The organism is Rhizobium sp. BK176, from assembly GCF_024808055.1.
In genome coordinates this window covers 1,558,407-1,672,039 of sequence record NZ_JANUBV010000001.1, presented here as the reverse complement: position 1 = coordinate 1,672,039, position 113,633 = coordinate 1,558,407, and the positions used below count along the sequence as shown (strand labels likewise).

The 113,633-nt window shown below is 60.9% G+C and carries 112 protein-coding genes and 1 pseudogene (2 of these 113 cut by a window edge); 64 read left to right on the top strand and 49 right to left on the bottom strand.

What is annotated here, in order from left to right:
* Positions 1-939: the 5' portion of a hypothetical protein gene (locus tag FHT76_RS09015; protein ID WP_259185497.1), read on the bottom strand. Its footprint begins 309 nt before the window's first position; 939 of the gene's 1,248 nt are visible here — the first part of the coding sequence; it begins with the start codon at positions 937-939; its stop codon lies off the left edge, out of view.
* A gap of 97 nt (positions 940-1,036) precedes the next feature.
* Between FHT76_RS09015 and FHT76_RS09010 the strand changes: the two genes are divergently transcribed.
* The 13 genes and pseudogenes from FHT76_RS09010 to FHT76_RS08950 all read left to right on the top strand — a co-directional run bounded on the left by FHT76_RS09010 (position 1,037) and on the right by FHT76_RS08950 (position 10,836).
* Entirely contained in the window at positions 1,037-1,486 is a 450-nt protein-coding gene (locus tag FHT76_RS09010; protein ID WP_259185496.1) for a thiol-disulfide oxidoreductase DCC family protein, read from the top strand.
* Positions 1,487-1,560: 74 nt separating this feature from the next.
* Entirely contained in the window at positions 1,561-1,722 is a 162-nt protein-coding gene (locus FHT76_RS09005) for a hypothetical protein (protein WP_259185495.1), read from the top strand.
* Between the two features lie 3 nt (positions 1,723-1,725).
* On the top strand, positions 1,726-1,932 hold the full coding sequence (locus FHT76_RS41390; protein ID WP_405049497.1) for a Lar family restriction alleviation protein: 207 nt from the start codon (positions 1,726-1,728) through the stop codon (positions 1,930-1,932).
* Positions 1,933-2,119: 187 nt separating this feature from the next.
* Positions 2,120-3,190, top strand: a complete 1,071-nt coding sequence (locus tag FHT76_RS08995) for a hypothetical protein (protein ID WP_259185493.1) — start codon at positions 2,120-2,122, stop codon at positions 3,188-3,190.
* A pseudogene (locus tag FHT76_RS08990) lies at positions 3,145-4,029 on the top strand (ATP-grasp domain-containing protein). Before FHT76_RS08995 ends, FHT76_RS08990 begins: the two are co-directional and overlap by 46 nt.
* Before the next feature lie 280 nt (positions 4,030-4,309).
* A complete protein-coding gene (locus FHT76_RS08985; RefSeq protein ID WP_259185492.1) occupies positions 4,310-5,350 on the top strand; it encodes a helix-turn-helix transcriptional regulator in 1,041 nt (346 codons plus the stop codon).
* 151 nt (positions 5,351-5,501) lie between these two features.
* Positions 5,502-5,669: a hypothetical protein gene (locus tag FHT76_RS08980; protein WP_259185491.1), complete on the top strand. Its 168-nt coding sequence runs from the start codon at positions 5,502-5,504 to the stop codon at positions 5,667-5,669.
* Between the two features lie 251 nt (positions 5,670-5,920).
* Complete coding sequence (locus tag FHT76_RS08975) at positions 5,921-6,991, top strand: hypothetical protein (RefSeq protein ID WP_259185490.1); 1,071 nt, start codon at positions 5,921-5,923, stop codon at positions 6,989-6,991.
* Positions 6,992-7,063: 72 nt separating this feature from the next.
* Entirely contained in the window at positions 7,064-8,215 is a 1,152-nt protein-coding gene (locus FHT76_RS08970) for a hypothetical protein (protein WP_259185489.1), read from the top strand.
* A gap of 77 nt (positions 8,216-8,292) precedes the next feature.
* Positions 8,293-8,856, top strand: coding sequence for a hypothetical protein (locus FHT76_RS08965; RefSeq protein ID WP_259185488.1), 564 nt, complete (start codon positions 8,293-8,295; stop codon positions 8,854-8,856).
* A gap of 190 nt (positions 8,857-9,046) precedes the next feature.
* Complete coding sequence (locus FHT76_RS08960; RefSeq protein WP_259185487.1) at positions 9,047-9,661, top strand: hypothetical protein; 615 nt, start codon at positions 9,047-9,049, stop codon at positions 9,659-9,661.
* 196 nt (positions 9,662-9,857) lie between these two features.
* Complete coding sequence (locus tag FHT76_RS08955) at positions 9,858-10,370, top strand: hypothetical protein (RefSeq protein ID WP_259185486.1); 513 nt, start codon at positions 9,858-9,860, stop codon at positions 10,368-10,370.
* Positions 10,371-10,545: 175 nt separating this feature from the next.
* Positions 10,546-10,836 carry a hypothetical protein gene (locus FHT76_RS08950; protein WP_259185485.1) on the top strand — a complete coding sequence of 97 codons (291 nt, stop codon included), beginning with the start codon at positions 10,546-10,548 and terminating at the stop codon, positions 10,834-10,836.
* Between the two features lie 50 nt (positions 10,837-10,886).
* On the opposite strand, the gene FHT76_RS08945 is transcribed toward FHT76_RS08950, so the two are convergent.
* Positions 10,887-11,384, bottom strand: a complete 498-nt coding sequence (locus FHT76_RS08945; RefSeq protein ID WP_259185484.1) for a hypothetical protein — start codon at positions 11,382-11,384, stop codon at positions 10,887-10,889.
* Between the two features lie 176 nt (positions 11,385-11,560).
* Between FHT76_RS08945 and FHT76_RS08940 the strand changes: the two genes are divergently transcribed.
* From FHT76_RS08940 to FHT76_RS08910, 7 genes are all read left to right on the top strand, one after another.
* The gene (locus tag FHT76_RS08940; RefSeq protein WP_259185483.1) at positions 11,561-12,940 is read left to right on the top strand and encodes an aminoglycoside phosphotransferase family protein; all 1,380 of its coding nucleotides are present in this window, start codon (positions 11,561-11,563) and stop codon (positions 12,938-12,940) included.
* Positions 12,937-14,352 carry a DUF5691 domain-containing protein gene (locus FHT76_RS08935; protein ID WP_259185482.1) on the top strand — a complete coding sequence of 472 codons (1,416 nt, stop codon included), beginning with the start codon at positions 12,937-12,939 and terminating at the stop codon, positions 14,350-14,352. Before FHT76_RS08940 ends, FHT76_RS08935 begins: the two co-directional genes overlap by 4 nt.
* Positions 14,345-15,427: an AAA family ATPase gene (locus FHT76_RS08930; RefSeq protein WP_259185481.1), complete on the top strand. Its 1,083-nt coding sequence runs from the start codon at positions 14,345-14,347 to the stop codon at positions 15,425-15,427. The genes FHT76_RS08935 and FHT76_RS08930 overlap by 8 nt, the downstream gene beginning before the upstream one ends.
* Before the next feature lie 3 nt (positions 15,428-15,430).
* Positions 15,431-17,755, top strand: a complete 2,325-nt coding sequence (locus tag FHT76_RS08925; protein ID WP_259185480.1) for a DUF5682 family protein — start codon at positions 15,431-15,433, stop codon at positions 17,753-17,755.
* Positions 17,752-18,921 (top strand): VWA domain-containing protein, encoded by a 1,170-nt coding sequence (locus tag FHT76_RS08920; RefSeq protein ID WP_259185479.1) that lies wholly within the window; start codon positions 17,752-17,754, stop codon positions 18,919-18,921. Before FHT76_RS08925 ends, FHT76_RS08920 begins: the two co-directional genes overlap by 4 nt.
* Before the next feature lie 68 nt (positions 18,922-18,989).
* Complete coding sequence (locus FHT76_RS08915) at positions 18,990-20,075, top strand: hypothetical protein (RefSeq protein ID WP_259185478.1); 1,086 nt, start codon at positions 18,990-18,992, stop codon at positions 20,073-20,075.
* An 86-nt stretch (positions 20,076-20,161) separates the two neighbouring features.
* Positions 20,162-20,632 carry a hypothetical protein gene (locus FHT76_RS08910; RefSeq protein WP_259185477.1) on the top strand — a complete coding sequence of 157 codons (471 nt, stop codon included), beginning with the start codon at positions 20,162-20,164 and terminating at the stop codon, positions 20,630-20,632.
* A 59-nt stretch (positions 20,633-20,691) separates the two neighbouring features.
* Here the strand turns inward: FHT76_RS08910 and FHT76_RS08905 are convergent, their stop codons facing one another.
* From FHT76_RS08905 to FHT76_RS08895, 3 genes are read right to left on the bottom strand one after another with little or no spacing between them, the layout of a single operon-like run.
* Positions 20,692-22,125: an efflux transporter outer membrane subunit gene (locus FHT76_RS08905; protein ID WP_259185476.1), complete on the bottom strand. Its 1,434-nt coding sequence runs from the start codon at positions 22,123-22,125 to the stop codon at positions 20,692-20,694.
* Between the two features lie 3 nt (positions 22,126-22,128).
* Positions 22,129-25,263 (bottom strand): efflux RND transporter permease subunit, encoded by a 3,135-nt coding sequence (locus tag FHT76_RS08900; protein ID WP_259185475.1) that lies wholly within the window; start codon positions 25,261-25,263, stop codon positions 22,129-22,131.
* 6 nt (positions 25,264-25,269) lie between these two features.
* Entirely contained in the window at positions 25,270-26,460 is a 1,191-nt protein-coding gene (locus tag FHT76_RS08895) for an efflux RND transporter periplasmic adaptor subunit (protein ID WP_259185474.1), read from the bottom strand.
* An 87-nt stretch (positions 26,461-26,547) separates the two neighbouring features.
* On the opposite strand from FHT76_RS08895, the gene FHT76_RS08890 reads away from it, so the two are divergent.
* The 3 genes from FHT76_RS08890 to FHT76_RS08880 all read left to right on the top strand — a co-directional run bounded on the left by FHT76_RS08890 (position 26,548) and on the right by FHT76_RS08880 (position 31,736).
* The gene (locus tag FHT76_RS08890; RefSeq protein WP_259185473.1) at positions 26,548-27,432 is read left to right on the top strand and encodes a TetR/AcrR family transcriptional regulator; all 885 of its coding nucleotides are present in this window, start codon (positions 26,548-26,550) and stop codon (positions 27,430-27,432) included.
* Between the two features lie 74 nt (positions 27,433-27,506).
* Positions 27,507-29,612: a PcfJ domain-containing protein gene (locus tag FHT76_RS08885; protein WP_310503284.1), complete on the top strand. Its 2,106-nt coding sequence runs from the start codon at positions 27,507-27,509 to the stop codon at positions 29,610-29,612.
* An 87-nt stretch (positions 29,613-29,699) separates the two neighbouring features.
* Positions 29,700-31,736, top strand: coding sequence for an RNB domain-containing ribonuclease (locus FHT76_RS08880; RefSeq protein WP_259185472.1), 2,037 nt, complete (start codon positions 29,700-29,702; stop codon positions 31,734-31,736).
* Positions 31,737-31,762: 26 nt separating this feature from the next.
* On the opposite strand, the gene FHT76_RS08875 is transcribed toward FHT76_RS08880, so the two are convergent.
* Positions 31,763-31,948: a hypothetical protein gene (locus tag FHT76_RS08875; RefSeq protein WP_259185471.1), complete on the bottom strand. Its 186-nt coding sequence runs from the start codon at positions 31,946-31,948 to the stop codon at positions 31,763-31,765.
* A 131-nt stretch (positions 31,949-32,079) separates the two neighbouring features.
* On the opposite strand from FHT76_RS08875, the gene recQ reads away from it, so the two are divergent.
* Positions 32,080-33,924, top strand: a complete 1,845-nt coding sequence (gene recQ, locus FHT76_RS08870; protein ID WP_259185470.1) for a DNA helicase RecQ — start codon at positions 32,080-32,082, stop codon at positions 33,922-33,924.
* A 115-nt stretch (positions 33,925-34,039) separates the two neighbouring features.
* The gene (locus FHT76_RS08865; protein WP_259185469.1) at positions 34,040-34,354 is read left to right on the top strand and encodes a hypothetical protein; all 315 of its coding nucleotides are present in this window, start codon (positions 34,040-34,042) and stop codon (positions 34,352-34,354) included.
* A gap of 13 nt (positions 34,355-34,367) precedes the next feature.
* Here FHT76_RS08865 and FHT76_RS08860 read toward each other — a convergent pair whose 3' ends face one another.
* The gene (locus tag FHT76_RS08860; RefSeq protein ID WP_259185468.1) at positions 34,368-34,862 is read right to left on the bottom strand and encodes a hypothetical protein; all 495 of its coding nucleotides are present in this window, start codon (positions 34,860-34,862) and stop codon (positions 34,368-34,370) included.
* A 450-nt stretch (positions 34,863-35,312) separates the two neighbouring features.
* A complete protein-coding gene (locus FHT76_RS08855) occupies positions 35,313-35,711 on the bottom strand; it encodes a helix-turn-helix domain-containing protein (protein ID WP_259185467.1) in 399 nt (132 codons plus the stop codon).
* A 244-nt stretch (positions 35,712-35,955) separates the two neighbouring features.
* On the opposite strand from FHT76_RS08855, the gene FHT76_RS08850 reads away from it, so the two are divergent.
* Both FHT76_RS08850 and FHT76_RS08845 read left to right on the top strand, forming a co-directional pair.
* Positions 35,956-36,525, top strand: a complete 570-nt coding sequence (locus FHT76_RS08850) for a LysE family translocator (protein ID WP_259185466.1) — start codon at positions 35,956-35,958, stop codon at positions 36,523-36,525.
* Between the two features lie 85 nt (positions 36,526-36,610).
* The gene (locus tag FHT76_RS08845) at positions 36,611-37,141 is read left to right on the top strand and encodes a hypothetical protein (RefSeq protein ID WP_259185465.1); all 531 of its coding nucleotides are present in this window, start codon (positions 36,611-36,613) and stop codon (positions 37,139-37,141) included.
* A 43-nt stretch (positions 37,142-37,184) separates the two neighbouring features.
* Here the strand turns inward: FHT76_RS08845 and FHT76_RS08840 are convergent, their stop codons facing one another.
* A complete protein-coding gene (locus FHT76_RS08840; RefSeq protein ID WP_259185464.1) occupies positions 37,185-39,083 on the bottom strand; it encodes an ATP-dependent metallopeptidase FtsH/Yme1/Tma family protein in 1,899 nt (632 codons plus the stop codon).
* 162 nt (positions 39,084-39,245) lie between these two features.
* Here FHT76_RS08840 and FHT76_RS08835 point away from each other — a divergent pair, with 162 nt between their 5' ends.
* The 5 genes from FHT76_RS08835 to FHT76_RS08815 all read left to right on the top strand — a co-directional run bounded on the left by FHT76_RS08835 (position 39,246) and on the right by FHT76_RS08815 (position 43,830).
* Positions 39,246-39,845 carry a hypothetical protein gene (locus tag FHT76_RS08835; RefSeq protein ID WP_259185463.1) on the top strand — a complete coding sequence of 200 codons (600 nt, stop codon included), beginning with the start codon at positions 39,246-39,248 and terminating at the stop codon, positions 39,843-39,845.
* Positions 39,846-40,247: 402 nt separating this feature from the next.
* Positions 40,248-40,607 (top strand): hypothetical protein, encoded by a 360-nt coding sequence (locus tag FHT76_RS08830; protein WP_259185462.1) that lies wholly within the window; start codon positions 40,248-40,250, stop codon positions 40,605-40,607.
* An 81-nt stretch (positions 40,608-40,688) separates the two neighbouring features.
* The gene (locus FHT76_RS08825; protein WP_259185461.1) at positions 40,689-42,983 is read left to right on the top strand and encodes a Tex family protein; all 2,295 of its coding nucleotides are present in this window, start codon (positions 40,689-40,691) and stop codon (positions 42,981-42,983) included.
* Between the two features lie 157 nt (positions 42,984-43,140).
* On the top strand, positions 43,141-43,338 hold the full coding sequence (locus FHT76_RS08820) for a hypothetical protein (protein WP_259185460.1): 198 nt from the start codon (positions 43,141-43,143) through the stop codon (positions 43,336-43,338).
* A gap of 189 nt (positions 43,339-43,527) precedes the next feature.
* Entirely contained in the window at positions 43,528-43,830 is a 303-nt protein-coding gene (locus FHT76_RS08815; RefSeq protein WP_259185459.1) for a hypothetical protein, read from the top strand.
* A gap of 21 nt (positions 43,831-43,851) precedes the next feature.
* Here the strand turns inward: FHT76_RS08815 and FHT76_RS08810 are convergent, their stop codons facing one another.
* The 5 genes from FHT76_RS08810 to FHT76_RS08790 all read right to left on the bottom strand — a co-directional run bounded on the left by FHT76_RS08810 (position 43,852) and on the right by FHT76_RS08790 (position 46,949).
* Complete coding sequence (locus tag FHT76_RS08810; RefSeq protein WP_259185458.1) at positions 43,852-44,679, bottom strand: hypothetical protein; 828 nt, start codon at positions 44,677-44,679, stop codon at positions 43,852-43,854.
* 84 nt (positions 44,680-44,763) lie between these two features.
* Positions 44,764-45,294 carry a hypothetical protein gene (locus FHT76_RS08805; protein WP_259185457.1) on the bottom strand — a complete coding sequence of 177 codons (531 nt, stop codon included), beginning with the start codon at positions 45,292-45,294 and terminating at the stop codon, positions 44,764-44,766.
* A 30-nt stretch (positions 45,295-45,324) separates the two neighbouring features.
* Positions 45,325-45,708 (bottom strand): hypothetical protein, encoded by a 384-nt coding sequence (locus tag FHT76_RS08800; protein WP_259185456.1) that lies wholly within the window; start codon positions 45,706-45,708, stop codon positions 45,325-45,327.
* Positions 45,709-45,900: 192 nt separating this feature from the next.
* A complete protein-coding gene (locus tag FHT76_RS08795; RefSeq protein WP_259185455.1) occupies positions 45,901-46,359 on the bottom strand; it encodes a GNAT family N-acetyltransferase in 459 nt (152 codons plus the stop codon).
* On the bottom strand, positions 46,356-46,949 hold the full coding sequence (locus FHT76_RS08790) for a hypothetical protein (RefSeq protein WP_259185454.1): 594 nt from the start codon (positions 46,947-46,949) through the stop codon (positions 46,356-46,358). The genes FHT76_RS08795 and FHT76_RS08790 overlap by 4 nt, the downstream gene beginning before the upstream one ends.
* A gap of 388 nt (positions 46,950-47,337) precedes the next feature.
* On the opposite strand from FHT76_RS08790, the gene FHT76_RS08785 reads away from it, so the two are divergent.
* Genes FHT76_RS08785 through FHT76_RS08765 form a run of 5 tightly spaced genes read left to right on the top strand, consistent with a single transcriptional unit; the run spans position 47,338 to position 52,219 of the window.
* The gene (locus tag FHT76_RS08785; protein ID WP_259185453.1) at positions 47,338-48,477 is read left to right on the top strand and encodes a phosphoribosyltransferase domain-containing protein; all 1,140 of its coding nucleotides are present in this window, start codon (positions 47,338-47,340) and stop codon (positions 48,475-48,477) included.
* Positions 48,474-49,226, top strand: a complete 753-nt coding sequence (locus FHT76_RS08780; RefSeq protein WP_259185452.1) for a hypothetical protein — start codon at positions 48,474-48,476, stop codon at positions 49,224-49,226. Before FHT76_RS08785 ends, FHT76_RS08780 begins: the two co-directional genes overlap by 4 nt.
* Positions 49,227-49,237: 11 nt before the next feature.
* Complete coding sequence (locus FHT76_RS08775; protein ID WP_259185451.1) at positions 49,238-50,332, top strand: cysteine protease StiP family protein; 1,095 nt, start codon at positions 49,238-49,240, stop codon at positions 50,330-50,332.
* Entirely contained in the window at positions 50,332-51,297 is a 966-nt protein-coding gene (locus tag FHT76_RS08770) for an HpcH/HpaI aldolase/citrate lyase family protein (RefSeq protein ID WP_259185450.1), read from the top strand. Before FHT76_RS08775 ends, FHT76_RS08770 begins: the two co-directional genes overlap by 1 nt.
* A 10-nt stretch (positions 51,298-51,307) precedes the next feature.
* Entirely contained in the window at positions 51,308-52,219 is a 912-nt protein-coding gene (locus tag FHT76_RS08765; protein WP_259185449.1) for a hypothetical protein, read from the top strand.
* A gap of 85 nt (positions 52,220-52,304) precedes the next feature.
* On the opposite strand, the gene FHT76_RS08760 is transcribed toward FHT76_RS08765, so the two are convergent.
* The 6 genes from FHT76_RS08760 to FHT76_RS08735 all read right to left on the bottom strand — a co-directional run bounded on the left by FHT76_RS08760 (position 52,305) and on the right by FHT76_RS08735 (position 55,319).
* Positions 52,305-52,514: a hypothetical protein gene (locus FHT76_RS08760; RefSeq protein ID WP_259185448.1), complete on the bottom strand. Its 210-nt coding sequence runs from the start codon at positions 52,512-52,514 to the stop codon at positions 52,305-52,307.
* A 69-nt stretch (positions 52,515-52,583) separates the two neighbouring features.
* The gene (locus FHT76_RS08755; protein ID WP_259185447.1) at positions 52,584-52,784 is read right to left on the bottom strand and encodes a hypothetical protein; all 201 of its coding nucleotides are present in this window, start codon (positions 52,782-52,784) and stop codon (positions 52,584-52,586) included.
* Between the two features lie 20 nt (positions 52,785-52,804).
* A complete protein-coding gene (locus FHT76_RS08750; RefSeq protein ID WP_259185446.1) occupies positions 52,805-52,999 on the bottom strand; it encodes a hypothetical protein in 195 nt (64 codons plus the stop codon).
* A 9-nt stretch (positions 53,000-53,008) separates the two neighbouring features.
* A complete protein-coding gene (locus FHT76_RS08745; RefSeq protein ID WP_259185445.1) occupies positions 53,009-53,674 on the bottom strand; it encodes a thermonuclease family protein in 666 nt (221 codons plus the stop codon).
* Between the two features lie 147 nt (positions 53,675-53,821).
* Positions 53,822-54,253, bottom strand: a complete 432-nt coding sequence (locus tag FHT76_RS08740; protein ID WP_259185444.1) for a hypothetical protein — start codon at positions 54,251-54,253, stop codon at positions 53,822-53,824.
* Between the two features lie 25 nt (positions 54,254-54,278).
* The gene (locus tag FHT76_RS08735; RefSeq protein WP_259185443.1) at positions 54,279-55,319 is read right to left on the bottom strand and encodes a PcfJ domain-containing protein; all 1,041 of its coding nucleotides are present in this window, start codon (positions 55,317-55,319) and stop codon (positions 54,279-54,281) included.
* 118 nt (positions 55,320-55,437) lie between these two features.
* Between FHT76_RS08735 and FHT76_RS08730 the strand changes: the two genes are divergently transcribed.
* Positions 55,438-56,622 carry a hypothetical protein gene (locus tag FHT76_RS08730; RefSeq protein WP_259185442.1) on the top strand — a complete coding sequence of 395 codons (1,185 nt, stop codon included), beginning with the start codon at positions 55,438-55,440 and terminating at the stop codon, positions 56,620-56,622.
* 4 nt (positions 56,623-56,626) lie between these two features.
* Here FHT76_RS08730 and FHT76_RS08725 read toward each other — a convergent pair whose 3' ends face one another.
* From FHT76_RS08725 to FHT76_RS08700, 6 genes are all read right to left on the bottom strand, one after another.
* Entirely contained in the window at positions 56,627-57,262 is a 636-nt protein-coding gene (locus FHT76_RS08725) for a hypothetical protein (RefSeq protein WP_259185440.1), read from the bottom strand.
* Between the two features lie 82 nt (positions 57,263-57,344).
* On the bottom strand, positions 57,345-57,929 hold the full coding sequence (locus FHT76_RS08720) for a TerD family protein (protein ID WP_259185439.1): 585 nt from the start codon (positions 57,927-57,929) through the stop codon (positions 57,345-57,347).
* Between the two features lie 56 nt (positions 57,930-57,985).
* The gene (locus FHT76_RS08715) at positions 57,986-58,561 is read right to left on the bottom strand and encodes a TerD family protein (RefSeq protein WP_259185438.1); all 576 of its coding nucleotides are present in this window, start codon (positions 58,559-58,561) and stop codon (positions 57,986-57,988) included.
* A 93-nt stretch (positions 58,562-58,654) separates the two neighbouring features.
* Entirely contained in the window at positions 58,655-59,110 is a 456-nt protein-coding gene (locus tag FHT76_RS08710) for a tellurite resistance TerB family protein (RefSeq protein WP_259185437.1), read from the bottom strand.
* Between the two features lie 18 nt (positions 59,111-59,128).
* Entirely contained in the window at positions 59,129-60,370 is a 1,242-nt protein-coding gene (locus FHT76_RS08705) for a TerD domain-containing protein (RefSeq protein WP_259185436.1), read from the bottom strand.
* Positions 60,371-60,414: 44 nt separating this feature from the next.
* Positions 60,415-61,005 (bottom strand): TerD family protein, encoded by a 591-nt coding sequence (locus FHT76_RS08700; RefSeq protein ID WP_259185435.1) that lies wholly within the window; start codon positions 61,003-61,005, stop codon positions 60,415-60,417.
* A gap of 154 nt (positions 61,006-61,159) precedes the next feature.
* On the opposite strand from FHT76_RS08700, the gene FHT76_RS08695 reads away from it, so the two are divergent.
* Genes FHT76_RS08695 through FHT76_RS08685 form a run of 3 tightly spaced genes read left to right on the top strand, consistent with a single transcriptional unit; the run spans position 61,160 to position 63,746 of the window.
* Complete coding sequence (locus FHT76_RS08695) at positions 61,160-61,537, top strand: transposase (RefSeq protein WP_259185434.1); 378 nt, start codon at positions 61,160-61,162, stop codon at positions 61,535-61,537.
* Entirely contained in the window at positions 61,534-62,589 is a 1,056-nt protein-coding gene (locus FHT76_RS08690; RefSeq protein WP_259185433.1) for an ATP-grasp domain-containing protein, read from the top strand. The genes FHT76_RS08695 and FHT76_RS08690 overlap by 4 nt, the downstream gene beginning before the upstream one ends.
* Positions 62,589-63,746: a trypsin-like peptidase domain-containing protein gene (locus FHT76_RS08685; RefSeq protein ID WP_259185432.1), complete on the top strand. Its 1,158-nt coding sequence runs from the start codon at positions 62,589-62,591 to the stop codon at positions 63,744-63,746. The genes FHT76_RS08690 and FHT76_RS08685 overlap by 1 nt, the downstream gene beginning before the upstream one ends.
* On the opposite strand, the gene FHT76_RS08680 is transcribed toward FHT76_RS08685, so the two are convergent.
* Positions 63,711-63,923: a YlcI/YnfO family protein gene (locus FHT76_RS08680; RefSeq protein WP_259185430.1), complete on the bottom strand. Its 213-nt coding sequence runs from the start codon at positions 63,921-63,923 to the stop codon at positions 63,711-63,713. The two genes, FHT76_RS08685 and FHT76_RS08680, sit on opposite strands and share 36 nt — an antisense overlap.
* Entirely contained in the window at positions 63,923-64,135 is a 213-nt protein-coding gene (locus FHT76_RS08675; protein WP_259185429.1) for a hypothetical protein, read from the bottom strand. Before FHT76_RS08675 ends, FHT76_RS08680 begins: the two co-directional genes overlap by 1 nt.
* A 116-nt stretch (positions 64,136-64,251) precedes the next feature.
* On the opposite strand from FHT76_RS08675, the gene FHT76_RS08670 reads away from it, so the two are divergent.
* The 3 genes from FHT76_RS08670 to FHT76_RS08660 all read left to right on the top strand — a co-directional run bounded on the left by FHT76_RS08670 (position 64,252) and on the right by FHT76_RS08660 (position 66,135).
* Entirely contained in the window at positions 64,252-64,992 is a 741-nt protein-coding gene (locus FHT76_RS08670; protein ID WP_259185428.1) for a hypothetical protein, read from the top strand.
* Positions 64,993-65,032: 40 nt separating this feature from the next.
* Positions 65,033-65,713, top strand: a complete 681-nt coding sequence (locus FHT76_RS08665; RefSeq protein WP_259185427.1) for a hypothetical protein — start codon at positions 65,033-65,035, stop codon at positions 65,711-65,713.
* 71 nt (positions 65,714-65,784) lie between these two features.
* Positions 65,785-66,135 (top strand): hypothetical protein, encoded by a 351-nt coding sequence (locus FHT76_RS08660; protein ID WP_259185426.1) that lies wholly within the window; start codon positions 65,785-65,787, stop codon positions 66,133-66,135.
* Between the two features lie 7 nt (positions 66,136-66,142).
* Here FHT76_RS08660 and FHT76_RS08655 read toward each other — a convergent pair whose 3' ends face one another.
* Positions 66,143-67,156 (bottom strand): hypothetical protein, encoded by a 1,014-nt coding sequence (locus FHT76_RS08655; protein ID WP_259185425.1) that lies wholly within the window; start codon positions 67,154-67,156, stop codon positions 66,143-66,145.
* A gap of 215 nt (positions 67,157-67,371) precedes the next feature.
* On the opposite strand from FHT76_RS08655, the gene FHT76_RS08650 reads away from it, so the two are divergent.
* Positions 67,372-74,244: a putative Ig domain-containing protein gene (locus tag FHT76_RS08650; RefSeq protein ID WP_259185424.1), complete on the top strand. Its 6,873-nt coding sequence runs from the start codon at positions 67,372-67,374 to the stop codon at positions 74,242-74,244.
* Positions 74,245-74,335: 91 nt separating this feature from the next.
* Here the strand turns inward: FHT76_RS08650 and FHT76_RS08645 are convergent, their stop codons facing one another.
* The gene (locus tag FHT76_RS08645; RefSeq protein WP_259185423.1) at positions 74,336-75,001 is read right to left on the bottom strand and encodes a hypothetical protein; all 666 of its coding nucleotides are present in this window, start codon (positions 74,999-75,001) and stop codon (positions 74,336-74,338) included.
* 115 nt (positions 75,002-75,116) lie between these two features.
* A complete protein-coding gene (locus tag FHT76_RS08640; protein ID WP_259185422.1) occupies positions 75,117-76,184 on the bottom strand; it encodes a DUF475 domain-containing protein in 1,068 nt (355 codons plus the stop codon).
* A 359-nt stretch (positions 76,185-76,543) separates the two neighbouring features.
* On the opposite strand from FHT76_RS08640, the gene FHT76_RS08635 reads away from it, so the two are divergent.
* The gene (locus FHT76_RS08635) at positions 76,544-77,317 is read left to right on the top strand and encodes an HD domain-containing protein (protein WP_259185421.1); all 774 of its coding nucleotides are present in this window, start codon (positions 76,544-76,546) and stop codon (positions 77,315-77,317) included.
* On the opposite strand, the gene FHT76_RS08630 is transcribed toward FHT76_RS08635, so the two are convergent.
* The 3 genes from FHT76_RS08630 to FHT76_RS08620 all read right to left on the bottom strand — a co-directional run bounded on the left by FHT76_RS08630 (position 77,292) and on the right by FHT76_RS08620 (position 79,797).
* Complete coding sequence (locus tag FHT76_RS08630; RefSeq protein ID WP_259185420.1) at positions 77,292-78,236, bottom strand: hypothetical protein; 945 nt, start codon at positions 78,234-78,236, stop codon at positions 77,292-77,294. The two genes, FHT76_RS08635 and FHT76_RS08630, sit on opposite strands and share 26 nt — an antisense overlap.
* A 119-nt stretch (positions 78,237-78,355) precedes the next feature.
* Positions 78,356-79,207 carry a hypothetical protein gene (locus tag FHT76_RS08625; RefSeq protein ID WP_259185419.1) on the bottom strand — a complete coding sequence of 284 codons (852 nt, stop codon included), beginning with the start codon at positions 79,205-79,207 and terminating at the stop codon, positions 78,356-78,358.
* 86 nt (positions 79,208-79,293) lie between these two features.
* Complete coding sequence (locus FHT76_RS08620; protein WP_259185418.1) at positions 79,294-79,797, bottom strand: DUF1465 family protein; 504 nt, start codon at positions 79,795-79,797, stop codon at positions 79,294-79,296.
* Between the two features lie 189 nt (positions 79,798-79,986).
* Between FHT76_RS08620 and FHT76_RS08615 the strand changes: the two genes are divergently transcribed.
* The 9 genes from FHT76_RS08615 (at position 79,987) to FHT76_RS08575 (ending at position 89,451) form a co-directional block, all read left to right on the top strand.
* On the top strand, positions 79,987-81,075 hold the full coding sequence (locus FHT76_RS08615) for a hypothetical protein (protein ID WP_259185417.1): 1,089 nt from the start codon (positions 79,987-79,989) through the stop codon (positions 81,073-81,075).
* Positions 81,072-82,184, top strand: coding sequence for a hypothetical protein (locus FHT76_RS08610; protein WP_259185416.1), 1,113 nt, complete (start codon positions 81,072-81,074; stop codon positions 82,182-82,184). Before FHT76_RS08615 ends, FHT76_RS08610 begins: the two co-directional genes overlap by 4 nt.
* A 35-nt stretch (positions 82,185-82,219) precedes the next feature.
* Positions 82,220-83,431: a hypothetical protein gene (locus FHT76_RS08605; RefSeq protein ID WP_259185415.1), complete on the top strand. Its 1,212-nt coding sequence runs from the start codon at positions 82,220-82,222 to the stop codon at positions 83,429-83,431.
* 59 nt (positions 83,432-83,490) lie between these two features.
* Positions 83,491-84,669, top strand: coding sequence for a hypothetical protein (locus tag FHT76_RS08600; protein ID WP_259185414.1), 1,179 nt, complete (start codon positions 83,491-83,493; stop codon positions 84,667-84,669).
* Complete coding sequence (locus FHT76_RS08595) at positions 84,666-85,847, top strand: hypothetical protein (RefSeq protein WP_259185413.1); 1,182 nt, start codon at positions 84,666-84,668, stop codon at positions 85,845-85,847. Before FHT76_RS08600 ends, FHT76_RS08595 begins: the two co-directional genes overlap by 4 nt.
* Complete coding sequence (locus FHT76_RS08590; protein ID WP_259185412.1) at positions 85,844-86,989, top strand: hypothetical protein; 1,146 nt, start codon at positions 85,844-85,846, stop codon at positions 86,987-86,989. Before FHT76_RS08595 ends, FHT76_RS08590 begins: the two co-directional genes overlap by 4 nt.
* A 92-nt stretch (positions 86,990-87,081) precedes the next feature.
* On the top strand, positions 87,082-88,191 hold the full coding sequence (locus tag FHT76_RS08585; RefSeq protein ID WP_259185411.1) for a hypothetical protein: 1,110 nt from the start codon (positions 87,082-87,084) through the stop codon (positions 88,189-88,191).
* Between the two features lie 112 nt (positions 88,192-88,303).
* On the top strand, positions 88,304-88,840 hold the full coding sequence (locus tag FHT76_RS08580) for a cytochrome b (protein WP_259185409.1): 537 nt from the start codon (positions 88,304-88,306) through the stop codon (positions 88,838-88,840).
* Positions 88,841-88,872: 32 nt separating this feature from the next.
* On the top strand, positions 88,873-89,451 hold the full coding sequence (locus FHT76_RS08575; protein WP_259185407.1) for a YceI family protein: 579 nt from the start codon (positions 88,873-88,875) through the stop codon (positions 89,449-89,451).
* A gap of 227 nt (positions 89,452-89,678) precedes the next feature.
* Here the strand turns inward: FHT76_RS08575 and FHT76_RS08570 are convergent, their stop codons facing one another.
* From FHT76_RS08570 to FHT76_RS08555, 4 genes are all read right to left on the bottom strand, one after another.
* Complete coding sequence (locus FHT76_RS08570; RefSeq protein WP_259185405.1) at positions 89,679-90,842, bottom strand: hypothetical protein; 1,164 nt, start codon at positions 90,840-90,842, stop codon at positions 89,679-89,681.
* 117 nt (positions 90,843-90,959) lie between these two features.
* Complete coding sequence (locus FHT76_RS08565; protein WP_259185404.1) at positions 90,960-91,649, bottom strand: hypothetical protein; 690 nt, start codon at positions 91,647-91,649, stop codon at positions 90,960-90,962.
* A gap of 12 nt (positions 91,650-91,661) precedes the next feature.
* Complete coding sequence (locus FHT76_RS08560) at positions 91,662-93,182, bottom strand: ribonuclease J (protein ID WP_259185403.1); 1,521 nt, start codon at positions 93,180-93,182, stop codon at positions 91,662-91,664.
* A 55-nt stretch (positions 93,183-93,237) separates the two neighbouring features.
* On the bottom strand, positions 93,238-93,741 hold the full coding sequence (locus tag FHT76_RS08555; RefSeq protein ID WP_259185402.1) for a disulfide bond formation protein B: 504 nt from the start codon (positions 93,739-93,741) through the stop codon (positions 93,238-93,240).
* Positions 93,742-93,871: 130 nt separating this feature from the next.
* On the opposite strand from FHT76_RS08555, the gene FHT76_RS08550 reads away from it, so the two are divergent.
* Complete coding sequence (locus FHT76_RS08550; protein ID WP_259185401.1) at positions 93,872-94,855, top strand: SPFH domain-containing protein; 984 nt, start codon at positions 93,872-93,874, stop codon at positions 94,853-94,855.
* A gap of 88 nt (positions 94,856-94,943) precedes the next feature.
* On the top strand, positions 94,944-96,923 hold the full coding sequence (locus FHT76_RS08545; protein ID WP_259185400.1) for a hypothetical protein: 1,980 nt from the start codon (positions 94,944-94,946) through the stop codon (positions 96,921-96,923).
* On the opposite strand, the gene FHT76_RS08540 is transcribed toward FHT76_RS08545, so the two are convergent.
* Positions 96,880-97,104 (bottom strand): hypothetical protein, encoded by a 225-nt coding sequence (locus FHT76_RS08540; RefSeq protein WP_259185399.1) that lies wholly within the window; start codon positions 97,102-97,104, stop codon positions 96,880-96,882. The two genes, FHT76_RS08545 and FHT76_RS08540, sit on opposite strands and share 44 nt — an antisense overlap.
* Before the next feature lie 63 nt (positions 97,105-97,167).
* Here FHT76_RS08540 and FHT76_RS08535 point away from each other — a divergent pair, with 63 nt between their 5' ends.
* Complete coding sequence (locus FHT76_RS08535; protein WP_259185398.1) at positions 97,168-97,953, top strand: hypothetical protein; 786 nt, start codon at positions 97,168-97,170, stop codon at positions 97,951-97,953.
* Positions 97,954-97,980: 27 nt separating this feature from the next.
* On the opposite strand, the gene FHT76_RS08530 is transcribed toward FHT76_RS08535, so the two are convergent.
* The 5 genes from FHT76_RS08530 to FHT76_RS08510 form a co-directional block, all read right to left on the bottom strand.
* A complete protein-coding gene (locus tag FHT76_RS08530) occupies positions 97,981-100,023 on the bottom strand; it encodes a bifunctional diguanylate cyclase/phosphodiesterase (RefSeq protein ID WP_259185397.1) in 2,043 nt (680 codons plus the stop codon).
* A gap of 213 nt (positions 100,024-100,236) precedes the next feature.
* Positions 100,237-101,649: a hypothetical protein gene (locus tag FHT76_RS08525; protein ID WP_259185396.1), complete on the bottom strand. Its 1,413-nt coding sequence runs from the start codon at positions 101,647-101,649 to the stop codon at positions 100,237-100,239.
* Positions 101,646-102,839: a DUF6384 family protein gene (locus FHT76_RS08520; protein ID WP_259185395.1), complete on the bottom strand. Its 1,194-nt coding sequence runs from the start codon at positions 102,837-102,839 to the stop codon at positions 101,646-101,648. The genes FHT76_RS08525 and FHT76_RS08520 overlap by 4 nt, the downstream gene beginning before the upstream one ends.
* A gap of 15 nt (positions 102,840-102,854) precedes the next feature.
* Positions 102,855-104,015 carry a cell surface protein gene (locus FHT76_RS08515; RefSeq protein ID WP_259185394.1) on the bottom strand — a complete coding sequence of 387 codons (1,161 nt, stop codon included), beginning with the start codon at positions 104,013-104,015 and terminating at the stop codon, positions 102,855-102,857.
* A 24-nt stretch (positions 104,016-104,039) separates the two neighbouring features.
* Positions 104,040-104,489 (bottom strand): hypothetical protein, encoded by a 450-nt coding sequence (locus FHT76_RS08510; RefSeq protein WP_259185393.1) that lies wholly within the window; start codon positions 104,487-104,489, stop codon positions 104,040-104,042.
* Between the two features lie 203 nt (positions 104,490-104,692).
* On the opposite strand from FHT76_RS08510, the gene FHT76_RS08505 reads away from it, so the two are divergent.
* From FHT76_RS08505 to FHT76_RS08485, 5 genes are all read left to right on the top strand, one after another.
* Positions 104,693-105,082 carry a hypothetical protein gene (locus tag FHT76_RS08505; RefSeq protein ID WP_259185391.1) on the top strand — a complete coding sequence of 130 codons (390 nt, stop codon included), beginning with the start codon at positions 104,693-104,695 and terminating at the stop codon, positions 105,080-105,082.
* Complete coding sequence (locus FHT76_RS08500; RefSeq protein WP_259185390.1) at positions 105,079-105,405, top strand: hypothetical protein; 327 nt, start codon at positions 105,079-105,081, stop codon at positions 105,403-105,405. The genes FHT76_RS08505 and FHT76_RS08500 overlap by 4 nt, the downstream gene beginning before the upstream one ends.
* Positions 105,405-105,764: a hypothetical protein gene (locus FHT76_RS08495; RefSeq protein ID WP_259185389.1), complete on the top strand. Its 360-nt coding sequence runs from the start codon at positions 105,405-105,407 to the stop codon at positions 105,762-105,764. Before FHT76_RS08500 ends, FHT76_RS08495 begins: the two co-directional genes overlap by 1 nt.
* 61 nt (positions 105,765-105,825) lie before the next feature.
* Positions 105,826-106,242 carry a hypothetical protein gene (locus FHT76_RS08490; protein ID WP_259185388.1) on the top strand — a complete coding sequence of 139 codons (417 nt, stop codon included), beginning with the start codon at positions 105,826-105,828 and terminating at the stop codon, positions 106,240-106,242.
* Positions 106,236-106,565 carry a hypothetical protein gene (locus tag FHT76_RS08485; protein WP_259185387.1) on the top strand — a complete coding sequence of 110 codons (330 nt, stop codon included), beginning with the start codon at positions 106,236-106,238 and terminating at the stop codon, positions 106,563-106,565. The genes FHT76_RS08490 and FHT76_RS08485 overlap by 7 nt, the downstream gene beginning before the upstream one ends.
* A 17-nt stretch (positions 106,566-106,582) precedes the next feature.
* Here the strand turns inward: FHT76_RS08485 and FHT76_RS08480 are convergent, their stop codons facing one another.
* The 5 genes from FHT76_RS08480 to FHT76_RS08460 form a co-directional block, all read right to left on the bottom strand.
* On the bottom strand, positions 106,583-106,927 hold the full coding sequence (locus FHT76_RS08480; protein ID WP_259185386.1) for a hypothetical protein: 345 nt from the start codon (positions 106,925-106,927) through the stop codon (positions 106,583-106,585).
* 36 nt (positions 106,928-106,963) lie between these two features.
* Entirely contained in the window at positions 106,964-107,953 is a 990-nt protein-coding gene (locus FHT76_RS08475) for an AAA family ATPase (protein WP_259185385.1), read from the bottom strand.
* Positions 107,954-108,081: 128 nt separating this feature from the next.
* Positions 108,082-108,897: an ammonia-dependent NAD(+) synthetase gene (gene nadE, locus FHT76_RS08470; RefSeq protein WP_259185384.1), complete on the bottom strand. Its 816-nt coding sequence runs from the start codon at positions 108,895-108,897 to the stop codon at positions 108,082-108,084.
* Between the two features lie 61 nt (positions 108,898-108,958).
* Positions 108,959-110,722: an NAD(+) synthase gene (gene nadE / locus FHT76_RS08465; protein WP_259185383.1), complete on the bottom strand. Its 1,764-nt coding sequence runs from the start codon at positions 110,720-110,722 to the stop codon at positions 108,959-108,961.
* A gap of 82 nt (positions 110,723-110,804) precedes the next feature.
* Entirely contained in the window at positions 110,805-111,467 is a 663-nt protein-coding gene (locus FHT76_RS08460; protein WP_259185382.1) for a DUF6656 family protein, read from the bottom strand.
* Between the two features lie 168 nt (positions 111,468-111,635).
* Here FHT76_RS08460 and FHT76_RS08455 point away from each other — a divergent pair, with 168 nt between their 5' ends.
* Positions 111,636-113,633: the 5' portion of a PD-(D/E)XK nuclease family protein gene (locus tag FHT76_RS08455; RefSeq protein WP_259185381.1), read on the top strand. Its footprint extends 660 nt past the window's final position; the window shows 1,998 of its 2,658 coding nt (coding positions 1-1,998); the start codon lies at positions 111,636-111,638; its stop codon lies beyond the right edge, outside the window.

Sequence of the window (113,633 nt, the reverse complement as noted above, 5' to 3'; positions counted from 1 at the left end):
CGTGGAGACCGTGAGGTGATGACACAAATTGCGGAGTTCGATCTCCTCGGGGCTGAAGTCAAAAAGCCCGCCGCCGTCTGCCTTGAACGGAACGAGCGCGTCGGACACATCGACGCCTCTGCCGTCGTCGATCGCGCGTGCGAGGTGTCCAGCGTATTGCAACGCCTCGTCATGACGGTCCAACGGAAAGCAGACTGTCTCCAGACATTGGGTCGGACCTTCGGGAAGGACCGCAAGATAGACGGAAGCGACCTGTTGCCGGTTCCCCGTGTAGTCGTACTGGACACAGATGGATGGCGGCAGGCTTTCTATCCACAACTCGCCGTCGACGATCAGTAGCTTGGATGCCTGATGCTCGTATTTTTCGACGAAGCCCGAGACCGCGTCGGCATCGACATCGGCCAGCTGGTCGAGGACGGCACCATAGAGGTGACCGTTGAGGCTCTCCGTGATCCCCCAGGCTTTCGCAGACCGGGCGTACGCCGTCGGCCAGGTGTTCTCTTTGCGATCCCTGCCCGTGCTGTCGCCCTGAAGCCGCCAGCCGATCTGTCTCTGGATCGCGTTTGCGACAGGATTTGTGTTCTCCTTGGAATCGAAAAGGGAGATGCCCTCGTTGAAGGGCAGTTGCGCGTCGTCCCAGTTCTTGGAGAACGCGTTGCGGGTCACGGCCTCGATGTGGGTTCGCGTCGCCAGGCGTCGATAGAGCCTTCCGTCACGCTCGAGCATTTGCCAGATTCGCGCGACGGAAGCCATACCCCGTTCCGCATCAAGGGTCTCGCGCGTTTCGAAGACGAGATTGGTCTCGCGCCTGGAAATCTCGGGGATGTCGACCTCGAACGGGTAGGAGACGACGATGTCGCGCAGCCCGCGCGCCCTTCGCGGCTTTGCCTGAAAGTGGATCGGGAACTTGAGGGTGGTCTGCGTCGGGCGGTCCTTCATTCTGTCCACGAACTCAAACACGGCGGTCGGCAACGGGCAAGCCGGCCGACGGCCGCGGATATGGCGTTCCGCGTCCGCGTGGGCTATGATTTCGCTTATGAAGCCATTCAGCTACAGGGCCGACCCGGCCGTTCCGAAGTTTCCAGACGACAAGCCGATCATCGTCTTCGACGGTGAATGTGTCTTCTGTTCGGGCTGGGTGAAGTTCGCGTTGAAGGCGGACACCCGCCGCCGTTACCGGTTCCTGACGGCGCAATCCGAGATCGGCGCTGCCCTCTATCGCCACTACGGTCTCGATGACCGAGACTACGAGACCAACATCCTCGTGCAGGACGGGGTCGCCTATTTCAGGTCCATCGGGTCGATCAAGATGGTGGCCGGGCTGGGTTTTCCGTGGTCGGTCGTGAAGGCGCTTTCGGTCATCCCGACTGGCGTAGCGGACTTTATCTACGAATTCGTCGCCCGAAACCGTTTCAGGATCGCGGGCCGTAAAACCTCATGTTACGTTCCCTCGGCCGAGGATCGCGCTCGGTTCCTTTCATCCTGATGTCTTGAATTGCTCGAAACGTTGACAGCGGGGAAAGCGAGGCATATGACGTCTTCAATTAGTGGAGTGCGCCGATGGGTTATGAAGACAGGAAGAAATTCGAAGCCTTATGCGTCAAGCTCGCACTGAGCGCGGAGCAAAAGGCAGAGCTCGAAGACTTTGTCGAACGTGCTTGCCAGAACGCGCAATCCTGCGGCGAGGGATATGACAACATCAGGTTCTTCAAGGAGGACTAGCCCGTGCCGACACCAGCTTTCAAATTCGCGGCCTGCCCTTTCTGCGGCAACGACGACAAGATCAGGATCGCCGACAACGCTGAGCCATCGTCGAAGACGTTCTGGGTGACATGCGACCACGAAGGTTGCGAGTGCGACGGGCCGTGGAGAAAGTCCGCCGAAGACGCCGTAAGCGCGTGGAATTGCCGCGGCGGGATCGGCGCGCCATGAACCACAACGGCGTCCTTGTTCCCATGTATGAAGTCCATTGCAGGACGTGCGAGGAGCCGTGTCTCGGTCTCGGAAAGACCAAGGACAAGGCAGTCGCGTCCCTCGAAGATTTGGGCTGGAAAAAAGTTGGAAGGTATTGGCATTGTGAGCCTTGCGCCGCCGCCGTCGGAAAACCAGAGAAAAGCTCATGAAAGCCTACCTGCCTTATGTCTACATGTTCGACTTCATTCCTCCGAAGAGGGTTCGGTCGGTCTATGGCTACGGAGCGGGAACCGTCGAGGTGGATGTCCCTGAAATCTCCCTTTCGGAGACGGGTCTCGCGGCCTCTCTCGAATACGTAGTTGATCGGCCGCAGCAGAAGATAGTTGTATTGCCGGCAGAATATCGCACCTGGAACGGAAGTCTGCTTTCACGAGTAGGAGATGAGTGCGTTCCGACGTTCAAGGCATCATGGTTGCCGACTGCACCCGACGGTCGGTCACGAATGCCATCCGCCAAGCCGCTTTACGGGTTCGTCATGGGCGAAGGCGAGTTGGTCGAACAGCGCCTTTTTGGTCATGAGAGAGTGGTGATCCATCGAGACCCTCCCAAAGGTAATATCATCTGGTCGCACGAGGATCGTGACCGGGAAATCGTGAAGCGCCTCGCGGGCGATCTCGTCAGCGTCGATGGAGAACTTTGGAGAAAGACGAGATACGCAGCGCTCTGTCTCGATATGCGGCATCGAGAGGGCCGGCCTTTATGGTCACACTTCGCTCAGGAGCCTTTCGGCTATCTGCCGTTCGCGCGAAACACGGTCGACCAACGCCAGGTGACTCAGGTCAGGAAGTTGTTCGACGTTTCGCAAGCCGACAGGCTGGTTCATCATGCGGGGTCGCTGGGAGTCGACAGGAATTTCAGGTCGCTGGTTGTCCATGACCACGATGCGCTGGCGTTCGACGGTGAGCGGGAATTCATCAAGGACAGCATGGACTTCACGGTTCTGACGACCGAAAACTCGGTCGGCGAAATGTCGGCATCCGCCATCGTGGCATGGAGCGCCGTTCGTTCGGCCGTCGAGCGCGTGTCCAAGACAGACGAGGACTTCACCGACGGGGAGATCGAGGCTTTCAGGCTGCTGGCAACCGAATACACGGGCGAAAAATCCGACCTCGTGCGCGAGAGCCTGGGGTGGTGCGAAGACTATTTGAACGACAAGTGGGGTCGGTACGGATCGCGCCGCGACGCGACACCGGGCGTCCCGAAGGCAGGAATGTAAGATGCAGTGGATTCTTTTCCGACACCCATAAGCTCGCCGAGGCGCTCGACAGGCTCGGAATCGCCTACACATGGCACAAGGTCGTTCCGTTCATCGGCAAGCTCGATCCGGACGCGGTCGTCGCCGACAAGCACGACGTGGTGATGTTCGGCTCCTACTCGCTCTGGCGGACGGCCGCGACCGAAGGTATTGGCCTGGCGTCTTCAAGATTCGCCCCTTCGTCGAGGAGGCGGCCTGGCATCCATATCTCCTCAACGGCGCAGACGCATGGTTCATGACGGTGCGAGACGTTCCGGCTCTGCTGGCGGGAGACGAGCGCGACTGGTTCATCCGTCCCGTCGAGGACAACAAGGAAGAACCCGGCAACGTCAAGTCGGCGGCGGAAATCGTCGCAATGACCGAGAAGGTTCTCAGGCTCAAGCCGCACGAAATCCCCAAGGGTTCGCTGCGCCATGACACCCCGTATCATGTTGACGAAGCCTGTCCGCATCCTGCGCGAGTGGCGTCTTTGGGTGGTCGACGGCAAGATCGCAACCTACTCGCTCTACAAGGAAGGTTCTCGCGTCGTTTACCGTCCCGAGATCGACGACGACGCCTTGGCGTTTGCGAAGCGGATGGTCGACATCAATCCCGGCTATTCGCGCGCCTACGTCATCGACGTCTGCCGCACCGAGGACGGATTGCGATTGCTGGAGACGAACTGCATCAACGCGGCCGGCTTCTACGCCGCCGACCTCACAAAGCTTGCCATCGCGATCGACGACATGCTTTTCGACCCGTCTGAAGTCGTGCTTCCGCCAGCGCCCGAGGACTTGTTTTCGGACGAAGCAGAGGAATGACCTTACGCAAGTGCGGACGAAGACGTTATGGTCGTCCGCACTTAGCAATTCGGGGTATACCGAAGTAATGTTTACCATCTGGGAAGATTTTGCACCACCTAATGGCGATCGAACCCCGCGTAGTCGTTGATAAATACACCTTTTTGACCTATTGCAGTTGAAAAAGGGCGGCATATAGTGCGCGACACGATATCGCATTTCTTGGGAATTGGGTGCGAGGCAACGGAATTCGGTGAGTTGGAATCTCGATAGCATTTGCCAATCGTTTTCAGACGGAGCTTTGGGCGCTCAGAGCTGGGGCAGCGCCCTCGATGCGTTGAGCGAAAGCATCGGAGCCGTCGGCGCTGCCATCGTCCCTCTCAAGGGCAGCATCCCTTCGATGCCATACGCTACCCGGTTCACCGAAGCCATCGAGACCTACCACAGAGACGGCTGGGACAAGAACGACGTCCGGTTTCGCGCCCTGCCCGCGGTCCATCGGAAGGGCTACGGGACCGATCTCGATGCCTTGTCCGAAGACGAGATCAAGCGCAGCCCGTACTACCAGGAATGGCTCCGGCCAAATGGACTCAAATGGTTTGCCGGCATCCACATCAAGGGGTTCGAGGAAGACTGGATTTTGTCCCTCCAGCGCACCGAAAAGCAGGGTGCGTTCACCGAGCGCGAAGGCGAGCTGCTGGTCAAGATGTCGAGGAACTTCGCTTCGACGGCCGTTCTTGCCAACGCCATCGGCTTCTCGAGGGCAGACGCGGCCATGGAAGGCTTCACGCTGAGCGGCAAGGCGATCGTCATGTTGAACAGGATGGGTGAAGTCGTGCGGACCAATCCCGCGGCCGAATCGCTGTTCGACCAAGACCTCTGCGTCCGCAACAACCGCCTGACCTCGTCAAGCCGCATGTCTGCCACGCAGCTCGACCATGCCATCCGCGATGCCTGCAATCCGTTGCAGCAGTCGTTCAACAAGCCCGTCCTCCTCGAACGCCCGAGCGGTCGGTCGGTCGTCGCCTTCGTCTCGCCAGCCAAGGGCATCATCGCCAAGGACATCATCGCGCCGTGCCAAGCCTACGTGGTTCTGGTTGACCCGTACAAGCGCGACGCTGTCCCTGCGCGGCTGCTTCGTGAGATATTCGGCCTGACCCCCACCGAGGCGGCCATCGCCGTGCGTCTTTCCCGTGGAGACAGCCTTCGCGACATATCGATGGCGACATGCATCTCCTACGAGACGGCCAGAACCCACCTGCGGACGATTTTCGCCAAGGTCGGGGTCGGAGACCAAACCGACCTCATCGCCGTGTTCCTTCAGCTCAACATCGGTTTCTGACGTCCTTCGCCGCCGGCTTGTCTTTCGGGTTTTCCCGGGGTCTATTTCCGCCGACAACCGCGAAGAGATTCGGATGAAATGCGACGTCCACAGCAAGGCGCTCGGCCGCCACGTATTCAGCATGCTCGGACCCAGTCTCGAGACCACCTAGATGCGCGCGCGAAACGAAGCCATGCTGTGCAGCATCGATCCAGAAGACATCGATGTACGCGATGCCGCCGATCCCGCGGTTTCTGCGGAACTCGACCGTTTCGGCGTCGAGTGGTTCGTTGACAGCGAGACAGTCAAGGCGGCTGCGCCACGCCGGATTCGAGGTTGACGATCGAGGGGTTCCGAGCCACCATTGATCTTGTCAGCAGGAGCAAGCGACCGGCCGAAAGGCCGGCTCCCGAAGATACCGTCTTTCTGACGGTCCCGGCGTTTGCCGGGTGGTGGTAGAGACCAGGAAGGGAAGGCTTCGGATGAGGCCTTCCCTTTACGCTTTTCAGACACGAGATTGCCGGCCTGCGTGGGCTGTGGCATGCGTTTTCCGGAAGTATAGTACGGCATCGACATACAGAGACCCCGCATATGCTTTTCCGCTATCCAGCGCTTGTGACAGGTATACCCCGTGGCTTCAAGAAACCGCGTCTCTGTGTTGTCGTGCGTGAAATCGACCTCGCGATCGGCGCGCTTGCCGCTCATGAGGCTCCGGTCGCCGCGATCTTGATATCGAAGAATTCGGCGTTCGGGCAGGACACCCTTATCGAGCTTCCCGTCCGCCACGTTGACGGCAGGTTCTACATCCCCGACCCAACAGAGCCGAAGGCTCTGCAGGGCATCCTGTCGGCACCGTTTGTAGATTGTCCGATAAGATCGGATTTTCTGAAGTTGATGAACCGCAAAGTTCCTACTTACAGCATGGAGAGGGAGGGCGTTTGGCCGCAAGGCGTCGGACTCTCCTTGAGCCTCGGGATGGACCGGTTCAGTACCGAGGAAGCCATCACGAAACTCAAGGAGGTCGTCCTGACGGACGAAGGGCAGGCCGAGGCTGACGTCGTGGATGCGATGGCGGAAGCCAGGCATGCCGACATCGTCGTGATCGACGGTCGCTTGTGGCGGCGGGTGCCGGAGCCGACCTACGTGGCAAGCCTTGGCGACTACCCGCTCCAGATCGCGATAACGGATGTGTTGGGTTTTGTCGGCGTGCCGATGGCCGCGGATGTCGTCTATCCGCTGACGGCGTTTGAGAAAGCGGTGGAAACAATGAACTCGTTCGGAAACCGGGTTTCCGACACGTCACCACGGGCGACGGTGTTCATGCCGGAGGTGTTCAGGGAGCAATTCGACGACGTCAACTACGCGAGATTCGCGCGGCAACTGGCAGCGATGCCGCGGTACGGAGTTGAAGGGCGGCACCTGACGCCGTTTCTGGAAGAGATTCAGGAGATCACTTCAGTGCGAGTGGACGAGATCGACCTCGACCTACTAGAGGGTGTTGTGGCGCGGGCGCTGGCAGAGGCAGACCGCATGCAAGGCGAAACGGGAACCCAGCTGACCTTCGGGATGGGGAAAGAGCTCATGGCCTTTCATCTTGATCGTTGGGAAAACCGAACGGTCGAAATCGCGCGCGTCGTCCATTCGCCGGGTATGGTTCGCTGATCAGCTTCAGGTTTGCGCATGGCATAGACCGCGCGTAGTCTCGGCACGGATAGAGATGGGATACACAATCAAATGTTGATGGAATTCAAGGTTCCGGTCATCGTCAACGCGAAGCCGAAGCGCGCCAAACAAGAAAAGATCGTCGTCGCGGCCGTCACCCGCGTGATCGACATCCCCGAGGTCAGGTCGATCGACGCACCGGTGGTCGTTTCAAGCTTCTTCCCCGGGGACGAGGACGACGACGGCTTTCCGATCCTGCGGGAATTCCGCGAACTGGACGGCCAACTCTACGTGGATTTCATCGACGACGCGCCGTTCGTTACGGCACCGCGCCTGCGGCTGTCGGATCGGTCGTTTCCGCCGTTCCAGGGTCTCGACCGCCACTTCAGGGAGGCGTTCCGGTCGATGCAGCCTTCGGCGATCAAGAACGCCGTATATCCGGCTGCCACTGCGGACGAGATCGCGAAGTCGAAGGTGAAGACGTTCGTCGATCTCGAAACATTGGGTTTGTCGGATATCGACACGACTATGCTGGATCGCTGCCTCGAGTTGTTCGAACGCGAGGCAGGCAAGTTGCTGATCGTCGATGGCAAAATGCACCTTCGGGAGCGCTCGCCTGTCATCGAAGTCGGCGTGCATATTTCGACGAACAAGAGCTACACAGAATTGAAACCGGTGCGGCGGATGGGCGACGGACCGGTTGTCCTATACAACGACGCAGACAGTTCAGGCGGGTTCACGACGCCGCTGGCGTTCTTCCAGATAGACCAGGCGGAAGAGGCGATCGCATTTGCACAATCTTTTGGAAATCCGATCAAGATGCAGGACCTCGGGGACATCACGCTCACGGAAGAGACAGCGGCGATCGCCTGCAACACGGCGTCGTTGACCGTCAACGCCGTCGCGGTCGATATGAACAATTCGATAAGCTGGATGGACACCGGCTTGAGCGGAAGGCAGCTCCTGAACCGTCTGTCGGTCAATGTCATGCATGCCTACCATCGTCTCGAGGCCATGCTGCCCGGCATCGACGACGAAAACGTTCCGGAAGAACTGGTCGACGTCGTCGAAGGCGTCCTGAGACTTCCGAGAGAGGAACGGGAGATGTTCGTCCCTCAAGAGCGGGTCGAGCCGATGATGTGGGCGGCGACGCAGCTGTGGCATGACCGGCCGGTGGACCTCTCGTTTGCGAAAAACACGTGGACGACACCTCGCCGCAAGTGATGTGGCCCGACGTCTTCATTTATTGACATCGCAAGGCAATGTGATAGAGGTTCTCCCGAACATAAAAGGAGACTTCGTTGAAGCAGATCGCAATCGCACTCATGATTTCGGCGGTCGCGGCGTCGGCAGCGCAGGCTGAAGTCTTCGATCCGGAAAAATTCGGGATCGCCACGTTCGATGACGGACTCCCGAAGCCTCCGGTGAAAAAGCCGTTCTACTGCGAGTTCTCGAGACAGGCCGCAGAGGGCAAAAGCAAGGTTTGGAGCTGCAACGACGGCAGCACCCGCTACGGCGAAAAGAACGTATGGGGCGAGAAGCCCATTGAGATCGAGCCTCTCGTTTTGCCGCCGAAGGTGACGGAAGACCCGACGATCCATATGGGAAAAGGCGTTCTCCTTACGCTCACGACCGTATCCAGGCCCGAGGAGTGCTTTCGCTCTGGTAAATATCGGTACTGCGAGCGTTTCAAAGTTCCGACGTTCTCCTATGCGCTGACCGAAACGAAAGAGCAGTGCGCCTACCTCGCGCCGCGCTTGGCCGCCCGCCAGTATGTCGTCTATCGCGATCTCGGCGTGCCTGTGACCGTCACGTACGATTGCGAAGGCAACGACGGCGGCGCAGTCGGCGTTCCTCACGGGTAATGGGTTCGAAACGAGGTGGGCTATATCGACGACCTCGTTTACTCCGAGGGTTTCGCTCTATATCCGCGCGACTCGACGCGAATGCAAATCCATACACCAAATGCATCGACGTTCCAGAATGGAGTCTTCCATTTTCTGCGGCAATGCTGTAAAGCGGCGGATAGATGGCGATAGGAGAGGTGTCTGAGCAATGACGTACATGGTAAAAGCCGTCAAAAAATCCAAGACATTCATGTTGGCCGTCGAGCCCGGGGAAGACGTGCGTATCCACGACTCCCATGGCGACCCGTCGTCGTTGTCGGTCCTGTTCGATGAGAGCAGCGCGGTCGCAAAACTCCTCGTCGCCGCTGCAACCCCTGAAGACGTGGCTGCGCTCGTTCGGCTCCATGCGCCTGGCGTCTGGGCGTTCGCGATCGTCGCCGGCCGGATCACGCTGCTTCTGCGCATGGAGGACGGCAGCGAGGTTTTCCTGCATAAGGACGCCGACGGGAGCCTCGGTGCGCACGGAACCGACTTCTCGAAGATCGAGCTGGAAAGCCTGTTCCGGGGCGATTGCGCCGGAGCCATCGAGAAGCTCTCGAAGTCGGCATCCCGCATGGCCATGATCGACGTCCTGGAATCCGACGGTCGGCCGCGAGTCGTCAGCGTATCGGCACCGAACCCGTTTCATGTCCGCCCGACGGAAAAGGCGATGGAAAGGGCGCTCGATCTCATCGCTGCGATGCTCGAACCGGGGTTCGACGCCAAGGAAGCGCGCGCGTTCCTTCTCGACAGGGGACGATCCATCTCCATCCTTTCCGATTGATAGAGCCGAGGCACTTCTAGCCCGCCATGGTCATCCGTGGCGGGCTTTTTCGCGTCTGGTCGCCGTCGGCGATTGCCGCCTGGCCTCAGTCAGCGATAGGCTTGATAACGGTCGGATTGACCGAGGAGACCCGAATGCAGGAGTTCGATACCCGTCCGCCATAGCCCGCCTTTCAGCTCGAAAGGAGGGCCTCCACATGGCCAATTCGGATTTTCCTCACGCCTTCCCCGTCGAATGGGAGGACATCGCATTCGACCGCGCGGGTATCGGCGCGACGGCAAGGTCTTCGAACTCCGCCGCCCTTTGGGTCGCGATGCGTCCGAGCGTTTTCCTGTCGATAGCCACACCCCTGCCCGTCCCGCGCGCCTCGCTCGACTGGCTCCGTTACCAGATCGGCGAAGGTCGCGCCATCGCGCCTGCCGAGCTTGATTTCAGCGTCGTCGGCAGCATGCCGGTGGCGTTGTCCCACGAAGGCCGCCACCGCATGACCGCGCTGCGGGAGCGGCTGTGTGACCGCCCGGTTCCCGTCAGGCTGTCCTTCAAAGGGATGCGTGACCACGAACTTGACGATCGCTTTGTTTCCTTCGCGCGCGCGGCGGTGAAATCCCAGCGCGGCCGCTCCGTCGTCGAGGGTCCGCTGTTCGGCGAGGCGGAAGTCGACGAGGGTGGCCGACATCGGAGCGGCGTTCCGCCCGATGGCAGGCATTGAGATATCCGACCGCGACGTCTTCCTTTTTGGACAGGAAATCATTGACTTCGCGTGCCAGCGAGCTCATAGATGACGTCAAGCCCGATTGGCTGGGCATATGAGGACACCGACATGACCGCAGGTCACAATTACGAGGCTCTGGATATCCGTTAGTTCACAACTAACGGAGAGAAAGATGAGCAGAACACGTCGCGCCCAAACCGGAGACCGTTGGTGGCGCGAAAAAGGTCGAGATTTCTGGTACGGCGGCGATCGCTTCGGCGAACGAAAAGAAACCTTCGCCAAATACTGGGAATCCGACAACCCCAATCGCTGGGCGGTCGTAAAGGTCGCCACCAAGCAGCAGCACCGCGAAGTCAGCCGCGCCGACACCCGTACCGAACTCGGTCGCATCATGAAGGACGTCGAACACGACTTCTACAACCGCGAGAACCTCTACAAGGGCCTCAGCTGGAACCACGATTAAGCAAGAAGCCTCGCCATCGCCGGCGGGGCTTCTTGCTTTTCGGCTATAGATCAAATCAGTCGAGGTGCTGTCGAACAGTTTCGCAGGTCTTTTGGCAATTCAACTGCTGAAAGCTGATCGACATTGTTGAATGCCGTTGGCGGTATCGTGTCGGTGAAAGCGATCTGGTTCGTGACCGCGAGGCAAAGCGCGGCCGGCACGTCTTGCCAACGGCGGAAAGGCCGGAGCCGTTCGTCCACATCTTCCCCGGTGAGAAAGCCAACATCACCGGTTCTTTCGGGATCGTGGAGATCGTCGATGCCGTTCTGCAGCTCGTAGTCGTCGGGAGCGAAGAATTGGCTGGGAAGGCATCGGTCGTCTATTTCGACGATGACAGCTTTGCCGCCGCGCCTGATCGCGGCCAGGTCGGCATAGAGTTCGGCGATCGACAGGCTGTCGGTGAGGTAAACGCAGGTACGATCAAGGTTGTCATGGGCCACCTGGGGAACCAGTCCTTCTTCCAGGATATCCGCCAGTCTGGCGGTGGTGGTGCCATGATAGAAAATCATCGATCCGGTTCTCGTTTTGCCAACACACGATACCGCGACCGACGGCAAGCGAGAAGTGGTGGATGCAGCGCCGCATTCCCTCGAATGGAGTCTGGTTTTATCTCTCAAGACGTTGACACAAAAGTCCCGATCCTGAAAAATAATGAAAGAACTGGTTTCTTTTCAGGAGTTTGGACTTGGCTCTCAGCCTGTCAAAAATCGAGGCAATCGCTCCTGACCAAGGGTCCCTCGCCGCCGCCAAAAAACTGCTGAAGCCGAGCGGCTGGCCGACCCTCTGCGAGGACGGGGCCGGACTTGTCTGGGGCGAGTGCCAAGGGTCGGGATCGAACCCGTACAGGGTCTGCGTCACGGAAGACGACGCCGGTTACAAATGCACCTGCCCGAGCCGAAAATTCCCCTGCAAGCATTCGCTCGCCCTGATGTGGATGCGCGTCGAAGGCAAGGTGTCCTTCTCCCATGGAACGGCCCCGGGATGGGTCTCCGACTGGCTGTCTCGCCGTCGCGGTCCGTCCGCCGCAGGCGCTTCGACGGGACCAAAGGCCTCCATCGCCGCGACCGAGGTGACAGAACCTGAAGTCGTCGATCCCAAGGCGGAAGCGAAGGCGGCCGCCGCGCGAGACCGCAGCAGACAGGTCAGGGAGACGGCCATCGCAGGCGGCCTCGACGAACTGACGCTCTGGCTATCCGACGTCGTGGCCGCGGGTGTCGCGACATTCGCTTCCAATCCTGGGTCCACCTGCCGAATGATGGCGCAGCGCCTGTTCGACGCGAAGGCGTCGGGTCTCGGCGTCTTGGTGGATTCGCTGCCGGCCCGCATCTTCGCTCTTCCCGAATTCACCCGTTCGATCGCCTGCGTCAAGGAACTCGGGGCCATCCATTTGATCGCCGAGGCCTACCGTCGACAGGCCGACCTGCCAGAGCGGTTGAAAGATGATGTCCGGCAGGTGGTCGGATGGAACATCACGCGCGATTCGCTGCTCGCGGACGAAAGCGCCGAGCGGGTCGAAACCACGTGGCGCGTGTGGCTCACCCGCTCCGAACTCCAGCCAGACAAGCTCCGCCGCATCGAGACATGGTTGCACGGCGACGACGGCAGCGATGCCGTTTTGATCGACTACGTTCCCGCTTCTATGGGCGCGGCGAAGTCCGGATATGCCGTCGGAGAGCGTTTCTCGGGTGAACTCGTATATTACCCCTCTCCCGTTCCAATGCGGGCGCTGATCTCGCGTGCCACGTCCAGTACCGACCTCGTAGAAGACTCCCTGTCAATCCCGGAACTCGATTTGGTGGCAGCCTTCGAGAAGTACGAGCAATCACTCGCGCTCAAGCCGTGGCTCGGAGACTACCCGCTGTTCTTCAGGAATGCCCGTATCCGCCGCGCGGGCGGTCGGTTCTTCCTCGTGGACGATGGCGTTTGCATTCCGATCAGCGAAGCGCAGGCGGATGCGGCATGGCCGCTGCTCCAGTGCGGAAACATCAACGGAGCGGGCATCTGGAACGGAGAATTCATGACGCTGTCGTGGCTTGAGACCGATCTCGGGAGGTGGAAGGCGTGAGCGTCGAAACCTTGAAATCCGTGGCCCTGCCGGGCCTTCTTTCGGGTCTGCGCGGGGGGACCATTCCGGCGGCCGCAGGAGGCACGACCGATCTCCATGCACTCGCTCTGACGGCGCAGGCGCTGCGCTTCGACCGTCCGATCCCGCCCGAGAGTTTCAACGTTGAAGAGACGGTGGAAGACGTGCGAAGGGTGGTCCCCGACGCGGTCCGCCAGCCGATCATCCGTCTTGTGATCGAAAAGAGCGACACTGCCGGCCGGGACATCCTGTTGCAGGCGTTGGCAAGGGCGATGGCCGTCAACCGCTTCCGCCCCCACCCGTTCGATCTGGCTCACGTCGATCCATTCGTGGAAGCCTTCGCGGCAGAACTCGGTGCCGAGGCGCTCGCCTATTCGCAGCGCAACGTCAAGGCAGAGCGCAAGCAGAGCTATTTCGCGTTGGACAGCATCAACGACGAGACCTGGATGCTTGGCAACAGAGGAGAGAAGGCGAAGTACATCGCCCGTCGCCGTGCCGAAGACGCCGATCTCGCCCGCCGCCTCGTCGAGGCCGTGTGGGACGAGCAGGATGTGGACAGCCGCGTGCGGCTCGCAGGCGCGCTGCGTGTCGCGGCTTCGAGCGACGACAAGGAATTCCTCGTCAGGCTCCTCAAGGATCGCTCTCCGCGCGTCAGGGATGTCGCCCGTGGTGTCCTCGTCAGGCTGCCGGACTACGAAGGCGACGAAGGTCACCTGAAGACGATCCGCGACCGCATCAGGGTGAAGCAACAAGGCATCCTGGTGAAACGCAAAGAGATGCGTCTCGAGTTACCGGCATCCGTCGGTTATTACGGGGCCTCCGAATGGGTCCAGGAAAACTTCGGCAAGATCGGACTCGACGAGTTCGTCGCGGCGTTCGGCATGAACCTCGTCGATACGATCAACGCGGCCGCATACGACCCGAACATGATCCACGGCATCCTCGTGATGGCGGTCTGCTCCGGTGACGCCGTCACGGCCGGCCGTTTGATCGACGAGGTAATCGAAGACAAGGGTGCGTCCTTCTTCGACATCGACAGCGCGATCTACGAACATCTCACGCAAGACGAGCGGAACGCCCTCGTGGCAGCCGTGGTGCGTCCGCAGAAGTGGTCGGACCTTCCGCTGAAGTCGATGGAGCGCCTGCGCGCGCTCGTCGACGGTTACCTTCCTGACGAAATCGCGATGCGGTTCCTTACCTCGCAGGCGTTGCAGCCGACGCTCGACTTCGGTCGCCACACGTCGGCCGACGCCCTTTCCCATCTCGCCGTCATGTGTCCGCCCGCAAGGCGGAACCTTCTGAGGGCGCGGTTCGCGCCGCTCGACCCGCGCTGGACCGACCGCGCGATCCTCTTTCTCGACATAATCGAACATCTGGAGCCAAAGAATGACTGAAACCCAACTGCGCCGTAGCGCCGAGGACATCTACCAGAAAGAACTTGAAGCGCTTTGCAAGGACGACGGACGTCCACGTCCCGTGAACTGGAAGATGTCGCCGTTTGCGGTGCTGACCTTCATTCTCGGCGGACAAGCGCCTGACGGCACCAAGATCAGCTCGAAATACATCGGCAATCGCCGCCTGATCGAAACGGCCGTCGCAACGCTCGCGACAGACCGCGCGCTGCTTTTGATGGGCCTTCCGGGGACCGCGAAGTCCTGGGTTTCGGAAAACCTCGCCGCGGCGATTTCGGGTTCCTCGAAGCGCCTGGTCCAGTGCACCGCCGGCACCGATGAAAACCAGCTCCGTTACAGCTGGAACTACGCCCTGCTGCTCGCCAAGGGACCGTCGCCGGACGCCATCGTGAAAACTCCGGTTGCCCGCGCCATGGAAGACGGCACTTTGGTGCGCCTCGAAGAGTTGACCAGAATGGGTTCCGAAACCCAGGACACGCTTATCACGGTGCTTTCCGAAAAGACGCTTCCCGTCCCGGAACTCGACATCTCCTTCGACGCGGCCCGCGGATTCAACGTCATCGCGACCGCCAACAACCGGGACAAGGGCGTCAACGAGCTCTCGTCGGCTCTCAAGCGTCGCTTCAACGTGGTCGTCCTTCCGTCGCCGGCGACGCTCGACGAAGAAATCCGGATCGTCGTCAAGCGCGTGCCGGAAATCGGCAACAGCCTGACGCTGCCTGAAATCCAGTCTCCGGACAAGGAACTCGCCCGTATCGTCACGATGTTCCGCGAAATCCGCGAGGGCAAGACGATCAACGGCAAGACCAAGCTCAAGACTTCGTCCGGCTCGCTTTCGACCGCCGAAGCGATCGCCGTCGGTGTTTCCGCATGGTCCCACGCCGGTCATTTCGGCAACGGAGCCGTGGATGCCAACGCACTGGCGTCCAACATCGTCGGCGCGGTCGTCAAGGACCCGGTTCAAGACAAGATCGCGCTCGAAGAATATCTCGACGTCGTGATGCGCACCCGTAGCGGTTGGGATGACCTCTACTCCGCGATCCGCGATGTTCTTTAAGCCGTGGCGAAACGCACAGCGCATCTCTTCGGGATCAGACATCACGGTCCGGGTTCGGCGGCGCTGCTCAAGCGCGCCCTCGACAAGCTCGACCCTGCATCGGTCCTGATCGAGGGGCCGCCGGAATGCGATCGTCTGATCGCCGATGCCGCCCTCCCCGGCATGAAGCCCCCAGTCGCGATGATGGCCTACGCGACAGAGGAGGCTTCGAACGCCGCCTTCTTCCCATTCGCGGACTTCTCTCCCGAATGGGTGGCCATGCGTTGGGCGCTTGAACACGGTCGCCCTGTTCGCTTCATCGACTGGCCCGCTTCTGTGTCTCTTGCCGCCAAGCAGCAGAGCGTCGAGATCGCGCTTCCCTTGCAGGAAGCCGACGAAGAGATCGATGAAGACGAGATCGACGAGGACGGCGCGGAAGAGACCGATCCGATGGAAAACCGTGGGGATGTCCTCGACGTCCTCGCCGAGATGGCTGGCTACGGTGACGGCGAAGCTTTCTGGAACGGCCTGATCGAACAGGGAGGCGGCTCCGATGCCGATCCGCTCGAAGTGTTTGCCGCGATCGAGCAGGCGATGACCGAGGCCCGCTCCATTCACGGCGACGACGGTCCGGGCGGCGGGCGCGGAGAACGCGAGGCTCGCCGCGAGGCGTTCATGCGCGGCCATATCCGCGACGAACTGAAGAAGACGGACGGAGAAATCGCTGTCGTGGTCGGTGCATGGCACGTCGGCGGCCTTCGCAAGGACAGCACCGTCGCCGAAGACAAGGCGATCATCCGCGATCTTCCGAAGATCAAGGTCGAGGTCACGTGGTCTCCGTGGAGCGACGGTCGCCTGGCGGTTTCGTCCGGTTATGGCGCGGGTGTCGTTTCGCCCGGATGGTACAGGCACCTCTGGAGACTCTACTCGAGCGGTCGGCGCGACGGTGCGGAAGCATTCGCCGCCGTATGGCAGTCGAAAACCGCCGCCATCATGCGCGACAAGGGTTTTCCGGCTTCCACGGCCTCGGCGATCGAAGCCACCCGTCTCGCGGTCGGACTGGCTTCCATCCGCAACCTGGCGGTCCCCGGTCTGACCGAGATGCGGGACGCGTCGCTGGCGGCTCTGTGTTATGGCGAAGAGGCGGCGTTCGAGGCCATCGAAAAAGCGCTGTATATCGGCGACACGATCGGCGAGATCGACGACGCGGTTCCGTTGATGCCGCTTGCCCGCGACTTCGAGCTGTGGTGCCGCAAGACCCGCATGAAGCCGTCCGAGGACCAGACCGAACTCAAGCTCGATCTGCGAACCGATGTCGGTCTGGCGCGCTCCACGCTGCTCCATCGCCTCGATCTCATCAACGTCAGGTGGGGAAAGCTGATCGACGCCGAGGCGGGCCGTGGCACGTTCCGCGAAATCTGGAAGCTTGCTTGGTCTCCTGACATGACGGTCGGCCTCGCTGAAGCCGTCGTCTGGGGCCTTACCATCGAACAGGCGGCCGCAGGTGCCGTCCTCGAACGTGCGCGGGCGTCCGACAGCGTCGCCGAGCTCGCGGAACTTGTCCGTAGCGCGCTGATCGCCGGCCTTCCCGATGTCGCGACCCTATGCATCGAACGCCTGCAGGCGGCGGCCGTCAACGCGAACGACATTACCGACCTTATGTCGGCAGTCGTGCCATTGGCCCGCATCGCCCGTTACGGGACGTCACGCAAGCTGCCCGAGGCGGAATTGCGCGCGCTGATCACCGCCCTTGGTCACGAGATCAACGCGGGAGTCAGGACCGGATCGCACCAGCTCGACGACGAGCAGGCCGACAACCTGGTCAAGGCCATGCGCGCCTATGACGACGTTCTGGTTCCGTTTGGCGACGACCATCTTGTCGAAGGCTGGCAGCGCCAGCTGGGCCTCATCGTCGACGACGAACAGGTCGTGGCGCAGGTCAAGGGCGTCAGCCTCCGTCGCCTGCACGACCGTTCGGTATGGACCGAAGAACAAGTGTCGGCCGCCTTCTCCCGTCATGTCGTCGGCGAAACGGCGACCCGCGCCGGGGCCTTCATCGAGAACTTCGTTTCCGGCTCGGCCGAAATCCTGATCCAGGACCAGTCGCTGTTGTTCCTCATGGACGAGTGGCTGTGCGGTCTCGACGAAACGACCTTCATCGAAAGCCTGCCGTTGTTGCGCCGAGCGCTCTCCAGCTTCGACGAGCCGGGTCGCCGCCGTTTGATGCAACGCATCGCCGCAGGCCGCCAGACAGCCGCCTTGGTGACTTCCGAAACATCGGGAGAAGAGAACGCCGCCTTTGAGCGCGCTCTCCCGCTCCTGCACGCCATCCTGGGGATTGCCGCATGACCATTGACCTGAACCAGGAACGCCTGCGCCGCTGGAAGCTCGCCCTCGGTGACCAGGACACCAGCGGAATGTCTTCGGACGACCAGCGTATGGGGGCGGCCTTGTCGGCCCTTTACGACACCGACCAGAGCCAGAAGAAGGGGCAGCGCGGCGGGCTTGGCAAGTCGTCGCCCAAGGTGGCCAAGTGGCTCGGTGATATCCGCGAATTCTTCCCCTCTCGCGTCGTCCAGGTGATCCAGAAGGACGCCTTCGACCGTCTTGGCCTTGAAGCCCTGATGATGGAGCCTGAGTTCCTGGAGACGCTCGAGGCCGATGTCCACCTCGTGGCCCAGCTAATGAACCTGCGCGGCCAGATGCCGCCACGGACCGTCGAGACGGCGCGCGCGGTGATCGCCAAGGTCGTCGAGGAGCTGATGAAGCGGCTGCGTGGTCGCACCGAGGAGACATTGATCGGGGCGCTCAACCGTTCCAAGCGAACCCGACGTCCGCGCTTCTCGGATATCGACTGGCCGCGCACCATCAACGCCAACCTCAGGCACTGGCAGCCGGAGTACCAGACGATCGTCCCCGAAACCCTGATCGGGTTCTCCCGCAAGACGAAGACAAAGGCGGACCTCGACCACGTCATGCTGTGCGTCGACCAGTCCGGCTCGATGGCTCCTTCCGTCGTGTTCGCCTCGATCTTCGCGGCCGTCATGGCTTCGCTGCCTGTTCTTTCCACGCAACTGGTGTGCTTCGACACGGCGGTCGTGGACTGGACGGAGCAGCTTGCCGATCCCGTCAGCGTTCTCTTCGGCATCCAGCTCGGTGGCGGCACCGATATCGCCAGCGCGCTCAAGTACTGCCACGGCAAGATCGAGAACCCGTCGAAGACCCACATGGTCTTGATCAGCGACCTTTACGAGAACGGCAACTCGGTGGAGATGCTGAAACAGGCGGCCGCGATCAAGCAAGCGGGCATCAACCTGATCGTATTGCTGGCGCTGTCCGACGAAGGCCGTCCGGCCTACGACGCCAAGCATGCTTCCGTCCTCGCGTCGATGGGCTGCCCAGTCTTCGCTTGCACGCCCGATCTGTTCCCGGACATGATGGCGGCGGCGCTGGCGAAGCAGGACATCGCGGCATGGGCGAGTGCGAACGACGTCGAGGTCATCCGCGCTGCATAACCGCCCGTCCGCCATGGTAACATGCTCGGCTAGACTTTAGGATGCCATGAGACAATCGAGATTCGAACATGGCATTCTTCGACGACTGGACAATCGGTAGGGGCGGAAGCCTCGTGTATCAGGATGACAACGTCAACCTGCTGGTCCAGCCGAACGCAGACGGCTGGATGCTGGCCGTTACCGACGAGCGTGGAGAAATCCCCTACCATCCGACCTTCCAATGGAACGCTGAGAGCATAGAGATGCTCGAAGGAATGGCGGCGTTCGTCATCGACTACGCATCCAAGAAGGCAGAGCTCTCGTCGAGGCCTGACATCCAACGGGAAACGGAGATCGACGGTGGATGGAAGATCGTCGCCAAGCGCGAGCGCGGCACCAGTTTCATCGTCACGCTTCACGACGACGCCGGTGAAAGCATCGGCGAATACGCAGGCTTCCTCAACACGCTGCTTCCGACCTTCGTCCTCGGGGAAATGACGATCCAGGGGTCGCAGATGTTGTCCGACATCGCCCGCGGAAAGGGGATTGCGGATCGAATGCGGGACGCGGCCGAGGACGTGATGGGATTGAAGGCCGTTCCTCACGGCAGAAACTTCACGCAAGGTTCGCTTTCGGAAAGCGCCGCCAAGTCGTGGGCCAGGAGGGCCTCGCAAAGGCGAGTGCCGGGTCTCACGCCGGAGCTGGCCGTCAAAGTCCGCCTGGAACTGGCGAAGACCGTCGGCGATCATTTCGCGGAACTTCGTTATGCCGACAACCTGGCGGCCCCGGTGGAGATTTCGAAAGCAATCGGATGCGACGTCGTCGTCGGAATGGTCGACGGTGAACCCAAGTTTGCGTGGGCCGTATCTCCTGAAGGACTGGCGGTGTCGCCGGACGGCATACTGGATCAGGAGCTGCTGGCGGAAAAGCTCGTCGAGAGATGGACGCACCCCGGCTTCGGCGTGGAGGAATGCGTCGTGACCTTGCTCCGTCTCAATGCCGATCAGGTCAAGGAACGGATTTCGGAAGAATTGCTGGAGTTCCGACGCGAGAAGGAGACCATGTCGTTCGCCGCAAGAATGGTGGACAAAATGGGACGGGGAACGTTGCCGAAAATGCGTTTCGATGGCGAGGCGCATAGGATGGCGATGTCATCGGTAGCGATGATCGGCTGAAAAGGCAACTTTGCCTCTTTCCGCTGACGAGTTCGTACAGCAAAATTGTCGGCAACGATGTCCACTTTTATGACCCGAGCCAAGGCATGATTGATTTCGCAAAGCTGGAATTTGATGACCTTACGTCGAAGAGATTGTTCGATTTCTGCGTGGAAAACAGGCTTGGAATGGCGGAGGCCGACGATCGTTCCTCGTTGACGCCGAAAGACTTCAAATTTCATGTGACCGTGATGTACAGCAGGGTGACGAACCCTGCCTTCGAGGAAATCCAACAGTCGTACGGTCCGCACGTTCTGGTGCCGGAAGCATTCGAGCTGTTCGGACCAAATCGAAACATCCTAGCCTTGACATTGCGCGACGATCCGGTCCTGACGGAAATCTTCGATCACTATGGCGAAAAATTCGGACATGTCAGCGAGTTCACGTCGTACCGGCCGCATGTCTCCATTCGAGGCAGCAGTGCCGATGTTAAAGACAGGATCGCGTCTTTGCCGCTACCGGATTTCGAATTGCGGGTTGATCGACTAATCCAGAAACGCAAAATCAAGGCGACATAGAAAAGACCCCGGTCGCAATTTTGGCCGGGGTCTTCGTTTTCGGGGCAACACAAAGCGCCTTACTTGGATGCCGTCTTTCCGTTCCAGCCGCCGCCCAGCGCCTTGTTGAGCGCGATGAAGTCATTTGCGAGCGCCACCCTGCTCTGGATCAGGCCGTCCTCGGACGAATAGAGCGAGCGTTCTGCGGTCAGCACGTTGACGAACTCGGAAGCGCCTTCGCGGTAGAGCGTGCGCGACAGTTCTGCGGCCTGTCGGTAGGAGCCAACGGACGCCGAGAGCTTGGCATTGCGACGGCGCTGCTGCGTGAGGGAGACAGACGCGTTTTCGACGTCCTCCAGAGCGCCGAGAACGGCGGACTGATAGGCGATGAACGCCTGATCCTGCTGTGCCTTGGCGACCTCGGCCGCGGCCTTGAGCTTGCCGGCGTTGAAGATCGGTACGTTGATCGCGGGACCGAAACCCCATCCGATCGACGACCCCCTGGCGAGATCGCCGAAGTCGGCGGCAGAGGTGGAGATGCTGCCCGTGAGCGTCACGGACGGATAGCGGTTGGCATCGGCGACGCCCTTGCGCGCCTTTGCCTGCGAGAGCTTATATTCCGCCACGCGCACGTCCGGACGTGCGTTCAAAAGATCGGCCGGAATGCCCGTCTTCACGGCAAGGCGCGCCGTCGGCACTCTGCCCCTGCCCTTTTCCATGATCCGGTTCAGAGCGCCGGGAGCCTCGCCCGTCAGTACAGACAGACGGTTCACCGTTTCCGAGTAGGAGGCGGCAAGCTCCGGGATGTTGGCTTCCGTGCTGTAGGTCTGGCCTTCGGCGTTGGCGACGTCGAGACCGGTTCCGGCACCGAGGCTTTCCTTGTCCCTGGTGATCTGGAGCGTGTCTCGCTGGAGGTCGGCGGACTTGGCGGCAAGCGTGTGGCGGGCCTGGTATCCGCGCGCGGCGACGTAGTTGGAGGCGATGTCGCCGATCAGGGTGAGCGTCGTCGCGCGCAGGTCTTCTTCGGCGGCGTTGAGGCCGAAGCGGGCAGCCTCGACCGAACGCTGGTTCGCGCCGAACAGGTCGATCTCCCAGGAGGCGTCGAGGCCAGCCTGGAAGGCATTCGCCGTTCCCGCCTGAGACTTGGCGCGCTTGGCGGAACTGGAGCCGGCTGCCGAAGGATAGAGGTCGCCGCCAGCCTGCTTGAGGCTGGCGCGCGCTTCCGCGACGCGGGACCGCGCGGTGGCGACGTCGAGGTTTCCGTCGACGGCCTTGGCGACGAGGCTGTCGAGCGTCGGGTCGTTGAAGGACTTCCACCAATCCGCCAGTTCCGGCGGCTTCGGCGCGTCCTTCTTGCCCGCAAACGACCACGAGGAAGGCATCGTGAGCTTCGGTCGCGAGTAGTCTTGCGCGGTCGTGCAGCTTGCGAGCGTCGCGGCCATCACCGCCGCCCCGATGATCGAGGCGAGACGGCTTCTGGTTTCGGAGCGGGCGGTGTTCTTGTTGATCTTCATGTGTTACTCCGCTGGGGTTGCTTCGGTGGACTGGTGCTGATTCGCTTTTCCAGTCGTGAGCTGGCGAACGGCCACGAAGACAAGAGGAGCGAAGAAGACACCGAGGACGGTGGCGGCGATCATCCCGCCCATGACGCCGATGCCGATCGAGTTCTGAGCGCCTGAACCAGCACCCGAGGCGATTGCCAGAGGCAGCACGCCGAGGATGAAGGCGAAGGATGTCATCAGGATCGGGCGAAGACGCATGCGGGCCGCTTCGACGGTGGCGTCGATCAGGCCGAGGCCGTTTCGCTGCCTCTCGACGGCGAATTCAACGATCAAAATCGCGTTCTTCGCGGCAAGTCCGATCGTTGTCAAAAGACCGACCTTGAAGTAGACGTCGTTGGCCTGGCCGAAGGTCGAGGCGGCGATGAGAGCGCCGAAAATACCGACGGGAACCGCGAGAATGACGGCGAACGGGATCGACCAGCTTTCATAGAGAGCCGCGAGGCTGAGGAAGACCACGAGGACGGATATCGCATAGAGAGCGGCCGCCTGATTGCCGGAAAGCTTTTCCTGATGGGAAAGTCCTGTCCACTCATGCGAGTAGCCGGGGCCGAGCGATTTTACGATGCCGTCGATCTCGTTCATGGCGTCGCCGGAAGACGTACCGGCCGATGCCGCACCCTGGATTTCGACGGCGGGGCTGCCGTTGAAACGTTCGAGGCGGGGCGAACCGTAGGTCCACTTGGACGTCGCGAACGAGGAGAACGGAACCATCTTGCCAGACGCGCTGCGGACGTGCCAACGGTCGAGGTCGGACGGCTGCATGCGGCTCGGAGCGTCGGCCATCACGTAGACAGGCTTGATGCGGCCACGGTCTATGAAGTCGTTGACGTAGGCACTGCCCCAGGCGGCCGAGAGGGTGTTGTCGATGTCGGACAGGCTGATGCCCAATGCCGACGCCTTCTCTTGATCGACCGAGACCGAGAGCTGCGGGGTATCTTCCTGGCCGTTCGGACGGGTACCGGACAGCTTGGCGTTCTGGCCGGCCGCGCCGAGCAGCTGGTTGCGCGCCTGGATCAGGGCTTCGTGACCAGCGCCTGCGACGTCCTTGAGGTAGAAGGAGAAGCCGTTGGAGCTGCCCATGCCCTGGATCGCCGGAGGAGCGAGCGCGAAGACCATGGCGTCACGGAAGCCCATGAACTTGCCCATCGCGCGGCCGGCGATCGCCTGAGCCGACATGGAAGGGTCCTTGCGTTCGGCGAAGTCCTTGAGGCGGATGAAGGCGAGACCGACGTTCTGTCCCTGACCGCCGAAGCCGAAGCCGGAGACGTAGAACACGCCGTCGACCGCTGCCTTTTCGTCGGTCATGTAGTGGTCGCGGACCTTTTCGAGAACTTCGACCGTGCGGGCCTCGGTCGCTCCGACCGGAAGGGTGACGGCGGTAATCAGGATGCCTTGGTCTTCTTCGGGCAGGAACGAACCTGGAAGCGTCGTGAACATCCAACCGGTCGCGACGACGAGCGCCGTGAAGATGGCGAGGTAGCGCTTGCGCCGGGTGACGACGGCTCGGGTTCCCTTGGTGTAGCCGCCGACCAGACGGTCGAAGTTGCGGTTGAACCAGCCGAAGAAGCCCCTCTTCGAGCCATGGCCGTCCACGTTGCGGAGGAAGGTGGCGCAGAGAGCCGGCGTGAAAACGATCGCGACGACGACAGACAATGCCATCGCGGAAACGATCGTGACCGAGAACTGACGGTAGATGATGCCGACGGAACCGCCGAAGAATGCCATCGGGATGAAGACGGCGGACAGAACTGTCGCGATGCCGATCAGCGCTCCGGTGATCTCCTTCATCGACTTGAGTGTGGCTTCCTTGGGGGAAAGGCCCTCTTCGTCCATGACACGCTCGACGTTTTCGACAACGACGATGGCATCGTCCACGAGAAGGCCGATGGCGAGAACCATTGCGAACATGGTCAGCGTGTTGATGGAGTACCCGAAGACCGCGAGGATGCCGAACGTGCCGAGCAGGACGACCGGGATCGCGAGGGTCGGGATGATCGTGGCCCTGAAGTTCTGAAGGAACAGGAACATCACGAAGAAGACGAGGACGACGGCCTCGGCCAGGGTCTTGACCACTTCCTCGATGGAGAGCTTCACGAACGGGGTGGTGTCGTAGGGATAGGTGACTTCCATTCTGGCTGGGAAGCTCGGACGCATCGTCTCGACGGCGTCGCGGACGGCCTGCGCGGTGCTGATGGCGTTGGCACCCGTCGCGAGGTTGATCGCGAGACCGGCCGTCGGATGGCCGTTGTAGCTGGCGGACGTGGCGAAGCTTTCCGCTCCGACTTCCACCCTTGCGACGTCGCCAAGGCGAACCATGGAGCCGTCGGCATTGGACTTGACGATGATGTCGCGGAACTGGTCGGGATTGCTTAGCCGGCTACGCGCGGTAATCGTGGCGTTGAGCTGCTGACCGGGGACCGACGGCAACGCGCCAACCTGACCAGCCGAGACCTGGGCGTTCTGGGCGTTGATGGCGGCCGAGACGTCGCTTGGCATAAGGGAATACTTGGCGAGCTTTTCGGGGTCCATCCAGATGCGCATCGCGTAGCCGCTGCCGAACAGCTGCGTGTCGCCGACGCCCGCGACGCGCTTCAGCGTGTCGTTGAGGTTGTTGTCGACATAGTCGGCCAGATCGACCGAGGACATGCTTCCGTCGGCGGAGACGAAACCGATGACCATGAGGAATCCGGAAGACGACTTCGTGACCGTCACGCCGTTCTGCTGGACGGCCTGCGGCAACTGCGCCGTGACGAGCTGGAGCTTGTTCTGGACCTGCATCTGGGCGATGTCTGGGTCGGCCGCGCTCGTAAAGGTAAGCGTGATCTGGGCGTTGCCGGTCGACGTCGAATTCGAAGACATGAATTCGAGGTTGTCGATACCCGTGAGGCCCTGCTCGATCACCTTGGTGACCGAGTTTTCGACCGTCGCGGCATCAGCACCCGGATAGTTGGCCGATACGTTGACGGTCGTCGGCGCGATCTGCGGATACTGCGAAATCGAAAGATTCGAGATAGCCAGCAAACCAGCGAGCATGATGACGATCGCCACCACCCACGAGAAGATGGGTCGATTGATGAAGAAAACGGACATTTTAGATTAGTTTCCCTTCGATGCCTGCTGGATGCCGAGACCTGTTGCCGGGTCGATGGATGTCTCGACCGCCGTGACTTCCTGGCCCGCCTTCGCCTTCATGGAACCTTCGACGACAAGGCTCTCGCCCGCCTCGATGCCGTCGGTGACGATCCAGTCGTTGCCGACGTTTCCGTCCACGGTGAGCGTGCGCTCTTCCACCTTGCCGTCCTTGACGACGAGAGCGATCGGCTCGCCCTTGACGTTGCGGGTGACGGCGCGCTGCGGAACGAGGATGCTACCCTCCGAGACGCCCTCTTCGACGACCGCGCGGACGAACATGCCGGGCAACAGCGTGCGTTCTGGATTCGGGAAGGAGGCGCGGACCTGGAACATGCCGGTCGAAAGATCGACGTCGGTTTCCGAGAACTGGAGCGTTCCCTCATGCGGGTAGACGGTGCCGTCCTCGAGCTTCAGCTTCACCTTGACGGCCCCCTGCTCCGGCTTGACCCTGCCTTCGGCGACGGCCTTGCGGAGTTTCAGGAAGGCGGTGCTCGACTGGCCGACATCCACGTTGATCGGATCGATGCGGCGGATGGTGGTCAGCGCGTCGGCCTGGTTTGCCGAGACGAGCGCGCCTTCGGTCAGTGCCGAGCGGCCGGCGATGCCGGTGATCGGCGCTGCGACCGTCGTGCGGGAGAGATCGAGTTCGGCGGCCGCGACCTGCGCTTGCGCCGCGGTCACGTCGGCGCGGGCCTTCGCTTCGGCCGCGATGGCGTCATCCAGGTCCTGACCGGACGTCACGTTCTTTTCGTGAAGGCCCTTGGCGCGCTCGAGCTTGGCGATGGCCGCGGGAAGCTCGGCCTTTGCCTTCTCGAGAGACGCCAGAGCGCTCGACCGCGCCGTCTCGTAGCTGGTCGGGTCGATACGGTATAGCGGAGCTCCCTGCGCCACCTCGCCGCCTTCCGAGAACAGCCGTTCGCGTACGATGCCGCCGATCTGCGGCCTGACTTCGGCGGTCATGGAGGCTGCCGTGCGGCCCGTCATTTCCGAGACCACGGGAACGGTGGAAGGCTTGACGACGATGACGCCGACCTGGGCTTTGGGCATGGCGTGGCCGCCCCCTGCGGAGGCGCTGGACTTCTCGCCAGAGCATCCGGCCAGCGCCGTTGCGGATAGCAGTACGGCGAGGGCCGCGGTCGCAATCGAGTTCTTCATTTTTATTCCTTGAATTTGGAAACTGATTGGGTTTCGATAAGATTATGCCGTTAGGGCCGAGGCCGCTGTCAATTGGAGACTTGAATTTTGAGTGAAGGAATTTGCGGGAAGCTGTCCGAAGTCCTGAAATGCGGGGGAAAGCGCGGTCGCCCGAAGGTCATCGAGGACGACTGCCTGCGGGTGAAGATCGCCGGCGAAGCCACGCGCCTATTCAGCGAATGCGGATACGAGGGCATGAAGATGGACGATCTCGCGGCGCGGTGCCAGATGTCGAAGAAGACCTTGTACCGCCTCTTCCCTAGCAAGAGGGACATCTTCGCGTCGATCGCCGCGGGTCACCGCAAGGCGATGCTGAACCTTCCCTTCGACGACGACCGGGTCGACCTCGAGGTCGCCCTGCGCCACATATTCAGGCTCGATATCGAAGAGGATGAGCATGTCGAGCGCATGTGCATGATCAGGATGTTCAAAGATGAATGCCCGAATTCTGCGGAAATGTCGGAAATCCTCAAGGAACACGGACACGACGTCGCGCTGCGCTACTTCTCCGAATGGATCACCCGCCAGATCGATCTTGGCCGCATGAGGACGCTGTCGCCCGACCATGCGGCGAAGATCATGCTCGACATGTTCTTTGGCGCGCTGTTTACGCCGGACAAAAAGATCAGGGAGTGGGCATCCACCGAGGACAGGCGCGCCTATATGGAGGAGTGCATGCGCATATTCCTCAACGGTACCAGGGCATTCGGATATCCGAGCCTGAAGCGGATGAAAACGATCTGGATTTGCCAGTGCGGCAAGCAGACCGAGTGTTCGACGGCAGACACCCGCCTCGGGACCGTCTGGAACTGCGAGGAGTGCGGGAAGACGTTCGCTTGCGTCTACGCGAAGGGAGGTCCGCAGCGATGGATCGAGGTTTCGGAGGAGCAGGTCGAGTTTCACTCGTTGCTCGGGGACGATCGGTCGCGCTGAATTGACGTCTTGAATTACCCGTTGACCGTGACGAGGACTTCGATTAACTCGTGCGTCAAAGCGAGGTTTCGACAATGACGGCAGAAGCAGACATCAGCGAGTTTATCGCAGGTCTTGATGAGAACGACGACATACGACGTCTTCTCGATCTCTCCGTTGGGCGCGTACTTAGGGCAGCAGAGAAGCGCGGCGAAGAATTCCGTCCAGACCATCGGAAGGCGGCACATGTGGCCGACTGGTTGCGTGCGTCTTTCGTGAGAAACGAGACATGGCTTGCCAATGTCGACGACCTGAAACGGCCGCGAAAGCTTCTGAAATTCTCAAGGTTTGAGGATATCGTCAAAGAAGCGGACAAAGCCATGCGGGCCGCGAACGCACGGGACGGCGTGTCGTCTTCTGGTGGTGGCCAAACGCTCTACCGCGACCTCGAGCACGGCTATCGGCTCGTCCAGCTCCACACCCGCGACGCTCTCCAGCGGGAAAGCTCGAGAATGGGACACTGTGTCGGGAACGGCGGGTACGACTACGTGCTGGAGCGCAAAAACGAAGCGATCATTTCGCTGCGGGACAGGCATGACAAGCCACACGCGACACTTCACATCTCGGGTGATGCAATCCTCCAGATGAGAGGCAAGCAGAACAAGCAACCGAAGGCCGACTACATCACCGCAATGATGCCGGTGATCTCGACAATGCGAAATTCAAGTCTGTTCTTTGGTGAGTTCGGCTTTCTCGTTGATACAAAAGGTATCCGCCATCAACTGACGGAGCTGCCGGATGGTGTCGAGGTGGACGGCTCATTGGTCATCGTCGAGGGATCGGTAACGACCCTCCCGGACAACATGACCGTCCACGGAAGGCTTCGGATTGAAAACGGGAAGCTGGCCGCTCTCCCGAGGGGTCTGACGGTCAAAGGATCGTTGGAGATCGACTACAATCGAAAGATCAGAGATTTGCCGTCGGACCTTGTCGTGGAGGGAAGGCTCTCGATGCGCAGAACCCGGATCAAGAAGATTCCCGCTGGGCTGAAAGCAGAAGCACTGTACGCGACTGGCTCTGAACTGGAGGTTATTCCTGAAGGGTTTACCGTACAGGGCGATCTTTACCTCAGTCGCACGCGGGTAAAAGCGCTGCCCAGCGGGATTTTTGTCGGAGGTGTCTTGGGTATCGGCGAAACAAAGATCGAAGCCCTACCGGAAGACCTGTCATGCGGGGGGATTGACGCCCGCGAATCTGCTCTCAAGGCGATTCCTCCCAAGGTGGTGCGCGGTGGGCCAGTGGACGTTTCGCATACGAAACTGCATTTTATTCCATGTGACCTGAAGGCGGTCGGCCGACTGGACGTATCCGGCACCGAGATCAGTTCACTTCCATTCGACATAAGCCAAGTGGAACAACTCGTCCTCGCGCGGTCGGGTGTAACGGCTCTTCCAGAGGAGCTCGGGAGGAAGGAGCTGAAATTTCTGGACATCTCGGACACTTCGATCCGCAAAATTCCATCGGACATCATCAAGATCGGTGAACTCACAGCGAGGCGGTGCAATCTTGACACCATTTCGGCGGGGATCGAGATCGAAAGTTTGAATATCGAGGGTTCAACTACGGTACTACCCGACAATCTCAGTGTTCGCCATCTGCGTATGGGTGAGGCCAAGATCAAGAAGTTGCCAGACGGCCTAACCGTTTTTAGCAGTCTGTACGCTACAGGAAGCGATCTGACCGAAATCGGACAGAACGTCCGTGTCGGAACAGGGTTTTTCGACATCTCGAAAACCGACGTCGAATGTATTCCGGCATCTTTGAAAGTGGGGATCGGATATTGCGCGGGGATCGACGTATCGAAGACCAGGATGATTGCTTTGCCCGATCTGGGGGACGTGAAGGTCGACTGGCTGAGTATCGAGAAAACGAGCATTCGCGATGTCCCTGCTGGATGGTCGATCAAGAACATCCGCGCGCGCGGTGCGCCGCTGTCGTCCGTCTTCGGTAAAGTGGAGAAAGCATATGGGGTCTCCAGGAAACACGCCGCCGCATTTACCGCGCGAGGAGTGAACGTGGTTCCATGGGGAATTCGACATGCACTACTTGCACCGTATAGATTGGGATTGGAGATCGCCGCCGTGATTGCGATCGTCTACGCTAGCTTCGCGCCACCGCCGGAAAACGACCGTCCTGTATAAAACGGAGTCATCGATTAGATATGATACGATGCCTTGCCGGGGGGGCGCTTCCCGGCCTATGTAAGCCTCCGACAAACGGAGGTCTGAATGGCTGGCAAACGCTTTACTGGTATCACTATCGACGCTCAGCACTCCCGTGACCTCGACGACGCGATCTTCATCGAGAAGACGTCCGACGGTTGGTTTGTCGAAATCTGCGTGCCGTTCGTCTCAGGTGCTGTTCCGCGAAACTCTTCGGCTGACCACGCAGCCCGCGAACTCGGGTTTACCCGCTACAACGCCTACTCTGCCCGACGGTCGATGCTCGATCCCGTCCTCTCGGAGCAGGAACTGACGCTGGCACCCGGCAAGCCCCGCGATGTCATCGTGATGCGCATCACGCTTGACGCCGCCTTCGCCGTGACATCCTTCGAGTTCGATCGCGGCGTGTTCGAGAGCATGGCGAGGCTTTCCCACGAGGAGGCCGGCCACCTGATCAGCCATGGTAGCGGGCAGGTCCACGAAATGCTGGCGCGCGCGTGGGTCGTCGCGGTCGGGCTGTTGGAACTCCGCCGCCGATCAGGGTCCCTCACGTGGTTTTCCGAGCGGAGCGGCGTCATCATCGACGAAGACGGCCGCCCTGTGATCCTGGAAAATCACCACGCGGTCTCGCGCGCTTACCTGATCGTGCAGGAATTCATGATCCTCGCGAACTCGGCCGCCGCCGAATGGTGCGTCCGCAACGAGGTTCCGATCATCTTCCGCAACCAGCGGGGCAATTCGGCTGCGGATCGAGCAGCCCTCGCCCACGATCTCGAACTGATCTCCGAGGCGGACCCGCAGGCGGAGGCGGCCGGAAGACGACTGTCGATGATGCTCAATCGGGCCTTTCTCTCGAGGACCGCCGTCGGCCACTTCGCGCTCGGCCTTCCCGTTTACGCCTGGTTCTCGTCTCCGCTTCGGCGATACGCCGACTTGGTCAACCAGCGCGCGGTCATCGCCCATCTCGATGGACAGTCGGTCCCGGAGTACGACGCGGGGGAGCTGGAGGTCCTGTCCGAACACCTGAACGCACTTGTCACCGCACAGAAGGAGGAAACATCATCCTTCATGGTCTCAGTGTCGGAGGCGCGGGCGCGACGCCATAAAGAACAAGGCAGGCTGTCGAGCATCTCCGCGACTGAGATGACGGCCGTGATCAAGGCGGCAAAGCACGCGCATGAGTTCGATGACGCGCTCGTGTCTGAAATCGAAAAACGACTTTCGGTTGGCGGCCTGACCGACAAGGACAAGGGACGGCTGTTGCTCTCCCGTAGCGACGGCGCAAACGCAGCACAGACCGTGCTGTTCGGACACTTGGAGGGCGCGCCGCACGAGGCGATCAGCATCATCAACTATCTCGTCTCCGACCAGGAGATCGAGCAGCCATCGTTCAGCGAGAGTACCGTAGGGGACAAGTTCGTGTCGGAGGCGAGCCTCTCCACGAAAAACGGCACACTCTCGGCTAAGGGACAGGCCACAAGCAAGAAGGCAGCGTCACAACGGGCAGCGGTCGGTATTCTCGCGGCGCTTGCCGGCTTCGCGTGGACACCGCCGGAAGAATGGAACGACGGAAACGGAAACAAGCCGAAGGCGATTTCTTCAGCAGCTCCGGCGGCAAACGCCAAGGGAGACCTGATCAGTCATTGCCAGATCAGGAAGTTGCCTGCGCCGACATTTGACATGACCCGCGACGGACCGCCTCACGATCCGTTGTTCACCGCCGTCGCGTCGGTCGGCGTCGGCCCAGCCCGCATTTCCTCTTCGCCAATGGTCGCGTCTTCGAAGAAGGAAGCGGAGCAAAAGGCTGCCGCCGACCTGCTGGCGACCCTGAAGGGCAATGCGAAAGCCGAGCCGAAACCATTGGGGGCCAAAGCAACGACGCCGCAGAGCAACGCCAAGAACGCCCTGCAGGAGCTTTGTCAGAAAAGGAAATGGTCCCTGCCGACCTACGAAACGACGCAGTCCGGGTCGCCACCTGTCTTCACGGCAACAGCTTCCGTAAAGACAACGGGTGGGAAGTTGATCACGTCGGAACAGTTCGAAGGCTCGACCAAAAAGGCGGCGGAAATGCTGGCGGCCGAAGGTCTCATCGGGATGATTTGAGGTGCCGCGCGGGCCACGCCCGGAAGCTATCGTCTGCGTCGATGCGCGGATGGCTGGTCGGCAACGCCATCAGAATTCCGTTTTGTCCTGGTGCGCATCCCGAGAACGGCGACCCAGAGACCGATGGTTGCGATGACAAGCGCAGATGCATAAAGTTCGAAGAACAGCAGCAGGCCCTGCGCGAGGCTCGGCATGGATGACGGGGTCTGCATTTTTTGTTCGGCCTCTCATTATTGGTTGGAAACGATCGTCCCATCGGGCGACAATGGGGTCAACGGCGTCTTGTATTAAAGCACGCCGATTGCTATGACCGACCACGAGCGGCCGAACGAGGAATTCCAAGATGCCAATTCAGACCAGCGCAGAGACCGCACGCCTTTTCGACGGCGGCGGCAAGGACCCGATCGCGGTCCTCAAGGAGGTCTACGGATATCCGGCGTTCCGCGGCAAGCAGGAACCGCTGATCCGCCATGTCATCGACGGTGGCGACGCGCTCGCCCTGTTTCCGACAGGTGCGGGAAAATCGCTCTGCTACCAGATTCCGATGCTGTGCCGCGACGGCATGGGCATCGTCGTGTCGCCGCTGATCGCCTTGATGCGCGACCAGGTGGAGGCGCTTCTGTCGCTCGGGGTGCGCGCCGCCGCATGGAACTCCACGCTGACACAGGAAGAGGCCAGCGATCTGCGTGCCAACGTCCGCCGCGGACAGATTGACATCCTTTACGTCACGCCGGAACGTGTCGCTCTCGAGTCCTTTCATTCAATGCTGAATGGGGTCAAAATTTCGCTTTGGAGCGTGGACGAAGCGCACTGTTGTAGCCAGTGGGGACATGATTTCCGTCCAGAATATCGAGACCTCGGCAAGCTCAAGGACATGTATCCCGGTGTCCCGAGGATCGCGCTGACGGCCACCGCCGATCCGCACACCCGCGAAGACATCGTTCGCGTCCTTCGTCTGGAAGACGCTGAAGTGTTCCAGACAAGCTTCGACCGTCCGAACATCTCCTACACCATCGCCGAGCGAGACAAGCCGAAGCAGCAGCTGCTGGACTTCATCGGCCGCCACAAGGGCGAGAGCGGTATCGTCTACTGCCTGTCGCGCAAGAAGGTCGAGGAAACCGCGTCGATGCTCAACGCCGAGGGCGTTCGCGCGCTGCCTTACCACGCCGGCATGCATCCGGACCTCAAGAACGCCAACCAGGACGCCTTCCTCAAGGAGGAGAACCTGTGTCTCGTGGCGACCGTCGCATTCGGCATGGGAATCGACAAGCCGAACGTCCGTTATGTCGCCCACGCCGACATCCCGGGTTCGGTCGAGGCCTACTATCAGGAAACCGGTCGAGCCGGCCGCGACGGCATGCCGTCCGAGGTTTTCATGATGTACGGCATGGGCGATGTCGTGCAGCGCCGCCGCATGATCGACGAGGGCAACTCGCCGGAAGACGTCAAGCGGGTCGAGCGGTCCAAGCTCAACGCGCTGGTGGCGATCTGCGAGACGGCAGGCTGCCGCCGCAAGGCGATCCTCGGACACTTCGGGGAAGCCCACGAGGGAGGCTGCAATAACTGCGACACTTGCCTTCATCCGGTCGAATCCTGGGACGCCACCGATGCGGCGATCATTGCACTTGCGGCGGTGTTTAGGACGAACGAGCGCTTTGGTACCGGTCACCTGATCGATGTCATCACGGGCAAGGTCACGGACCGCCTCAAGCAGTTCAAGCACATGGAGCTGAAGGTGTTCGGTCAGGGTGTGCAGTATCCGGCGCAGACATGGCAGTCGATCTTCAGGCAGCTGATGGCGGCAGGTCTGGTGTGGGTCGATCACGAGAATTATGGAGCGATCAAGCTCGATCCGTCCGCGCAGGCCGTCTTCAAGAAAGAGCGCACGCTCCAATTCCGCAAGGACCGCCCGATGAAGGCGTTTTCGGCTCGCAAAGGTGCGGCGGCGGCCCAACGGCAGGACATGGACAGCGAGTCAGCGGTTCTCTTCGAACGCCTCAGGAGCGAGCGCTACACGATCTCCAAGGGCATGGGCGTCGCGCCATACGTCGTTTTCAACGACGCGACGCTGGTGGCCATGGCGACGACCCGGCCAAAGACGCTCGGGGAGATGGGACGCATCTCCGGCGTCGGTGCGCTGAAGCTCGACAAGTACGGCGAGCGGTTCCTCGAGATCATCAATGGGTAAGTCAATTTGTATCCTGCGGCGACGCGACGTTTAATCGTCGCAATCAACTGAGGAAGAACGCCAGAAGCCGTACGAAGGCCCGATCACGAGAGACGCCATCCGCGAGAACCTCAAGATGCGCTATGACCAGCAGTCGAGGACAACGCAAATCCTGCTGGGCGAAGAAGTCATCGGCCGTCTCGTCACCTACGGCAAGAAGGATGTCATGCGCGTCTCTAAGTCCGGTTTCCGGCCGACTGTCTACAACGGCAGGGTCACGGTGAACGGGCATCCCCTCAGCATAGAGGCGTCCAGTAACGCTTCCCTCCTCAACGCGCTCGCGACCCAGATCGGGAAGGCCCTTCGTGAGGACAAGAAGGCGTCGGCAAAGCTGGCAGAGCCTACCGACGGGCCGGCCGCCCCTGTGCCGAGGACAGCGCCGAAGTTTTAGTATCGCGCGGCGATCACGGGGCCACGGTCGTCGAAGCGCTCTTGTTCACGGTCCGACGGGTGGCAGTGGCGTCCCATCGCACCCGAATGAACTCGATTTGTTCGTTGACCTTGTCTTCGAAAGCCCTGTTGCCGCTGGCAAACGCATCCCAGGTATCTTGACCCATACTCTTCAGGGCCTCCTCTCGGACCGGGATCAATCCGCCTCGCCCACGCCGCGTCAACGACATTGCGCAGTCGAACGCGATGCCTGGCACCGCAAACCCATGTGAAGCGAGGTAGCCAACGAATGCGTCGGCGTCGACGGGGCGGTATGCGTCTCCGTCAGGTGCCCTCTTCCACGCCAGCAGCGACGCCCAGGTCCTGAATTCCAGACCGCGTGCAAGCGCCTCGACGCGATGGGAGGCACGGACTTCGGGGATAAGCTCAGAGAGACGGGCCTTTAGAGCGTCGATACGGTCGGGAGTGATGGAATGCTTGACGCGGATTCTGTCTGTATCGTTCGGCACAGCCGTTCCTATTCGCCGGAGTCCGCAGATTACACACCAGCGTCGGATGGAGGCTGTGTTGACAGTTCAAAGGCGGATCAGACCCTGCAGAAGGTCGGGCAACCGCATCCCGTGGATGAAGTCTTACATTGAACGCAGATCAATTGTCAACGGAATAAAAAGAACTCAGCGACAGAAATATCGAATATGGGGACGGCCGTCAGGATTGACCCCGTCGGCAACACGACGGATCATCCGATAGAGGCGTAAGAGCATCTCGGTCCGGATAAGCTGGATACAATCCCGGCCGTTCAGGACGGCGGACCTGTCAGCGGGTCCGTGGATAGGACGCCTCACTAGAGGCGGCAACCGACCCCTGATGAGCTAAGGTGGCGCTTCTACTGTCCACGCAAACGAAAAGCCCGTAGCGGTATAGCCACGGGCTTTTCGTCATTCATGCAATGAGATTGATCAAGCCGCCTCGGCTTCTGGCGCGTCGTCGCCGAGCGTGTTGAGGAGGTTCGTTACCGCCTTCTTGAACGCGCCGTTGCGGTTGTTGTCGTAGGCCACGCCGAGCTTGAACGCTTGGGCGCTCAGGACCGGGATCGGGCTTGATGCACCGGCCCGTGGGTCTTCGGCACCCTGGAAGAACGCTTCCACGCCGACGGCGAACACTTTTGCCAGTTCGTACAGCGAGCTCGCCGACACGCGGTTGGTGCCCTTCTCGTACTTCTGGACCTGCTGAAACGTAATGCCGAGCTTTTCGCCGAGAAGCGTCTGGGACATGCCGTTCATATTTCTGAGCGTGCGGATATTGTGGCCGACAAGGACGTCTATGTCGCGCGGTCCGCGCTTTCTGGTTTCATTCATGCGAATGCTCCCGTGGAGTAAGTAAAACGATTGTAGTTCGGGGTTGATATACATGTTTCGATAGCATGGATGGCGATCCGGTAGACCCGTCACCCCACAAGGTCAACCCCTTGGGACCGCGAGTTCGCGAATTTAATGTATGATACCGTACGGAGCAGCCTGTGCATCCTCCGGCAATTGAGGGGTTTTTCGCGGTGCGAATCCGTGCGAGCCTGTAAGGAGTATCTCGTCGGAAGGGCTTGGCATGCATGAGTTGAGCGCGTTCGTGGTGCAGGTTCTCCTGCTCTTGGTCGTTCCGGGGCCGACGAATACCCTGCTTTGCCTATCCGGACGCGAAAAGGGCTTCCTGCCATCCCTGAGGCTGCTCGTCGGGGAAACGGCGGGGTATCTTGCCGTGATCGTGCCATTGGTGACGTTTCTCGCCCCGGTCCTCGACGAACGGCCGTCGATTTCGCTTGGATTGAAAGCCGCTGCCGCGTTCTGGATTCTCTACATGGCGACCAAGCTGTGGAAGACGAGCAACGACAACGCGTCGAACATCTCGGTCACGGTCCTCCGGGTCTTCGTGACGACGATCCTCAATCCAAAGGCACTGGTTTTCGGTCTGGTGATCTTTCCGCGCGGTCAGGACGTCCCGCTTCATCTGGCCGCCTTTCTTGGAACGCTTGTTCCCGTGGCGATCCTCTGGATGGGTGGCGGTGCCGTCGCTGGTCGCTCAAGCCGATATCTGACGGGAAAGGTGTTCAGACGGCTCGCCTCGGCCTGCCTGGTCGTTTTCTCGGCCGTCCTCATCCGGTCGGTCGCTCTCGCCTAGAGCAAACCTATACTCCAATTGCGTGATGCGCGGGGAATGAAGGCGTGATCTGTTGCCGTTGGTAGGTTCTCAAAGGCGCAACACCGTGATTACAAGTTTCAGCAGATACGCAATCCTCGCAGGCGTTGCTCTCCTCGCCGCCGCCTGCGAATCCGTGCCGATCGACCAGGTTCCGGACGATGCCGTGGTGATCTCCGGACCCAGCGAGTATCAAGGAAGGACAAAGCAGCAAGTGGTGTCGGGTGACGACACTCCGGCACCCGTTTCGGTGCGGACGCCGGAGCCGACCAGGGTGGCGTCGCAGGCACCCGCGAGGGCCGCAGCAACATCTTCCGGAGGATTTCCCGCTCCCCCTCCGGACAGGCAGAGCGATTGCACCGACGAAAATTCCCCTTTCGTCCAGTGGATCAACCGGGTCCAGCAGCAAGCCTCACAGGGAGGTGCATGCCTGAATTCGCAGGGCGTCGTCCTGATCAACGCCGAAGGTGCCAAGAAATCCCGCTACTGCGCCCAGTTCTACTCGGGGACGGAACGGGAGCAATCCTTGCAGCAGGCCGAGGCCTACGAACAGACGGCGGCGCAAGCCCGACAAACGGCGGGCAACACCTGCGGATAGCCATGGCTCTTTCACCGAGTGAACGGAGACGGCAGACAAGGCCTTAAACCGTGGGCTGGAGCGTTATCGGGCGGACCTTCGCTTGCGGCGCTGTCGGGCCAAAAGACGAATCTCCGCGCTCGGTAGTCGGATAGGCGAGCTTGCGTACTTCGTCACCCGTGAGCGTCTCCCTGTCGAGCAAAGCCTCGGCGATGGCGACCAGTCCGGCCTTGTTGTCCCTGATCATGGCCCGTGCGTCGTCGTAGGCTTCCGCGACGATCGCCCGGATTTCGGAGTGGACGTCAGGATCGCGCTCGGCCCGCTCACGCGACACCTTCACCATGCCGATCTTCTCGCTGAAGCCCCAGTCCACCACCATTCGGGTCGCGTAGTCGGTCGCGAACTCGATGTCTGCCTGCGCGCCTGTCGTGATGGCGTTGATACCGAAGACGACCTCCTCGGCGGCCCGACCGGCCATGGCGACGTTGAGATCGTCTCTCAGCTTTGCCACTGTCACCGACACCCGATCCCCCTCGGGCAGTCGAACCACCATGCCCAGAGCGCCGCCGTGCGGAACGATGGTCGCCCTGTGGACGGGATCGGAATGCCGCGAGAGGGTCGCGACGAGCGCGTGGCCCGCTTCGTGGTAGGCCGTCAGGCGTCTTACCTCGGCGCTCATGACGAAGGTCTTGCGCTCAAGGCCCATGATGATCTTGTTCTTGGCGCTCTCGAGGTCGTTGTCCGAAATCTCGATCGATCCGCGTCGACCGGCGAAGATAGCCGCCTCGTTGATGACGTTTTCGAGTTCAGCGCCGGAGAAACCCGGAACCCCGCGAGCGACGGTCTCGAGGTCGACGCCATCGGCGAGCTTGTGCTTCTGCGCATGCACGCCGAGGATCGCGGCGCGACCTTTCTGATCGGGAAGGCCGACTTCGATACGGCGGTCCATACGGCCTGCCCGCTTTACCGCGGGATCGAGACTGTCGACAAGGTTCGTGGCGGCGATGACGAGAATGCCCTCGTTGTTCGAGAAACCGTCCATCTCGACGAGGAGCTGGTTGAGGGTGGCGTTGTTCTCCCTTGAAATCGCGTCCGACCGGTCGGAGCGCTTGGATGCAACGGCGTCGAACTCGTCGATGAATATGATGCAAGGCTTGTTCGCGCGTGCATGACGGAAGAGAGACCGGACCCGCTTCGAAGACCCTCCGTAGAACATCGACTGCATGTCGCTACCCGAGACGGCGATGAAGGACGTTCCGGCCTCGCCGGCCAGAGCCTTGGCCAACAGCGTCTTGCCGGTGCCGGGAGGGCCGGAGAGCAACACGCCGCGGGGCGTTCTGGCGGTAGCTCCTTCGAGCGCCGTCGTGCCCTTGAGGTATTCGAGGACTTCGTTGAGTTCCGCCTTAGCCTCGTCCGCGCCAGCGACATCCGAAAATCTCGTTTTCACCGTCTTGGCGAGGTTCATCCAGGACGAGGTGCTGTCCTTGGCCATCGCCAGTCCCATTCCGATCATGCACATGATGATGATGACAGGCGACAGGACAGCCATGAACACGCCAATGGTTTCCATTGCGCCAGCGGTGAACTTGATCTCAGCGCCGCTCGCCTGGAGTGCCTGGAGGATGTTCGTTCCGTCCTTGCCCTCCTGCTGGTCGATCGCGGTCATGGGCGCGCGGACGTAGAACCGCTCCTCGCCGATCATGGCGTAAATGCCGTATCCGGTCTGCTCGGTGATGACTTCGGCCGACACGACCTTCCTGTGGGAAATCTCCGTCAGGAGATTGGTCAGGCTGAGTTCGGCGGGCTTGGTGAAATACCATCCGGCCCACCCGGACGCGACGATGACGACGAGCAGCGCCATGGTCCTGGCGGCGTAAGCGTGAGGACGCTCGCGTTTGAACTGACCGATCCTGAAATACAGCGCCTTGATGGACTCGAAGATGCGGGAGGCGACTGAATTCATGATTTTGTTGCTCTCGAAGATTACTGACGTCTTGAATTGTCCGGTCAAGCTTTCATAGGTGTCAACGGCTTTGTCCCTCGCCGCCGGCATTTGAGGTTGCCTTCGGGGATCGATACTATCGTTGCAACGACCCGCAATCCTGCGGGTGGAGAGGATGATCCAATGTCGAGACTGGTGTTTTCAATTATCGCCATACTGCTCTGCGCAGGAGGCGCTCAAGCCGCCGAGAAATGCTACAAAGACGTCTTCGTGGAGGCAAAAATGGAATGCGCCGGAAACGGCTCGCATTCCGCCGACTTCACTTCCGGATGCCATGCGGTGCCCGCCCACACCGAGAAGCAGGAGGTCGCTTGCCAGGTAGGGCAGTGGGTTAACATCGCCGCCAGCACCAGGATGGGATCGACCGGCCAGCGCGTCACCCAGGCGCAGGTCTGCGCGACCGTCGGTCTGGCTCCCGCCAACATCAACGGCAAGGTATGCGCATCGGGCGAGCGTCCTGCCCGCCAAGGAAACGGCTGGGAGACCATTATCTACAAGTACGGGCTCAAGGGCGGCGGGAACGGCAACGACGGCGGCGACAAATTGGAATCGTACGCGAAGGACATCGCTCGCAACGGAGCGCTTCACTACGGCAGCTGCTCGAGCTGCGCGGGTCCCGCTCCGACCCCCGTCTACAACTACGGAACCATGTGCTACGACCGGAGCATGGGAAAGAAGAACAACACCCAACAGGATGCCGCGATCGCGGTATACTGTAAGTAACCGAGGATAAATCATGAATAGCGGACCTGAACTGACTAAGCGAGTTGGCGTGATGATGATAAAAGTCACCATCGTCTGATCTTCAATGTGGCGATCGGCGCTAAAGCGGCATGAGCTGCTGACCACGCCTTGAACCTGATGCGACATTCCCGTAAGGGGCTTGAAGGCCTGGTAAGGGTGGCACTCTTACCAGGCCTAAATCGTTTTTGGGACTTCGCCCTTTCCGGCCAGTGAGGAAGAACTGACGGTCATCTCGATGGGCTGAGTCCGGGATCACCATGTCGTACCGAGTTTCGTCGACCGAAGGTGTGCCAATAAGTGAGGCATTCCGAAATTGACGTTTGCTGTTGAAATAGATGACTCCATCGGCTATATGGAGCGGTGAATGACATGGAGTGCGTGATGGCGGACGAGCAGAATTACGAGACTTGGATTTCGGTCCACGAGGGCATCGAGGCGCTCGCGTGCATTCTCGGTGCCAAGATCAATGACGCCGAAGATTCCGACGGTCCGGTACGCTATACCGAGTTCGACGCCCACCCGGTGAAGTTCACGCTGTTCGCCTATCGCGACAACCCGGCGTATTCGCACCTTCTCTCGTCGCGGCCGTTCGACCAGGAAAGCATCGCCGCCTTCCTCTCGCGCCTCGGCGTGCAGGAAGACATGATCGACGTCGCCGTCGACGAGGAGCGGATGCCCCTACAGGATATCGACGCCATCCGCGAGCGTGTCGCCAAGCTGCGCGTTTCGACGCGGCACTGATACGCGGGTCTTTGCCGCCAAGTCTTCCAATATGCCTTGCCCGATCTCATACTGGGCGTGGCACTATCACAGGAGACTTGAATGCAATCCGACGCAGAAGCCATGATCCCGGTCATCATCGCAGCCGAGATCGGCTGTCGCCCCGACCAGGTCAAGGCGACCATCGCGCTGGTAGACGAAGGCGCTACCATCCCCTTCATCGCCCGCTACCGCAAGGAAATGACGGGCGGCCTCGACGACACCCAGCTTCGCAAACTGGACGAACGCCTGACATACCTCCGGGATTTCGCAAAGCGCCGCGACAGCGTCCTCAAGGCGATATCCGATCTCGGCAAGCTCACTCCCGAAATCGCCGAGCGGATCGCGAAAGCGGCAACCAAGGCCGAGCTCGACGACATCCACGCGCCCTTCCGCACCAAGGTCAAGACACGGGCGCAAACGGCGATCGAGAACGGCCTGCAGCCTCTGGCCGACGCCATCATGGCGAACCTCAAGGCCGATCCGGAAACCCTCGCCGACACTTTCATCGGCGAGAAGGTCGCCGACCGCAAGGCCGCCCTCGACGGTGCGCGCGACATCCTCTCCGAACGTTTCGCCTCGCATCCGGACACGCCCGCGAAGATAAGGGCCGCGGTAAAGCCGACGGCCCGCCTCAAGGCGAAGGTCGTCGACGGCAAGCAGAAAGACGGCGAGAAATTCGCCGACTACTTCGATCATACTGAAGCGCTCGCCAAGGCACCGGGACACCGTGTTCTGGCCATGCTGCGCGGAGCCGAGGCCGGCGTGCTGACCTTTGACGTCGAGATCGACGAACAGGCGGCCGTCCATGCCCGTTCGATGATCGCGGCCGACAACGGCGTGGCCAATGCCGGCGGCTTCATCACCAAGGTCGTCGACTGGTCGTGGCGCGTGAAGTTCGCCAACCGGATGATCTCGGAAATGACGTCCGAAGCCCGCGAACGCGCGGAAGCAGAAGCGATCAACGTCTTCGTCACCAACATGAAGGCCCTGCTTATGGCGGCACCAGCCGGCATGAAGACCACCATGGGTCTCGATCCGGGCATCCGCACGGGCGTGAAGGTGGCGGTCGTCGACGCGACTGGCAAGCTTTTGGAGACCTCGACCATCTACCCGTTTGCCCCGCGCAACGACATCCGCGGCGCGCTGGCGGAACTCTCGTCGCTGGTCCGCCGCCACGGCGTCGAACTCATCTCCATCGGCAACGGAACGGCTAGCCGTGAAACCGACGCCTTGGTGGGTGAACTTCTAAAGAACCTCACAGGAAACCGACCCACCAAGGTTGTCGTCAGCGAAGCGGGCGCTTCCGTGTACTCGGCATCGGAACTCGCTGCCCGCGAGTTCCCGGAGCTGGACGTGTCGCTGCGCGGAGCTGTCTCGATCGCCCGCCGCCTGCAGGACCCGTTGGCCGAGCTGGTGAAGATCGATCCGAAGTCGATCGGCGTCGGCCAGTATCAGCATGACGTGGACCAAGCCCGCCTGGCCAAGGCCCTTTCAGGCGCTGTCGAAGACGCGGTGAACGCCGTCGGGGTCGATCTGAACACGGCCTCCCCTGCGCTTCTCTCCTACGTCGCCGGTGTCGGACCGTCGCTCGCCGATTCCATCGTCCGCTACCGCGACGCCAACGGGGTGTTCAAGAGCCGCGCAGAACTCGCCAAGGTACCGCGCCTCGGAGACAAGGCCTTCGCCCAGTGCGCGGGCTTCCTTCGCGTCAACGGTGGCAGCGAGCCGCTCGACGCCTCGGCGGTCCACCCCGAAGCCTACGACGTCGCCCGCAAGATCGTGAAGGCATGCGGGCGTGATCTCCGCCAGATCATGGGCGACGAGAAGAGTCTCAAGGGTGTGAAGCCGGAGCAGTTCATCTCGGCCGAATTCGGGCTGCCGACTGTCCGCGACATCATCGAGGAGCTGAAAAAGCCAGGACGCGACCCGCGCCCCGAGTTCAAGACGGCGACCCTGATGGACGGCGTGAACGAGATCAAGGACCTTCGTCCTGGCATGAAGCTCGAGGGAACCGTGACCAACGTCACCGCCTTCGGTGCCTTCGTCGACATCGGCGTCCATCAGGACGGCCTCGTTCACGTTTCCCAGCTGTCCGACAGCTTCGTCGACGACCCGTCCAAGGTCGTGAAGGCCGGCCAGATCGTCAGGGTCACGGTGACGTCCGTCGATGTGAACGCAAAGCGCATCGGCCTGTCGATGAAGTCGAACCCTGAGATCGGAGACACCCGCGGACAGCGCGGAGGACAGGCGAAAGACAAGCCGCAGCAGCGTCCGATGTCGTCGTCCCCGCCGAAGAACGGAAATACAGGCCATGGAGCTCTTGCCGCCGCGCTTGCGAAGGCGATGAGCAGGTAAACAGACAAGAGGGCGAGGTCGCAAAACGTCTCGCCCTCTCCGCTTTGGCGTCATCAATTCAGCGTCAATCGATGTCCGAGCTGAAATCACGACTTCAGTGTTGACAGTTTTCGAGACGTCCATTAATCAGGACTCCGATTGAAACGGAGGCGATCCTATGGGCCTGATCCGCAGCAAGCTCAAGAAGGCGTTCGCGATTCTCTTTTTGGCAGGCTCTGGGATCGAGGTCGTCTCAGGCACAATCACAGTCTATCAGGTCAGCGGGAAAACGGCGGCGACGTTGTTTATGGTCGCGGCGACGGCCTTTGTCTTTTTCGCGGGTCGCAAGACTGGGGTGGTCCCCGCACGTAAATAGTCGGCGACGTAGTATAGGCCCAGACGTGGCCTGGAAATCGCGGCTTCCACCATCCGTTGCTCGGCATGATCTTCCGCCCCCTCGGAGTGATGGTTCCACGCCGGTTAAAGAGCGGCTTCTATAGGATCGCCCTTTGCGCTTGCGGTGCGCTTCGATATGGTTGGTCAGAAAGATTTAAAGGAAATGCTCATGGCCCGCACAGGAACGGTAAACCTATCGTCGATCGCCGCATTGAATGGCATGCCGTTGAACCCCGACTACCTGCTTCGGGTCAAGGAACGCATCGTTGCCCGCGGTGCAGACGAGACGCCGGAAGAGGCCCGCGAGGAAGCGGCGGCAATGGCCTACGAAGCGATGGACAGGATGGAGCGGGCGAAGGGCTTGCGCGCGGCCGGCAGAGCGCTGATGGCCGAGGCGGCGGCAGAGACCGCAGAAGCGGAAGAGCTCACCAACAAGTCCGCGGTGGCAATCTCGAGGCGCATGGGACTTTGAGGCCGATTGCTGAAGCCAGAGCTACCTGAGGCCGACTGCCTTCGGGGTTGGCTCAGCCGCTTCGAACTTTTCGTCGAAGTGCCACGGCGAGCGGACTAAAAGGTCATCCGCGACAAGCATGGCTTCGATGCTGTCCTTGATGGTGCCGAGCGTCGCCGTTCCGGTGGTGCCTCGCTCGACGACGTAGAGATCGCCGTCGAGCCTGAGGTTTGCAAGCAATTCGGAAAGCTTCTCCGCCGCCACGGACGGGCGATAGACCTGCCATGCTGCCAAGACACCGAGGGGATGACCTTTCGATGCTTTCATGTCGGCGAGAGCCTCGTCGATCGTCAGCTCGGTTACCGCCGCGATGACTGCTTCGGGCTCGCCGCTCGACCAGAGGACGTAGGCCCAGCCGTCGGACTCGGTGTGGGCAGTGGCATTCTGATGCTTCGTCGAGTTGACGTAGTTTTCCAGCATGTCGGGCAAGGCGTCGTCGGCCAGCTCGTCAAGAACGCGCCGTGCCGCCCGTTCGTCGCCTGTCGTCAACAGGGATCGTACCTCCAGGAGCTTGCTGCTGATTTCGAGGCAAAGCGTGGCGGACGGTTGACCAAGCGACTTGTGAACGGTGTACCAGTCGTTGGCGTCTTCCTGGCCCGCGATCCTGAAGAGATCGGCCGCATCGGCAAGTCCGTTGACCGTAGCCTTCGCCCTCGGGTCGGGAGTTTCGCCGTCCAACAGTCTCAAGGTGATCGAAGCCGCCATTCGGCGGATTTCCCGCAGGTTGCGGTGGACGGGTGCGCGGCCATATCCGTGTTCCAGAAAATCTCCCGTCGGAAGACCAAGCTTCCTGCTCACCTTGCCTGCCATTCGGTTCTCCCGTTTGATGCCAAAAGATGGATGCGGCTATCGCCAATTGCAATCTCCTGGGAACGCCGTCCCCAGGAGAAGTCGTCATTTCCGCAAGTAATCGTTTCGGTCAGAACCGAGGTTTTCGGTGGAGATCGGGCGCGTGTCGTCGGGCCGCCACTCGGGCAGCATCCGCTCCGCTTCCTTGTCCCGCTCGACTCCGATCCGCGACAAGGCGCGCCGTTGCGCCGCCGTCATGCGGTATCGCGATTGGTAACGGCCCCTCGAGACCTTCAGCCAACCTTTGCGCTCGGCTTCGTCGACGGTCATGTCCAGCCAGTAGGCAAGCTTGTCGTGCCAAGCCCAGTGGCAACCCCACATCTTGCCGTCCCGGTCCACCCAGCCTTCCTTGGCCCCAACGTACAAGAGGCCATTCGACAGGGCCCAATCCCATGCATGGTGAAGCTCGACGGCATCTTTGTAGCCGAACGGGCTCGGTTTGCTGACCATCGAGGTGATCAGGGCCGTCAGATCGGCTTCGTCGTGCGTCGGGGGATCACGGGGATCGCCGTTCTTGTCGGTCATGAACCACCGCACCACCGAGGCGACATCGGTGAAATCATCGTCGTATGGCATCCAAACCTCCTTTCTGTGGCTTGCGAGTTGTCAGGACGGGATCGTTCGCATGAAGACTTGGCTGCGCTCGTATTTCGCGTCCTCGAAGAGCTTCGTCACGTCGATACCGCTTTTCGCCATGTCGTTGAGGGTCACGCGCATGGTCCTTTCCAGAAGCTGTCGTGCGCTCGGGTGAGCGAGGCTGCCAGAGAGCCAGCAATCCGCGAGGACCTCGAAGTGTTCGGCGAACAACGTCTTTTGGTTGCCTCCATCGCCGGCGTGGCGGCCGAGGTCCATCAACTGGCTCAGTTGCGGAGCGAGTGAGGTGAACTCGCGGGACCTGCCAGCGAACCAGTCGTTGCGAGACGCCCACACATAAGTCACGACGAAAACGGCAGAGACGATCAGGACGCCGATCAGAAACCATTCAGGCATATTGACACTCCTTCGCTCAGATACCCGACCCGCACTCTGCGTCGTGCCTATTCGCGAGACCGATAGACCACTGTTTGCCATATTGCAAGACGTCACGGCGGAATTCGCAGCCGGGTCTTCAATTGCCGAGCGCATTCTTCATTGAGAAGCACATCTTCCCTCGTCGAGCGCCGAGCCCTCGACGGAGACCGATCAAGGCGCGGGAGTGCGATTGGGAGCCTGCGTGCGAGACAGCTCCCTCGCCATTTCGAGCGCGCGGACATGCAGGTCGTAGCCTTCCTGGCTGAAGCCCATGGCGCAGTCGGCCTTTATGCGCGCCTCCTTGAAGGCGTCGTCGCCGAAGTGGTCAGCGAAAGCGAAGATCATCTTGGTGGCGAGACCGTTTCCCCGGTGTTCCGGGTCGAGCCAGGCCATCATGTCGTAGTAGAAGCCGACAACGCTACCTTGGTGGAACAGCATCACCGTCGGCGTGTCGTAGTGGACGTCGGCGATGGCATAGTCGCCGTCTTCCCACACGATGTCCTCGGCCACCAGGAGTTCATCGAAGAAGAAGTGGTAATCTTCGCGCCCGTTCACCCCGAAATAGGGACCGACCTGTGCGACGTCGAGGATCGCGGCGTAATCGTCGGACAGGATGGCGTTGAGGTTCATCGGCGGTTCTCCATGACCGGACGTCTGTCGTCCATCGCCTCTTCGAGTTCGGGGTTCCATTCGTAGACATCGTCCATACCCCTTGCGGCGAACGATGACCAGATCGAACGCGACGCCCAGTCGGGATTGGCGCGGTCGGCGGGCGCGAACCGGTCGAGGGCGAACAAGACAGGGTTCCCCGTGGCAGGATGACGAGTCAGAAGACGGTAGACGTTCATGCCTCTGTGGAGATTGGAAGCGAAGGCGACCAGCAGGGGTTGCGCGTGCAGCTGCTCGACGGCCCGCTCCCTGAGCTGTGCGTTCGTCAGGCCGCGAATGTCGCCGCCCCGCTCGCCCCTGAGGAAGCTGCTTTCGCCGAGGCGATAGGCGACCTCCGGGATCACGTCCCAGACCAACTCCGCCTGGTAGCGGTGTTCCAGCTTGGCGTCGCGCCCGAAGATGTCATGCCCGATGTCGCGCGCGGCCCTTGCGTGGGAAAGAAGTTCGCGGGCGAGCCAACGGTCGGGAAGCGAGAACAGACGGTCGAGCTCGTCGTCGAGCTTCGCCAACCGCTCCGCCGCCTCCTTCGACATCACCAGACTCAATTCCATCGCCGCCCGCTCCCATGCGCGTTCTGTCTTTGCCCCGTCTCGTGGACCCCGATATCAACATCGACGCCCTTTGTTCGGAGTCCTTAATTCCGAATAAGGATCGCGCGCTGACGGGCAAGATTCAAAGAGCCGGCATCGCAAGCGTCGGGCCGTTTACGCGTGTCGCAGACTTCAGCCGCCCCGTATTTCGGTAAAATGAAGACTTCGATCCGGCCACAATAATGAACGAAACATTGATAAATCCCTTGGTTTTCAGGCTTTGTAAAGAATTTGAAGGTTCCGGCTAGTTCCCGCTTGACGACAGACCTTCGAACCAATATCTAGTTTCGCGGGTCTTCAAATCGCCCAAATACCCAGTTTCCCAATTCTACCTCCGGAGCAGCCTTTCATGACCGCACGTGCCGCCGAAATACTCTCAGCAGAACTTCAGCGCGGAACCATCACGGTCGAAGTCGAGCGCAGCCTGATGCCCGCCTCCGAAATGTTCGGTTTCGCGGAACGCATCAACCCCAAGCGCTCCTTCCTGTTCGTCTCCAAGGTACTCGGCCGTCATATACCCGTCCGCCCGTCGACCATGCGCAAGACCTTCCAGGTTCTCGCTTCGCAGATCGCGGCAGACCTTCCGGGTCCGGTCCTCTTCATCGGTATGGCCGAAACGGCAATCGGCCTCGGCGCGGGGGTACACCAGCAATACGTGACCGACACGGGCCGCGACGACGCCGTCTACCTCTGCACGACACGCTACCCGCTCGGGACCCCTCTGCTTTGCGTGTTCGAGGAAGAACACAGCCATGCGACGCGCCATCTCGTCCACGAGCCGACCGACCTGCGCATCCGCGATCTCGTCGCCAACGCCCGCTCGCTGGTCCTCGTCGACGACGAGGCCTCGACCGGCAAGACATTCTCCAACCTCTTCGCCGCCCTTCCGGAGACGATACGCTCAAACATCACCGACACCGTCCTCGTGACCCTCACCGACTGGTCCGACGGCGCTGCCGCCGCGAAGATGGCAGGCAATGTCACCGAAGCGTCGATCCTGTCTGGGCGTTACAGCTGGACGCCGCGCGAGGGTGTCGCGGCGGCTCCGCAGGTACCGACCTTCGACCGCCCCGCCCGCGAGGAAGTGTTCCCGCAGGTCGACCGCGACTGGGCGCGCCTCGGCGTCGTCGATCACGGACAGCATCTTCACGCAAAGGCAGCCGATAGCGGCGTGACCCTTGTCCTCGGGACGGGCGAACACGTCTGGCAGCCGTTCCTGCTCGCCGAGAAGCTCGAACAGGGCGGCGCGGAAGTGTTCTATTCGTCCGTCACACGCTCCCCCATCTCGGAAGGCCACGCCATCGGATCGAAATTCTCGTTCTCCGACAACTACGGCGGCACGGTCCCGAACTACCTCTATAACGTCGATCCGGCGCGCTACGGCAAGATCATCCTCTGCTCGGAGACGGGTATAGAGCATATCTGCGGCGACCTGATTTCCGCGCTCGGCCAGCCGGTCGTGGTGGTGGACCGCGAGGAGGGCGTATGAGCGGGCAGGATTTTCGACCCATCGTCTTCACCGACCTCGACGACACGATCTGCCAGAGCCTCCGCCAGGTCGAAAACAGCGACCGCGATGGCGTGGTTTCGATCTCGAAGGCGATGCTCCACAACACCTGCATGACGGTCAAGCAGCAGAACATGCTGCGCTGGCTCGCGCAGACGACGGAACTCGTTCCGGTCACCGCGCGCGGCATCGTGGACTTTTCCGACATCGATATCGATTTCGGGGCGTCGGAACACCGTATCGTGGCCAACGGAGCCGTCATTCTCGACCGCGCCGGACACCACGACCAAGAGTGGGCCAGCGTGATGGCGGCAGAAATGGCTCCATACCAGGAGCAGTTCGCGCAGATCGTCGAGACGATCGCCAATTTCTGCTCCGCGTGGGGTCATGAAGTCGAGTCGCGGATCACCAGCGAAAACGGCATGTCCATCAGCGCGTTGTTCCACGCCAAGGACGGCAGCAAAGGCGACGCGAGCGCCCTGATCGTCATCCGTGACGGTGTTGAAAATCGGGGCTGGCACACGCACCTTAACGGCAACACGCTCGCGTTCACGCCGCCACCCGTATCGAAACGCCGCGCCGTCGAGCATCTGCTCGGCCGCATAGAGGGCGCTCGTCATCGGCCCGTCATCGGAATGGGCGACAGCCTTTCCGATCTCGGCTTCATGACGCAGTGCGATTTCCTTTCCATCCCTCGCGGAAGCCAGATCAGCTCCGCTTTCGCCAACTGAGGAGAGAATGCATGGACAGCATGAACCACAAGGCTTCGACCGCACTCGGTTCCTACGCGCCAGAAGATGTCACTTTCCTCCTCAAGAAGGTGGAAATGCAGACGACCGACGTCGCCGCCAAGGAAGAAGCGATCCAGTCCGGCCTCCGCCACTATTCCGAAATGATCTCCATGGAAAAGGCTCCGACGGCCGAGTACATGGAACTGTTTGCCAAGGCAATGGAAACGGGAGCCGAACGCATGGGCGTCGAGTCCGCCCGCCTTGCCCACGCCATCGCCGCTTCCGTCGAAGGTCCGATCACGTTGGTCAGCCTCGTGCGCGCCGGCGTTCCGCTCGGCGTCGTCCTCAACCGCGCGATCAAGGCTCTCGGCCGTGACGTAGAACATTTCGGTGTCTCGATCATCCGCGACAAGGGCATCGACGACGAGGCAATGCGCGAAATCCTCGCCACCCGTCCCGTCGAAGGCATCGTCTTCGTGGACGGTTGGACGGGCAAGGGCGCGATCACCGGACAGCTGGAAGCCAGCTTCAAGGCATACTCGGACGAAGCTCCGAAATTCGTCGTCCTCGCCGATCCGTGCGGCCGTGCCTCGATCGCAGCCTCCGGCGATGACTGGCTGATCCCGTCTGGCATCCTCGGATGCACCGTATCGGGTCTGATCAGCCGCTCCATCCTGAACAAGGACGTCGTCGGTCCGGGAGACTATCATGCCTGCGTCCAGTGGGACCACCTCGCCGACCATGACATCTCTCGCTCGTTCGTGGACGAGGTCTGGAAATACACCCAGCCGGCGCTCGCCACCGAAATCCCGAGCGTATGGAACGAGGAGGCCCGTCGCCGCCACCGCGAGGCAGCCGATGCCGCGGTGGCATGGGTGGTGGAGGAAAACGTCGTCGCCAACATCAACCGCGTGAAGCCCGGCATCGCCGAGGCCACCCGCGCGATCCTGCGCCGCATGCCGGAGAAGGTCTACGTTTCCTCTCCGAACGACCCGGAACTGGCGGCCCTGATGCACCTGATCGAAGACCGCGGCGTTCCCTATGTCGTCGCCCCCGAGATGATCGCTCCGTACAGCGCAGTCACCCTTATCCAGAAGGTCTCCTGATGCTCAAGAACAAATCGCCTTACGAACTCGGCGCGACCCTCTACATGCCCGTCGTCCAGAAGGACGCCATGGCATACATCGCGGGCACCAAGCTGCCGAAACTCCGCTCCATGGTTCTCTGCCTCGAGGACGCGCTTCTCGAGACGCGGGTCAGCGAAGGTCTCGAAACCCTCGAGAAGACCCTGATCAGGATCGGCCAGATCAAGGCGGAAGCCGAAGACAAGCATTTCCCGCTGGTGTTCGTGCGGCCGCGCAACATCGAGATGGCAAAACGAATCGCGCAGATGACGGGAATCCACAACATCGACGGCTTCGTCGCTCCGAAGGTGCGGCCTGGAGACCACGAACATTGGGTGAGTGCCGTCCGCGACACCGACCTGTACATCATGCCGACGCTCGAAACGGCCGAGGCTTTCGACGTCGGAGCCATGACGGCGCTGCGTGACGAGTTCCTGGGCAACGCGCCGGATCGCGTTCTGGCGCTGCGCGTTGGCGGCAACGACCTGATGTCATGCCTCGGCCTGCGCCGCGTCGGCAACCTTACCCTTTACGACGGCCCCCTTTTCTACGCGATTTCCATGCTCATGAGCGTCATGAAGTCGAAGGGATTCGACCTGACGGCTCCGGTGTTCGAAATCATCGACGACAAGGAGACCCTCCTCAAGGAGGTGACGAGAGACGTGAACTCGGGCTTTGTCGGCAAGACGATCATCCATCCGAGCCAGATCGATATCGTGCAGAACGCATTCAGGGTGCAGGAAGTCGACCTCGAAGCCGCGAAGAAAATCCTCGACGTCGATGCCGAGGCGGTCTTCAAGTTCGGCGGTTCGATGTGCGAGCCGGCCACGCACCGTTCGTGGGCGCAGCGCATCCTGTCGCGCGCCAGCATCTACGGGACCGTCCCGTCGGCGTCTGAAAATTCATCCGATCTGGTCGGCACGGTGCCGCCTCGCGCACTCGATTGAGGGAGACTCCATGAAGAAAGAACCAGGCATCAACAGCCAGGCCGAGATCGGCGCTCCGATCGTTCCCGCGACCCTCTCCGAGTTCGCCGACGCGGCCTTGCAGCTGTCGAAAATGGCGGCGTCCATCAACTGGGATGGCAGTCCGAACACGCCTGAATATCTGGCGCAGCTCCAGGAGCGTATCGAGCTCGTGCAGGCCATGGTCGACGGCATCGGGCCGCTGGAAACGAAGCTCCGTTTCGCCCCGCTGTCCGACTGGAAGGATATCGCCAGCGCGCCGCGCAACAAGCATCTGATCGTGATCTCGAAGCGCTTCCCTGAACCCCACGAGGCCATGCTCTATGACGATGGTTGGTTTACGTGGGGGCCGAACGGATCATACAAGGACGATCCATACCTTTGGACCGAGCTTCCCGCCGCACCTGGCGCGGAACAGGTAGCCGTCGCGAAGACGCAGCCGGTCATCGTCGTTTGGGATTCCAACGGCAGGTTCTTCCAGAACTGGACAGCCGAGTTCAAGAACGGCGAAGGTATCGACCACGGCCGCAGGATCGCCGCGAACATGGGCGGAACCTATGCGATCGTCGGCGACTTCCCGTCCGCGCCCGCAAGCGAAGAGGTGAAGCTGGCAGTCGAGATCGAACGTCTCAAGAGCGATTATCCACACCTGACCCCGACCTTCAGCGGTCCGCACGGTGACGACTGGACGTGCAACCTGAACGCCGAAACGCGGATGTACGGCCAGTACGGCATCTTCGCGGGCGGCGGCAAGACCAAGGTCGAAGCCCTCCTCGACGCCCGCCGTGTCCCCGACAAACGCAAACAGGACGCCATGGACGAGATGTTCGCGGCCGAAGTGGCGAAAGCACGGCGGGAAGCCGACGAACGGCGTGCCGACGACGCTGTGTTCGAAGCGATCTGAAGATTCGGCCCAGTCATTGAACGAAAACGGGCGGGTCCAACACACCCGCCCGTTTTCGTTCAAACAGATTTAGGACCAGGATGGCCTAGACGGATTTCAGCCGGATGTCCTTGCCCCAAGCTTCCTTGAGTGCGCCGAGCGCCATGTCATGCGTGCCGTATAGCCTGCCGTTGTGGAGAAGGACACCGTCCACTCGGACGACGTGGCCCCCGACGAACCGTTGAACGCGAACGTGGTGACGCTCGTCTCGGCCGTCCGTCATCGTGTATCGGATTTCGTCCGCCAGCGTCGTCACCTGCGTCCATTGGGAACATCCTTGATAACACGTCTGCGTCACTTCGACGGATGGAATAATGGCGTGCGTTCAGATCGGTTCCAGCCGGATGTCGTTGCCCCATGCAAGCCTGATCGCGCCGAATGCCCGTTCGCGGGTCTCATAGACCTCGCCGTCGTAGAGCAGGTCGTCGTCGACCCGCACGGCGTAGCCGCCCATGAAACGCTGCAGGTGGACCTCGTGGCGTTCGCCGCGGCCGTCGACCATCGTGAACCGGTTCCCGGACTTCACCGTGATCTCCTCGCCTGTGTTCAGCTGGCCATGCGCTTCAGGATTTCGACCTTGAGTTCGGCGGTGTACGCCTCGTAGACGGTGCTTTGCGCGGATGATGTCGTCCAGTCGTCCGAATTGCAAACGCGGACGAACTCGTCCAGGAGTTCGCTGTCGCTGGCCGACGACACATCCATTTTCGGGAAGGTTTCCTTCCACTCCTTCTTGCGTGCCATGCGCCTCTCCTACTTACCCCAGACCGGCGCGCGCCATCCCGCTTCGATGGCCTCGTCCTCCGAGCAGAACCAGCGTTCGCCGTGCTTGAGGTTGATGCTGGTCTTGGCGTACCACGGAGACCAAGGCGTGTGGTAGATGTTGCCCTGCTTGGAGATATTGCCCTTGATCGGGCATCCGGAGGGCGCGTCCTGCTTGGCGACATCCCACTTGTGGGAGCGGTAGACCCACGGCTCTTCGGTCTTGGCCTGCCAGACACCGATCTGCGCTTCGCGTGCCGCCTGTTCGAGCGGCGCGTAGTCCTTCGAGTATTTCACGTAGGCCCAGGCGTTGCCCGTTTCGACCATCCGCGCGTTGACGACGGTGCCGTCGGTCGCCACGCAGACGCCGATGGTGCGGCCGTAATCGTCGTTGCCGCCGCGGTCGTCGCAGGTGACGCCGTTAGCCACGAGGTCTTCCATTTCGGCGATGGCTGCCGCGCCGCAAGCCCACTTGCCGCCGCCCTTCCTTTCGCAGGTCTGGCCGGCTTCCGGCGCGTCGATACCGTGAAGCCGGTATCTCACCCCTGCGATCTCGAGCGTGTCGCCGTCAACCACGCGCGCGGTCGCGCCGAATGACTGGGAGGCGAAAACGACGGTTCCGAGGGCGGCGGAGAGAAGAACGGACTTGATGCGCATCGTGGCTCCTTCGGGTCTTGCTTTCGCGATATCGCATACTCCGGGAGATCGGCGCTCGCAACTGCTATTTGGGGTTGACGCTCAATAAGGCGTGGCGAAACGTGAACGAGGTTCACGAAAGGTGAATGTCGGTGCCTTCGAAGGCCGTCACGACGGCTTTTTCGCGAAGCGAAGGGCATTCGGATCGATCGACTTCGCCCCGCGCATTTCGGCTTGCTCGATCTTACGGGCGACATAGGCCTTCGCTCTGGCGGTCATGGACCGAGGAACCGCGATATCGTGCTCGCGCATCTTCTCGTGCGCCCACTGCTCCGCCTCCATCTCCTCGACGTGGCGCTTCTTGCGCTTCTCGGCATGCAAGTGGGCGTGTGCGCATTCGTGCAGCCAGATGTAAAGGCTCTTTCGCGTGACAGGTCGGGGGCCGCAGAGATGTTTCTTCGTCGGACAGCACATTCCGGTCAGGCTCTTCCTGAACTCGGACGTCCAGCCCTCCGGCAGGTAGGACATGCCAACCGCATAGAAACGGTCGGCCGCAGTCCGGCGGGCCGCCTGGAGGTCTTCGGCGCTCATCGGCTTCATGGCGAAACTCCTTCCGGCGTTTATCTCAGATCGACGGGCGAAGGACAGTGGTTTTCGGCCAGTAATCGGTCTTCACCTTCTTTTTCAGGTGATCCGGAACCACCTCAAGCGGAGCGCCGTCGGCGATAATGTCCCCCCACACATCCAGGTCGGCGGGAAGCTCGCGGATCGCGGTGTTGGAGATGTCGAGGCTCTCGGTAACGGTCAGCCCCGGCGGAAGCTCCGTCAGGCCCTCGTGGCCGAGTTCGAGCTTGCCGTTGATCGTCATGTTCGGAGGGAGGACGACAGCGAACTCGCTTACGAGATCGGTATCCCTGGTGACGGTGATGCCTTCGGGGAGCTCGCTTAGAAGGTGGACACCGCCGTCGTCGTCGATGATGAAGCCCATTTCGCCGGGCGTTCCTCCAAGCTCGGCGTCAATCTCCTTGATAAACGCCTTCAGCATGTCGAGGTAGCGACGTACAGGCAGTGTGTTGCCCTTTCCCTGGAGCTGGGTGATCGACCGGTATTTCTTCATCTCCTCGATCTCGAGGGTGACATGACTGCCGCCTTTGGGATCGCGCAGCGAGAAGTAGCCGTTATCGTCATCGGCGAGCATCGCGTCGTAGGCACCGTTGCCGATGCAATGGCGCATCATGCGGGACTCTTCGTCCAGCGCGGCCGGCGTCAGCAGCCTGACGATCTTGTAGCCGTTGTCGAGTTCGGCGACGACCTGAACGTCTTTCTCCGTGAGTTGCGTGTGCGCGACCCTCGCCGCCGCCTGTTCCATCGCCTTGTTCGCCTCGTCGAAGATCGCGTCGATTGAACCGAATTTGAGGAGTTTCTTCGGTACGCCGTTGTCGTCCTTGCGCGCCAGCCAAGGCGCGGACCGAATGACCTCGGCCGTCAGCCAGTCGGTGATGTGCATGATCTTCCGGCGGTCCCGCCTGAAGTCGACCCGCGTGTCGCGGTCGTAGTCGCGAAGCGCGATCCGGCCGACGCAATGGGAAAGAAGAACCCGTACGGTCGTATCATCCGTGAAGGTGATGATCTGCGCCCTGACATCAAGTTCGTTTCGATCTTCCATCAGAAGGCTCCTTCGAGTTGGGGTCTTCATATATTTCCGTTTTGGCGCGCTGTCAAACGAAGACACGACTTGATGGCTGACATCTGTCGCTTTGTTCCATGCCGTAACGGATGCGCAAATGTCGGACAAGGAGAAGACCATGCGCCTCGATATCCGACTGCCGATCCGATTCCGCGCGGTGACCAAACGCAGCCCGCGCGAGCGCCACGTGTACTGCTCGAAGCGTCTGAACATCGCCGTCCCCGAACTATCGAGAAGCGAGGCCGAAGTCGCATTCCGGATGCGCGAACGCAACGGCGATCATCAGCTGATTACGGTAAATGAGCGGTTGTATCGTCCTCTGGTAACAGGGAACGCGACAGCCGAGACGGTCATGGCCAGGTTCGGGGCGGCTTTCTCCGTCCTACCTGCCGGTCCGATTTCGGTGATGCCTGCGACCGAAATCACCCGCCCAGACCTGTATATCCCGTCTCCCGTGCGGCTTCCGATCGAGTTCCACTATCATCGGCAGGCATTGCTTCGTCGAAGAGGTGCGCCAGGCGATTGGCCGAAGGGCGGAACGGAGCTGGTCAGGAACGACAACGACATTTTTCTCGAAGAAACGCGGTGGGCGAACACAAGAAATTCGCTCGACTTCGATGCCCTGATGGAAAAACTCGACACGGCGAACGAGGACGACCTCGAACTCGCCGAGCGGACGCACGATGCGCAACTCGCGAAACTGGTGATGATCGACGGAGAGCCGTGGTACGAGACACGGCCGCCATGCGTGAAGGTGAGAGCAGACGGTAGCGTCTACCACGTCGGGTTCCTGCCCGACTACGTTGATCATCACATAGGCTGGCAATATTTCGGCGTCGAGGAACTTGACGCTTTGCCATTCGAGTTCAAACCGGGTGTCCTACCAGACGGAGAGACGTTCGAATGCCATCGGCCGGATTTGCTGGCGTTCGACAGTCTCGGTCTGGCAGCACGCAGAACGACATCGGCCGTCTCCATATGGACGGCGCAGTCGTTGAACGATGTGAGGCGATGGGAGGCAAGGGAGCGGCAGGATATCGACGACGTGGCCGAGGATGCCGTTCGGTGGAACGAGCTTTTAGGCGAGGGAAACGACTTCGCACAGCATCTGGAAATGGCCGTGGACACGTGGAACGCGATGGGCAGTCCGGTCGATCATCTCGTTCGCGCCTACTCGGAAGGCCAGAGCCTGGCCGATGCAGCCAGGCTTGTATGCGAACGTTACCGTGACCGTCCGATATCCCTTGCGCTCGGAGCGCCTTGGACGCAGCCGAAGCCCTGATTACTCAGGCGGGAACGTAGGACGTCATGCGGCCGTCGTTGTCTAGCAGGATTTTTGCCCGCACCCCGCGTCTCCCCTTCACCTTGAACACGACGGCGTCGAGGCGGAAGTCTTCGAGGACGAGTTCGTTTCCTGACGGATCGAGCATGACATCCTCGTTGCCCCCAACGTCACGGAACCCGTTTCGATCAAGAAAGGCTTCGTTCTCCTTGTCGACGAGGAAAGCGAATTTTCTCTTTGGGCGCTGCTTCAGTCCGTAGACCAAGCCTCCGACCGCGAAAATGAGCTGGAGACCAAGGCCGACTAGGATCGGAGTGAGCGGGGGCGTCTGGCTGTTTTTTTCGGACAAGCCGGCCGCGACTACGGTTGCGGCGAACATGAAAAGGCCGAAGCTGAGGACGATCAGGAACAGGTTTGCCAGCACGGTGATAAAGAAGGTCGCGATTGGCCCACGATCATGTCCGCGCGACATGTTCCAGCAGCCGTAAGCGGTACCCGCGAGGGTCACCACGGCCACCACGATAAACAGGAAGTTGTCGCGTGTCTTGCGGTAGACATCGCGACCGAAGCTTAAACCGGCACCCGCAACGGCGGAGTGAACGAGAATGTCCATCAAGGACCCGCGGGAGTATCTGGCCATAGGTTTTCCGTTGTCTATGCTTGAAGTCCGGATAGCGGAACGGGGGCGCGTGGCCCCCGTTCCTTCTCAACGTCAACGCGGATCAGGCGAGGTTGACGCCGAAATCGGCTGCGAGCTTGGCGAGGCCGCCTTCGTAGCCCTGGCCGACAGCCTTAAGCTTCCAGTCGTCCGGGGTCGAGCCGCGGTAGACTTCGCCGAAGATCATCGCCGTCGAGACGGAAGCGTCTTCCGACAGGTCGAAGCGGGCGATCTCGGCATTGCCTTCCGTGTTGACGGTGCGGATGTAGGCGTCGCCGACCTGGCCGAAGTTCTGGCCCTTCGTAGCTGCTTCGTGGATGGTGACGGCGAAGATCAGACGCTTGACGTCGGCAGAAACCTTCGACAGGTCGATCTTGACGGCTTCGTCATCGCCGTCGCCTTCGCCGGTGCGGTTGTCGCCGGTGTGTTCGACTGCGCCGTTGTCGCCGAGCTTGTTGTTGTAGAAGACGAAGTCGGTGTCGTTGCGGACCTTGCCGTTCTCGTCGACGATGAAGACGGAAACGTCGAGGTCGAAGGCAGCGCCGTCGGTCGTGCGCGGCTTCCAGCCGAGGCCGACGAGGAGGTTCTTGAGGCCCGGTGCTTCCTTGGTGAGAGAGACGTTACCGCCCTTGGAGAGAGATACTGGCATGGGTGTGTTTCCTTTGACTTTGAGGGTGTCGTAACTGGTGGAGGGTGATCAGCGCCTTAGGAGGCGCTGATGCCGTACTGTGCGCAGACCGCGCCGAGACCGCCGGCGTAGCCCTGGCCGACCGCCTTGAACTTCCATTCGCCGTTGTGGCGGTAGAGTTCGCCGAACAGCATGGCAACTTCGGTGGAAGCGTCTTCCGACAGGTCAAACCGGGCGACTTCGCGACCGGTTTCGTCGTTCACGATGCGGATGAACGCACCGCCGACCTGGCCGAAGTTCTGGCGACGGGCCTGCGCTTCGTGGATCGTGACCACGAAGACCATCTTTTCGACGTCGGCCGGCACGAGCGGAAGGTTGATCTTGATGGCTTCGTCGTCGCCATCGCCCTGTCCAGAGCGGTTGTCGCCGGTGTGCTGGATGGAACCGTCAGCCGAGGCGAGGTTGTTGTAGAAGATGAAGTCCTTGTCGCCGCGGACCTTGCCGGTCGAAGCCAGAAGGAACACCGACGCGTCGAGGTCGAATTCAGCGCCGTCGGTCCCGCGTGGGTCCCAACCCAGACCGACCAGAACCTTCTTGAGGCTCGGGTCTTCCTTGGAGAGCGATACGTTCTGGCCTTTAGAGAGACTTACCATGGCTTTGCCTGATCCTTTTGTCTTGGTTTTACGTTCGGTGTCGGGTGCCGCCGCCCCAGCGGAGGCGACACCATCGCCCTGACCGGGCGCGCTTCAGGCGAGATTGAATTCCGCCGGGTCGAGGCCGAGTTCACGGGCGATCTCGGTCGCCGCCTTGATCTCGCTTGCGTCGAAGTTCTGATCGGCGTTCGCGACGAGAATGGCCACGCGCACCAGTGTGCGGGACGCGCCGGCGTCTGCCTTGTTCTTGCCGATGACCTGGAGGGCTTCCATGTCGGCGAAGTCCTTGTCGTTTTCGTACTTGGCCGCCCACTTCTTCCAGAGGGCGATATTGTCGTCCATCTTGAAGACGGAGAGAACGTCGGAGCTCTGGATGAAGCCCATCATCTTGATCTTTTCCTTGGGATCAACGATCCCGTCCGCGTAGGCCATCTTCGCGCATGCCGCGATGACGCCCTCGTGGAACTTCGCGTTCTTGAATTTGCCGACTTCGTCGAGCGCTGCCTTCTTGGCGGCGGCGAAGTTCGTCTTAAGCCATTCGAGTGCCATTTTACCTGATCCTTTTACTTACTTGCTTCCCGCGACCCAACGAAGACCCCAGGAATAATGCTTGTCCAGTTCCTGCGTGCTTTTGAAGTACTTGACCTCGCGGCGCACGCTGATTTCCCCGCCGATGTTCTCGAGCAGGACAATCCCGCAGTTTTTCATGCTGCTCGCACCTTCATCGAGTTTGATCTCGATCGGCGGATTATCAGGAACGTAGACCGTGACGACACCGTCCGTCTGCGTCCAGTTTGCCACACCCTCGTAGATGAAGGTGTAGATGATGATGCGCTGGATGTCGTTCCAGCGCGAACCGTTGATCCGCAACCACTCTCCGTCGGCGCTCGCGCCGGTCCGGTCGTCCGCCATCAGCTTGATGAACGGTTCGCGGTCCAGGTCGCCGAACGCGTTGCCGAGTGCCTGCACGGCGCTTTTCTGGCCGTTCTTCAGCTCGTACAGGCAACCGAGGTCGAGATCGATGTCTTTCGATCCACCAGCGAACCAGCCGCCCTTCTTGCCCTTGTTCCAGTTGAGGTTGATCTTGATCTCGCCGAAGGAGGACCCCTTCTTGGCGAGACTGATCTTGGGCTGCGTCTTCGTCAGCGTCACCTTGGAAAGGCTGACGGGTGGGGTTGCCGGAGGAACAGGCGGTGCGGCAGGCGTTGCCGGGCGCGGTGGCGCTGAGGGTGCCGGTGCCGGTGCGGGGGAAGGTGCCGGATCGTCGATGCGAACGCCGAAGCCCTCGGCCAGCGGCTTGAGGCCGCCGTTATACCCCTGCCCGACCGCGCGGAACTTCCACTGGCCGTTGCGGTTGTAGAGTTCGCCGAGAATGAGGGCGGCTTCCGACATTCCCGAAACCGGGACTTCGAAGGTCAGCGCCGCCACTCCGGAGCGAATGATCGAGACGACAAGCGTGGCGACGTCCTTGAAGGACACGCGCTTTTCCGCGGCCTTGTCGATGGTGCCGGTGATCGCGATCCTCTCGGACGACGCCGGAAGTCGGCGCAGGTCGAAAGCGAAGCACGCCTCGGCCGTGCCATCGGCCGCCTGACGGTTGGTCTCCGTCACCCGAACGGCACCGGACTTGTCGGCTGGCTGACCATAGAAGATCATGTCGTCGTCGCTGGCGACCTTGCCGGACGCCGTCAGAACGAACGCGGAGACGTCGATCTCACCGATCGAGTGGCTTTTCAGCTTCCACCTGACCGAAACCTCGAAGTCTTCACCTGGGAGCGGCGCGTTGCCGCCCATCGTCAAAGCCGTCATATGTCCCTCAGCCCCTCGTCAAAGAATTCCAGACCCTGCCAGCCTCAAATGAGGCTGAGCGCGGGCGCTGCGAGGTCCCTGACGGTGCGACCGTTGGTCGGAGCGCCGAGAGCCTTGACCGTCCAGCCGTTGCCGTCACGACTGATGGCAGCCATGACGAAACCGGTGTTCGAACCCTTTTCGCGGAGCTCGTACTTGCAGATTTCCTTGCCGGTCTTCTCGTCGACAAGACGGCAGAAGGCGTTGTCTACTTCGTTGAAGGTCTGGCCCCGGAAGGAGTTGACCGTGACGATGATGTGGGCCGCTTCCTTGGTCAGGCGCGTCAGATCGACACGGATATATTCGTCGTCGCCGTCGCCGTCCCCCGTGAGATTGTCGCCGGAATGCTTGATCGAACCGTCCTTGGACTTCAGGTTGTTGAACCAGACTTCGTCGATGACCTTCTTGTTGGCGTCTGCAACGATGACGGATGCGTCGAGGTCGATGCTGTCCGAACCGCCGCCACCAAAGATGCCACCCAGCAGGCCGGTCTTCTTCTTGACCGGGTCCCAGCCGAGGCCGATGTGGAGCGTTGTCAGCGACGGGGCCTCTTTGGCGAGGGAAACGGTCTGGTTCTTAGCGAGCGAAATGCTCATGGATGCTGCTTCCTCTTTGGCGTCGGCGGTGTGCACGACAAAATTGTGTTGACTGCGTGTTGCCAAACAAACATAGGTGGAGAAAATCCGTTGTCAAGCGCCTTGCCAACTTATTTGCTTGCCAACTTGGTGGGGGTGTGTCAGAAACTCGATTATGGCTGTGAAAAGAAACCCTTATACAATCAAGCTCCAGGTCGTCTACGCAATTGCCTCGGACGTCGCTCCTATCCTTGCTGATGAGATCGAGGTCCTGTCCGAAGCGTTCCGGTCGGCAGCCCGTAATTTCAAGTGCGACATCATCTCGACATCAACCGGAGAGCGGTGGTTCGAGGCGATCCTCGCCACCGAGGCAGGCTTCGGAATTCCGAAGGCGATGACCTCTTTGAAGACGGTTACCTCGCGCGCCATGAATACGGCGCGGGGAACCACGGCGGTTTTCTGGGCACCTGGATACATGGTGTTCAGCATCGGGGAGGCCGTCAACCCGGAAGAAGCCGCGCTGAAGCTCGAACCAAAAGGACACACGAAGTGACTCAATCCGCTATCTGGCTCAATCAAATGCATGCCTCGCAACGAGATATCGCGGAGCTCGTCCGTCGGGGGTCGAATGGCAATATCAAGGTCATCTCCTCGCACGGCTCCGATCGCGAGGACATCTTCATGACCGCCGATGAATATTTCGTTGAGCCGTCTTCGTCGTCGGCGACTGACTTCGACTATGCTGAATGGGCCCTTAATACGGCCACCGCCAAACGGATCGGCGGCATGGTGGCGATGCGCAACCGCAAAAAGCTTCTCGCCGTGCGCGAAAACTTCGCGGTCCGGGGCGTGCGCCTCGCCGCCGGCGCGCTCGATGAAGACACCATCGACCTTTGCGATCACAAGGACCGCTTCACCGTCGCGATGAAGGCGGCCGGCATTCCGGTCACCGAAACCATCGCCGCAGATACGCTGGACGAGCTGAGGTCCGCCATCGCCGATATCGCGGCGACGGGTACCGAAGTCTGCGTCAAGCCGTCGGTCGGTGTCTACGGACGCGGCTTCTGGCATTTCGTTCCGGGTCTCAATCCCTTCTCCCTGTTCTCGACGATCGACGCCAACCAGGTCGACCCCGAGGTCTACATGGAAGCCTACGCCAAGGCCGAGAATCCGGGGACGATGATCGTCATGCAGTATCTGCCCGGCATCGAAAGCAGCGTCGACTGCGTCTGCGACGGCGGCACGCTCGTAGCCCACGCCGTTCGCCAGAAGTCGAGCGACCGCCAGAACGTTTTCACGGGCGGACGCGAGGTGGAAGTCGCCCGTGCCGTCGTCGCCGAACTCAAGCTCGACGGCCTTGTCAACGTGCAGACAAAGGCGGACGCCGCAGGCAACCCGGTACTTCTCGAGGTCAATACACGCCCCAGCGGCGGAGTCGGCTATTCGGCGGCCGCAGGGGTTAATCTGCCGCTCGCCTGCGCCCGCATGCTTCTCGGCGAACGGGTCGGCGACACATCGATTGCGACACCCGTGGTCATCCGTAGATCGGACGCCACCTACGCCCTGCCGCGCGCGACGGCCGCGCTGAACGGGTGGGCCGCCTGATGGCATACGACCTCGTTGCAGGAGCCAACGCGCTGATCCGTGGCGACGAGGTCGCGGTGCGCGTCCACGCCAACAACGGCGGGGCGGTGACTTTCGCGGTCGCCGTCCTGCCGCTTCCTTTCGGAGCCGATCCATGGCTTCCGCTACAGGACGCGACGCCGGCATACATCGCGAACGAACGCAGTCAGACCGAGTTCTCGCTGAAGCTTTCCCGGTTCGGCGACTCCGTGCAGACGGTGGCTCTCGTCCTCTACGCGAGCGCAACATCCACCACGCTGAAGCCGCTTCTCGACGTTTCGGTGGACGTGGACGAAAACAACATCCGCCTCCTGCCGGAAGACCTGACGGTGCCGAGCATCGTCTTTGCCGAACTCTACAGGCGCAGCGGCCAATGGAAGGTGCGCGCGAAGAAGGACGGTGTCTTCGACGGCATCGGTGAACTCGGCCGCCGTCTCGGCGTGAACGTCGTCGATCGCAGACGCGAGGAGCCAGCCCGGCACACGCCTCCCACGCAGCCGCCTGAAGGTCGGCCAGCGCCGGCCCGCCCGGGTCGAGGCGGACACGCCGACTGGACCGGTTCCGGATGCATGATCGCGGACCGCTTCCTGATCACGAACGCCCATGTCGTGGACAATGCGGATGAAATCGTGGTCTCCAGCTTCTCCGGAAAGACCCGTGCCGAAACGGTCATCGTCGACAACACGAACGATCTCGCGCTTCTGCGGCTCGGCAATTCCTTCGGACCGTCGAGGATCACCTTCAGGGATGCGGGCATCCATCTTGGCGAGGTGGCATACGCGATCGGTTATCCGCTGGCAGGCCTTCTTGGAAGTGGCGCGCAGTTCACTAGCGGATCGGTTTCAAACCTACTTGGCCTGGGCAACGACACCCGTCTCATGCAGATCACTACTCCGATCCAGCCGGGTTCAAGCGGCGGCCCGGTGTTCGACGACTGCGGCAATTTGATCGGGGTGGTGACGGCCATGCTGAGGGACGCCCAGAACGTCAACTTCGCGATCAGGTCGGCTCTCGTGCTGCCGATGCTCGACGCCGCGAACATCGATTACAGACGGTGCGACAAGGGACAGCCCTTGCCGATTTCCGATCTGGTCCGGGCGAACTCACCCTTCGTCTGGCGCGTCGAGTGTTTCGGCTGAACGACCGGAGGGCGACCGCCTCGCGATCTCCCTATCCACGGCCACCTGCAGGAAGGCGGTGCGGGTTTCGCCTTCTTTCCTGACCTCGTCGATCCTTTCGATGGTCCCGTCGGGGAACCTGCCGGGAATATGATCGAAGTTTCGTTTGGGGCGACCTCGTTTCACGTTGTCGTCCATCAGCCGACCTTTTCCTTGAAGATCATCGAAAGGATGTCGGCGCACCGGTCGCGGTAGTGTTTCGTCATCGACCGGCCGTGGTCGTCCTTCCCGAGGCGGTCCGGATCGGCATTGTCGGCGTGGAAATTCGTGACCGCCACCCGCAACGCCATGGACTGACGGTCGTCGAGCTTCACGCCGTTGATTGTGATTTCGGCTTCTTCGAATGCCATGGCTCACCTTTTGGTCTGACTGCGGTTCAATTTCATTTCTGATATCAGAAAATATAAGTTGACTAATAACTGATATCAGATAATTGTCCAGCCAGTTTTTAACGGAGTACCGCTTGATGCAGCCTATCTCGCTCGTTGACCTCGACGACACCCTCTTCCAGACGAAGCGCAAGGTGCCGCACCTTTCTGAAGACGAGCTGGTACTGGCTTCGGTCGCCACCAACGGCAGCCACTCATACATGACGAAGACGCAGGATGTCTTCGCGAAGTGGTTGCTCGAAGCGACGCAGGCGATTCCGGTGACGGCCCGCAGCTCCGAAGCGCTGTCGCGCGTGACCATCCCCTTCAACAGCTACGCCATCGTCTCCAACGGCGCGGTCATCCTCGATCCGGACGGCAAGCCCGACGCCGAATGGGAAGGGATCGTGTCGGAACATCTGCGTCCGCTCGACGACTACTTCGGCGAGCTGCTGGCGGCAGGCAATTCGGCGGCCGAGAAGCTCGGCGTTTCGATCCGCTCCTGGAAGGTCATGGAGGGCGAACTCGCCACCTATGTCGTCTTCAAGGAAAACGACGGCGACGGCTCGCGTCTTCAGGAGATCGCTCCGATCGTCGAAAAGGACGGCTGGGTCCGCCACCACAACGGAAACAACCTCGCCCTCATCCCGCCTGTCATCTCGAAGCGCCTCGCGAGCGAGTTCCTCGTCAAGCGCCTGCGCGAAACCGAGCCGCATCGCCCGGTCATCGGTTACGGAGACAGCGTCAGCGACTTCTCCTACCTGTCGCTCTGCGATTGGTGGGGTGCGCCGGGCAAGTCGCAGATCACCGACCTCGTCGTCAAGGGTGCCGAGAAGTAAGACGCTTCCCAATCCCGTCTGTCTCGGATAGACCGGCGCGATGACAGATTACGAAGACATCCGCCCGCAGGCGTTCCATGCACGCCGGCGGGCGTTCGACATCATCGTCGACGACCTGATGCGCGACTGCAAACGCAAGAGTTTTACCATCCGGCACGGAGAGTGCGGTCTCGTGTGCCGGAAATCCACGTTCGACGACCTCCCAGAGTTCAAGTTCCGAACCATCACGATGTTCGTCACCCGGGACGGACGGTCCATCGCGGCGGCGCGGTTCCGCCACTGGAGGATGACAGGTGAGTTATTCCCGGGAGCCGAGAGCTTTATCGCGGCCGCGGAATCCCATTCACGCGACGACCACGAAATGTCCGAGTTCGTCTCCGCTCACTGGCCGGATGAAGTCCATCCGCTGGAATACGGCGACATCGTCGTCTTCGACCGCCTTTCCGTCCTCACTCCGTCGCCAGATGTTTGGCCGCTGCTCACTAAGGGCATCGAGCGCCAGTTCGGGAAGACGATGTCGCTTCTCGTCCTCAAGGCGTTCCCGTTTTGGGAACCGGAATCCGGTGGGCCGCGAACCGTCGAGTTCCATCGCCGCCAATGCGGCATGAAGCGGCGCTTGCGTCGACTGTTGGATGTGACGACCGTCCAAGGTGAAGACAGCGACTGGATGTGGCGCGCGTTCAACGGTCGCGTGGAGCTGGCGTTCATGGGCGGTTTCTAGGATCGAGGGATCGCATTGACACCATCACGGCGCGGGCATAGAAAACACTGCGTTAGTGGAGAGATCGATTCATGGCGGACGACGGCAGTGTCAACCTAGCGAGACTTATCAGAGCGCTACGGCGCTTCAATCAGTTCGACACGAAGATGCAGGTATCGACGATTCTGACGCTGCTGGAGTCGGCGAAGGCGTCGATGGATGGATCGCCTCTCAGCGTTTCCGATCTAACCGACCTGATCGGCATGCCGTCGGGGACGACATCTAGGAACGCTTACTACTGGGCAGAGGGGCACAAGGACAACACGGGCAGACACCTTATGTTGACGATCAGCCCAAACGCCGACGACCGTCGCCGCCGCGACATCGAGCTCACGGCGCGCGGCAAGGCGTTCGTGAATTCGATCGTCGACGACCTCCGCTGATTTCTTCTTACGGAGTTCTCTCCTTGTAGGCACCGTACACAGGATACGACGCCATCTCCCATTCCACGGCATCAAGGGTGGCGCGCAACCTGGTCGCCAATGCCGCGAGCTGGTCACCGGCGTTGTTCACGTACGCGGGTCCATAGGCGCGACGTGACGAAATACCCTGAACGGCGTTCTCGATGTCGTTCAGTTGAACTTCGGCTGCCTCGAAAAGGTTGTCGTGGCGGGTAAAGATCGAAGGCTCGAAATATCGGTTCAAAACACTGAGGCCGATGCAGAACCTCTGGAAATCGCCGAGCGCCTCGAACGTCTGCCGCAAGGCCGTTCCGTCCGTCAGGTGGGAATCGCGGTGCGCGCGGCCTATCGCATCCCGCGCGTAATGGCTGATCTCCCACGGCGCTGTCTCGGAGAAGACCCCGCTGACCATTGGAACAGGGACGGTTCTCCCGGAGAGGAGTTCGTAGTCACCTCTGCCATAAGGCTTGCCGAGCTTGGCGAGCGCGATGTAGTCAAGCTCCCTGTTCGCGACCCGCTCCGACGCATCCATGGCGATCAAAGCCGCTCGAGCAGCGGCCTCGGTGGGGTCTTCCTCAATGCCGGAAAGTCCCACGATGCAACAGAAGGTGCTTTGGTGCATGACCGACAACCCGGGGACCACCTGACGACGCAGGTTGAACCGGGTCGCCATTTCCGGATCGGGGTGCGACAGCTCGAACGAATTGTCTCGCGGGTTCATTGCCCGGCGGAAGTCGTGCCAGCTCTCGAACCTCGTGGTCGACAAAAGATGGCCGAGGCTCACCTGATTGTGATCGGGGATAAAGAAGCCATCGTCGTCCATACCGCCGACGAGCGGCAACGAAAGCGGCATGAACCGGTCATGCGGATAGCACGGGGGGTGGGCGGCGGACTTTCCCCCGTCCTTCCAGGCGGCTTCCGTTGGAATGATGACGAAAGCGACGATCCTCTCGCCCTCCCCGATGCTCCGGCCTGTAATGAAATCAGCAAGATAACCGCTCAACGTCGTTCTCCAATCTTGAGAAATCAGAATTCACGCTTCGACGGCATGCGACAAGAGGAGCGGCAGATTGCGTCGTGCATACCAATACGAAACCAATAACAACCGAAAAATTACGAGAGACAATTAATGGTGGCATAAAAAAGCCTCTGCCGATTGGACATATTCGATATCGGAGTCTACCATTTCTGTATCTGTGTAAGACGTGGGACCTTGTAATGCTGAGAAGAGCCATTGCCGCGATGACATCGCTGTCCATCCTCGTGGGATCAGCGCTCCCCGCGGGAGCCGGCATGAACGGCAATCCGGGAGAATTCTTCTATAGATACAAGGACGAGGTGGCTACGACCGTCACCACTCCCGACCCGCAATCGAAAGACGTCGTCGCCTTCTACATCGGTGGGGTCGATTTCCCGTTCTCGGAAATACTGCCGCTCAAGCCCGAATGGCAGGACGACGACTGGCGCGTCGTCGACGGATTCTCCCTGCCGGCCGGCATCACCTTCAACAAGGCCACCCGTACGTTCGAGGGAACCCCCACAGAGCCGACATCCGGCCTTTCGGCCGACATGGTCGGTGTCGACGCCAACGGGCAGACCGTCGCCACCGCGCGCGTGACTTTCGACATCGAGGTCGTCCAGGGCGTTCCGGTCAAGGCGGACATCTACGCCCACACGGGCAAATACAAGCTCGCTGAACTGGCGATCCCGGCAGGAATGACGGTCGACTATTGGGTCGCGTCCAAGCAGCTTCCGCCCCCTCCAGGGGTCACCAACAGCGGCCCCTACTTCGAAGGCGCGCCGACGGCGAAGGGCAACTACAACTATCGCATCTACGGTCAGAACTACATGCACGAGACGATCGTGACGTTCTGGGGAACCTATATCGTCGAAGACGGTCCGACGTTCCCGACGGTCGCCGACAACATCGTTCCGCTGCCGAGCCCCAAAACGAGCCCCGCTGGCTACACGTTCAATTTCGGACCGACGCCGATCAACCATGCGATTTCCGACCCGAGCAAGGTTCTGTACCAGATCGTCCTCGACAACGGCGAAGTGTATCCTGGAACGGTTAAGCCGAACTTCAAGCCTTTGGCGCTCAACGTCTACGGTCAGGTGAAGAACCCCTACGAGACGGCGAAAGTGAAGTGGAAGGCGACTGACACCGACGGAACCGTCGGAGAATCTAACTGGTTTACCTTCGGAACCAGCGACCCGACCCCGGAATGCACGAGCCAGCAGCCGTATTCGGCGCTCTATTTCAGTACGGATCAGGCCTACAAACGCAAGATCGGGAACATCTACGGTCCCGTTGACGGCACCGTTTCATATGCGCTCGCCTCCGGTGTCTTCCCTGACGGACTGAAGCTTGACACGACTACCGGTGAAGTGATCGGCACGCCCAAGACGGCGGAGCCTTCCCGTATCGTCGTCGTCACCGTCAACCAGACGACCTCCACGGGGCAGCAGCTCAGCGCGCAGTGCAATTATTACGTCATCTCGACCAACGGCGCGTTCACCATCAAGGACAAGACGGCGTTGCAGGACATGCACGTCCGCGTCGGAAAGTCTTACACCGGCCGCATGGAGGTCACGGGCGGCATTCCGAACTTCGACACGGCAATGGCTCCCCCGGCGACACTTTCCGCCTCCTCGGTGACGCCGTCTCCGACCCGGAACGAAAATGTTTTGACCGTGAGCGGAATTCCGACGGCGGCGGGAGACATCGTGATCCCGTTCTCCTCAACGAACGGAGACGGCAACACCGCGACCGGCGCTGCCAAGATCACGGCGCACGGCCCTCTCGACATTTACGACGCCCCGACTATCCACATCCAGCGCCTCGCGAAATCGAAGACATGGCACACCTTCGACTACGACATCGCGACCGTAATTCCCGACGTCGACGATCCTGTGGCCCAGCCGAAGTTCGTCATGAACAACGCACAGGCGCTGCCGCTCGACATAGCGCTGGCAAGCAACGGCGACCTGAACGGCATGACGGCCGCGAAGGAAGGCACTTACGGACCGCTCACCGTGACCATGTCGGACTATTCCGGCGACAAGGACACGACGCTGGACTTCAACGTCGTTGTCGATCCGCGCGAAGACATCAAGGTCAAGACGCTGACGGAGCCTTCGTTCACCGTCGAGATGCCCGGCGACCAGAAAGTTCAACCTGTCACGGTCGAGCAGCCGGAAGGCGCGGCCAATTTCAAGATCGAATGGACCCTGAACGACGTGTCCGGCAACGGCATTCCGTCGTGGCTTCATTTCGACAAGGACACGGGCGAGATGTGGGTCGATGCCAACATCGACTACAGCCTGATCAACGACTACGGCAAGTTCTCGATCACCGCGACCGACAGCGAAAACTCGACGGTCACGTCCGACGAATTCGATGTCCATGTCACCGACTGGCTGCCACCGTCCGCCACTGTTCCAGCAGGAGCCTGGAAGGGATCGGTCAACGGCAACCTCGCCATCGGTGAAACCCAGGTATCGAGCATCAATATCGCCAACCTCGCCAGCTACGTCGACGTCAAGAACACGATCATCGGCGGAGCGTCGGCCTTGAAGTTCGTCTCGATCGACCCTGCCGCTCCGGCGGGGCTGAAATTCGACGCCGCGAACGGCGTCATCTACGGCGTTCCGACAGCGGAGTACAAGGGCGACATCACGGTTACCTTCGAAGACGGCAAGAAGCGTCAGGGAACGATGGTCCTGCCTCTCGAGGTCAGGGACTATCCGACGGTGAAAACCGACCGGCCCGCCTTCGATCTGCCGCGCCTTTCCCAAGCGGCGACGGTTGCACCGCAGATCGCCGGAACGATGGTCAACGGCTTCTGGAACGCGCCGACCTGGAGCGTCGATACCGCCAACGGCACAGACATTTCCGCCTATGGCCTGGCTGTAAACGCGACCAACGGCAACATCACAGGCCGCACGGACGCAGCCGAGAACACGGTTATATCCAACGTCGTCCTCAAGGCGGTATCGGTCGGAGCCAACAACGAGCGCCTGGTGTCGCGCACGGCACCGTTCACGATCAACGTCGTGAAGCCGGTCCCGATGACCTTGGAGTACAAGCCGGACACGGCGACATACTACATGAGGCGCAACGAGGACGGCAGCTACACCTACGATCACCGATCGGCGGCGCTGCCGACGGTCAAGGGGTCGAACGTGCCGCCGCTGGCCTATTCGTTCACCAACAGGGCTCAGTTGATCACGGACGGCTTCCCAAGCTCGATGGACATCGGCACGCTGAACGGCGAGGTCACGGGTATCCCCGGCCCCCTGGACAAACTGGGAATTTGGACGGCGATCGTCGATGTCAGCGACAGCGAGCAACGCAAAGCCGTGCAGCCGTACTCGCTGACGATCAAGTCGACGCTCAACGGCACGCCGCAGTATTCCGAAAGGCCGAAGACGATCAAGCTGAGGCTGGAGGAGCCGTTCAAGATTCCTGCCATCGACATCAGCAACGAAATCCGACCGCTGATCTATTCGACGAACCCCGCAGCCCTCCCATCGACCGTCGCTCCCGGTTTCGAATCCCTGACAGGTGCATTCAACGACGCCGGCTATTTCGACGCGATAACGGGGGCGTACCAGATCGCTGTCAACGTCAAAGACGCACATGACCGCAAGTTCACGAACCCGCTGGTCTACACGTTCAACGTCGTCAAGCCGCTGCAGGTATCGGTACCCGTCGCGGCCCGCTCGGTCGTCGGCAAGCAATATTCGGCCGCTCAGGGCGGTGCCATCGACGCTGCCTTCTCGCCTGATCCGGTCTTCGTACTAGGCAAAATTACCTACGGCATTTCGGGCGATCTGCCTGGGACGCTCGTCAACAAGGTATTCGACGTCAACGACGCACTTGTCGGATACGCGTGGACCATTGACAGGGACGGCTACGAGATCGAGGTCAATCAGGCCGGAATAGTCACGGGCTATCGGGTAAACGGAAGCCCGACCGCGCTCAAGGGAACCTCCACGGACGACTACCTGCCGCTGGACGCGCTGGTGTTCGACAAGTTCGCCGCGACCCTCAAGGGTATCCCGTCGAAGACAGGCGTGTTCACGGCGAACCTGACCGCACACGACGACCACGCAGAAGGTTACGTGCGCTCGGTTCCTTCGCAGAAGGACTACAACAACGCAGTGTCCGAGGACATCACCTTCACCGTCTCGCCTGCGGACGACATGATCGTTTCCAATTCGGCGGAAACCGAAACGCTTTCGCAGTACACGACCAAGCCGTCGATCGTGACGTCGGTCCAGAACGCTGCCTACGGCCGACCGGTCACATGGACGGCCGTTGCCTCCAACCTCCCCGCGGGTGTCCAGCCTGCGAAGGGTGCGCTGTCGCTTTCCTATACCGGATACCCGACAGCCAAGGGGACGTTCTCCGGCAATAGCTGGAAGCTCGTCGATGCGGCCGGCCGCCCTGCGTCATCGACACCCGTCGAGTTCGTCGTCGGCGACCGCCAGGCGTTCGCCCTCAAGGTTCCTGAAAACCCGGTCGTCATGATCGTCAACGTCAGCGACGCCGATACGACCGTCACGGCCTCCAACGCCGCCTACGGCACGACCATTCCAGCCAAGGACTGGAAGGTCACAGGCGACGCCGGCCTGCCCCCGAACGTCACCTATGTGATCAAGGACGGCGGCGTTGTGTTCTCAGGCATCTCGGACGTGGTCGGCGACTACCCGGGCGTCACGGTATCGGCTACCGACAGCGTCGGCGCGCAGGCGTCCATCGCGCTGGTCTTCAAGGTAGCGGAGCCAAGTGGCGATATCGACCTGAAGGTCTCCGACATCACGACAAAGGCCGGATATCCGTTCCAGATGCAGGCGACCGCGACCAACACCTACGGCAAGGTCACGTTCTACTCGCATGACATCACCGGCGACCTCGCGACGCAGCTCAGCCTCGATGGATCGACCGGCCTCGTCACGGGGCAGTTCGATCAGCTCGGTGACAGGAACTTCGACGTCTACGTTACCGACAAGACGAACCGCGTCACCTCCAAGCCGGTCAAGGTTTCGGTCATCCCTGATCTCAGGATCACCGTTCCCGTCAACGTCGCTGCCACACAGGGTTCGGCCCTAAACCGCACCATCGACACCGCCTACTTCCTCGGCAAGGTGACGTATGAAAAGGGTAGCGGCAACTGGCCTGATGGCTTCGCAGTGAACCCGAACACGGGAGAGATCACCGGCTACGACATGTCTTCGGGCAGTCTCGTCAATCGCGTTACGGCTTCCGTCGGAACCTATCCAGGCCTGACGATCAAGGCGGTCGACACCTTCGACATCAACGGGGTGACCTATACAGACAGCCAGGTCTCGAATGCGTTCGCCTTCACGATCGCCCCGACGACCGCCGTTCCCGCGATCTCCAACGTGACGGGCAACAAGCTGATCCTCGGCACGCAGGGAAGCCAGATCACGGCGTGGACTCCTGCTGCCGTCGAGAAAGGAACGACCAAGAAGTGGGTCTACGGCGAATTCACGACCAACTACGATCTCGCCCAGTACGGCCTGACGTTGAACAAGAGCACGGGAACCATTTCCGGGACGCCGACCGCTCCGTTCATCATCCGCGATTTCGTCATCACGGTGACGTCCGCCACGGGGTCGGCTAAAACGGCTGCATTTTGGATCGGCGCGGCTCCATCTGCGGCTATGCAGGTCGCTTCAACGCAAAAGAAGTCTTATCTGTTGCGGCTGAACAAAGACTTCGCAACCGATCCGATCGTCGTTGACAACGCTATCGGAAACCTGACGTTCTCGAAGCCGTCCGCCGCTACCACATGGAATACAACGACCGGGGTTTGGAGCAACGCGGCGACAGGTCAGAGCGCCACGTGGGTGAACAAGCCCGCGACCCTGACGACCAATATCACCGACGAATTTGCGAGGACGACCTCCTTCTCGTTCGACAAGGATTTCGTCGCGGCATTGACCTTGGGATACTCGACGACGACATTCGTTTCGAACTCGCCTGCGACATCCGCCACTCCGACGGTTGGTGGAGGTAGAGGCACACTGTCGTTCGCGTTGCAAAACGCGCCTGACTATGTGTCTATCGACGCGAACACCGGCGCGGTTACCGCGACCTTGCCGACCGCCGCGGGACAGTCGTTCACGGCGTCCGTCACGGATAGCTGGGATGGCTGGAAGGCGACCGGAACCGTTTCCTTCACCAATATGGTTCCCGACATCGCCGACGTCGCCAACAAGAAGCTTGTTCTCGGGACGGAAGGAGTTGCTATATCGCCGTTCGTACCGACCGTGAGCAAGCCAGATGGAACGGTGTGGAATTATCCAGACACCGTCTACAGCCTGAATTACGACCTCTCTCAGTATGGTTTGTCGCTCAACACAAAGACTGGAGAAATCAGCGGAACGCCGACTAGCGCTTTCATCATCCGCGATGCGGTTATGACCGTGACGTCTGTCGACGGGAAAAGCGACAAGACCACGGCCTTCTGGCTGGGCGTGGCTCCGAGCGCTCCATTGCAGGTCGATCCGGCGCAGAAGAACTACTATCTCGTGCGTTCGAACAAGGGATTCACGAGTGACCCCGTTGTCGTCTTGAATTCGATCGGAAACCTGACGTTCACCGGTACAGCAGTCGCAGTCGGATTCGATTCCGCTACCGGCTCATACATCCTGACGCCGGCGAACATCAGCTGGTGGGACCTGTACGGAACCGACAGAACGGTTACCACGACGGCGCAGGACGAGTTTGGGCGGACGGTGCCGTTCACCATGTCTTACCAGGTGCGTAGGCCATTCGCCTTCAATTACGCCAACAAGACCATGAGAATGATTCCAAGCGCCACCTTGCCAAAGCCCGCCCCAAGCGCTGAGACTTTCGTGGGCAATGTTACGTGGTCGGCCGTTGGCTTGCCGTCTCCACTCGTCATGGCCCCATCCGGTGTAATCACCGGGACGGTTCCGGCAGGGTCGTATCCGAACGGTACAACCTTCACCATCACCATGACAGCTGTGGATGATGGCGATCCATCTCCGGACGGTACGCTCACCAAGACCTGGGTCCTGACCTTGAACAACTGACGCATTGTCGACGCGAACGATAAACGCCCCGGTCTTTTGAGATCGGGGCGTTTATCGTTCTATAGGACTGCTGCGAAAAGACGATTGTCGGTCAGCACCTCGCCCCGTTTATCGCAGGATTAAAGCGCACGAACATCTGGCGGTCACCTGGGACTATGGCAATCCGATCCATCTCCGCTTCGGATTGGTAGTCGGCCTGGACGTGTTTCGAAACCGGGAGGCCGATTTCGATGGCGGCACCGACTGCCCGTCGATGCGCGCGAAGCAAGACGTCGACCTCAGACCGGTCGGCTTTCACGCCCGTCCCTATGAACCCGTTAAATGATGACAGGTGACGTTCAATCAGTGCATCCACGAGGTCGGGGGTCTCGGCGGCGGGAGAGATGAGGAATCTTCCGTTATGGACGACTGCGACAACATCAACGTCAGTCGTACCGCCGGAGAAAAGCTCCACCGCTTCGGCGACGCGCTGGACGAACGGCTTGCGGCGGAAGGCCACGATCGCGCCTTGCTTCTCGGCCGTGACGTAGTCCGTTCCGGGGACACGCCGGAAGTCCGTCCAGTCGAGGGCCTTCCTGTCCAAGATAAGAGGCTCCGGTGCTTCGTCGGACACTTCGAAAGTCTCGACTGTCGCGCCGCCGTAGATCATCGAGAGGAATCGGTCGAAGGTATGGTCGAAAACCGACCTGCTGGTGGCCGTATCACGCCCTGTAAAGGCATCGAGGAAGGCGTCGTGCGGTTCGCGGTGGCTGGACATTGGATCGCTCCATTTTGATCGTCAAGGATTGCCACGGGGCAGAGCAACCGGCAAGCCAAACGGAAACGGCCCCCGGATCGTTCCGGGGGCCGTTCTGATGGTTGAGCTGTCAGGATTACTCGGCGGCGGCAGCGGTTCCCGCTTCTTCCGTCTCGGGGTTGGCCTTCTTCCAGCGGACGGAGGACCAGACCGAAAGGCCGATGAGGGCAGCGCCGAAGAGGCCGACGATGACTTCCGGGATGTGGGTCAGCGTCTGGGCGTACATGATGCCTGCCAGAACCAGGATCGCGTAGAACGCACCGTGTTCGAGGAAGCGGTATTCGGCGAGCGTACCCTTGTCGACCAGCATGATGGTCATCGAGCGGACGTACATGGCACCGATGCCGAGACCGATGGCGATGACGAAGAGGTTCTGCGACAGCGCGAAGGCACCGATGACGCCGTCGAACGAGAAGCTGGCGTCGAGGACTTCGAGGTAGAGGAACGCGCCCAGACCACCCTTTGCAGCGACGGACATGGTCTCCTGGCTCGCGTCGAGGACGCTACCGAGGATTTCGACGCCGATGAAGGTCAGGAGGCCCCAGATCGCCGAGTAGAAGAACACGCCTGCTTCTTCTTCCGGAAGGAGCGAGTACATGGAGAGGATCGCAACGAGGGTCACGCCGATCTCGACACCCTTGACACCGGCGACGCGGGCGAGGTTGCTCTCGATCCAATGAACCCAATGGACGTCCTTTTCCTCTTCGAAGAAGAACGACAGGCCGACCATCATGAGGAAGGTGCCGCCGAAGGCCGCGATGCTGACATGCGCACCCGTCAAGATACGGGCATATTCAGCGGGCTCGTTGATCGCCAGCGTGACGGCCGAGATCGGACCGAGGTGGGCGGCGATGGCGACGATGACGAGAGGGAAGACGATACGCATGCCGAAGACGGCGATGATGATCCCCCAGGTCAGGAAGCGGTGCTGCCACTTGGGGGTCATGTCCTTGAGCTTCGTCGCGTTGACGATGGCGTTGTCGAAGGACAGCGAGATTTCCAGGACGGCGAGAACGGCGCAGATGAAGAACACCTGACCCGCACCGGCCAAAGTACCGGTGGAGTTATAGCCAAGCAGGGCACCGAGAGCGAGACCAACAGCCGTAAAGGCAAAGGCCCAGTTGAAGTATTTGTAAGTAGGCATTCGTGTCCACTTCCATTCTGCGAAGAAACTGCCCCATCGACCAATCGACGGGATTCATGCATGTACCGAGACGCGAATCGGGAAAACCCGAAAAACATCTGCGGTTTCATTTCGAGAGCCTTTAATCCATATTTCCGAAGTGTTGGCAATAGCGGCACCCGTGAAAAATTGGTGACACCGCACTTTTCTGCAATTATGGACCCCAGATGTGGCGATTTCGTCGCAATTTGATTAACAGAATGCTGACGAAGCCAGCGTGACCGGGATAAATTAGCGATTGGTTGTCGCGAATCCGCTGGCAATTCGACGTCTTATATTGTCTAATGGCGGCATCGAAATATAAGACACGGAGTCTTGCAATGACCACCACGCAAGCCGAGTACGCCAAGCAGGTGAACACGATGAGGTCTTTCCTTCAGGGCAAGGACTACCATCTCGCCATCGAGGCGATGGAATTCGCGATGTCGTACCACTCGGGCAAAAGAAAGGACGGGGTCAGCCCGGAATTCTCTCACCAGATGTTCATCGCGCTCTACGTGCTGTCGATCACGCCGCTGCTGCTCTATCCTGAAGAGACCCTCGCGGCGGTGTTCCTGCACGACGTCTGCGAGGATTATCCGGTCACGTACGACGACATCGAACGCATGTTCGGCAAGCGGGTGCGCGACGCCGTCGAACTGCTCACGAAAAAGAAGGACGGAGTGAGAATTCCGGACGACGTCTACTACGCGCGCATGGCGTTGAACGAGATCGCCTCGATCGTGAAGGGCGTCGACCGCGCCCACAACATCCACTCGATGCATTCGGCCGACTGGTCGCTGGCAAAGCAGCAGGCCTATCTCGACTTCGTGTTCCAGTTCGTGCTGCCGATGCTCAAGAAAGCGCGCAAGAAGTTCTCGCGGCAGCGCCTCGCCTACGAGAACATCAAGTCGGTGCTGCTGATGCAGGCGCGTCCGATCCAGTTGCTCCTCGACGCGAAGGCCGCGCCGAAGGTGAGCGAAGAGATGGTCGAGGCCGCAATGACCGCTTCCACCGGCCTCGACTATTATCAGAAGACTCCGACCGGAGTGACGCATCGGACGAGCATCAGCTCCGACGAAGCGAGGGTCATGCTCGAAGCAGCGCTGGCCTGACCTCTTCGGCCGTCGCCCAGCCGAGCTTGCGCTCGGACCTGACGGCCGAGACCTTGGCTCCGACCTTCTCGAGGAAGCCGAGGAGCGTCGTGGTCCTGTGGCCAGCCGGATGTGTCTCCAATGCGTCGTACATCGGAAGCGTGAGGCAGAGCTCTTTCGCTGTCCGTTTGCGGTCAATCCGGCTCATCAGAATGCCGACGGCCGCACCAATGTCTTCTGATGTATAGGCCTCGTATTCTTCCCCGCCCGGCAATGTGATCCGCATCGCAGCTCCTGCGTTGCGCATTCGGTCGAAGAGTGCGGAAAGGTGGAGGTCTGGCCTGGAGCGGAACCCGTCAGCGCCCTCCGACGTAGCGATCCTCGCAAGCCCGTCGAAGAACTTGGCGTGAGCAGATTTCTTGCGCTCGCCACGCATTGCGGGAAGGACGCGCGCGCAGTTGGCGTAGGCCGAGTTCTCGGAAACGATCGCCAGCGCCATACGGGCCGTCGCTGCCGCCTCGGAAAGCGCCCGCAGGCTCGTGTCGACCGTGATCGGAGCGCCCACGGACTGGTAGGCCGCCCAGTCGTTGGCCGCCATGCGTGCCGCCGACGCGGCCTGGCCGAACGTGGATACGATTGCGGGCAGCGCCTTCCCCGCTTTTTCGGCCTGAACCTTCGGGGTCTGACCCGCTGGGGTGCGGTCTTCTTTCACCATCTGCGCCATCGCAGCGGGTACGAGCGTCAGGGTCAAGCCCTTGGTAGCGACTAGGCGCTGTACGTTTTCGAAGCTCGCGTTCGAAAGGTCGGCCATGACGGCGGCGGCATCGTCGGCGCTCATTCCGAGGGTAGCGGATGCTGTCACGGGATCGATAGCGAGGGCCGCCATGTTGAGGGACCTCGGGATAACGGCGTGTTGCCGCAGAATAATTTTGGTGGTCATGTTCCTTCTCCTCTGATGGAGAAAGCCTCGCCCCGTACAAGGCAAGCCACAAATCCATTCCTGCGACGGGGCGGACGGCAATAGCCGCCGGCCCCGTCGCAGGAATGGCGGCCGAACGTTCAGATTGTTTCGGGATGCTTCGCCGCGACGTGTTCGATGAATCGCATCGCGTTGCGAAGCTGCTCAGCAAGATGTCCGTCGCCGTTCTCCTCCGAGCGGTGTGCCGCCATTCTCACGGTATGGGCGTGGATCGCCGCATAGCCGAGGGACGCCGCATCGGTTACCGGCGTCAAAGGGACTAGGGAGTCGAAGACGTTATGGAGGTAGCGACCTTCCGCCTCCAGTTTTCGCGCGGCCAGTGTTTCGCCGCCTTCCACTTCCGCGCGGTAGGTGTAACCGGCTCCGACCGCCTCGGCTGCGGTAGGACCCTCCTCGTCGAACATCGACGGCTCGTCTACCCATTCGAGAGGCTTCACGGTGAACGCCTGCGAGAGACCGGGACCAGTGGATGCGTCGGTTGGATCGGCGGCCACCAGAACGGTCGTCTGGGCTGGCCAATCACCCTCGTCGAAGGCGAGGAGGTCGGGCTCGGTCCCTCCGTTGAGGAGCCAATCGTAGAGGGCGACATGGTAGGCTGCCTTGTATTCCTGGCGGAATACGTGCGGGTGGACCTGGCGGTCGTCGACTTTGATCGAGACGTAGTGATCCGCGAGACCATCGGAGAGACGCATGGTCTGAACCGCGACAATGGGCTTGGAAGACGCCTGTTCCGCCCTGTGGTCCTGCATGACGGAGCCTGCGAACGCCTGCCGCTTGTACGCTTCGATGGCCCCGCGAACGCGTGCCTCTTCATCGAGGTCGGCGCGGCTCATCGACTGCCGCCATTGGGCGATCGCCCGTTCGGTGCAAATGCCTTCGAGACGCTCGTAATCCTCGGCGGTGCCGACTTGCGCGTAGGGTTCAGTGGTCATTTTTCTCGACTCCAGATCAATCTTTCGGAGTCTTCGTATAGATGCCATCGAAGAAAATCAAGACCTCATACGAGGCCTACAGAAAGTCAGCCTCCGAAGGCCGTGCCTATGCGACCAAGGGCGGCGTGGACGGGATTGATGCCGGAACGGCCGTCGCTGCCCGCGGAATCGACCAGGCGGACCACCTCGAGGCGCAGAGCGTCACAGGCAATGGTTAGATCGAGGATGCCCTGCGGCAGGCCGTCCAGGCTTCCCGTGAACCCCGAAGGGGATTCCGTCATCTGCTGTTTTCTGATGTCCGCCATGCCGCTGGTGAAGGACATTTCGCCGTCCCTCACCGACCGCAAGGTCAGCATGGCGCTGGCTATGCGAAGCGCGCCTGCCGTCAACTGGCGGGTAAGGGCCGCATAATCGCGGGCAGCGGACGGAGACAGAAGTTTCGACTGTGCCCGGCCATCTTTGTCGAGGAAATAGGCGAGGTCCTCGACGTACTTCATCACGCTGCGATAGAGGGTGCTGAAGGAATCGGAACGCAGATGGCGCATGGCCAGATCGTTGCCCTGGAATTGCAATACGGTTTCTGCTGACATCGGCGACGTCCATCGGTTGGTGTGTCAACATAATATCGGCGGAAATCCATCCGTTTCAATCGTGACGTCTTTTATTCCTGTTTTTTGCTGTGTCTTGGTAAACAGCCGCGTTACGCTTGCCGATTGCCTTGTCGGACGATAGGGTTCCCCGAAGTCATGCGGATCGATCCGCTTACAGAAGGTCGCCACGTGAAAGTCGAACTGCGATATCCCGTCATTTTCCGGCACAGCCCCAATTCTCGCCAATTGGAGCGACACCACGTTCGTACCCGCACGGCCGTCGTCGAGGTGGAGGAGGTCGACGTCAATGACGCTCCCGTCGTGTTTTCATGGAGCAACGAAGGACGTGATCAATCCGGCTCCTATCGGCTTGTCGACGGCGTCCTATACGGTCAGGTCAGCGTCGCATCGAAAAGGGCGGCGTGCAAGAGCGCCCTGACCTATCCGACTGCTCCCATGGTCGAGCGAGCGGTATCGGTCCTTGCCGACATCGCCATGACGTCGGGTTCATCCATGGTGGTTCCGCCGACCGGCTTCTTCGATCCGTCCAAATGGACACACTTAGACGAGTTTCCTTCGAACTCACGCCTCGAAGACATCGCCGCATGGGAAGTTCTCTTCGCCGACTGCGCAAGGCGGATGGCGGTGATTGACGGCGGTCTCTGGCGGGAGTTTCCGGACCCGCTCGTACTGGTGTATCGAAACACGGCCGGATGGCAGACATCTGTCGTGCACGAGGTGTCTTATGCGCAGGACCTGCAGCGTTTTCACTTTTCGGCGGATCGATGGCAGGACGCCCAGGATTTCTGCCGGCAAATGGCGCAGGCGGCCGATCGCCCGGCATTCGAAGGGCGGTTTACCTACGACCCGATTTGGGGACCAAGCGGAGATGCGAACGCGGTCGAGATCAGAGAATTGGCCGAACGGCTCGAACACCATGTGAGCAAAACCACAAACGAACATGCGTCAACGAAACAATTGTACAATGGGGGGTGGCGTCCCAAGGTCACGTGGGGCGATCTGCCGACGGACCTGTTCTGCGCATATGCCGCGCTCCGTTCTCTCCTCGACGTCCCTGTCGATATGTTCGGAGAACGGGAGGCGGGCGAGGCTCTGGACTGTTTCGAAAGGCTGGTATCGATTTCGGAACGCAAGGGCCTCGGGTGGCTTGCGCTCCAGCCGGAAGCCTACAGGGCGCATATCGAGAAATGGCACGCCAGGCCAATCAAGTTTGAAATGACGGCGGCGCGCAGCCAGGCGGGAGAAAGGAGACCATGAGGATAAGGACGCGCCTACCTGTGGCCATACCAACCTTGAAGGGGAAATCGGTTCTTTGCGGCGTTGAAGTGACGGTCGAAATCGCCGACTACAGCGTATCGGACGCCCCGACCGTGTGTGTCATTGAAGACTCCCGTCCACGTCTGATGGTCACCGGATACGAGGCGAAGCTGGCGCAAGCTTCAGTGAAGGGATACAGGCACACCGACGGTCGGTTCCTCAAGATGCGTTGGCTTGGCCGCCTCGGAGAGCCAACGACCTCGGCGGCCGCGATCACGGGTTTTGCGGTCGAGGATACCCTGGGTAAAATTATCCGCGACGTTAGAAAAGGCAACAGTTCGGATAGCCTCGAGGAGGCCTATAGGGAAGCAATCGATTCACCTATAGGGTATGAGGTTCTTTACGCCGGGGTGATGGCCCTGCCTGCTATAAGATCGTTTCCGAACGGCAAGATCGATACAGACGCCGCGGAGGAAGCGGTTGCTCGTGCCGTATCGCGGGCAAGTTCGTTATGCCTGATCGACGGCATCTGGCACGAGGAATGCGGTGAACCCGCGATCGCCAACCTCTATAGTCCGAACGGCGTGCGCCGCATCTCGTGGGAATTGGGCGACCCGCTGGACATGCCTACAGGAAACTTCCACTGGACGATGTTTCCAGCGACCGAGTACGCGAACGCGGTCGCGGAACCGAACCAAATCGAGGGATGGCTTCCAACCAACTCCGTGGCGACGGAAATACGGCCGCCGCAGATTGGGTCGCCGGAGGTGTTTGGCTCGGACTTCATCGAGAGGGAAACCGTCAGGCATCTCCGCTGCCTTCCTGAAGCGATCAGTCAGGTAACGAAAAGAGGCCGACGAAACTCTCAGGAAGAAAGCGAAGTCCTCGTCGCGAGGGACACATTGTCCAAGACGCTTGTCTCGGAAGGACTTCTTCACGATCCTGCGCCCGCCGTGGAAGCCGCCAGACACCTGGTTGACGTCGTTCGACAAAGGGTCGAGCCGGAGTTTCGCACAATGATGGCTACGTTCGATCGGACCCTAGCGAGGTGGGACGACAGGCCTGTAGTCGTGAACGAGATCGTGCGTAGTTCTCAACTTCAGAAATAGGCGGTCGGTGGCGACAGGAACGGGAACAAGACGAGATGCTGATCGAATACGAATTGCCGGCCGCAATCAGGGCGACGCCGGCAAAGGCCTCGAAGGAAAGGCTCGTGCTTTGCCGTGTACAAGGCAGCTCGAATGTCCGGGAAGTCACTGGCACCGAAGCGCCGATTGCAGGCGTGATCCAGAGGACCAAGGGACACTCGAAATACCGCCTGTTCGACGGCCACCTCCACGCCGAGGTCGGTCGCATCTCCGACATGAGGAAGGGCGTCGGGAGCATGCGGTTTCTCCGAAGGACGGGGATCGAAAAGCGCTTGATGGAGCGCGCCCACGCAGAACTTGCCTCCCTTCCCAGCGGATCGGTAAACGACACGTGCCTTCGCCTGTCGAGCGTGCAGGCGTTCTCGCAGGTCGTCGCACATCGCCTGCCGGATGTATTCGAGAAGACCGAGAGGGACGTATGGCAGGCCATTCCCTCATCGGAGGAGCAACGGGTTTCAGTAGACGGTCAGGGCGACATGGAGCACTGGCGTCGGATGGCCGATACGGCCTTGGGAAACGTTATCGTTTGCGACCAGCGCGTATGGATCAGGGTTCCCGATCCTTGCGTCGCCATCGTTCCCGGTCGTACAAAGTCCTACCTCACACAAGGCGACGCCTCGTTCTATTCCGAGGCTGGGGATAGACCGCGTCCGTCCGCATTCGGTCAGAAATTGTACTGGCGGGACATCGAAGATGTCTGTTTTCCAATCACAGACTGGGAGGCTGCACAGTCCTTCCTGGAGCGGCATCGCAAGGAGCGGGCGATCGAAATAGGAGGTTGGCCGAACCTCGTGTCGGACATCGTGGGGATCAAGCTGTACGATCCATCCGCGTTTGCGTTCGAGTTCGAGACGCCCGAGTTCCGGCGACTCGCCGATCGCGTCTCCTATCTCGGCACGTCCGCCATGCGCGTGCCGAGCAAGCCGGCGGAATGGAAAAAGAAGGCACCAGAACCGTTCATCGGGGCCCTGCATCAACTCGACATCGCGCTTAAAGAGGAAGCGTGGCAAGGACACACGGAGAGCGCTCTAGAACACATCCTCGACGTCATAAGCCGCTTGGAAAAGCCCCTCACCGTCAGTGGGCTGAGGTGCGATGTTTTCAGCCGATCGATCGCCCGTGGCCTGGAGCGATGGGCGGACCGGCCAATCAATCTGGAGACCGTCCGCCGGGCGTCGAACGGCACGCCGTTCGGCCTGCAACGTTAGGCTTTGTCCCTGGCGGCCACCGGGGCTATGGTGGCTGAATTCGCGGAACGGAAGACGACATGCGCAGAAACGTGAAATTCCCGGCGCTCATGGCCGCAAGGCCGCCGAAACACAAGAACCCGAAAATCGCGGTCTGTGCCTTCGATACGGTCGTCGATCTCGCGGAGGTGTCTCCTTCGGAGTTCCCGGTCGCCATCGTGACCGAGCACGGGACATCGAAAACCGAATACAGGTTCGCCGGCGGCAAACTCTACCGCTCCTGCCACACCGACGTCGACCGTTTCATCGAAAGGCACCAACGGCAGTTCATCGACAGCCGGCGCGGCAACTATGTGACGGGCCATATCGTCCGCGGGATGTACCGCGACGTGAAAAACATCAACGACTATGCCGAGGACAAGTTCTGGCCGAAAAGCGCGTTGCATCTCCTCAAGAGCGGAATGAATTCGGAGTGGCAGGACGTGCGGGACATCGTCGAGCATTCTCCCAACCTCGACCTTTGGGGCGAATGGCAGAGGAAGCTTCCCGAGATCAAGCACATGCAGTTTCTTGTCGGCAATCCGGACCAAAGGCTCGCCAGATACGAACGCATGACGCAGGAAGCCTTCAATGCTTTTCGGGTGATGGACGGACACGTGTGGGCCGAGACGCACGAGCCTTGCTACGTGGCCCAGATGCTTCCGGAAGGGATTGGCCACCTGATGATCGGCAACGTCGAAAGCTACGTCAGAAATGACGATACCTCGCCTGAGAGGACGTGGTGGAATCACTTGGACAATAGGGTCTTTTCCGCGGCAGACCATGCCGATGTCGTCGAACAGATGACCCAATACGCCAGGCCGGTGACGCCGATCGAAGTCATCATCCCCGAGGCGCTGTCCGCCAACATCGCGGCGCTCGAGATCGATCGCTGTGCCAGACTGCTTGCCGAGACGGTCGCGGAAACCATCTCAAAGAGGAGCCGCGGTTCCAACGACAATCTCCGTCTCCCGTCGACGCGATGCGCAGCTGCGTGGACGGAGCTCATGACGTTCACCGAGGGGTACGACCCATTCGCCGGCGTTCCAGAAGAAGTGGAAGACCGCATTGCGGAGATGCTCGACAGCGTCGAGGCATGCGCCGCGGACGCCGACCTCATCCTCGACAGGGACAGGCCTTCGATCCGCAGGCATCTGGAAGACTGGGGAGACCGCGCCGTCGACTTAGGCTTCGGTGAAGAGAGGTCCATGCGCCGATGAAGAGAACCATCAAGTATCCCGTCGCCTTCGATGCCGAACTTCCGAGACACAAGGAGCCGAAGACCGTTCTCGCTTTCGTCGAGGGCGAAGTCGAGATTCCGGAAATCGACGCCAAGGATGCGCCCGTCGCGATCCGCGTCAGCGACGTCGACCAGATTTTCGGGGAAAAAGCCGGAACGGAGTTCCGAGTTCACGACGAGAGGCTGCTCGTAGATACGGGCATCGTGCCGGAGGAATTCGGTGGCATCGAGATCGACAACATCGAAAAACGGGGAAGCCTGATCCTTCCTTCCCTCGAACTCATGCGCAAGGAGTTCGGTTTCGGGGACGGAATGCACATCTTTCCGCAGAAAGCGTTTATCGTCATCGGCGGCCTCTGCTGGAACGGCGGTGTCGGAAAAGACGCGATGGACGCCTGGAACCAGATGGTGGAGGCGGGAAAGCTGGCAGCGCGCCATTTGGACGACGAGCGCGCGCGGGTGTGGAGCGACCGGGTCCAGCGCCATGCTGCAAGTTTTGCGGTCATTGGCGACAGCGTCTGGAAGGAATCACCCGAACCTTGCTACACGGTCACGCCTTCAATGGCCCCCGGCCTGACCACGAGGACATCCGGGTTCTTCAAAAAGTTGCGGGACGGACTGATGGACAGTTCGCGCTGGAACGACTTCCGTGCGGGGGGAAGGAACTTCTCCGCGCTCGACCGCGAACGCGCCTACAGATACGGCCGCCGCGCCGCGGCCGTCGCGGGATTCGAGGACGATCGCAATTTTCCGCGCATCGACCTGCGTTCCGCCGACCTGCCGCTTGTCGACTTCGATGCGCATGAGTTCGAGCGGGTCTCCCGCCTCCTGATATACGATATGGCGGACGCGTTCAGGAAAATCGCCCATGGCCGCGGGGTTGAGATGTTCCTGTCAGCGCCGAAGGACCTGATGAACGCCTTCTACGAGGCCAGGGACATGGTCGCGGGGATGGACGCGCGGACCGGGATCACGCTCGGGCAGGAGCAATCGATGCAGACGGTGGTGGACATGCTGAACGTCCTCGTGCCGAGAGGGCATCAATACCTCGTGAAGATGGACCTCGCCGAGATCAACGAAATTTACGACGACTGGCTCTCCAGGGAAGTGTCCCTGGAGAGCATGGTGCCGATGCAGATACCGGGAGTTAGCAAGTGAAAATTCGCACGAGATACCCTGCCCTGATCCACGGACGCGTAAAGCGCATGTCGAGCGACAAACTCATATTGTGCCTGCCGGAAGACGAGTTCGAGGTCCGCGAGACCACATCCGAACACGCTCCCGTGGGATTGGTCGTCTCCCAGCACGAAACCACGACGGAGTTCCGGCTGCACGACGGCGTGCTCTACACGCGCCTTCCCGAGACACCGGAAAAGATCGCCAAGGACACCGAGTTCAATCCGCTGGCGGCGTTCCTCAACAGGGGACATCCTCTGTTCGGTGCCATGGCCGAAGAAATCCACGCCGCCACGCACAACAAGGACGCGAGCGAGACGCGCCCGGAGAGGTTGCATGGCGTCCTGATTTCGAGAGCCATACCGCGCGACGTGATAGACAAGGCCGTGTCCAGCGCGACCGAGATCGTCGAAACCGAGACGTCGCGCGCGAGCATCGATCTTTGGAAAGAAAAGGCCACGAAGCGGATTTCTGAACTCATCATGATCGACGGTCAGTGTTGGCAGGCGACCCCGGAGCCCGTGTACAAACTCAGCCTGTTCTCGGGTCACGCATCGGCGCAGTTCAGCGACATCTATGACAATGGCACCAAGCATGGGCATTGGCGAGATTACGACTGGTTCAATTTGAGCAGCCGCTATTTCTCCGCGACCGATATCGATGGCATGAGGGAGGCTGCTCTAAGGCTGGGTCGCGAGGGCCGCAAAGAGCTGGTGTTGGACGGTACCATCGAGGTTCTTTTGCCGGAAGCGCTGCGGCATGACTACCGGGACATGGAACTAGACCGTGCGTCCCGGGTCGGCGTCCTCAAGATCGAGACGCAGCTCAACAAGTTCGCCCGTAGCGAGCGGGGAGAGATTCAAAAGTTCCCGCGGGGACCGCTGCTGGCGGCGTGCCAGCTTCGCGACGCGCTGGCCTATCGGACACCGTACGACAAAGTGGACGACAGTCTGGCTGCGGCTTTGGAAAACTTCATTGAAGTGCTCGACAACAACCCAGGTCTTGCATCCGACATGGATTTCGACGACCAGGTTCCCTCGCTAAGAGATATTCTGGATGTCTGGTGCGGACGTGACGTAACGCCCGCACCCGGCAACATAGCCGAGCGAAGGCCGACGATCTGAAATTCCGGGAATGGCGATGCCATCCGTCCCGGCCTAGTTGTTGCCATTTCGTCAACTTGCCGATAAACAGGCCTGAAACGGAGTCTTGGATTTTGATCGTCGAACTCGCATTCCCAGCCGTCGTCAAGGCCAAGCCGCCGAGATGCGCGTCGCAGAAGCAGGTCATCTGCCATTTCGAGACGCTGGCCCGCCTAAAGATCGTCGTCGACAGCGAGTTCCCGGTCGTCGCCCGTGTGAATCACTTGAACGGCGATACCGTGGACGTCAGGCATGATGGCGTTTCCTTCTACCGACCGATCTGCGCCGTCGAAGGAGGGAGAGACGAGTTCGCCAAGTGGATGCTCGAAAACAACTACCTGCGTCGCACATACTTCAAGCTGATGGACGACGAACAGAGGAACAGTCTCGAATACAGCGACCTCACGTGGCCTGTCAAAGGCAGTGGACGCAACAAGGAACGGCGATACGTCCCGTTTTCAGAGGTATCGACCTTCGAGTTTCTTGACGCAGACGACGTGTCGAGGTGCGAGGAGGAAGTCGCTCGGCTGACCGACGCGCTGCTGGTATGCGGGAACCGCCTTTGGATAAGATGCGGAGAGCCATGCTACCGTCTTGCGGACAGCAGCCACCTTCACCTCGGGATCGACCTGACCTTTTCGGATCAGAACGAGATGCGAAAACTGGACGAGATTTACATTTCGGCCAGAGACCCTGACAGGGTGCGGTCCGAGTGGGGAGTGGTCGCCGACAGGGACGATCGGATCAAGGGGTTTGCGCGCGGAACAATCGATGTCCTCGATCCTAAACTGTTCGCCACCGACTTCGACGACATCGGGTTCATGAAATACGCCGACATGGTCGCGCGCGGCATCGCCTACTACATTTCACGGGACGCATGGCGAAACGACGACGAAACGCTCATGGCGTCCGATCCAGACGACATCGACCTGTGGAACGCTCTGCGTCGCACGGTCAGTTCGATGCGGGCCGTCGGCACCGCGTCTTCCGGAGACGAAGACCTCGTCATGCGATCGGTGGAGCTGTGGGAACGTCTGGGTGGCGCTTACTACGTGGGGTCGCGGCATTTCCACAAAGAAGCGGTCGCCAAGTGGTTCGGCTCCACCGTCAGGAACTGGCTGGACAGGAAGATCGAGCTCCATGACATCGTCTCCAACGGCCGCGGCTTCCTCCCATCTCCATGACCAAGGCCATCACCGGTCGTTCTCGAAACGGTGAACGGTCTGTGAACGAATGCCGTCTTTCATTGAACAGCGAAGTCTTCTATTTGTTGAAGGGCAACAAAGCGGGGACTCGATGAAATTCAAGAACACGGAAACCGGCTATGGCTTGGTCGCCATGGCCTTCCACTGGACAAGCGCGGCTTTGGCCGTGGGAATGTTCGCCTCGGGCCTCTGGATGACATCGCTGTCCTACGCCAGCAGCTGGTATCACACGGCTCCGGAATATCACAAGGCCGTCGGCGTCATGTTCGCGGCGCTTGTCCTCGGACGGCTCGCATGGAAGGGCATCAACGCCTCGCCGGAAGAGATCGGCAAGCCATGGGAAGCCACGGCGGCGAAGGCCGTCCATGGCGTGCTGTACCTGCTGCTCGCGACCCTGTTCGTCTCGGGCTATCTGATCGCCACGGGCGGTGGCAGCGCCGTCCACCTCTTCGGCCTTGTCGAAGTTCCGTCTGTCGTGCGGATCGGCAAGTATACGAGTCTCGCCGGCATCGTTCACCTGTGGAGCGCCTACACGCTTGCCGCCATGACGGCCCTGCATGCCGGGGCCGCTCTTAAACACCATTTCCTCGACCGGGACAGGGTTCTTGTCCGCATGCTCGGTCGCTGAAACCTACCCCATCCAATCCATCGGAGTATCACATGAACAAGACAATCCGTTCGCTCGCTTTCGCGGCCCTCGCCCTCTCGACCGTGTCGGCACCTGCGCTGGCCGCCGACACCTACAAGATCGACCCGACCCACTCCTACGTCGGCTTCAAGGTCTCGCACATGGGCTTTTCGAACCTCATCGGCCGCTTCGAAGACGTCGACGGCTCGTTCACCTTCGACAAGGACGCGCCAGCCAAGTCGAGCGTCGCCGTCGACGTCTCGGTTGCCTCCGTCAACACGAACATGAGCGAGCGCGACAACCACATCCGCAGCGAAAAACTGCTGTCGGCGGACGCCAACCCGCAAGCCACCTTCCGCAGCACGTCGATCGAAGTCACGGGAGACCATACGGCCAAGATCACCGGCGACCTGACGGTCCTCGGCAAGACACTGCCGATCGTCGTGGACGCCGCGCATGTCGGCGGCGGCGACGATCCATGGGGCGGTGTCCGCCAGGGTTTCAGCGGCCGCGCCAAGCTGTCGATGAAGGAACTGGGCGTGCAGATGGACCTCGGCCCGGCCTCCGACGCGGTCGAGTTGGTCGTCGAGCTCGAAGGCGTAAAGCAGTGATCCGCCATTGGGGTTGACGGTGGTATCCGCCGACCCCACAATATCGATGAATGATGTGGCGGGAGGGGTCGCCCCCACGTAAAAAACTGAAGTCCCCAATTGCCTGATGTGGGTCGTAAGGGTTGCGCCACGTAAAAAAAAGAAGTCCTACCGAAAGACAAAACAAAAAGGCCAGCCGGATAACTCCGCTGGCCTTTTTGTTTGCGATGGCAGGTGTTCGAGACGGATCACCGTCTCGGGGCGGGCTTATTGATCACGCCGCTTCGGATACCTGCGTCGAATTCGGCGGCCCGCTCGACGATGCCGATGGCCTCCTCGAGGTCAGGACCTCCCCTGTCGCAGAAACGCCGGAGGTCAGGATTGTCCACGATCATGAAGCCTAGCGTGAAAATCTCGCGGTCGGCGTCCAGCGTCTCCGCGACGCGCTCGTCGCGAGGCATCGTCAGGATGATCCGCTCCGCCATCGACATACCGCCGTTCCGGATGAAATCACGGGTCTGCTCGGCGACATCCGCAGGATCGGCTCCGAACGCCTCGGACGCCTCGATGACGTAGGCGTGGGATAGTGTGATGTCCTTGCCGGACGCGAAATCGCGATAGCACTCGAGCAACGACGCGGGGCCGATCAGGCGGGGTTCGACGCCAGGCCTTGCCCACGAATAGTATTTGCCACGCGTGTCCGCGACAAAGGCGAATGTCTGGTGTTCGATGACGCTGATCGCGACGATCCGTCTGCCGTCGCCGAGATCGATATCGACATCGATCCTGTCACCGAGAACGCCGGAGCGATAGACCTTGATGGCCTCCTTCATCATCCTGGGGTTGGAGAGCCCAGCTTCGTAGTCGATTTCCATGGCGAGCGGTCGGATCACCGCCTCGAAGGTCTCGTTGAACTTCTTGCGGTCGTAGACCGGGGCCTTCGTCAGGGGGTCGACATCGTTGAAGTCGACAAGACGCACTTCGTCGCCGAACCGCGCGACCTGAGCGCCGTAGAAGTGGTCGGTCAATTCCTCGTCGGTCGGCGCGACGCCGCCAAACGGCTTATTGCCGGCGTACAGGACGACTGTCGCGTATGCACGCGAGGCACTCCAGAGCGCCTCGTCAGTGACGACGACCTTGCGGCTGTCACGGCCTTCGCGTCCGCCCGTCAGCATCAGGGCAAAAGGCTTGTCGTCGAAGTAGAGGGCGTAGATTGTCACGCCGCGTCTGCCGTCGATGTCGTGATCGAGCTTTTCATGGACGACAAGCCGACCAGTGTCGAGGCCGTCCTGAGCATCGATGTTATAGGGATCGGCTTCGAGTTCGAGGACATCGATGGCGATCTGGGTGCCTTGCTCGAGCCAGTCGTCAGCCGAAATGGCCGGAAGGGCGTAGAATTCGTTTGGCGTCATCTGGCAATCCCCGTTTCGAAACGTAAAGACGCAATGCCATCATTGACCGCAGAAATCAAGACGTCGCGCACCTCAAAGCGTCAGACGACGTCCTTTATTATCGAGCACCACGAGACGCTAGATCGAATGGGTGGAGATATTCTCGCGAGTCGCCTGTCGGCGATCCTGATCGGTCATTTCAACCGCTTGTTCCAGATCGGGAACACCGTGCTTGCAGAAACGTCTCAAGTCGGGGTTATCGAGGACCTTATAGGCGAGAGCTACGGTTTCGTACCAGTCGCCGCGTACGTGGACGCGTGGATCGGCAGGAGAAGCACAGACAATGCGCTCGGCAATCGGTGTATTGCCGGTGGCGAGATAATCGACGAGTTCTGCATGAACCACGACTGGATCAGCACCGAAAGCCTGCGCGGCCTCCGCGACGTATTCGCACTCAACCGTCACCGGCTCACCAGCCGCGAGAGCGCGATAACAGTCGAACATCGAGGCAGGACCGACCATTTGCAGGTCTAGTGCGCCCGGCATGGTGAAATCCGGATAGTGCCTGTTGATCACGTAGAGAAATGTTTGGCCGCATGAACTGCTGGCGGAAACCGCGAACTGGCCGCAGCCGAGATCAAGGTGGAGGTCGACGGCTTCGTCGATGATGGAGGATCGGACCGCGAGTGCGGCCGCCTCGAACACGTCCTGGGCCATGGAGCGACCGGTGTCGACCTCGCGGGAAACACCACGCCACAGATCGAAGGACGAGAAAATCTCCTCATACCTGAGGACACGCTTACCTGTGATCGGGCATGTGTGTCCCATGGCGATAACGTCTCACATACGGGCGGCGCGCGGTGCGGGGGTTCCCGCCGCTTCGCGCTCGCGGGCCTGGTTTGCCTCGATGGTCTCGATGGCGGCGCGGACCTTGGCCTCGTTCCACGGAATCTTGCTGCGTGCTTCGTCGCCGAGTTCCGCCTGCAGGCGCACCGTGACCTGTGCCACCTGGCGGACGCCGTCGCGGTTCACGGCGTAGATGCCGCCCTCGGTTGGCGTCACGACGTCCTGGACGCCGCAACTGCGGGCGAGCGCCGCATGGGCCTCGAGATGGGACGGGTTGCCGTGGACCGGGATGGCGCTCTTCGGCTTGACCATGTTGTACATCTGGACGATTTCGGTCGATGTCGCGTGACCGGTGACATGGAGCGGAGACCCGTCGAATTCGCGTTCGAGGATATCGGCCCCGAGCATGCGCAGGCGGTCGAATACCGCATAAAGGTCTTCTTCGTTTCCGGGGATGACCCTAGCGGAATGGACGATCGTGTCTCCGACCATGATCTGCGGAAGGCGGTAGTTTTCGCCCGTGGAGAGCTTCGAAAGCGCGGCATTCGCCTCGCCCTGAGCGCCGGTGCAGATGATCGCCATCTGGCGTCGATCCAGGCCCTTAAGATGGCTCGGGAAGGCCAACGGTTTCGGAATGCCTTCGAGCATACCGAGTTCGCGTGCGATCTTCTCGTTCTTGATGAGAGAGCGACCGCAGATCGCGACTTCACGGCCGGTCGCCGCGGCGGCGCGCATCGCCGAGGCCACGCGCGCGACATTGGTAGCGAAGCAGGACACCACGACCATGCCGCGGCTGGCGGAGAATACCTTCCTGAAGCCTTCGTAGACGTCGGCTTCGGAAGTGATCTTGCCGGGGCGCTGAGAGTTGGTGCTATCGCACACCATCGCCATGACGCCTTCTCGGCCGATACGCTTGATCGACTTGATGTCTGTCGGTCTGCCGACGAGGGGCGTCGGATCGAACTTCCAGTCGCCGGTGTGGAAGACCGTGCCGACATCGGTCTTGAACGCCAGGGAAACGCATTCCGGTACGGAGTGGGTCATCTGGATCGTCTTGATGCGGAAGGGGCCCACCGAAATGGTCGCTCCGGGTTGGAACCTCCTGAGCGTGACACGCCTGTCGGTCTGGCGTTCTTCGAAGCGGGACTGGAGGCATTTCGCGGCGAAGTGTGTCGCGTAGATCGGGCATTTGATCATCGGCCAGAGGCGGTGGATCGCGCCGATGTGGTCTTCGTGGGCGTGGGTAACGATCAGTCCCCTCAGCTTGGGGAGGATCGATTTGAGGATCGCGGGATCAGGGAAGATCGCATCGACGATCGGAAGGTCTCGAGGGGCGAACGCCGATCCGGCGTCCACGAGGACCCATTCGCCTTTGTGGCCGTAAAGGGTCCAGTTCATCCCGATCTGGGCTACTCCGCCGAGGGAGAAGACGAAGACCGACTTCTTGCCGGGTTCGGGAATTCCAGTGGTTAAGCTGTGGGTACTCTGGGGTCTTTTATTGATTTCTTTTTCCATGGACGACATATCGCAAATGGCGGAGAAATTGTCAAATCGAAAGACCCCGCCGTCTTCATTTAGAAGAAACGCCGCGGATCGCCGCATTTGCGACCAGAGCTGCAAGCCCCAAGCTGATGATCGCGTTCCAGACCGAGAGCGACAGACCGAACACCCAGAACGATGCCTTCGTGCAGGAAACGACCTTGGTCCGCTTCAGCGTTTCGAGAAGGTTGTCGATGTTGGAGGCGTCGAGCGATCCCGAGCAGTCCTTGGGACCTTCCCACCACGCGAACTCCACGCCCGCATGGAAGACGCCGAGGCCTGCCGACACCACGAGAATGGCGAGGAACGCGAAAAGGACCGGCCGATGGATGGAATGAAACCACGGCTTGCGGTGAAGCGCGACGTATCCGGCGAGCAGCAGGCAGCAACAATAATACGGCCACCTCTGCACCAGACACAGGTGACAAGGCGAATATCCGGCGTATTGGATCGCCAGCGCGCCGAGGATGGTGGAAGGGACGACGACTCCGACGGCGAGCATGGGACGGCGGAAAGGCAGGGAAAGAAACGACATCGGATGGCCTCGAATTGACGACTCCACGGTCACACGATCTTTCCGCGTCTTCAAGAATGAAAATCGGTTGACAAGATATCGTGATCAACGAACCATCGAGTTCTTGAATTTCAACAATGAGGAAACAGAATTGAACGACCCCGTCTTTGAAATCGCGATTTTTGTCGCCAAGCTGGTCGGCTACGGCTTCCTTGGCCTGTGGCTGCTTTCGATCTTCGTCGTCGTCCCGGAAAAGTCGTTCAAGACGACATCCTGGTTCGGCTCGAAGTTCATGCGCATCCTGAAGCCCGGCCTGCGCATCAAGCTCCCCTACCCGCTCGAAGTCGTCGACGTCAGCATGAGCACGAAGGTCCAGCCGATCGGCGTCAAGGTCACGTCGATGACCCTGGACAACGCGCAGATCAGCATCCAGGCCTCGGTCCATTACACCCCGAAGGAAGGCTCGTACTACCAGGCGGCCTACGCACTTGAAAACCCTGAGGGTCAGATGACCACGTATCTGGACAACTTCCTGCGCGCCCAGGTCAAGACCCTCAACGTCCAGCAGGTGTTCTCGTCGACCACCGAGTTCCAGCAGGACATCATGGAGAAGCTCTCCGAGAAGTTCGGCGAATACGGCTACAAGATCGAGAACGTCCTGGTCGGCGAGCCGGTTCTGAGCGAGCAGATGGCGAAATCCTACGAGCGCAAGCTGATCGCCGAGCAGGAACAGCAGGCCGCCGTCGCGGAGGGTGCCGCCCTCAAGACCCGGCTGACGATGAAGGCGGAAGCCGAAGGCGAGAGCCTCAAGATCAAGGCCCAGGCCTTCAAGGAGTTCCGCAAGCTCATCGCCGAAGGCAACACCGAAGCGATCAAGACCTTCCTCGAAGACCTGCACGACGGCTCCCTCAATGCGAAGTCCGTTCTGGACTTCTTCGCCGGGCTCGACGAGCGCGAAGCCTACCGCGACGCGGCGGCGCAGGGCGGCAAGTCGGTCTACATCGGCGGCAACGGCGGTGGCAACGCCGGCAACTTCAAGCAGGAAGTCGGATCGGCCGTCACCGCGGCGCTCCTCGCCTACGAGGACAGCAAGCCGAAGGGCATGGTTGCGGTCGCCGACACCTCCGCGAAGTAACCACCGACGCAACGCAGACGACCCGGGCGAGGCCATCGCTTCTCCCGGGTCCTCTTTTATGAAAGACCCCGAAATCCCGGAGACGGCAATGAAGCGCATCGAATTCCTGAAAAAGAAGTGGTCCAACGAGAAGATGATCTTCGCCACACGCAACGACCATTCGGTGGCCGACGCGGCGAAGATTTTCGATGTCCTGCTCGATGCCGATCCGACCCCGAAGAAGCTCTATGCCGAGTTCGTCTTCCGGTGCTACGCCAACAGGGAATTCCTCGTCGAGGACGTCGAGCGTATCCGGGATACGCTGACCGTCTTCCATTCGAACAAGCGTCGCCTGCCGGTAGAGCGGCGCGATATCGGTGGCTATGGCAGCGAGCGCGACGTCTGGCAGGTCTTGACCGAAGCCGGCCTCATCGACGCATCCGAGCTCTCCGGAAAGGCGTCGAAGCGGTCCGACCGCAACCGCGCGTATCTCGATTCCGACGTCTTCACCGCAGACGGTTGGACGATGGCCAAGCTCGGGTCCGCCTTCGCAGCCCAGTGGTGGGGTCTGGGTACGCGTTGGTGCACGACGGAGAAATCCGGAAACATGTACCATTCCTACGCCAAGCAGGGTCCGCTTCGCGTCTTCGTCTCGCCTGAAGGGGTGAAGCACCAGCTGCACATCGGTACCGTATCGCTCTGCGACGCAACGGACCGACGCGTGAACATGAGCGCGTTCTTCAAGACGCTTCCGCCGTCTTTCATTCCACTGATCCGCGAGGACGTAGGGGTGTTTTCGCCGGAAGTCGCGAGATTCGACGATCCCCACAGGGAGTTCAGGTACTTCCATCAGAAGATTTTGCAGTTGCCTTCCGAGTTTTTCTCGACCGAAGTCGAGGAGCTCGTGGCCCGTTTGCGAAAGGCGGGGATGGAAAGCCTCCACATGCAGTCGGAACGCGACGGCTGGACCATGGAGGTGCCGAAATCCGATCTCTCGTCCTGGGCGCTGCGGTTGGACGCAGGCGAGGTCTACGACTTCAACGACCGCCACAAGCCGCTGGCGCTGATCCGCACGCCGTCGGGAGAAAGGCTGCTCGTAGACTACGAAGAGGCCTCCATGGCCCATGCGCTTCGGCTGGTTCCGGACATGCCGCCGCAGTTCCGTGAAATGTTCCTGCAGAAAGGCGTCAAGGGGCCGTTCGACATCGAGAAGGTGCGCCCCCTGCACGCCGCCATCTTCTCGGCTCCCGCGGGAGAACTTTCCAGCCAATTCTGGAAGTCTTGGGCGAAGAAGGTGGCGGGCTACGACACCGCCTGCCTGAAGCGCCGCGAACCGCTCGGGCCGTGGGGCGTGTTGCCGGAAGAAGTGATGAACGAAGACATCGCCCTAATCTTCGCAAAGGAGGGCCTTCGCGCGCGTATCCCCGCGAGGCTGGTCACGCGCCCGGTCGCGCTTTCCCTCGCGAAGGCTGACGAGAGCAGCCGCAACGATCCGGCGACGACCGCGTTGCTCACCGACGACGACGTCGCGGACGTCTACGGGGGCAACAACGGCAAGAACCTCGCCGGACTACCTGCGCGGTACCGCACTCTCGACATGACGAAGCGCATCGTGCGCAAGCGCAGGGGAGCCTTGAAGGCCCTGGTCAGGATGGTGCGCGACGGCGACTTCGACTTGGCTGGAGAACCGATCGACCGCGTGGTCGAGCAACTCGTGCAAGGAGCGCTCGAGCAGAGCGCCGCATCCCTGATCGACATCGACATCCCGCTGCCGCGTCAAACCTACCTGGATATCGTACGGCGCGACGCGGGCATGATGAGCTGGGTGCCGCTCGAATATCGCGACGTCGAACTGTGTTCGGCCTCGATCGACCATAGCACGCATGGCCTTTGCCATTTCCCGGTCTGGGTCGTCGAGGCTATCCGCGAGGCGAACGCGGGCGGACACGGCATCACCCACAATTACAGGCCGTCGGTGAAGTACGCCCAGACGCTGAAGGGCCTTGCCAAGCCTGAAGGAGAGGTCGCGGCCGCTCTAAAGCCGTTCAGCGTCCAGGCGCAGGTCGCCGAGCTGGGACGGCGTCCGTGACGGCATCGGCCAGGTCGGGGATGCCTGCGGCGTAATCCGTGACTGTCTTGAGCGGGCCGCAAAGGCCTAGCCTGCGGTCGACGAGGACGATCACCGGAGGCCGACGGTTGAACCCGCAGAGGAAGGCGACGGCAATGTCTGCGAGGATTCCCTTGAAGCGGCTACCAAGAACTGGCGGCATCTGCCGCATTTCTCGCATGCGCGCCGACGCGCTAGGCTTCTCCCCATCAGTGGAGTTCTCAGCGTGCACAATCACTACTTCGAAACCGTCGACCCGATCTTCTACTTCGAAAAAGTAGGCATCAGCCTTTCCAACGTCAGCATCGGCCGCCTGCAGGCCTTCGACAACATATACGTCGGCCGCAACTCGAAGCCGGGAGACGTGTTCCACCTGTTGGTCGGTGGGAATTTTCTCATGGGTGCCGACGGGAAGCTGAGCGAGATCGACCTGTGGCATCCGAAGCCGCTGCTCGAAAGCTCGTACGGCCCGGGTCCAAACCCTGAAGCGCTCTTTACCCGCTACGAGAAGGCAGGGATTGCGCGGCGGGTTCCCGCCCCGGAACGGAAGGTCGACTACGCGTCGTGCCGCAAAACTCCGCAGCTCCCGGAAAACCATGTCCGCCTTCGCTATGACGGAGCCTCGGCCACGCTCGCGCGTTTGACAGAGGCTGGCGGTGCGGTGTCGGGAATGGCCGACGATCTGGGCCTTGCGGTCAAGATGGCTGACTTCCACATGGAACGGGTCGCGACGATGAGGATTGCCAAGGCCACAGGTGGCACTGTGCTCGACATGCGCATGAACGAGGCTGGCGAAGTTTTCGTCAGGACGTGGCCGGGATTTGTCGATGCATCGTCCTTCGTCGACGCGCAGCGCGACCACCCGTTGTTCAAGACGGGGTACGGCTCCGAAACGTCATTCTGGGTCACGGACGCCTCTTTTCTCGAGGATCAGACGTTTCTCGACCATCTGGCCGTCGGCTTCGGCAAGGAGGCCGAACTGGAGCCAGCCTCGCCAGCTCCACGGGGCTGAAGAAGCGGGGCCGATCAGGCCAGCCGATTAACGATTGCTGGCCTTGAATTCCACCACGTTGCTCGTGGCACCCGCCTGTTGGGCCAGACGGGCGGCGCGCAGCAGGTTGTCGGCCTCGTGCACGGGGACCGGACGGCCGAAGTAGTAGCCCTGCACCTCGTCGCAACCCAGTTCCGTCAGGATGGCCAGTTGCTCCTGATCCTCGACCCCTTCTGCCAAGACCTTGATGTTCAGCGGGCGGCCGACGCCGACCGTCGCGTTGACGATGGCGTTCGACTGCTTGTTGGTCGCCAGATCGCTGATGAAGGCCCGGTCGATCTTGATCTTGTCAAAGGGGAACTTCTTGAAGGTCGAGAGCGACGAGAACCCGGTTCCGAAGTCGTCCATGGCGATGGAGCAGCCAAGCGCCTTGATCCGGTTGAGGATGGCGAGCGCATGCCTTTCGTCGGCGACGATACCGGATTCGGTGATTTCCAGTTCGAGGCGCTTGGGGTCGATCCCCGACCGGGTAATCGCGTCGTAGACGATCTCCGGCAGGTCGTTGCGCATGATCTGGTTAGCCGAAACGTTCACGGCGACTTTGACGGATTCGTCCCAACGGGCGGCCTGGAGGCATGTCTCGCGGATCACCCACGCGCCGATCTCGTGGATCATGCCCGTCTTTTCGGCCAGCGGAATGAAGTCGGCCGGCGAGACCATGCCACGGACGGGATGGTGCCAACGGATCAGGGCTTCGAAGCCGATCAGCTGCCTGGTCGTCGCCGAATGCTGCGGCTGGAAGTAGATTTTGAATTCCTTGTCGTCGATCGCCTTGCGAAGGTCGATAGAGAGGGCGTTCAGGTCGCGCTTGGCCTTGTCGACGCTCGGATCGAAGAAGACAACCTCGTCGTCGGTGGTCGTCTGCGCCCTGCACATGGCGATGTCGGCCTGTCCGATCAGTTCGTCAACGCTTTCGGCGTTGTTCGGAAACAGAGCGCCACCGATACGGGCGGTAATGTCGAGCTTCGAGTTTTTCCACTGGATCGGTTCGCGGACGATCTCCAGCAGCTTTGTCGCGAAGGCGACGGCGTCAGCCTTGCGGTGGATGCCGGATTTGACGGCGTAGAACTCGTCGCCGCTCACGCGCGCAACGAACTCGCTCGGACCGAGCGCCGCTTGCAGACGGCCAGCGACGGTCTTGAGGATATGGTCGCCTGCCTCGCTGCCGTGAACGTCGTTGACCAGACGGAAACGATTGAGATTGAAAGCCAGCACGGTGAACTTGGCGGTGGCCCTGTCCGTCGTGTCGACAAGGTCGGAGATATGGCGCTTCAGCGCGTCGCGGTTGCTGAGACCGGTCAGGCTGTCGATGGCGGCGTAGTTGCGCAGCGTGTCGATGGCGTCCAACCGGCTATGGTGTTCGATGTTGTAGGTAGCGAGCGCCGTACCGAGGATGGCGCTCATGATGACGACTACCGACGTCAGGATGATGGTGCGCCCCGCTCCGACGAATTCGGGGGTCGCGACCTGATCGGGCAACGACATGAAGACGAGAGCGGCGAGAGAGCCGATCAGGAGAATGGAGCCGACGGCGCGTGTCGAGCGACGGTCGGTGCGAACCGCGACAGAGAACGCGCATGCGCTCAGGCATGCGCTCGCGATGTAACCGCCCGTGACCAGATCGACGCCATCGGGAAGCTCGATCCTGCGGCCTGCCGCTTCCAGGATCACGTTCAGGGAGGCGATATTGCCGAGGCCGATCAGCGCGCCGCCGATCTCGCCGCTGACGTTGCTTGCGCGGCGCAACGCGATGATGAAGCCGAGGGTCGAAAAAGCCAGCGATCCAAGGAGAGAGCCGAACAGCGTCTCGGGGACGAACGACGCGCCACGTGCGAGGACGACGAGAACCAACGTCGACCAGCAAGACGTGCCGCAGATGATGGAGATGAGGAACAGCCAGTTGAGCCTTGAACGTCCGATGCGATGGACGCGCGAGACGAAGTCGATCGTCAGGTAGCTGCCGACTGTTGCGAAGAGAAGCGCAAGCACGAGAGCGGACGGGTCACGTACGGCTGATGTCGGGAAGTCCATGTCACTCTCCATGCGCATGCGATTGCATCGAGTTCTTTAAAGAGCAGTTCTTACCCAAAAGTTAATTTCGCAACGAGTTCCTGTATTTTTGGTGGAAAAAATCAAAGACGAATTGGGTAAAAATTGAATTATTTAGAAGACGTCAAAAACGAAGCATCCGCGGGAACCTCAAGTCCCCGCGGATGCCGGCATTGGAGCGTGGACGGATGTCGGTTAGTAGCTGTCCGATGTCGTATAACCGCTGTCTCCACCGCCGTAGCTGTCCGAAGTGGAATACGTCGGACTGTCGTCGCTACGGCTACCGTAGTCGGACGTGCTGGAGCCGCCGTAGCCGGAGCTTCCGCCGGAATTCCCGTAGGAACTGCCGTAATCGTGGCGTCGTGGCTCCTCGTGGGCGTTGGTCAGCATCGCGATGACGACGGCGGCGCTGAAAGCGTCTGTGGACAGCTGGTTCGACAGCGTGTCGGAATTGACACCGTTGAAAGTGTGGTCGCGACCGTTCCAGCCGTTCGAGCGAAGGTGGCTTTCGACCTGTTCGAACGACTTGACCTTGCGTTCGAGGACGAAAAGCTCGGTCTTCTCCGCTTCCACGGACTTGGTGAGCGTCGCGAGTTCTTCCATCAGTTCTTGCAGCTTCGCGACGATCTGGTCGTCCTCGGGGTCTTTCGTTTCCGCCGCGAGACGCTTGAGGTCGTAGAACCCCTTCTTGGACAGGATCGCCGAGAAATCGGCGACGATACGCTTGAGTTCGGAATCCTCGGCCAAGGCCGCGTCGCTCAGGAACTTGTTGGCCACGGCAATGGCGTTGTTCTCGCCGTCGATGGAACGGTCGATCTCGTGCAGTTCCTCGTCCTTGGCCGCGAGCGCCTTCTTCTGGTCGGAAAGCTCGCCGAAGAACTCGGTTTCGATCGCCGCGAACTCCTTGTCCGCCTGTTCGCGGCTTGGCGTCAGAGCGGTGATACGCTCTTCGGCCCAGTCTGGGACAGCGACGAGAAGATCGTAGTTGTTGCGCTCTTCGAAGAAGTTCGTGGCCCTCGCCAGCGCGCCTTCGAGGAGGCGGGTCAGCGGAAACCAGGCCGAGTATGTGGACGTGCCATAGCCGCGACGGCGCAGGTAGCAGAAGAGTTCGTCGTTTTCGTAGGCACCGCGCTTCTCGGCGAGTTCGGCGGCCGCTCGCTGCTTCTTGTCGTCGTATTCGGACAAAGCGTGCGTGAGGCTCGCGAGGCGACGACGCAGGTCGACGATTCGCGGATCGGCTTCGAACCGGTTCTTGATCACGGCATGGTCGCGTTCGAGGCCCTGCGCGAGGTTGGCGCGCTGCTCGGCGGTCGCCGCGCGCATGCGCTTCAGCGAGGAGAGATTGGTCTTGATCCGTTCGACCTCGGTCTTCTTGACCTCGATCTTGTCGTGGCGGCCGTCCATGGACTTGCGAACGCCGGCGGGAAGTTCGAGGTTGGCGTTGATATGGATCGCCGCCATGCGTTTCCAGAGTTCGCCCTGCGCCTGCACGATGGTCTGCATCCGGCGCTCGTGCGTGTGGATCGCGTCGGCGTGGGCGCGTGCCTGCCGTTCGAGAACCGCGCGCGTGTCGGCGAAGGAATTGAGTGTCTGTGTGCCGCTCGTCATCGTCTACGTCCTACCTGCCCCGGTGCCGGCCACTCGTTGATTGTCTGGCCGTCGGTTTCGAAGTTCCAGTTGATTTTCATCGTTCCCGCCGGCTTGGAACCCGCGATGTTGTTGTCAAGCACTCCGTCGGACTGCTTGTCCGCCTTGCCTTTGAGGTAGACCGCTTCCGAGATGCGGATGCCCCATACCGTCACCGTCTTGGTCTTTCCGGTCTCGCGGTCCTTGATTTCAAGCGGATACACCGTCCCTGATGGGGAGACCGCTTCCACGATCTGATACCACGTCATCGCGCCGGTTTCGTTGTCCTTGAGCCTTACCCCGGCAGGAGTACCTGTGCGGTCGACGATCACGAGCTTGTATGGCGTCAGGATATAGCCCGCAAAGGACTTGAACCGGTCTGCCGCCTTCGTATAGGCGTTCTGGTCGCCACGCAGGGCGGCGTCGCGCATCTGTGACGCAAGGTCCACCAGGGTCGCGCGGGCATCGGCATCCGTGGTTTTCGAGATCGCGCCTTCGGTGAGGTCGTCGGCCTCGGCGACCAGACGGACCCCGTCCTCGCGGTGCTTGAGTTCCTGACCGACGGCCCGGATCGTGAGAATGCCCCGTTCGGCTTCCTCGGCGTCGCGGGCGGCAAGCGCCGCTTCGACGCTCTTGCGCTGCGAGTCGATCCGGTCCATTGCGGCATCGTCGCCGAGACGGCGCGCGAACCCGGCTGCGTATTCGACGGTCGACGCGAGATTGCGCGGAATGACTTGCTCGATCTGAATTGCAAGACGCCGCTCGGCTTCGAGCCGGGGCTTGACGACCAGCTGGTCGTAGCCGAAGGTCCAGCCGCCGTATGCGACACCGACGACGAGAGCCGCGGCGGCGGTATTGCGATAATAACGCCCGCGTCGGACGAACGCCGTCCAGAAGGCGAGGCGCGGGCCGCGACCCATGGTCTTGTGGACGAAGCGATCCTCGTCGAGCTTGACGATCGCGCGCTCGAGGACGCTGTCGGAGACGACATCGCCCTGCGCCTCGTAGGCCTTGCGCAGGCGTTCGATGGCGGCACGACGACGGTCGCCGTCGGTGACTTCGAATTCCCGCATGCGGTCGTCACGGCGGATCGTGTCCGCGATGTCCATCGCGAGCAGGGTGTCGGAGAGCGACATGCTCTCCGGCCGGTCCAGTTCTTGGACGTTTGCCATGGTGTATACCCTACCTTAGGCGGCCAGAGCGACGAAGCGGGCGACGCGCTGCTTGCCGTCCTCGACGTCCTTGCGGATCGTGGCTGCTTCGACGGTCGCGAGGTCGCGGCTTTCGCGGACGATGACATCGACTTCCTGCTGGAAGCTGACGGTGGCGTCGACCAGCATCTTCACCGAGGAAGCGCGGATCGCCGGACCGTGGGCGACACGAGCGCCTTCCTTGAGGACGGTTCCGCCGAGCGTGGCGAGCGTTTCGAGGCTCTTGTTGACGCCGTCCTGCATGGCGGTCTGCGTCTTGCTCATCTCGTTGACGAACATGAGGCCCGTGAAGGTGGCCTTCATCGCGGTCATGACCGGACGCTGCGTGTCGAAGAAGATCACGGCCTTCTGATGCAGGCGGTCGAGGACCATGTGGGCCTGGTTGTAGCGGCCGAAGATCGTTTCCGTGACACTGTAGGCCACGGTCAGCATTTCGGCGAGGTCCTTGGCGATCTGGTAGCGGTTGTCCTGGCGGCGCGCTTCGTTGACGGCGTCGTCGCGCTCGAGTTCGAGGCGTCCGCGGTCGGAAGCCGACATGTCGGCTGGCGCTGCCTCGACCTTCGCGCTCATTTCCTCGACCTTGGCCTTGGCGGCATCAGCCTGGACCTTGATCGCCTCGAACATTTCGCTGGCGGCAATCTCGCCTTCCTTGAGGGCCGCACGGGCGTCGACGTAGGCATCGAGGATGCCGCGCTGGATGTCGAGGGTCTTGCCGGATTCGGTGATGACATCGCGGTAGATTTTGTCGATTTTCTTGAAGCGGTCAGCCACGTCGCCTCGGCTCAATTTCATGTAGACGTTGCCGACGCGGTCGACGAAGCCAGCGCCGCCCTTTTCTTCCTGCTGGACCTGGCGGGTGGAGTCTTCGATGATCGAGTTGAAGCCGACGGTGACGGCGTTGAAACGGTCGCTGTAGTTCGAACCTTCGAGCTTTTCGGACACGAGATCGTCGAACGCCTGCATCGTGGAAAGCGTGCGGGCGATGACGACGGCCTTCGCCTGATCGACGTCTTCGATACGCTCGATGATCTTGGCGATGGGCTGGGCTTCCGGAACCGTCAGAGTGAGATTGAGGTCCTTGATTTTGTCGATGGCCTTCTGCAGGCGGCTACCGGTGATGGCGACGATCTGGTTCATGGGTGTGTTCCTTCTGGTTCGTTCTTAGAGTTCGCGGTTGAAGCCGGCTTCGAAAGCCGCGGCCGCGGTGCGTACATGTTCGGCGAAAGCCGCGTTTGCCTGGGCGCGGTCGACCGAGAAGCCCCCGATGGATTCCGCAAAGGAGTGCAATTGCCACGAAAGGACCCAAGCCAGTGGGTGTCCCGTGACGTAGTGGATGAATTTGTTGAGGTCGTCTTTGTCGATAAGCTGCATGCCTTCGACATCGGCGAAGCGTACGCAATCGGGGTGACGCGCGCGGTCGGCCATTGCCTGGCGCGCGATTTCCGGCGGCATCAGAGAGGCGCTTTGGTCGACGGCGACGGCGGCGACGAAGCGGCTGTAAGCATTCTGCATGTCGCGCGCGGCAAACCGCGGAGGCATCGGAACGTCGGAGATGCCCAGCTCACGGGCCGGGTTGCGGATCGGCTTGTTTGGGAAGCTATGTACCGTCATTCCAGACCTCGTTGCGTTTCGTTCGCCGTCTTGTATTTGGATGGAAGACTGTTGTCAACATAATTGAAGACCTCAAGTGGGATTATTTGCTGACCCCGCATTGTGCTGACGTCTTTCAATAACTCCTCAGTGTTGACAATCCGCAGCGAAGTGAATACATGTCTGGCGAGACATTGGTTTCGGTACGCGTAACGGAGTTGGCCATGGACGCTGTCAAGATTTGCGCGGGTATCGGGGGCTTCCTCAGCGTCTTCGTTTCCGTCGTGATGTTCTGTGACTTCTGGAAATACGTGCCGGGGCTGTATCCGGTATGGTTCGGCCTGCGCCGCTGGATCGGCCATGCCGCCTACGACGGCTCGCCGGAGACCTACGGTATGGTGTTCAGGGGCCACGACAGCGTCGAGCTGGTCAAGGACCCGTTGATGGCGCGGATCGTCCGCGACTACAAGTCGGCGTATCGGCGTCTCCGCGAGGAGGGAAAGGACAAACTCGCGGCCCGCGAGCAGGCTCTCCGTTGGGTGCGCGCGAACCTTCCCAAGAACCGACATCAGGATTGGCCGTACGGCGACATCGTTCAAGGAGAAAGCCCGTGAAGGTACAGCTCAAGCGCAAGGTCGGCGACGACATCGTCGAAAGCGAGGAGACGGTCCTGTCTCCCGGAGCAGAACTCGTGTGTCCCGAAATTTCGAAAGGACGCATCGTCCTCGAGCGTCTTCGTCAGGGCGATGGCCTTCTCGTGCTCAGGATCGCCGGGGTCCGCGTCCGTTCGAAATCCGTTCCCTCCCACTTCCTGTTGCTTTCGATCGTGGACAGCGATGACGGTGTGTGGGTGGAAAGCGATCCCGTCATGACCCTGCCTGCTCGAAAGAGCAACATGCTGCGAGACGTGCGGACCGTCGAAGAGGAGAAGGCCTGATGTCCAACTGGTCGAAACTCGTAGCCCTCGACCCTGTAGTGCGCCGAAACGAATACGGTAGAACCTTCAATGCATGGTTCCACGACATCGAGGAGGTTCTCAAGCCCGGCCGCAAGGTCTTGCGCGAAGGCGTTTCCGCAACCGACCTTTACGTGATCTCGGTGGACCGCGAGCGGAGCATCGTCGCCTTGATGGAAGACGGTCACAGCGTCCACATGAACTCGATCGAGGGCAGCAGATATTTCACCTCGAAGATCATGATCTACCGATACAAAACGGAAGTCGTCGGCAACGAAATCCATGTGATCCTGCCGTTCGAGCGCCTCTTCCAGTTTCCGCTCAAGGAAGGCGCGGGTTGAAGACCGCGTTGACCATGACATCGGCCTCCGCGATCATCGGACGAGGTCTGGAGTCAGGTGGATGAGCAAGCATTGGGATCATATAGCGGGAGTGATCGGTTTCGACCCGCGACCGTACGAGTTCGCTGTCAGGGGCGCGGAGGAATACCCGCAGCGCGCGGGTGTCGCACGCCGCCTCGACGAACTCTGTTCCCTTCCGGATGGCTGGGACGGATATCGGGGACGGGCCGTGTCGGCGAAGACGGCGGAGCGCGTCCACGCCATGCTTGCCGCCTTCCTCGCTCCCACCGGCCGTTACCCGTCGATCGTTCCTGGCGATTCCGGGGACGTCCAGGTCGAATGGCACTGGGGCGGGGTCGATCTCGAGATCGAGGTTTCCGATGACGAGCCAGTCGTCGTCTTCTGGTTTGCCTACAAGGACACGGATTCGGAAGGCATTTACGGAACTTTCCGGTTGAAGGATGAAGTCACATGTTGAGCCGCCGCGCTATCGAAGTGTTGAAGACCATGATCGAGGCCGAGAAGGCCGGCGAATACGACGAGGCGGAAATCGTCTGCGAGGGGCGGACCTGCTGGCTCGGTATTGAGCGCCTGAGCCGGAAGATGGTCGACTCTCTCGTCCAGCATGTCGCGGTCTCGCATGTCTCAGAACCAGGATCGCTCGAGCGTTACACCATCAATGGCACGGGCCGGAAGATCGCGGAAGACCCGTCCATCGCCGATCGTATAGTTTCAGCCATTCTTCGGGGAGAACCGATCGACGAGTCGGGAAATGCGGTCAATCATGCACCGAAGCCCTGAAAGGCGGCAGGCAAGCTCTAAGCGCGCGGTGGAGTGACCGTCTTTCGCTTACGGCCCCGAGGAGCCGCGGTTGCCCGCGCTCCGGCTAGCTCGTTCCACACGAAGAATTCACGCGTCACTCGGCCGACCTTTTGCTGGAAACGGACACCTAATCCGTCAGCGCTCAGCTTCACCACGACAGCCCACTGCCCTGCTCTTGGTCCTCCCACTCTCTCCGGGATCAGCAGGTGATCATCGAGTGCCACTTCCGTCCCGTCTCCGATAGCGTAGGACGGGCGGTTCAGCTCGTCGAGGCGTTCGCGCACCCCGTTGGAAAGGAAACCTTGCGCCAGTGCCTTGGCGAATTCGTCTGCGCTCGACATCTCTTCTCCTCACGCTCCCACGGCATCATTCGCCCGTCAAAATTTCGAGGCTCCGGCTTCCTGGCGATCACGGAGGCTATGAAGCAGAAGGTCTTCGGAGACGACGCAATTATGATCGAGAACGGCGGTCCGCGCGGCATCGCCGACCGCGATCAGCAGTTCCGCCTGGCTAAGGCCGTTGCCTGCGGCGACCACGTTGTCCCAGTCGACCTCGGAAAAGGTGCAACCCCCAACCGACCTCTGGATGACGCGCCTGATGTTGTCATCGGTCGGAAGTCCAAAGTGGAAGGCGGCGTCGAAGCGGCGGAAAATCGCGTCGTCGAGCAACCCTGGATGATTGGTGGCTGCGAGGATGATGCTGTCCGACTGATCCTCTTCCAGCATGACCAGGAGCGAATTCAGCATGCGTCTGGCCTCGCCGACGTCGTCGGATTTCCGGCTGGCGGCAAGAGCGTCGACCTCGTCGAAGAAATAGACGCCGGGCGACTTCTTGATGGCCTCGAAGATAAGCCGCAACTTGCCACCGGTTTCGCCGAGGAATTTGCTGATGACGCCGTCGAGGCGGATTTTGTAAAGCGGCAGGCCGAGTTCACCGGCGATGACGGCAGCGGTCATGCCTTTGCCTGTCCCGGGCGGTCCGGACATCAGGACTTTGCGGCGCACCTCCAGGCCTGCCCGCCTGAGACGGTCGCGCTCCCTGTGTTCGCGCAGGAACCGGGCGATCTTGCCCTGCAGGTTGTCATCGACGATCAGGTCGGTCAGGCGCATGTCGCTGGCGGAGCCGCTCACCAGACCCTGAAGTTCGGAGGATAGAGTGATAGGTAGCCCGATGGGCGTGAAGTTACCCTTCGTCTTGCGGATTTCGGCCTCCGCGTACTTCACCGCTTCCTCGACCTGCGAGGCGACCGTTTCCTTGCCTGCGGCCCTTGCGTCGCATGCGATGGCGGTCGCCACGGAGAAGAAACGCTGGTTGTCGTTCATTCCGAAACTGCGGATCAGCTCGCGGACATGGGAAATCTTTGTCATGAATGGTGTCTCGACGTAGAGCCTGAAGCGGCGTTTTGCATGCCGGTGGTCGAGCGCTGTCGCGACTGGCGTGCAAAACGCCGCTGCGCCAGAGCGAAAGTGACTGGCGCGGCGGCTGGGAGCGTAGATTAAGGGGCGATCGGAAGTTCGCGCTTGTGGCCCGTGGCGCGATAGGCAGCGAGGATTCGTTCCGCCGAGGCCGCGCTGATTTCCTTGCCCTCGAGGAAGTCGTCGATCTCGTTGTAGGTGACGCCGTAGGCGTCTTCGTCGGGCTTCTGCGGAACGTCAGATTCGAGGTCGGCCGTCGGGACCTTGAAGACGAGCGATTCAGGAGCGCCGAGGTGCTTCGCAACGGCGCGGACGCGGCGCTTGTTGAGGCCGGACAGCGGCAGGATGTCGGCAGCGCCGTCGCCGAACTTCGTGTAGAAGCCCATCAGCGCTTCGGCCGCATGGTCGGTCCCGATGACCAGACCGCCGGCCGCGCCAGCGAGAGCGTACTGCGCGATCATGCGCTGGCGCGCCTTGATGTTGCCGAGGTGGAAGTGGTGGCGAGGACCATTGACGAGGTCCGCAGCCTCGACTTGGACGGCGCTCATCATCGCGTCGGCGGCGGGCTTGATGTCGATGGTGACGATGCGGTCGGGCTTGATGGTTTCCAGCGAAAGCTGCGCGTCATGCTCGTCGGCCTGTTCGCCGTAAGGAAGACGGACCGCGATGAACTCGGCTGGGTGGCCCTCGCGCCTCAGGTGTTCCACGGCGCGTTGTGCCAGAAGACCGGCGGTCAACGAGTCGACGCCGCCGCTGATGCCCAGGACCAATGCGCGCGCACCGGACCGGAGCATGTAGTTTACAAGGAAGGCGGTGCGTGCGTCGGCTTCGACAGCGGCGTCGAATTCCTGCCTTACGCCAAGGGTTGCGATGATCGATGTCTGTTCGGCAGTCATTTGATTCTCCATTTGATTAGTCCATGAGACGACGACGCGCCATACCGGTCAACTGGGAGGATCAGGCGAAGTGGCAGGTCAGCGGCATGCGGCGGTCCTTTTTGGTCGGCGACTTGCGGTGGATTTTCGCGCCCGGTGCCGACTGGAAGCGCTTGAACTCGGGGTTCCTGCGTTTTGCGCGGATCATCGCGACGAACTCGACAGGCTCGCCGAGGAGTTCCGCGATCTGTTCGTCGGTCTGACTGACTTTGGCGTCCTCGATTTCCCACAAGACACGGTCGAGGCGCGGATATGGAGGGAGGCTGTCGGTGTCCTTCTGACCCGGCTTGAGTTCCGCCGACGGAGGCTCGTCGATCACTTCGCGCATGGCGGCACGGCAATCCTCGGTCCAGACCGCAGGCGAGCGACCGAAAGTCTGACGCCAGATATGGTCGAAGATCGGGTCGGGATCGATGGCGTGCGCCAAACGCATTTCTGCGAGAGGAAAGACGTCGATGGATTTATAGAGATCGAGCAGCCCGGCCCATCCGGCCCGGAGGTCACCGAAAAGGGTGCCATATCCCATAAGGATTTCGCTCTTGTTGCTGGTTCCGATAAGCGCCAGTTTGCCGCCGGCGTCGTTGGAGATCATCGACAGATGGTTGCCGCGGATTTGAGCTTGCAGGTTCTCGTCGGCGAGGCCGCCCGGGTCGCGCCCGAACGCGCGGCGGAAACTGGCCTTCGCCGCCTCGTATTCTTCGGTAATCGGGATCAACGTGGCCTTGAAGCCCTTGCCCATGCCGCGCGACAGGCGCTCCGCGCGGGTGTTGGAACCGACAGAGGTGTAAGGCGACGGCATCATCGCGGTGTTGACCATGTCCTCGCCGAACGTATCCACGGTCATCGCCGCGATCAGCGACGAGTCCATTCCGCCAGAAAGACCGAAGATCGTTCCAGTGAAGAAGTTTTTCTTGATGTAGTCGTGCATGCCGACGCACGCCATCAGGTAGCGTTCCTGCTGGTCGCTGAGGACCAGCGTCGGCTTGGAGACGACGTTGCGGAAGCCTTTGCCGGCATCGACGAGCGTGACGACCTCGACGCCTTCCTTGCACATCTCCATTTCGTAGAGGGTGCCGTCGGGATCGAGGACGGCCGAGCAACCGTCCCAAACCAAGTCGTCGTTGCCGCCCACCTGGTTCACGTAGACAAGCGGCAAACCCGTTTCCGAAACGCGGTCCTTGAAGACGATCCGACGGAAATTGCCCTTTGCGATGGCGTAAGGGCTGGAATTGATAGAGACGATGATCTCGGCTCCCATCGCGGCGAGTTCGGAGGTGACGTCGGTGAACCAGATGTCCTCGCAGATGCAGAACCCGATCCTGACGATGTCGTCTCCGATCTTGAACTCGAGGACCCTAATTTCTTTGTCGGTTCCCGTCTGTTCAAGACGGCTTTCGAACCAGCGGACATCGTCGAACACGTCGTAGTTCGGGAGGTGGGTCTTGAGATAACTATGGACTTCCTCGCCCTTCGAATACACGACGAGACCGTTGCCCATCTTGTTGCTGACCGCCTTGCCGCGAAGCGGTGTGCCCACCACGATCGTCGTGTCGAGGTCGGCCGAAAGCTGGCGGTAGCGTTCGCACCAGGCGGCCGTGGCGGCCTGGTACTGGGCGTCGAGGAAGTAGTCGCCGGATGCGTAGTTCGTGACGGCGCACTCGGGCAACACGTGGATGTCGGCGTCGAGCGAGCGCTCGATACTCGCCTTGGTCTTGAGAAAGTTCGCTTCGAACGCACCCGTGGTGTAGTTCATCTGGTGCATTGCGATGTTGATATTCCGGGTCATGACTTCCTCGTTTGTCTTTCCGTCTTTCAATCAGGCGACGGCGGGGCGCTTCCGGCAAACGGGGTCCCGCCGCGGCTTTTGTTCAGGCGGCGCGTTTGCCGGAAGCGTTCTGTGCCGCGGCCATCTCGCGCCATTTCTCCGCCTTCACACCGGTACGCATGTGAACCGCGTAATCCAGAGCCTGCTGAGGCTCCGGAGTGATGAAGGCGATCCCGGCGCGGTGGACGCTGCGGTCGATCTTCATCTTGCCGTTGCCGTCGGAGCAGAAGGCCACGCCGAAGAACATCGCGCCGCGGTTGATGTTGTTGCCGTCGAAGAACTTCGCACCCGGTGTCGTGTCGATGCGGGCGTTGAAGTTGGCGAAGTGAAGGCGCACGACGTAGTTCTGGCCGTCGGGCTTTCGGATCGTGATTGCCCCGAAACCGCAATAGCCGAGATGGGGGAGATTCTCCACCAGGCTGATGTAGCGGTAGTGGTCCAGATTGTAGTGGCGCGGCATGCCTTCCGCGAACCAGGTGTAGGCTTCGCTCGCCACCAGGCCGAGGAACCCGTCGGTCAGGTATGCGGCACGCTCCTTGCTGATGTAGTGGCGCTTGGTGCCGGGCGCTGGCGCGCGCTCGGCCGGCATTTCCAGCTTCTTCTGCTCGCCTTTGAGCCACTGCGTTGGCCCAACGAGATCGAACTTCTTCTGCTGCTGACCGCCGACGGTCTGCTCCTTGGAACGATCGTAGTACCTAACAGCCATCTCGACACCCGTCCTTTCAAAGACCTCGCATTACTGGGCGCGGTTTAGCACACCGGAGTCTTCAATTCCAGAGAAAAATTACGAAATTCAAATCAAAAAACGGCTTGGGGTCTTGCATTAAATGCTCACGCGCGTATTTTGCGGACGGATAAACCACGGACTCTCTTTATGATCAAGAAGACTACGATCACCTTCGGAAAGGTCGCTCTCGAAGCGGAACGCGCCAAGCTCGCGAGATCGGGAACGATCGGCGGCCAGGTCATGGCGTTCGAGCACATGGTCGAACGGCTGGCGGGCGGCTTCCTCAAGATCGTGGACATCATGACCTTGCGAGAAACCGTCAAGGCATGCCTAGCCGACGAGGAGACCGATCTCGGAGAACTCGACGTCATCAAATCGATGCCCGGAATGACGACCGCTTGCGCCGACTCGCTGATGGCGTGGTGGATGTCGGGTCTTTGCAATTCTGGCTTCGAACACCAGCCGCGCATGCAGGCTATCTTCGCGCTCGAGGAAGCGGTGGAGCGGCGGCTGCCTCCCCATCTCAGAAAGCCGGCCGACATCGTCGCGATGGCGTGCAGGAAAATCGCGTTCGCGCCGAAAATCCTCGGCGAAGTCACCTTCCTCGGAATGACCGATCTCCATCCCGTCTGGCGGCCCGTCCTCGAGGCGATGGCCTGTCTCGACGGCTACGGATTTTCATGGGACGGCGGTCCCTACCCCGTTCCAGAATGGCTGAAAGGCTTCCCCTACGGCGAGGTGAAGCGCATCGAGCGTACCGCCGAGAAACCCTCCCTGATCGCCGAGACGGCATCCGACGCGCGTCACGAAGTCCTCGAAGCTCTTCGTTGGGCCGTCGAACTGCTGGCGGCCGGCCACAAGGGCGAGGACATCGCCATCGCGGCCGTGTCCACGGGAGCGTACGAGGGTATCGTCCACACAATCGCCCGTGACAGCGACATCGAAATCCACATGCCGAACGGCATTCCCGCGTTGCAGACGCAGACGGGCCAGGAATGCGCGGCGCTTGCCGATATCCTCATCCGTGGCATCTCCCACAAGCGCGTGCGCCGTCTTTACGAGGTGGCGGCTAAGAGTAGGGCCTTCGAAGGCATTCCGGAGAACTGGGTGAAGCGCATTCCGCAGGACTCGTCGCTGCTCACGGTGGAGCGCTGGAAGCGCCTGCTGGCGCGCAACGACATGGCGGACGTCAAGCCATGCCTCGAAGCGGTCATCGACGGCGTTTCGAAGGGCGTGCAATACGCGGAAGAGGCCGGCCCGCTGTTCCTGTCCGAAGACGCGCAGCGGCTGTGGACCCGCGCCTTGCGCAGCGGTCCCGCCAGCGCGCTCGATCAGACCCTGCGTGGCATGCGGGTATCCACCAAGGGAACCGCTCTCGACAAAGTCTGCTTCATGTCGGCCCGTGACCTCGTGGCGGCACCCAGACGTTTCGTCCGTCTGCTTGGCCTCACCTCGCGTCAGTGGCCGCGACGGGACGGAGAAGACAGGCTGATCCCGAACTACATCGTCCCGACACGGCAGCTGTCCCCGATGTCGGTCTCGGAGATCGATCGCCGCGACTTCCATTCGATCTTGTCGACCACGGCGGAAAAGGTTGTCTTCTCGTGGCCCCGCATGGACGGAAACGGCAGGGAACTTCGTCCGAGTACGCTGGTGCCTTCCGCACTCGTGTCCGCGGCGACCCGCCTCGACCGCGCCCGCAAGACGCGCTACGCGATCTCCGAGGGCGACCGTCTGTTCATGCGCACCTCCGAGTTCGCGGACAGCAAGGCGGCCAAGCGCGCGAAGGCCGCTTCGGTGAACTGGTTCCGTCCGAGCCTGACGGCACATGACGGTCTTATCACTCCGAACCACCCCCGCATCGAAGCCGTCTTCGGGCAGGTCCAGTCGGCGACATCGCTCCAGAAGATGATCCGCGATCCGCTCGGTTTCGTGTGGCGCTACGCTCTCGGCTTCAACGCTCCTGAATTCGACGACGAGCCGATCCTCGTGGATGCCCGTGTCTTCGGCAACGTCGTTCACGCGATCCTCAAGCTGGCGGTCGAGAAGCTCAACCGCAAGGGCGGCTTCACCCGCGCGGCGCAAGCGGTCGTCAAGATGGAAGTCCACAAGGCCCGCCTCGAGGTCGGCCAGCGGATGGAGCAG

Excerpts from the sequence above, each read along its gene's own strand:
- FHT76_RS09010 (WP_259185496.1), top strand. The coding sequence starts at position 1,037 with ATGAAGCCATTCAGCTACAGGGCCGACCCGGCCGTTCCGAAGTTTCCA.
- FHT76_RS09005 (WP_259185495.1), top strand. The coding sequence starts at position 1,561 with ATGGGTTATGAAGACAGGAAGAAATTCGAAGCCTTATGCGTCAAGCTC.
- FHT76_RS08995 (WP_259185493.1), top strand. The coding sequence starts at position 2,120 with ATGAAAGCCTACCTGCCTTATGTCTACATGTTCGACTTCATTCCTCCG.
- FHT76_RS08980 (WP_259185491.1), top strand. The coding sequence starts at position 5,502 with ATGCGCGCGCGAAACGAAGCCATGCTGTGCAGCATCGATCCAGAAGAC.
- FHT76_RS08975 (WP_259185490.1), top strand. The coding sequence starts at position 5,921 with ATGCTTTTCCGCTATCCAGCGCTTGTGACAGGTATACCCCGTGGCTTC.
- FHT76_RS08970 (WP_259185489.1), top strand. The coding sequence starts at position 7,064 with ATGTTGATGGAATTCAAGGTTCCGGTCATCGTCAACGCGAAGCCGAAG.
- FHT76_RS08960 (WP_259185487.1), top strand. The coding sequence starts at position 9,047 with ATGACGTACATGGTAAAAGCCGTCAAAAAATCCAAGACATTCATGTTG.
- FHT76_RS08955 (WP_259185486.1), top strand. The coding sequence starts at position 9,858 with ATGGCCAATTCGGATTTTCCTCACGCCTTCCCCGTCGAATGGGAGGAC.
- FHT76_RS08950 (WP_259185485.1), top strand. The coding sequence starts at position 10,546 with ATGAGCAGAACACGTCGCGCCCAAACCGGAGACCGTTGGTGGCGCGAA.
- FHT76_RS08945 (WP_259185484.1), bottom strand. The coding sequence starts at position 11,384 with ATGATTTTCTATCATGGCACCACCACCGCCAGACTGGCGGATATCCTG.
- FHT76_RS08930 (WP_259185481.1), top strand. The coding sequence starts at position 14,345 with ATGACTGAAACCCAACTGCGCCGTAGCGCCGAGGACATCTACCAGAAA.
- FHT76_RS08920 (WP_259185479.1), top strand. The coding sequence starts at position 17,752 with ATGACCATTGACCTGAACCAGGAACGCCTGCGCCGCTGGAAGCTCGCC.
- FHT76_RS08915 (WP_259185478.1), top strand. The coding sequence starts at position 18,990 with ATGGCATTCTTCGACGACTGGACAATCGGTAGGGGCGGAAGCCTCGTG.
- FHT76_RS08910 (WP_259185477.1), top strand. The coding sequence starts at position 20,162 with ATGATTGATTTCGCAAAGCTGGAATTTGATGACCTTACGTCGAAGAGA.
- FHT76_RS08905 (WP_259185476.1), bottom strand. The coding sequence starts at position 22,125 with ATGAAGATCAACAAGAACACCGCCCGCTCCGAAACCAGAAGCCGTCTC.
- FHT76_RS08900 (WP_259185475.1), bottom strand. The coding sequence starts at position 25,263 with ATGTCCGTTTTCTTCATCAATCGACCCATCTTCTCGTGGGTGGTGGCG.
- FHT76_RS08895 (WP_259185474.1), bottom strand. The coding sequence starts at position 26,460 with ATGAAGAACTCGATTGCGACCGCGGCCCTCGCCGTACTGCTATCCGCA.
- FHT76_RS08885 (WP_310503284.1), top strand. The coding sequence starts at position 27,507 with ATGACGGCAGAAGCAGACATCAGCGAGTTTATCGCAGGTCTTGATGAG.
- FHT76_RS08880 (WP_259185472.1), top strand. The coding sequence starts at position 29,700 with ATGGCTGGCAAACGCTTTACTGGTATCACTATCGACGCTCAGCACTCC.
- FHT76_RS08875 (WP_259185471.1), bottom strand. The coding sequence starts at position 31,948 with ATGCAGACCCCGTCATCCATGCCGAGCCTCGCGCAGGGCCTGCTGCTG.
- recQ (WP_259185470.1), top strand. The coding sequence starts at position 32,080 with ATGCCAATTCAGACCAGCGCAGAGACCGCACGCCTTTTCGACGGCGGC.
- FHT76_RS08865 (WP_259185469.1), top strand. The coding sequence starts at position 34,040 with ATGCGCTATGACCAGCAGTCGAGGACAACGCAAATCCTGCTGGGCGAA.
- FHT76_RS08855 (WP_259185467.1), bottom strand. The coding sequence starts at position 35,711 with ATGAATGAAACCAGAAAGCGCGGACCGCGCGACATAGACGTCCTTGTC.
- FHT76_RS08850 (WP_259185466.1), top strand. The coding sequence starts at position 35,956 with ATGCATGAGTTGAGCGCGTTCGTGGTGCAGGTTCTCCTGCTCTTGGTC.
- FHT76_RS08840 (WP_259185464.1), bottom strand. The coding sequence starts at position 39,083 with ATGAATTCAGTCGCCTCCCGCATCTTCGAGTCCATCAAGGCGCTGTAT.
- FHT76_RS08835 (WP_259185463.1), top strand. The coding sequence starts at position 39,246 with ATGTCGAGACTGGTGTTTTCAATTATCGCCATACTGCTCTGCGCAGGA.
- FHT76_RS08830 (WP_259185462.1), top strand. The coding sequence starts at position 40,248 with ATGGCGGACGAGCAGAATTACGAGACTTGGATTTCGGTCCACGAGGGC.
- FHT76_RS08825 (WP_259185461.1), top strand. The coding sequence starts at position 40,689 with ATGCAATCCGACGCAGAAGCCATGATCCCGGTCATCATCGCAGCCGAG.
- FHT76_RS08820 (WP_259185460.1), top strand. The coding sequence starts at position 43,141 with ATGGGCCTGATCCGCAGCAAGCTCAAGAAGGCGTTCGCGATTCTCTTT.
- FHT76_RS08815 (WP_259185459.1), top strand. The coding sequence starts at position 43,528 with ATGGCCCGCACAGGAACGGTAAACCTATCGTCGATCGCCGCATTGAAT.
- FHT76_RS08810 (WP_259185458.1), bottom strand. The coding sequence starts at position 44,679 with ATGGCAGGCAAGGTGAGCAGGAAGCTTGGTCTTCCGACGGGAGATTTT.
- FHT76_RS08805 (WP_259185457.1), bottom strand. The coding sequence starts at position 45,294 with ATGCCATACGACGATGATTTCACCGATGTCGCCTCGGTGGTGCGGTGG.
- FHT76_RS08800 (WP_259185456.1), bottom strand. The coding sequence starts at position 45,708 with ATGCCTGAATGGTTTCTGATCGGCGTCCTGATCGTCTCTGCCGTTTTC.
- FHT76_RS08795 (WP_259185455.1), bottom strand. The coding sequence starts at position 46,359 with ATGAACCTCAACGCCATCCTGTCCGACGATTACGCCGCGATCCTCGAC.
- FHT76_RS08790 (WP_259185454.1), bottom strand. The coding sequence starts at position 46,949 with ATGGAATTGAGTCTGGTGATGTCGAAGGAGGCGGCGGAGCGGTTGGCG.
- FHT76_RS08785 (WP_259185453.1), top strand. The coding sequence starts at position 47,338 with ATGACCGCACGTGCCGCCGAAATACTCTCAGCAGAACTTCAGCGCGGA.
- FHT76_RS08780 (WP_259185452.1), top strand. The coding sequence starts at position 48,474 with ATGAGCGGGCAGGATTTTCGACCCATCGTCTTCACCGACCTCGACGAC.
- FHT76_RS08775 (WP_259185451.1), top strand. The coding sequence starts at position 49,238 with ATGGACAGCATGAACCACAAGGCTTCGACCGCACTCGGTTCCTACGCG.
- FHT76_RS08770 (WP_259185450.1), top strand. The coding sequence starts at position 50,332 with ATGCTCAAGAACAAATCGCCTTACGAACTCGGCGCGACCCTCTACATG.
- FHT76_RS08765 (WP_259185449.1), top strand. The coding sequence starts at position 51,308 with ATGAAGAAAGAACCAGGCATCAACAGCCAGGCCGAGATCGGCGCTCCG.
- FHT76_RS08750 (WP_259185446.1), bottom strand. The coding sequence starts at position 52,999 with ATGGCACGCAAGAAGGAGTGGAAGGAAACCTTCCCGAAAATGGATGTG.
- FHT76_RS08745 (WP_259185445.1), bottom strand. The coding sequence starts at position 53,674 with ATGCGCATCAAGTCCGTTCTTCTCTCCGCCGCCCTCGGAACCGTCGTT.
- FHT76_RS08740 (WP_259185444.1), bottom strand. The coding sequence starts at position 54,253 with ATGAAGCCGATGAGCGCCGAAGACCTCCAGGCGGCCCGCCGGACTGCG.
- FHT76_RS08735 (WP_259185443.1), bottom strand. The coding sequence starts at position 55,319 with ATGGAAGATCGAAACGAACTTGATGTCAGGGCGCAGATCATCACCTTC.
- FHT76_RS08730 (WP_259185442.1), top strand. The coding sequence starts at position 55,438 with ATGTCGGACAAGGAGAAGACCATGCGCCTCGATATCCGACTGCCGATC.
- FHT76_RS08725 (WP_259185440.1), bottom strand. The coding sequence starts at position 57,262 with ATGGCCAGATACTCCCGCGGGTCCTTGATGGACATTCTCGTTCACTCC.
- FHT76_RS08720 (WP_259185439.1), bottom strand. The coding sequence starts at position 57,929 with ATGCCAGTATCTCTCTCCAAGGGCGGTAACGTCTCTCTCACCAAGGAA.
- FHT76_RS08715 (WP_259185438.1), bottom strand. The coding sequence starts at position 58,561 with ATGGTAAGTCTCTCTAAAGGCCAGAACGTATCGCTCTCCAAGGAAGAC.
- FHT76_RS08710 (WP_259185437.1), bottom strand. The coding sequence starts at position 59,110 with ATGGCACTCGAATGGCTTAAGACGAACTTCGCCGCCGCCAAGAAGGCA.
- FHT76_RS08705 (WP_259185436.1), bottom strand. The coding sequence starts at position 60,370 with ATGACGGCTTTGACGATGGGCGGCAACGCGCCGCTCCCAGGTGAAGAC.
- FHT76_RS08700 (WP_259185435.1), bottom strand. The coding sequence starts at position 61,005 with ATGAGCATTTCGCTCGCTAAGAACCAGACCGTTTCCCTCGCCAAAGAG.
- FHT76_RS08695 (WP_259185434.1), top strand. The coding sequence starts at position 61,160 with ATGGCTGTGAAAAGAAACCCTTATACAATCAAGCTCCAGGTCGTCTAC.
- FHT76_RS08685 (WP_259185432.1), top strand. The coding sequence starts at position 62,589 with ATGGCATACGACCTCGTTGCAGGAGCCAACGCGCTGATCCGTGGCGAC.
- FHT76_RS08680 (WP_259185430.1), bottom strand. The coding sequence starts at position 63,923 with ATGGACGACAACGTGAAACGAGGTCGCCCCAAACGAAACTTCGATCAT.
- FHT76_RS08675 (WP_259185429.1), bottom strand. The coding sequence starts at position 64,135 with ATGGCATTCGAAGAAGCCGAAATCACAATCAACGGCGTGAAGCTCGAC.
- FHT76_RS08670 (WP_259185428.1), top strand. The coding sequence starts at position 64,252 with ATGCAGCCTATCTCGCTCGTTGACCTCGACGACACCCTCTTCCAGACG.
- FHT76_RS08665 (WP_259185427.1), top strand. The coding sequence starts at position 65,033 with ATGACAGATTACGAAGACATCCGCCCGCAGGCGTTCCATGCACGCCGG.
- FHT76_RS08660 (WP_259185426.1), top strand. The coding sequence starts at position 65,785 with ATGGCGGACGACGGCAGTGTCAACCTAGCGAGACTTATCAGAGCGCTA.
- FHT76_RS08650 (WP_259185424.1), top strand. The coding sequence starts at position 67,372 with ATGCTGAGAAGAGCCATTGCCGCGATGACATCGCTGTCCATCCTCGTG.
- FHT76_RS08645 (WP_259185423.1), bottom strand. The coding sequence starts at position 75,001 with ATGTCCAGCCACCGCGAACCGCACGACGCCTTCCTCGATGCCTTTACA.
- FHT76_RS08640 (WP_259185422.1), bottom strand. The coding sequence starts at position 76,184 with ATGCCTACTTACAAATACTTCAACTGGGCCTTTGCCTTTACGGCTGTT.
- FHT76_RS08635 (WP_259185421.1), top strand. The coding sequence starts at position 76,544 with ATGACCACCACGCAAGCCGAGTACGCCAAGCAGGTGAACACGATGAGG.
- FHT76_RS08630 (WP_259185420.1), bottom strand. The coding sequence starts at position 78,236 with ATGACCACCAAAATTATTCTGCGGCAACACGCCGTTATCCCGAGGTCC.
- FHT76_RS08625 (WP_259185419.1), bottom strand. The coding sequence starts at position 79,207 with ATGACCACTGAACCCTACGCGCAAGTCGGCACCGCCGAGGATTACGAG.
- FHT76_RS08620 (WP_259185418.1), bottom strand. The coding sequence starts at position 79,797 with ATGTCAGCAGAAACCGTATTGCAATTCCAGGGCAACGATCTGGCCATG.
- FHT76_RS08610 (WP_259185416.1), top strand. The coding sequence starts at position 81,072 with ATGAGGATAAGGACGCGCCTACCTGTGGCCATACCAACCTTGAAGGGG.
- FHT76_RS08605 (WP_259185415.1), top strand. The coding sequence starts at position 82,220 with ATGCTGATCGAATACGAATTGCCGGCCGCAATCAGGGCGACGCCGGCA.
- FHT76_RS08600 (WP_259185414.1), top strand. The coding sequence starts at position 83,491 with ATGCGCAGAAACGTGAAATTCCCGGCGCTCATGGCCGCAAGGCCGCCG.
- FHT76_RS08595 (WP_259185413.1), top strand. The coding sequence starts at position 84,666 with ATGAAGAGAACCATCAAGTATCCCGTCGCCTTCGATGCCGAACTTCCG.
- FHT76_RS08580 (WP_259185409.1), top strand. The coding sequence starts at position 88,304 with ATGAAATTCAAGAACACGGAAACCGGCTATGGCTTGGTCGCCATGGCC.
- FHT76_RS08575 (WP_259185407.1), top strand. The coding sequence starts at position 88,873 with ATGAACAAGACAATCCGTTCGCTCGCTTTCGCGGCCCTCGCCCTCTCG.
- FHT76_RS08570 (WP_259185405.1), bottom strand. The coding sequence starts at position 90,842 with ATGACGCCAAACGAATTCTACGCCCTTCCGGCCATTTCGGCTGACGAC.
- FHT76_RS08565 (WP_259185404.1), bottom strand. The coding sequence starts at position 91,649 with ATGGGACACACATGCCCGATCACAGGTAAGCGTGTCCTCAGGTATGAG.
- FHT76_RS08560 (WP_259185403.1), bottom strand. The coding sequence starts at position 93,182 with ATGGAAAAAGAAATCAATAAAAGACCCCAGAGTACCCACAGCTTAACC.
- FHT76_RS08555 (WP_259185402.1), bottom strand. The coding sequence starts at position 93,741 with ATGTCGTTTCTTTCCCTGCCTTTCCGCCGTCCCATGCTCGCCGTCGGA.
- FHT76_RS08545 (WP_259185400.1), top strand. The coding sequence starts at position 94,944 with ATGAAGCGCATCGAATTCCTGAAAAAGAAGTGGTCCAACGAGAAGATG.
- FHT76_RS08540 (WP_259185399.1), bottom strand. The coding sequence starts at position 97,104 with ATGCCGCCAGTTCTTGGTAGCCGCTTCAAGGGAATCCTCGCAGACATT.
- FHT76_RS08530 (WP_259185397.1), bottom strand. The coding sequence starts at position 100,023 with ATGGACTTCCCGACATCAGCCGTACGTGACCCGTCCGCTCTCGTGCTT.
- FHT76_RS08525 (WP_259185396.1), bottom strand. The coding sequence starts at position 101,649 with ATGACGAGCGGCACACAGACACTCAATTCCTTCGCCGACACGCGCGCG.
- FHT76_RS08520 (WP_259185395.1), bottom strand. The coding sequence starts at position 102,839 with ATGGCAAACGTCCAAGAACTGGACCGGCCGGAGAGCATGTCGCTCTCC.
- FHT76_RS08515 (WP_259185394.1), bottom strand. The coding sequence starts at position 104,015 with ATGAACCAGATCGTCGCCATCACCGGTAGCCGCCTGCAGAAGGCCATC.
- FHT76_RS08510 (WP_259185393.1), bottom strand. The coding sequence starts at position 104,489 with ATGACGGTACATAGCTTCCCAAACAAGCCGATCCGCAACCCGGCCCGT.
- FHT76_RS08505 (WP_259185391.1), top strand. The coding sequence starts at position 104,693 with ATGGACGCTGTCAAGATTTGCGCGGGTATCGGGGGCTTCCTCAGCGTC.
- FHT76_RS08495 (WP_259185389.1), top strand. The coding sequence starts at position 105,405 with ATGTCCAACTGGTCGAAACTCGTAGCCCTCGACCCTGTAGTGCGCCGA.
- FHT76_RS08490 (WP_259185388.1), top strand. The coding sequence starts at position 105,826 with ATGAGCAAGCATTGGGATCATATAGCGGGAGTGATCGGTTTCGACCCG.
- FHT76_RS08485 (WP_259185387.1), top strand. The coding sequence starts at position 106,236 with ATGTTGAGCCGCCGCGCTATCGAAGTGTTGAAGACCATGATCGAGGCC.
- FHT76_RS08480 (WP_259185386.1), bottom strand. The coding sequence starts at position 106,927 with ATGTCGAGCGCAGACGAATTCGCCAAGGCACTGGCGCAAGGTTTCCTT.
- FHT76_RS08475 (WP_259185385.1), bottom strand. The coding sequence starts at position 107,953 with ATGACAAAGATTTCCCATGTCCGCGAGCTGATCCGCAGTTTCGGAATG.
- nadE (WP_259185384.1), bottom strand. The coding sequence starts at position 108,897 with ATGACTGCCGAACAGACATCGATCATCGCAACCCTTGGCGTAAGGCAG.
- nadE (WP_259185383.1), bottom strand. The coding sequence starts at position 110,722 with ATGACCCGGAATATCAACATCGCAATGCACCAGATGAACTACACCACG.
- FHT76_RS08460 (WP_259185382.1), bottom strand. The coding sequence starts at position 111,467 with ATGGCTGTTAGGTACTACGATCGTTCCAAGGAGCAGACCGTCGGCGGT.